General features: G+C 63.1%; 100 protein-coding genes (2 of these 100 only partly in view). 35 read left to right on the top strand and 65 right to left on the bottom strand.

Annotation, left to right across the window (positions count from 1 at the left end; all coding sequences use genetic code 11):
• Together fghA and AC3RCP_RS07110 are read right to left on the bottom strand one after the other, a co-directional pair.
• A protein-coding gene (gene fghA, locus AC3RCP_RS07115) for an S-formylglutathione hydrolase (protein ID WP_492569402.1) crosses the window boundary here: on the bottom strand, positions 1-781 show its 5' portion. The gene continues 71 nt to the left of window position 1, outside the view; only the first 781 of its 852 coding nucleotides appear in the window; it begins with the start codon at positions 779-781; its stop codon lies off the left edge, out of view.
• 83 nt (positions 782-864) lie between these two features.
• On the bottom strand, positions 865-1,977 hold the full coding sequence (locus AC3RCP_RS07110; protein ID WP_007924035.1) for an S-(hydroxymethyl)glutathione dehydrogenase/class III alcohol dehydrogenase: 1,113 nt from the start codon (positions 1,975-1,977) through the stop codon (positions 865-867).
• Positions 1,978-2,083: 106 nt separating this feature from the next.
• Here AC3RCP_RS07110 and AC3RCP_RS07105 point away from each other — a divergent pair, with 106 nt between their 5' ends.
• Positions 2,084-2,980, top strand: coding sequence for a LysR substrate-binding domain-containing protein (locus AC3RCP_RS07105; protein WP_007924036.1), 897 nt, complete (start codon positions 2,084-2,086; stop codon positions 2,978-2,980).
• A gap of 161 nt (positions 2,981-3,141) precedes the next feature.
• Here the strand turns inward: AC3RCP_RS07105 and ispD are convergent, their stop codons facing one another.
• The 23 genes from ispD to rpsB all read right to left on the bottom strand — a co-directional run bounded on the left by ispD (position 3,142) and on the right by rpsB (position 29,289).
• On the bottom strand, positions 3,142-3,849 hold the full coding sequence (gene ispD / locus AC3RCP_RS07100; RefSeq protein WP_053259806.1) for a 2-C-methyl-D-erythritol 4-phosphate cytidylyltransferase: 708 nt from the start codon (positions 3,847-3,849) through the stop codon (positions 3,142-3,144).
• Positions 3,846-4,124, bottom strand: coding sequence for a cell division protein FtsB (ftsB, locus tag AC3RCP_RS07095; RefSeq protein WP_007924039.1), 279 nt, complete (start codon positions 4,122-4,124; stop codon positions 3,846-3,848). The genes ispD and ftsB overlap by 4 nt, the downstream gene beginning before the upstream one ends.
• Positions 4,125-4,296: 172 nt before the next feature.
• The gene (eno, locus tag AC3RCP_RS07090; RefSeq protein ID WP_009042397.1) at positions 4,297-5,586 is read right to left on the bottom strand and encodes a phosphopyruvate hydratase; all 1,290 of its coding nucleotides are present in this window, start codon (positions 5,584-5,586) and stop codon (positions 4,297-4,299) included.
• 157 nt (positions 5,587-5,743) lie between these two features.
• Entirely contained in the window at positions 5,744-6,589 is an 846-nt protein-coding gene (gene kdsA / locus AC3RCP_RS07085) for a 3-deoxy-8-phosphooctulonate synthase (protein WP_009047224.1), read from the bottom strand.
• Between the two features lie 5 nt (positions 6,590-6,594).
• Positions 6,595-8,226: a CTP synthase gene (gene pyrG, locus AC3RCP_RS07080; protein WP_101336968.1), complete on the bottom strand. Its 1,632-nt coding sequence runs from the start codon at positions 8,224-8,226 to the stop codon at positions 6,595-6,597.
• 274 nt (positions 8,227-8,500) lie between these two features.
• Positions 8,501-9,829 carry a tRNA lysidine(34) synthetase TilS gene (tilS, locus tag AC3RCP_RS07075; protein ID WP_492569398.1) on the bottom strand — a complete coding sequence of 443 codons (1,329 nt, stop codon included), beginning with the start codon at positions 9,827-9,829 and terminating at the stop codon, positions 8,501-8,503.
• A gap of 119 nt (positions 9,830-9,948) precedes the next feature.
• Positions 9,949-10,896: an acetyl-CoA carboxylase carboxyltransferase subunit alpha gene (locus AC3RCP_RS07070; RefSeq protein ID WP_007924049.1), complete on the bottom strand. Its 948-nt coding sequence runs from the start codon at positions 10,894-10,896 to the stop codon at positions 9,949-9,951.
• Between the two features lie 140 nt (positions 10,897-11,036).
• Positions 11,037-14,561, bottom strand: coding sequence for a DNA polymerase III subunit alpha (gene dnaE, locus AC3RCP_RS07065; RefSeq protein ID WP_101336966.1), 3,525 nt, complete (start codon positions 14,559-14,561; stop codon positions 11,037-11,039).
• A gap of 70 nt (positions 14,562-14,631) precedes the next feature.
• Positions 14,632-15,264: a ribonuclease HII gene (gene rnhB / locus AC3RCP_RS07060; RefSeq protein ID WP_007924054.1), complete on the bottom strand. Its 633-nt coding sequence runs from the start codon at positions 15,262-15,264 to the stop codon at positions 14,632-14,634.
• An 11-nt stretch (positions 15,265-15,275) separates the two neighbouring features.
• On the bottom strand, positions 15,276-16,406 hold the full coding sequence (gene lpxB / locus AC3RCP_RS07055) for a lipid-A-disaccharide synthase (protein WP_101336964.1): 1,131 nt from the start codon (positions 16,404-16,406) through the stop codon (positions 15,276-15,278).
• Between the two features lie 2 nt (positions 16,407-16,408).
• Complete coding sequence (gene lpxA / locus AC3RCP_RS07050) at positions 16,409-17,185, bottom strand: acyl-ACP--UDP-N-acetylglucosamine O-acyltransferase (RefSeq protein WP_492569396.1); 777 nt, start codon at positions 17,183-17,185, stop codon at positions 16,409-16,411.
• On the bottom strand, positions 17,182-17,622 hold the full coding sequence (fabZ, locus tag AC3RCP_RS07045; RefSeq protein WP_007924058.1) for a 3-hydroxyacyl-ACP dehydratase FabZ: 441 nt from the start codon (positions 17,620-17,622) through the stop codon (positions 17,182-17,184). The genes lpxA and fabZ overlap by 4 nt, the downstream gene beginning before the upstream one ends.
• Before the next feature lie 109 nt (positions 17,623-17,731).
• Positions 17,732-18,787 carry a UDP-3-O-(3-hydroxymyristoyl)glucosamine N-acyltransferase gene (lpxD, locus tag AC3RCP_RS07040; protein ID WP_085529951.1) on the bottom strand — a complete coding sequence of 352 codons (1,056 nt, stop codon included), beginning with the start codon at positions 18,785-18,787 and terminating at the stop codon, positions 17,732-17,734.
• Between the two features lie 3 nt (positions 18,788-18,790).
• Positions 18,791-19,294, bottom strand: a complete 504-nt coding sequence (locus tag AC3RCP_RS07035) for an OmpH/Skp family outer membrane protein (protein ID WP_007924063.1) — start codon at positions 19,292-19,294, stop codon at positions 18,791-18,793.
• 45 nt (positions 19,295-19,339) lie between these two features.
• The gene (bamA, locus tag AC3RCP_RS07030) at positions 19,340-21,727 is read right to left on the bottom strand and encodes an outer membrane protein assembly factor BamA (RefSeq protein WP_053259798.1); all 2,388 of its coding nucleotides are present in this window, start codon (positions 21,725-21,727) and stop codon (positions 19,340-19,342) included.
• A 74-nt stretch (positions 21,728-21,801) separates the two neighbouring features.
• Positions 21,802-23,154: a sigma E protease regulator RseP gene (rseP, locus tag AC3RCP_RS07025; RefSeq protein ID WP_492569393.1), complete on the bottom strand. Its 1,353-nt coding sequence runs from the start codon at positions 23,152-23,154 to the stop codon at positions 21,802-21,804.
• Positions 23,155-23,208: 54 nt separating this feature from the next.
• On the bottom strand, positions 23,209-24,399 hold the full coding sequence (gene ispC, locus AC3RCP_RS07020) for a 1-deoxy-D-xylulose-5-phosphate reductoisomerase (protein WP_277587969.1): 1,191 nt from the start codon (positions 24,397-24,399) through the stop codon (positions 23,209-23,211).
• Positions 24,396-25,202 (bottom strand): phosphatidate cytidylyltransferase, encoded by an 807-nt coding sequence (locus tag AC3RCP_RS07015; protein WP_492569391.1) that lies wholly within the window; start codon positions 25,200-25,202, stop codon positions 24,396-24,398. The genes ispC and AC3RCP_RS07015 overlap by 4 nt, the downstream gene beginning before the upstream one ends.
• Positions 25,202-25,957: a polyprenyl diphosphate synthase gene (gene uppS, locus AC3RCP_RS07010; protein WP_007924072.1), complete on the bottom strand. Its 756-nt coding sequence runs from the start codon at positions 25,955-25,957 to the stop codon at positions 25,202-25,204. Before uppS ends, AC3RCP_RS07015 begins: the two co-directional genes overlap by 1 nt.
• Positions 25,958-25,971: 14 nt before the next feature.
• Entirely contained in the window at positions 25,972-26,529 is a 558-nt protein-coding gene (frr, locus tag AC3RCP_RS07005) for a ribosome recycling factor (RefSeq protein WP_007924074.1), read from the bottom strand.
• Positions 26,526-27,269 (bottom strand): UMP kinase, encoded by a 744-nt coding sequence (gene pyrH, locus AC3RCP_RS07000; RefSeq protein ID WP_007924076.1) that lies wholly within the window; start codon positions 27,267-27,269, stop codon positions 26,526-26,528. The genes frr and pyrH overlap by 4 nt, the downstream gene beginning before the upstream one ends.
• Before the next feature lie 208 nt (positions 27,270-27,477).
• Positions 27,478-28,344 (bottom strand): translation elongation factor Ts, encoded by an 867-nt coding sequence (gene tsf / locus AC3RCP_RS06995; protein ID WP_007924077.1) that lies wholly within the window; start codon positions 28,342-28,344, stop codon positions 27,478-27,480.
• A gap of 204 nt (positions 28,345-28,548) precedes the next feature.
• Positions 28,549-29,289 carry a 30S ribosomal protein S2 gene (gene rpsB, locus AC3RCP_RS06990; protein WP_007924078.1) on the bottom strand — a complete coding sequence of 247 codons (741 nt, stop codon included), beginning with the start codon at positions 29,287-29,289 and terminating at the stop codon, positions 28,549-28,551.
• A 407-nt stretch (positions 29,290-29,696) separates the two neighbouring features.
• On the opposite strand from rpsB, the gene map reads away from it, so the two are divergent.
• From map to dapC, 3 genes are read left to right on the top strand one after another with little or no spacing between them, the layout of a single operon-like run.
• Complete coding sequence (gene map / locus AC3RCP_RS06985; protein WP_009042382.1) at positions 29,697-30,479, top strand: type I methionyl aminopeptidase; 783 nt, start codon at positions 29,697-29,699, stop codon at positions 30,477-30,479.
• A 47-nt stretch (positions 30,480-30,526) separates the two neighbouring features.
• Complete coding sequence (locus AC3RCP_RS06980; protein WP_492569388.1) at positions 30,527-33,229, top strand: [protein-PII] uridylyltransferase; 2,703 nt, start codon at positions 30,527-30,529, stop codon at positions 33,227-33,229.
• Positions 33,230-33,268: 39 nt separating this feature from the next.
• On the top strand, positions 33,269-34,468 hold the full coding sequence (gene dapC, locus AC3RCP_RS06975; protein WP_101336958.1) for a succinyldiaminopimelate transaminase: 1,200 nt from the start codon (positions 33,269-33,271) through the stop codon (positions 34,466-34,468).
• Positions 34,469-34,579: 111 nt separating this feature from the next.
• Here the strand turns inward: dapC and AC3RCP_RS06970 are convergent, their stop codons facing one another.
• Complete coding sequence (locus AC3RCP_RS06970) at positions 34,580-36,226, bottom strand: Na+/H+ antiporter (protein WP_087091377.1); 1,647 nt, start codon at positions 36,224-36,226, stop codon at positions 34,580-34,582.
• Positions 36,227-36,506: 280 nt separating this feature from the next.
• On the opposite strand from AC3RCP_RS06970, the gene AC3RCP_RS06965 reads away from it, so the two are divergent.
• The 4 genes from AC3RCP_RS06965 (at position 36,507) to AC3RCP_RS06950 (ending at position 39,637) form a co-directional block, all read left to right on the top strand.
• On the top strand, positions 36,507-36,815 hold the full coding sequence (locus AC3RCP_RS06965) for an arsenate reductase (protein ID WP_238437447.1): 309 nt from the start codon (positions 36,507-36,509) through the stop codon (positions 36,813-36,815).
• 34 nt (positions 36,816-36,849) lie between these two features.
• Positions 36,850-37,884, top strand: a complete 1,035-nt coding sequence (dapD, locus tag AC3RCP_RS06960) for a 2,3,4,5-tetrahydropyridine-2,6-dicarboxylate N-succinyltransferase (RefSeq protein WP_007924084.1) — start codon at positions 36,850-36,852, stop codon at positions 37,882-37,884.
• Between the two features lie 140 nt (positions 37,885-38,024).
• Positions 38,025-39,230, top strand: a complete 1,206-nt coding sequence (locus tag AC3RCP_RS06955) for an aminotransferase class V-fold PLP-dependent enzyme (protein ID WP_492569386.1) — start codon at positions 38,025-38,027, stop codon at positions 39,228-39,230.
• Positions 39,227-39,637: a SufE family protein gene (locus AC3RCP_RS06950; RefSeq protein WP_101336956.1), complete on the top strand. Its 411-nt coding sequence runs from the start codon at positions 39,227-39,229 to the stop codon at positions 39,635-39,637. The genes AC3RCP_RS06955 and AC3RCP_RS06950 overlap by 4 nt, the downstream gene beginning before the upstream one ends.
• Before the next feature lie 145 nt (positions 39,638-39,782).
• Here the strand turns inward: AC3RCP_RS06950 and tcdA are convergent, their stop codons facing one another.
• Positions 39,783-40,592 carry a tRNA cyclic N6-threonylcarbamoyladenosine(37) synthase TcdA gene (gene tcdA, locus AC3RCP_RS06945; RefSeq protein ID WP_009042375.1) on the bottom strand — a complete coding sequence of 270 codons (810 nt, stop codon included), beginning with the start codon at positions 40,590-40,592 and terminating at the stop codon, positions 39,783-39,785.
• Positions 40,593-40,855: 263 nt separating this feature from the next.
• Here tcdA and AC3RCP_RS06940 point away from each other — a divergent pair, with 263 nt between their 5' ends.
• The 4 genes from AC3RCP_RS06940 to AC3RCP_RS06925 all read left to right on the top strand — a co-directional run bounded on the left by AC3RCP_RS06940 (position 40,856) and on the right by AC3RCP_RS06925 (position 46,071).
• Positions 40,856-43,450: a glycosyltransferase gene (locus AC3RCP_RS06940; protein WP_101336954.1), complete on the top strand. Its 2,595-nt coding sequence runs from the start codon at positions 40,856-40,858 to the stop codon at positions 43,448-43,450.
• A gap of 199 nt (positions 43,451-43,649) precedes the next feature.
• On the top strand, positions 43,650-44,801 hold the full coding sequence (dapE, locus tag AC3RCP_RS06935) for a succinyl-diaminopimelate desuccinylase (protein WP_053259788.1): 1,152 nt from the start codon (positions 43,650-43,652) through the stop codon (positions 44,799-44,801).
• Entirely contained in the window at positions 44,801-45,610 is an 810-nt protein-coding gene (locus AC3RCP_RS06930; protein ID WP_007927919.1) for a putative RNA methyltransferase, read from the top strand. The genes dapE and AC3RCP_RS06930 overlap by 1 nt, the downstream gene beginning before the upstream one ends.
• Before the next feature lie 83 nt (positions 45,611-45,693).
• Positions 45,694-46,071 (top strand): hypothetical protein, encoded by a 378-nt coding sequence (locus tag AC3RCP_RS06925; protein ID WP_007927921.1) that lies wholly within the window; start codon positions 45,694-45,696, stop codon positions 46,069-46,071.
• A 77-nt stretch (positions 46,072-46,148) separates the two neighbouring features.
• Here the strand turns inward: AC3RCP_RS06925 and AC3RCP_RS06920 are convergent, their stop codons facing one another.
• The gene (locus AC3RCP_RS06920) at positions 46,149-46,358 is read right to left on the bottom strand and encodes a cold-shock protein (RefSeq protein ID WP_007927922.1); all 210 of its coding nucleotides are present in this window, start codon (positions 46,356-46,358) and stop codon (positions 46,149-46,151) included.
• Between the two features lie 244 nt (positions 46,359-46,602).
• Between AC3RCP_RS06920 and plsB the strand changes: the two genes are divergently transcribed.
• From plsB to AC3RCP_RS06905, 3 genes are read left to right on the top strand one after another with little or no spacing between them, the layout of a single operon-like run.
• Positions 46,603-49,107: a glycerol-3-phosphate 1-O-acyltransferase PlsB gene (plsB, locus tag AC3RCP_RS06915; protein WP_053259787.1), complete on the top strand. Its 2,505-nt coding sequence runs from the start codon at positions 46,603-46,605 to the stop codon at positions 49,105-49,107.
• A gap of 52 nt (positions 49,108-49,159) precedes the next feature.
• Entirely contained in the window at positions 49,160-49,558 is a 399-nt protein-coding gene (locus AC3RCP_RS06910) for a YbaY family lipoprotein (RefSeq protein ID WP_053259786.1), read from the top strand.
• 27 nt (positions 49,559-49,585) lie between these two features.
• Positions 49,586-50,275 carry a DUF4197 domain-containing protein gene (locus AC3RCP_RS06905; protein ID WP_053259785.1) on the top strand — a complete coding sequence of 230 codons (690 nt, stop codon included), beginning with the start codon at positions 49,586-49,588 and terminating at the stop codon, positions 50,273-50,275.
• A gap of 115 nt (positions 50,276-50,390) precedes the next feature.
• On the opposite strand, the gene AC3RCP_RS06900 is transcribed toward AC3RCP_RS06905, so the two are convergent.
• Positions 50,391-53,456, bottom strand: a complete 3,066-nt coding sequence (locus tag AC3RCP_RS06900) for an efflux RND transporter permease subunit (protein WP_492569383.1) — start codon at positions 53,454-53,456, stop codon at positions 50,391-50,393.
• 6 nt (positions 53,457-53,462) lie between these two features.
• The gene (locus AC3RCP_RS06895) at positions 53,463-54,563 is read right to left on the bottom strand and encodes an efflux RND transporter periplasmic adaptor subunit (RefSeq protein WP_007927931.1); all 1,101 of its coding nucleotides are present in this window, start codon (positions 54,561-54,563) and stop codon (positions 53,463-53,465) included.
• Between the two features lie 93 nt (positions 54,564-54,656).
• On the opposite strand from AC3RCP_RS06895, the gene AC3RCP_RS06890 reads away from it, so the two are divergent.
• Positions 54,657-55,292 (top strand): TetR/AcrR family transcriptional regulator, encoded by a 636-nt coding sequence (locus AC3RCP_RS06890; protein WP_007927932.1) that lies wholly within the window; start codon positions 54,657-54,659, stop codon positions 55,290-55,292.
• Positions 55,293-55,377: 85 nt separating this feature from the next.
• Here AC3RCP_RS06890 and AC3RCP_RS06885 read toward each other — a convergent pair whose 3' ends face one another.
• Entirely contained in the window at positions 55,378-56,160 is a 783-nt protein-coding gene (locus AC3RCP_RS06885; RefSeq protein ID WP_009042366.1) for a class I SAM-dependent methyltransferase, read from the bottom strand.
• Between the two features lie 94 nt (positions 56,161-56,254).
• Here AC3RCP_RS06885 and AC3RCP_RS06880 point away from each other — a divergent pair, with 94 nt between their 5' ends.
• Positions 56,255-56,875 (top strand): hypothetical protein, encoded by a 621-nt coding sequence (locus AC3RCP_RS06880; RefSeq protein WP_007927936.1) that lies wholly within the window; start codon positions 56,255-56,257, stop codon positions 56,873-56,875.
• Between the two features lie 63 nt (positions 56,876-56,938).
• Here the strand turns inward: AC3RCP_RS06880 and AC3RCP_RS06875 are convergent, their stop codons facing one another.
• The 6 genes from AC3RCP_RS06875 to ppc form a co-directional block, all read right to left on the bottom strand.
• Positions 56,939-57,766: an isocitrate lyase/PEP mutase family protein gene (locus AC3RCP_RS06875; RefSeq protein WP_101336947.1), complete on the bottom strand. Its 828-nt coding sequence runs from the start codon at positions 57,764-57,766 to the stop codon at positions 56,939-56,941.
• A 32-nt stretch (positions 57,767-57,798) separates the two neighbouring features.
• Entirely contained in the window at positions 57,799-58,659 is an 861-nt protein-coding gene (locus tag AC3RCP_RS06870; RefSeq protein ID WP_101336946.1) for a DUF72 domain-containing protein, read from the bottom strand.
• Positions 58,659-58,961 (bottom strand): hypothetical protein, encoded by a 303-nt coding sequence (locus tag AC3RCP_RS06865; RefSeq protein ID WP_009047187.1) that lies wholly within the window; start codon positions 58,959-58,961, stop codon positions 58,659-58,661. Before AC3RCP_RS06865 ends, AC3RCP_RS06870 begins: the two co-directional genes overlap by 1 nt.
• Positions 58,962-59,147: 186 nt before the next feature.
• The gene (tsaB, locus tag AC3RCP_RS06860; RefSeq protein ID WP_101336945.1) at positions 59,148-59,822 is read right to left on the bottom strand and encodes a tRNA (adenosine(37)-N6)-threonylcarbamoyltransferase complex dimerization subunit type 1 TsaB; all 675 of its coding nucleotides are present in this window, start codon (positions 59,820-59,822) and stop codon (positions 59,148-59,150) included.
• 98 nt (positions 59,823-59,920) lie between these two features.
• Complete coding sequence (gene adk, locus AC3RCP_RS06855) at positions 59,921-60,568, bottom strand: adenylate kinase (protein ID WP_007927955.1); 648 nt, start codon at positions 60,566-60,568, stop codon at positions 59,921-59,923.
• A gap of 289 nt (positions 60,569-60,857) precedes the next feature.
• A complete protein-coding gene (ppc, locus tag AC3RCP_RS06850) occupies positions 60,858-63,488 on the bottom strand; it encodes a phosphoenolpyruvate carboxylase (protein WP_101336944.1) in 2,631 nt (876 codons plus the stop codon).
• 240 nt (positions 63,489-63,728) lie between these two features.
• Between ppc and AC3RCP_RS06845 the strand changes: the two genes are divergently transcribed.
• The 3 genes from AC3RCP_RS06845 (at position 63,729) to lptF (ending at position 65,615) form a co-directional block, all read left to right on the top strand.
• Positions 63,729-64,073, top strand: coding sequence for a hypothetical protein (locus AC3RCP_RS06845; RefSeq protein ID WP_007927959.1), 345 nt, complete (start codon positions 63,729-63,731; stop codon positions 64,071-64,073).
• A 286-nt stretch (positions 64,074-64,359) separates the two neighbouring features.
• The gene (locus AC3RCP_RS06840) at positions 64,360-64,773 is read left to right on the top strand and encodes a DUF4398 domain-containing protein (RefSeq protein ID WP_007927961.1); all 414 of its coding nucleotides are present in this window, start codon (positions 64,360-64,362) and stop codon (positions 64,771-64,773) included.
• A 53-nt stretch (positions 64,774-64,826) separates the two neighbouring features.
• Positions 64,827-65,615 carry a lipotoxin F family OmpA-related lipoprotein LptF gene (gene lptF / locus AC3RCP_RS06835; RefSeq protein ID WP_101336943.1) on the top strand — a complete coding sequence of 263 codons (789 nt, stop codon included), beginning with the start codon at positions 64,827-64,829 and terminating at the stop codon, positions 65,613-65,615.
• A gap of 108 nt (positions 65,616-65,723) precedes the next feature.
• Here the strand turns inward: lptF and AC3RCP_RS06830 are convergent, their stop codons facing one another.
• The 15 genes from AC3RCP_RS06830 to AC3RCP_RS06760 all read right to left on the bottom strand — a co-directional run bounded on the left by AC3RCP_RS06830 (position 65,724) and on the right by AC3RCP_RS06760 (position 82,092).
• Positions 65,724-66,050, bottom strand: coding sequence for a PA3694 family proteiin (locus tag AC3RCP_RS06830; protein WP_007927965.1), 327 nt, complete (start codon positions 66,048-66,050; stop codon positions 65,724-65,726).
• A complete protein-coding gene (locus AC3RCP_RS06825; RefSeq protein ID WP_101336942.1) occupies positions 66,047-66,964 on the bottom strand; it encodes an alpha/beta hydrolase in 918 nt (305 codons plus the stop codon). The genes AC3RCP_RS06830 and AC3RCP_RS06825 overlap by 4 nt, the downstream gene beginning before the upstream one ends.
• A gap of 118 nt (positions 66,965-67,082) precedes the next feature.
• Positions 67,083-68,360, bottom strand: coding sequence for a flavohemoglobin expression-modulating QEGLA motif protein (locus AC3RCP_RS06820; protein WP_007927969.1), 1,278 nt, complete (start codon positions 68,358-68,360; stop codon positions 67,083-67,085).
• A 33-nt stretch (positions 68,361-68,393) separates the two neighbouring features.
• Positions 68,394-68,939, bottom strand: coding sequence for a hypothetical protein (locus tag AC3RCP_RS06815; RefSeq protein ID WP_087091360.1), 546 nt, complete (start codon positions 68,937-68,939; stop codon positions 68,394-68,396).
• A 63-nt stretch (positions 68,940-69,002) separates the two neighbouring features.
• The gene (locus AC3RCP_RS06810) at positions 69,003-69,719 is read right to left on the bottom strand and encodes a TetR/AcrR family transcriptional regulator (RefSeq protein ID WP_007927974.1); all 717 of its coding nucleotides are present in this window, start codon (positions 69,717-69,719) and stop codon (positions 69,003-69,005) included.
• A 101-nt stretch (positions 69,720-69,820) separates the two neighbouring features.
• Positions 69,821-71,320: a lysine--tRNA ligase gene (lysS, locus tag AC3RCP_RS06805; protein ID WP_007927975.1), complete on the bottom strand. Its 1,500-nt coding sequence runs from the start codon at positions 71,318-71,320 to the stop codon at positions 69,821-69,823.
• 110 nt (positions 71,321-71,430) lie between these two features.
• Positions 71,431-72,526 (bottom strand): peptide chain release factor 2 gene (gene prfB / locus AC3RCP_RS06800; RefSeq protein ID WP_097136878.1). Its coding sequence is split into 2 segments (ribosomal slippage): positions 71,431-72,453 and positions 72,455-72,526, totalling 1,095 coding nucleotides; the frame shifts between segments, so codons are not numbered across the junction.
• 108 nt (positions 72,527-72,634) lie between these two features.
• Complete coding sequence (locus tag AC3RCP_RS06795; protein WP_007927977.1) at positions 72,635-73,636, bottom strand: response regulator; 1,002 nt, start codon at positions 73,634-73,636, stop codon at positions 72,635-72,637.
• Positions 73,637-73,684: 48 nt separating this feature from the next.
• Positions 73,685-74,698: a chemotaxis response regulator protein-glutamate methylesterase gene (locus AC3RCP_RS06790; RefSeq protein WP_007927978.1), complete on the bottom strand. Its 1,014-nt coding sequence runs from the start codon at positions 74,696-74,698 to the stop codon at positions 73,685-73,687.
• Positions 74,695-77,031, bottom strand: a complete 2,337-nt coding sequence (locus AC3RCP_RS06785) for a hybrid sensor histidine kinase/response regulator (RefSeq protein WP_492569376.1) — start codon at positions 77,029-77,031, stop codon at positions 74,695-74,697. The genes AC3RCP_RS06790 and AC3RCP_RS06785 overlap by 4 nt, the downstream gene beginning before the upstream one ends.
• On the bottom strand, positions 77,028-77,708 hold the full coding sequence (locus tag AC3RCP_RS06780; RefSeq protein WP_101336940.1) for a chemotaxis protein CheW: 681 nt from the start codon (positions 77,706-77,708) through the stop codon (positions 77,028-77,030). Before AC3RCP_RS06780 ends, AC3RCP_RS06785 begins: the two co-directional genes overlap by 4 nt.
• On the bottom strand, positions 77,705-78,979 hold the full coding sequence (locus AC3RCP_RS06775) for a CheR family methyltransferase (RefSeq protein WP_492569374.1): 1,275 nt from the start codon (positions 78,977-78,979) through the stop codon (positions 77,705-77,707). The genes AC3RCP_RS06780 and AC3RCP_RS06775 overlap by 4 nt, the downstream gene beginning before the upstream one ends.
• Positions 78,976-79,512 (bottom strand): chemotaxis protein CheW, encoded by a 537-nt coding sequence (locus tag AC3RCP_RS06770; RefSeq protein WP_492569372.1) that lies wholly within the window; start codon positions 79,510-79,512, stop codon positions 78,976-78,978. Before AC3RCP_RS06770 ends, AC3RCP_RS06775 begins: the two co-directional genes overlap by 4 nt.
• Positions 79,512-81,134 (bottom strand): methyl-accepting chemotaxis protein, encoded by a 1,623-nt coding sequence (locus AC3RCP_RS06765; RefSeq protein ID WP_101336937.1) that lies wholly within the window; start codon positions 81,132-81,134, stop codon positions 79,512-79,514. The genes AC3RCP_RS06770 and AC3RCP_RS06765 overlap by 1 nt, the downstream gene beginning before the upstream one ends.
• A 232-nt stretch (positions 81,135-81,366) precedes the next feature.
• The gene (locus AC3RCP_RS06760) at positions 81,367-82,092 is read right to left on the bottom strand and encodes a tellurite resistance TerB family protein (protein ID WP_492569371.1); all 726 of its coding nucleotides are present in this window, start codon (positions 82,090-82,092) and stop codon (positions 81,367-81,369) included.
• Positions 82,093-82,267: 175 nt separating this feature from the next.
• Between AC3RCP_RS06760 and AC3RCP_RS06755 the strand changes: the two genes are divergently transcribed.
• From AC3RCP_RS06755 to AC3RCP_RS06725, 7 genes are all read left to right on the top strand, one after another.
• Positions 82,268-83,182, top strand: a complete 915-nt coding sequence (locus AC3RCP_RS06755; RefSeq protein WP_037035125.1) for a LysR family transcriptional regulator — start codon at positions 82,268-82,270, stop codon at positions 83,180-83,182.
• 104 nt (positions 83,183-83,286) lie between these two features.
• Positions 83,287-84,777, top strand: a complete 1,491-nt coding sequence (locus AC3RCP_RS06750) for a gamma-aminobutyraldehyde dehydrogenase (protein WP_081002215.1) — start codon at positions 83,287-83,289, stop codon at positions 84,775-84,777.
• 87 nt (positions 84,778-84,864) lie between these two features.
• Entirely contained in the window at positions 84,865-86,016 is a 1,152-nt protein-coding gene (gene ydcS / locus AC3RCP_RS06745) for a putative ABC transporter substrate-binding protein YdcS (RefSeq protein ID WP_101336935.1), read from the top strand.
• A 161-nt stretch (positions 86,017-86,177) separates the two neighbouring features.
• On the top strand, positions 86,178-87,215 hold the full coding sequence (locus AC3RCP_RS06740) for an ABC transporter ATP-binding protein (RefSeq protein ID WP_492569369.1): 1,038 nt from the start codon (positions 86,178-86,180) through the stop codon (positions 87,213-87,215).
• 1 nt (position 87,216) lies between these two features.
• The gene (locus AC3RCP_RS06735; RefSeq protein WP_007927996.1) at positions 87,217-88,164 is read left to right on the top strand and encodes an ABC transporter permease; all 948 of its coding nucleotides are present in this window, start codon (positions 87,217-87,219) and stop codon (positions 88,162-88,164) included.
• Entirely contained in the window at positions 88,154-88,981 is an 828-nt protein-coding gene (locus tag AC3RCP_RS06730; protein ID WP_492569367.1) for an ABC transporter permease, read from the top strand. Before AC3RCP_RS06735 ends, AC3RCP_RS06730 begins: the two co-directional genes overlap by 11 nt.
• Positions 88,982-89,123: 142 nt before the next feature.
• Positions 89,124-90,548: a gamma-aminobutyraldehyde dehydrogenase gene (locus tag AC3RCP_RS06725; RefSeq protein ID WP_007928002.1), complete on the top strand. Its 1,425-nt coding sequence runs from the start codon at positions 89,124-89,126 to the stop codon at positions 90,546-90,548.
• A gap of 116 nt (positions 90,549-90,664) precedes the next feature.
• On the opposite strand, the gene AC3RCP_RS06720 is transcribed toward AC3RCP_RS06725, so the two are convergent.
• Positions 90,665-91,093, bottom strand: a complete 429-nt coding sequence (locus tag AC3RCP_RS06720; protein ID WP_007928004.1) for a hypothetical protein — start codon at positions 91,091-91,093, stop codon at positions 90,665-90,667.
• Between the two features lie 166 nt (positions 91,094-91,259).
• Between AC3RCP_RS06720 and AC3RCP_RS06715 the strand changes: the two genes are divergently transcribed.
• The 3 genes from AC3RCP_RS06715 to AC3RCP_RS06705 all read left to right on the top strand — a co-directional run bounded on the left by AC3RCP_RS06715 (position 91,260) and on the right by AC3RCP_RS06705 (position 93,540).
• Positions 91,260-91,565, top strand: a complete 306-nt coding sequence (locus AC3RCP_RS06715) for a hypothetical protein (protein WP_101336931.1) — start codon at positions 91,260-91,262, stop codon at positions 91,563-91,565.
• A 167-nt stretch (positions 91,566-91,732) separates the two neighbouring features.
• A complete protein-coding gene (locus AC3RCP_RS06710; protein WP_492569365.1) occupies positions 91,733-92,329 on the top strand; it encodes a TetR/AcrR family transcriptional regulator in 597 nt (198 codons plus the stop codon).
• A 5-nt stretch (positions 92,330-92,334) separates the two neighbouring features.
• Entirely contained in the window at positions 92,335-93,540 is a 1,206-nt protein-coding gene (locus tag AC3RCP_RS06705; RefSeq protein ID WP_492569364.1) for a DUF418 domain-containing protein, read from the top strand.
• 3 nt (positions 93,541-93,543) lie between these two features.
• Here the strand turns inward: AC3RCP_RS06705 and AC3RCP_RS06700 are convergent, their stop codons facing one another.
• Complete coding sequence (locus tag AC3RCP_RS06700; RefSeq protein WP_492569362.1) at positions 93,544-94,077, bottom strand: GNAT family N-acetyltransferase; 534 nt, start codon at positions 94,075-94,077, stop codon at positions 93,544-93,546.
• 191 nt (positions 94,078-94,268) lie between these two features.
• Here AC3RCP_RS06700 and AC3RCP_RS06695 point away from each other — a divergent pair, with 191 nt between their 5' ends.
• Positions 94,269-95,888, top strand: coding sequence for a glucan biosynthesis protein D (locus AC3RCP_RS06695; RefSeq protein WP_492569360.1), 1,620 nt, complete (start codon positions 94,269-94,271; stop codon positions 95,886-95,888).
• Positions 95,889-96,080: 192 nt separating this feature from the next.
• On the opposite strand, the gene AC3RCP_RS06690 is transcribed toward AC3RCP_RS06695, so the two are convergent.
• From AC3RCP_RS06690 to AC3RCP_RS06680, 3 genes are all read right to left on the bottom strand, one after another.
• Positions 96,081-97,187, bottom strand: a complete 1,107-nt coding sequence (locus tag AC3RCP_RS06690) for an NADH:flavin oxidoreductase/NADH oxidase (RefSeq protein ID WP_009042333.1) — start codon at positions 97,185-97,187, stop codon at positions 96,081-96,083.
• 294 nt (positions 97,188-97,481) lie between these two features.
• Complete coding sequence (gene recJ, locus AC3RCP_RS06685) at positions 97,482-99,191, bottom strand: single-stranded-DNA-specific exonuclease RecJ (RefSeq protein WP_492569358.1); 1,710 nt, start codon at positions 99,189-99,191, stop codon at positions 97,482-97,484.
• A gap of 61 nt (positions 99,192-99,252) precedes the next feature.
• Positions 99,253-99,792: a YaeQ family protein gene (locus AC3RCP_RS06680; protein WP_007923023.1), complete on the bottom strand. Its 540-nt coding sequence runs from the start codon at positions 99,790-99,792 to the stop codon at positions 99,253-99,255.
• A 149-nt stretch (positions 99,793-99,941) separates the two neighbouring features.
• Here AC3RCP_RS06680 and AC3RCP_RS06675 point away from each other — a divergent pair, with 149 nt between their 5' ends.
• Complete coding sequence (locus AC3RCP_RS06675) at positions 99,942-101,141, top strand: CaiB/BaiF CoA transferase family protein (protein ID WP_101336927.1); 1,200 nt, start codon at positions 99,942-99,944, stop codon at positions 101,139-101,141.
• A gap of 66 nt (positions 101,142-101,207) precedes the next feature.
• The gene (locus tag AC3RCP_RS06670) at positions 101,208-102,077 is read left to right on the top strand and encodes a TIGR02285 family protein (RefSeq protein ID WP_492569355.1); all 870 of its coding nucleotides are present in this window, start codon (positions 101,208-101,210) and stop codon (positions 102,075-102,077) included.
• 166 nt (positions 102,078-102,243) lie between these two features.
• Here the strand turns inward: AC3RCP_RS06670 and AC3RCP_RS06665 are convergent, their stop codons facing one another.
• Both AC3RCP_RS06665 and AC3RCP_RS06660 read right to left on the bottom strand, forming a co-directional pair.
• Positions 102,244-102,528, bottom strand: coding sequence for a DUF3509 domain-containing protein (locus AC3RCP_RS06665; protein WP_007923026.1), 285 nt, complete (start codon positions 102,526-102,528; stop codon positions 102,244-102,246).
• 188 nt (positions 102,529-102,716) lie between these two features.
• The gene (locus AC3RCP_RS06660; protein WP_124298080.1) at positions 102,717-102,899 is read right to left on the bottom strand and encodes a hypothetical protein; all 183 of its coding nucleotides are present in this window, start codon (positions 102,897-102,899) and stop codon (positions 102,717-102,719) included.
• A gap of 103 nt (positions 102,900-103,002) precedes the next feature.
• On the opposite strand from AC3RCP_RS06660, the gene AC3RCP_RS06655 reads away from it, so the two are divergent.
• Positions 103,003-103,665 carry a response regulator gene (locus tag AC3RCP_RS06655; RefSeq protein ID WP_492569354.1) on the top strand — a complete coding sequence of 221 codons (663 nt, stop codon included), beginning with the start codon at positions 103,003-103,005 and terminating at the stop codon, positions 103,663-103,665.
• Between the two features lie 8 nt (positions 103,666-103,673).
• Here AC3RCP_RS06655 and AC3RCP_RS06650 read toward each other — a convergent pair whose 3' ends face one another.
• From AC3RCP_RS06650 to xerD, 6 genes are all read right to left on the bottom strand, one after another.
• Positions 103,674-104,918: an EAL domain-containing response regulator gene (locus AC3RCP_RS06650; RefSeq protein ID WP_101336925.1), complete on the bottom strand. Its 1,245-nt coding sequence runs from the start codon at positions 104,916-104,918 to the stop codon at positions 103,674-103,676.
• 90 nt (positions 104,919-105,008) lie between these two features.
• The gene (locus AC3RCP_RS06645) at positions 105,009-108,584 is read right to left on the bottom strand and encodes an ATP-binding protein (RefSeq protein WP_492569352.1); all 3,576 of its coding nucleotides are present in this window, start codon (positions 108,582-108,584) and stop codon (positions 105,009-105,011) included.
• Between the two features lie 169 nt (positions 108,585-108,753).
• Positions 108,754-110,163 (bottom strand): threonine synthase, encoded by a 1,410-nt coding sequence (gene thrC, locus AC3RCP_RS06640; RefSeq protein ID WP_053259750.1) that lies wholly within the window; start codon positions 110,161-110,163, stop codon positions 108,754-108,756.
• Between the two features lie 62 nt (positions 110,164-110,225).
• A complete protein-coding gene (locus AC3RCP_RS06635; RefSeq protein WP_007927672.1) occupies positions 110,226-111,530 on the bottom strand; it encodes a homoserine dehydrogenase in 1,305 nt (434 codons plus the stop codon).
• A gap of 131 nt (positions 111,531-111,661) precedes the next feature.
• The gene (locus AC3RCP_RS06630) at positions 111,662-112,393 is read right to left on the bottom strand and encodes a thioredoxin fold domain-containing protein (RefSeq protein ID WP_007927673.1); all 732 of its coding nucleotides are present in this window, start codon (positions 112,391-112,393) and stop codon (positions 111,662-111,664) included.
• 207 nt (positions 112,394-112,600) lie between these two features.
• The gene (xerD, locus tag AC3RCP_RS06625) at positions 112,601-113,497 is read right to left on the bottom strand and encodes a site-specific tyrosine recombinase XerD (RefSeq protein ID WP_007927674.1); all 897 of its coding nucleotides are present in this window, start codon (positions 113,495-113,497) and stop codon (positions 112,601-112,603) included.
• A 107-nt stretch (positions 113,498-113,604) separates the two neighbouring features.
• Here xerD and AC3RCP_RS06620 point away from each other — a divergent pair, with 107 nt between their 5' ends.
• On the top strand, positions 113,605-115,052 hold the 5' portion of the coding sequence (locus AC3RCP_RS06620) for a cation:proton antiporter (RefSeq protein WP_101336923.1). 358 nt of this gene lie beyond the right edge of the window; 1,448 of the gene's 1,806 nt are visible here — the first part of the coding sequence; its start codon is at positions 113,605-113,607; the stop codon falls past the right edge of the window.

Raw genomic sequence — 115,052 nt, 5'->3', positions numbered from 1 at the left:
GGTCGTAGCCGGGTTGCAGGCGCAACGTCAGCGGATGACCGGCGGCTTTCGCCGCCTGTTGCAGCACTTCGAGCTTGAGCTGATTGGCCAGGAAATCGTCACGATCGCCCTGGTCCACCAGCAACGGCAGCTTTTCACTGGCTTCCTGGATCAGCACGCTGGCATCCCATTCGCGCCAACGGGAGCGCTCTTCGCCCAGGTAACGGGAAAAGGCTTTCTGCCCCCATGGGCAATCCATCGGGTTGCTGATCGGTGCGAAGGCCGACACCGACTGGTAGCGCCCCGGATTGCGCAACGCGCAGACCAGAGCACCGTGGCCGCCCATGGAGTGCCCGCTGATGCCGCGCTTGTCCGAGGCCGGGAAATGCGCCTCGACCAATGCCGGCAGCTCCTGCACTACATAGTCATGCATGCGGTAATGCTCGGCCCAGGGCTGCTGGGTGGCATTCAGATAGAACCCGGCCCCCAGGCCGAAGTCCCAGGCGCCATCCGGGTCGCCCGGCACGCCAGGGCCACGCGGGCTGGTATCCGGCGCGACAATGATCAACCCCAGCTCGGCGGCCAGACGCTGGGCACCGGCCTTTTGCATAAAGTTCTCGTCGGTGCAGGTCAGGCCGGACAACCAGTACAGCACCGGCAGCTTGCCGCCCTGCTCCGCCTGCGGCGGCAGGTACACGGCGAACACCATGTCGCAGCCCAGCACCTCGGAATGATGCTTGTAGCGTTTGTGCCAGCCGCCGAAGCTTTTCTGGCAGGACAGGTTTTCCAGACTCATGGGCATTTCAGCCGCAGGCTTCAAGCTTCAAGCTGCAAGTTGGCGGTGATCGCTCTTGCAGCTTCCGGCTTGCAGCTTGCCACTGCTCCTTAGAAATGAATGACGGTACGGATGCTCTTGCCTTCATGCATCAGGTCGAAGGCCTTGTTGATGTCCTCCAGCCCCATGGTGTGGGTGATGAAGGTATCCAACGGGATTTCGCCGCTCTGGGCCATTTCCACATAGCTTGGCAACTCGGAGCGACCACGCACGCCACCGAACGCCGAACCGCGCCAGACTCGACCGGTAACCAGCTGGAACGGACGGGTGGAGATTTCCTGGCCGGCACCGGCCACGCCGATGATCACCGACTCGCCCCAGCCCTTGTGGCAGCACTCCAGTGCGGCACGCATCAGTTGCACGTTGCCGATGCATTCGAAGGAGAAGTCCACGCCGCCGTCGGTCATGTCGACGATGACCTCCTGGATCGGCCGGTCGAAGTCTTTCGGGTTCACGCAATCGGTGGCGCCCAGCTGCTTGGCGATCTCGAACTTGGCCGGGTTGATGTCGATGGCGATGATCCGGCCAGCCTTGGCTTTCACGGCACCGATCACCGCCGACAGGCCGATGCCGCCCAGACCGAAGATCGCCACGGTATCGCCGGCCTTGACCTTGGCGGTATTGATCACCGCACCGATCCCGGTGGTGACGCCGCAACCCAACAGGCAGACTTTTTCCAGAGGCGCTTCTTTAGGGATCTTGGCTACCGAGATTTCCGGCAACACGGTGTACTCGGAAAAGGTCGAGGTGCCCATGTAGTGGAAAATCGGCTGGCCTTTATAGGAGAAACGGGTGGTGCCGTCCGGCATCAGGCCCTTGCCCTGGGTGGCGCGGATCGCCTGGCACAGGTTGGTCTTGCCCGACAGGCAGAATTTGCACTTGCCGCATTCCGGGGTGTACAGCGGGATCACATGATCGCCCACGGCCACCGAGGTCACGCCCTCGCCGATGGCCTCGACCACGGCACCGCCTTCGTGACCGAGGATCGACGGGAAGATGCCTTCCGGGTCGGCCCCGGACAGGGTGTAGGCGTCGGTGTGGCACACGCCGGAAGCGACGACCCGCAACAACACTTCGCCGGCCTTGGGCATGGCGACATCGACTTCAACGATCTCAAGGGGTTTCTTGGCCTCGAAGGCAACGGCAGCGCGCGACTTGATCATCCTGGGTCTCCAGCGAATAAAAACGAGACAGGGAGTGTAAAACAGCGCCTGACGATGAATAATCCGGACAAAAGCAAAACATTATTGCTGTACAGGGACAATCACCATGAACGAGAACCGCTGGGAAGGCATCGACGAATTCGTCGCCGTGGCCGAGTGCAGCCAGTTCACTGCCGCCGCGGAGCGCCTCGGGGTGTCGTCTTCCCATATCAGCCGGCAGATCGTCCGCCTGGAAGAACGGCTGCAGACCCGCCTGCTGTATCGCAGTACCCGCCGAGTGACCCTGACCGAGGCCGGGCAGACTTTCTTGCAGCATTGCCAGCGCCTGCAGGACGGGCGCGAAGAGGCATTGCGCGCCGTCGGCGACCTGACCAGCGAACCCAAGGGCATGCTGCGCATGACCTGCGCGGTGGCCTACGGCGAGCGGTTTATCGTGCCGCTGGTCACCAGTTTCATGGGGCTTTATCCGCAACTGCGGGTGGATATCGAACTGAGCAACCGGCCCCTGGACCTGGTGCACGAGGGCCTGGACCTGGCGATTCGCCTCGGTCGCCTGCAGGACTCACGACTGGTGGCGACCCGCCTGGCGCCACGCCGCATGTACCTCTGCGCCTCGCCGTCCTACCTGGAACGCTACGGCCGCCCCCACAGCCTGTCGGAATTGAGTCGCCACAACTGCCTGATCGGCAGCTCGGACATCTGGCAGCTGGAGCAGGACGGCCGCGAGTTCTCCCAGCGGGTGCAAGGCAACTGGCGCTGCAACAGCGGGCAGGCCGTGCTGGATGCAGCGCTACAGGGGGTTGGCCTCTGCCAGCTACCGGATTATTACGTGCTGGAGCATTTGCATCAGGGCAGCCTGATTTCCCTGCTCGAGGCGCATCAGCCGCCGAATACCGCGGTGTGGGCGCTGTATCCGCAACAACGGCATCTGTCGCCCAAGGTGCGCAAGCTGGTGGACTATCTCAAGGAGGGGTTGGCCAAACGGCCGGAGTACAAGGATTGATCCGTAGCCGCTGCGGCAGGCTGCGATCGGCTACGCAATACCCGTCATAGCGGACAACGCGGTCGATCGGCTTGAAGTACATGACGACTACAAAAACGCGTCCCGTTCCGGGCCGTTCGCAGCCTGCGGCAGCGGCTACAGGGGCCCGCGAAAAGCTACGCTCAGCGGCGATTGGCCCAACGCTGGCGCAGCCACTCCAGGTCTTCCGGACGGGTCACCTTGAGGTTGTCCGAACGCCCTTCGATCAGGCGTGGCGCCTGGCCGGCCCATTCCATCGCCGACGCTTCATCGGTAATCGCCACATCCGCCACCAGGCTGTCGGCCAAGGCGCGATGCAAGGCGCCAAGACGGAACATCTGCGGCGTATAGGCTTGCCAGATCAGGCTGCGGTCCACGGTTTCCAGCACCCGTCCGTGCTTGTCGATCCGCTTCAGGGTGTCACGGGCCGGCACCGCGAGCAGGCCGCCCACCGGGTCATCCGCCAGTTCGCTCAGCAGCTTGTCCAGGTCATCACGGGACAGGTTCGGCCGTGCGGCATCGTGAACCAGCACCCAGTCTTCATCCGCAGCGCCCTGGGCATGCAGATGGAGCAAGGCATTGAGGACCGATCCGGAACGCTCCGCACCGCCTTCGACCCGCTGGATCCTTGGGTCATGGGCACAGGCCAGGGTCGGCCAGTAAGGATCGTCAAGCGCCAGGCTGACCACCAGCCCCTTCAGGCAAGGATGGTCGAGGAAACAGCCGAGGCTGTGTTCGAGAATAGTGCGCCCGCCCAGTTGCAAGTATTGCTTGGGACGGTCCGCGGCCATGCGGGCACCGACGCCCGCGGCAGGAATCACGGCCCAGAAGGCCGGTAACGACTGGATCATTGGGCCAACTGGTAGAGGGTTTCGCCCTCCTTGACCATGCCCAGTTCATGACGAGCCCGCTCTTCCACGGTCTCCATGCCTTTCTTCAATTCCATGACTTCCGCGTCGAGTACACGATTGCGCTCCAGCAAGCGCTCGTTTTCAGCGCGCTGATCGGCAATTTGCTGAGTCAGGTCGGTTACCTGCGCCAAGCTGCCATTCCCCACCCAGAGGCGGTACTGCAGGCCAGCCAGCAGCAAGAGCAAGACGAGGAACAACCAATTGGGACTGCGCATCGAATATCGGGTATCCAGTGAAAAAAGACAGCCATGCCAACAACTTCGAACCTACTGACAGCACGAAGCCTGGAAGAACCAGGCTTGTGCTCTTAAGGCATCAGATTAGTGGCAAAAATCTCGCTGATGCGATTTTTCTGACCCAATCCGGTGTCTTTGTACCATCTACCGCTTAACCGCGAAACTCGCTGCGGCCGTTGTACTTGGCTTTGCCATTCAATTGCTCTTCGATACGCAGCAATTGGTTGTACTTGGACACGCGGTCGGAACGGCACAGCGAACCGGTCTTGATCTGGCCAGCCGAGGTGCCCACGGCCAGGTCGGCAATGGTCGAGTCTTCGGTTTCGCCGGAACGGTGCGAAATCACTGCGGTGTAACCGGCAGCCTTGGCCATCTGGATGGCTTCCAGGGTTTCGGTCAGGGTGCCGATCTGGTTGAACTTGATCAGGATCGAGTTGGCGATCTTCTTGTCGATGCCTTCTTTCAGGATCTTGGTGTTGGTCACGAACAGGTCGTCGCCCACCAGTTGGGTCTTCTCGCCGATCTTGTCGGTGAGGATCTTCCAGCCAGCCCAGTCGGACTCGTCCAGACCGTCTTCGATGGAGATGATCGGGTAACGCTCGGTCAGGCCTTTCAGGTAGTCGGCGAAACCTTCAGCGGTGAACACCTGGCCTTCGCCGGACAGGTTGTACTTGCCGTCTTCGAAGAACTCGCTGGCTGCGCAGTCCAGAGCCAGGGTCACGTCGGTGCCCAGCTTGTAACCAGCGTTGGCCACGGCTTCGGAGATCACTTTCAGGGCGTCTTCGTTGGAAGCCAGGTTCGGCGCGAAACCACCTTCGTCACCCACGGCGGTGCTCAGGCCACGGGCCTTCAGCACGGCTTTGAGGTGATGGAAAATCTCGGTGCCCATGCGCAGGCCTTCGGAGAAGGACTTGGCGCCCACCGGCTGCACCATGAATTCCTGGATGTCGACGTTGTTATCGGCGTGCTCGCCACCGTTGATGATGTTCATCATCGGCACTGGCATCGAGTAGACGCCCGGTGTGCCGTTCAGGTTGGCGATGTGCGCGTACAGCGGCAGGTCCTGGTCCTGTGCTGCTGCCTTGGCCGCGGCCAGGGAAACGGCGAGGATCGCGTTGGCGCCCAGGGTGGCCTTGTTGTCGGTACCGTCCAGCTTGATCATTGCCTGGTCGAGGGCTTTCTGGTCGCTTGGGTCTTTACCCAGCAGCAGGTCACGGATCGGACCATTGATGTTGGCTACGGCCTTCAGTACGCCCTTGCCCAGGTAACGGCTCTTGTCGCCATCACGCAGCTCCAGCGCTTCACGCGAGCCGGTGGAGGCACCGGACGGCGCGCAGGCGCTGCCGATGATGCCGTTATCGAGAAGCACGTCCGCTTCGACGGTGGGGTTGCCACGGGAGTCGAGAACTTCACGACCTTTGATGTCGACGATTTTTGCCATTGTTGTAAACACTCCAAAGTTGACGAAAACGACGCAGCTGAAGGGAATCTCTTTACCATCGGCAAGCAGGGAACAGGAGGCAGACTTGCGGACGATAAGGCTCAGGCCCGCGGGCCTGAGCAATTAATCGTGCGGTACTTTACCGGAGAAATCGGTTTTACGCGGTCTCTACCGTCGGAAAACTCTTAACCAGTTCGTCCAGGGCCTTGAGCTGGGCCAGGAAAGGTTCGAGCTTGTCCAGACGCAGGGCGCATGGACCGTCGCATTTGGCGTTGTCCGGGTCCGGGTGGGCTTCCAGGAACAGGCCGGCCAGGGACTGGCTCATGCCGGCCTTGGCCAGGTCGGTGACCTGGGCACGGCGACCACCAGCCGAATCGGCGCGACCGCCGGGCATTTGCAGCGCGTGGGTCACATCGAAGAACACCGGGTATTCGAACTGCTTCATGATGCCGAAGCCGAGCATGTCCACCACCAGGTTGTTGTAGCCGAAGCTCGAACCACGCTCGCAGAGGATCAACTGATCGTTACCCGCTTCCTCGCATTTGCTCAGGATGTGTTTCATTTCCTGGGGCGCAAGGAACTGGGCTTTCTTGATGTTGATCACCGCACCGGTCTTGGCCATCGCGACCACCAGGTCGGTCTGGCGCGACAGGAAGGCCGGCAGCTGAATGATGTCGCAGACCTCGGCGACGACCGCGGCCTGGTAGGGCTCGTGGACGTCGGTGATGATCGGCACGCCGAAGGCTTGCTTGATGTCCTGGAAGATGCGCATGCCCTCTTCCAGGCCAGGACCACGATAAGAGGTCACAGAAGACCGGTTGGCCTTGTCGAAACTGGCCTTGAACACGTAAGGGATACCGAGCTTTTCGGTGACCTTCACGTACTCTTCGCAGACCTGCATGGCCATGTCACGGCTTTCCAGCACGTTCATGCCGCCGAACAGCACCATGGGCTTGTCGTTGGCAATCTCGATGTCGCCGACGCGGATGATCTTCTGTGCCATCGGGGTTACGCCTTCTTCTGGTGTTGAGCCAAAGCCGCCTTGACGAAGCCACTGAACAGCGGATGGCCGTCACGTGGGGTCGAGGTGAACTCAGGGTGGAACTGGCAGGCGACGAACCATGGATGATCCTGCGCCTCGACCACTTCAACCAGCGCGCCATCGCCGGAACGACCGGAAATTTTCAGACCGGCGTCGATCATCTGCGGCAGCAGGTTGTTGTTCACTTCGTAGCGATGACGGTGACGCTCGACGATCACGTCCTTGGCGTAGCAATCGTGCACCTTGGAGCCAGCTTCGAGCAGGCATTCCTGAGCGCCGAGACGCATGGTGCCGCCCAGGTCGGAGGCCTCGGTACGGGTTTCGACGGCGCCGGTGGCATCTGCCCACTCGGTGATCAGGCCGACGACCGGGTGGCCGCTGGCGCGATCGAACTCGGTGGAGTTGGCGTCTTTCCAGCCCATGACGTTACGAGCGAACTCGATCACGGCCACTTGCATGCCCAGGCAGATACCCAGGTACGGCACCTTGTTTTCGCGAGCGTACTGGACGGCGGTGATCTTGCCTTCCACGCCACGCAGACCGAAGCCGCCTGGAACCAGGATCGCATCGACGCCTTCAAGCAGCGCGGTGCCCTGGTTCTCGATGTCTTCGGAATCGATATAGCGCAGGTTGACCTTGGTGCGGTTGGTGATGCCGGCGTGACTCATCGCTTCGATCAGCGACTTGTAGGCGTCGAGCAACTCCATGTACTTGCCGACCATGGCGATGGTGACTTCGTGCTCGGGGTTGAGCTTGGCGTCGACCACCTTTTCCCACTCGGACAGATCGGCACCGTTGCATTGCAGGCCGAAACGCTCGACGACGAAATCGTCCAGACCCTGCGCGTGCAGCACGGCCGGGATCTTGTAGATGGTGTCGACGTCTTCCAGGGAGATTACCGCGCGCTCTTCAACGTTGGTGAACAGCGCGATCTTGCGACGCGAGGACACATCCACCGGATGGTCGGAGCGGCAGATCAGCACGTCAGGCTGCAGGCCGATGGAACGCAGCTCTTTCACCGAGTGCTGGGTTGGCTTGGTCTTGGTCTCGCCAGCGGTAGCGATGTACGGAACCAGGGTCAGGTGCATCAGCATCGCGCGTTTGGAACCGACTTCGACACGCAGCTGGCGGATGGCCTCGAGGAACGGTTGCGACTCGATGTCGCCCACGGTGCCGCCGATCTCTACCAGGGCCACGTCGGCATCGCCGGCGCCCTTGATGATGCGACGCTTGATTTCGTCGGTGATGTGCGGAATCACCTGGATGGTGGCGCCCAGGTAATCACCACGGCGCTCTTTGCGCAGCACGTGCTCGTAGACACGACCGGTGGTGAAGTTGTTGTTCTGGGTCATGGTCGTGCGGATGAACCGCTCGTAGTGGCCCAGGTCCAGGTCGGTCTCGGCGCCGTCGTGGGTGACGAACACTTCACCGTGCTGGAACGGGCTCATGGTGCCCGGGTCGACGTTGATGTACGGGTCCAGCTTGAGCATGGTGACCTTAAGTCCCCGCGCCTCCAGGATGGCCGCCAATGAAGCCGAGGCAATGCCTTTCCCCAATGAAGAAACAACACCGCCCGTGACGAATATGTAGCGCGTCATGAAAAACCCTAGAAGTCTGCGTTAAAGCGGTCCGAGCCGCCGGGGAAAGCGAAGGAAGGCCGAAGCCCCCGATCACCTGCATTAATCACAGTGCACCTTTCAAAAAAACCGCCGCGTTGGGACAGACCGGAAGAAAAAACACCGGTACGTTGCTCGCTACACATTTTTTGGAATCGCCCAGCAAAGACTGCTTGGTAATCGGCAACTCCTGCAATTCAGGCGAATCCACAGAAGTTGTATCAAGAAGGGAGCGTAGTCTACCGGAAAGGGACTTTCAGCTCAAACCTTGATCGCTCGAAGGCGGCTGCCAATGCAATTGCCAACCTTCATGGGCATTTGCGTCAAGACCTGGCAGGTTCGCCACCGCGAGCAATTCTTCGCCTCGATACAGCAGCGGCAATCTGCCACGGACGAAGGCTGGCAGACCTGCCTCGTTGAGCAGACGCTTAAGGTCGCGGTGGCCGCGTCCTGGCAATTGCATCACCTCGCCCCCCTGACGGTAACGCACTTGCAAAGGTCCTTGCGGCGCGCCACCGATGAGTTGCAGTTGACCATTACCCGGCAACGACAGAGGCGCAGCGGTATCGACCCAACTCGGTGCAGACAGTACCGGTTGCAGCCAGCTATCCGACAACCACCAGACGCGCCCTGCCGCCCGCTGCAACTCGCCCTGCCCCAGCCGCCATACCGGACGGCTGTCGCACGCGGCATCGCGCAGCGTCTGCCAGCCCGCCCAGTGATCGCTGTCCGGCAGTGGCGTGAAGCGGCTCAACCAGTGACTCAGGGCATTGCGCTGACGCGCCTGCGACAAGCCGAGCAAAGGCGCCAGCGCCAGGGACGGCAACCTCAGCCATTCGAACTCAACGCCCTTGACCGCCTCTTGCAGATCGATAATGGCCAGCTCATCCAGCAACTCCCGGGCCTCACGCAAATGCGCCGCGCTACGCGCCATGCTGCTGGCAGCTTGTGGCCAGCGGGCGGTCAGCAATGGGAATACCTGATGGCGCAGGTAATTGCGGGAGAACTGCCGGTCCTGGTTGGAGGGGTCGTCGATCCAGTGCAACTGGTGATCCCGAGCGTAACGCTCCAGTTCGTCGCGGGAGACGTCGAGCAAAGGCCGCAGCAAATGCCCCTGTCCCAACGCACGCGACGCCGGCATGGCCGACAGCCCCCTGACTCCGGCCCCACGCAGCAGACGGAACAACAGGGTTTCCGCCTGATCGTCGCGGTGCTGGGCCGTCAGCAGCAACTCATTGCTGCCGGTTATCTCTTCGAACACGGCATAACGCGCTTCCCGCGCCGCGCGCTCGAGACTGGCTCCTGGTTGCACCTGCACCGCCACTACCTGCAACGGCACAGCCAAAGCCTCGCACTGGGCCCGGCAATGCTCCGGCCAGGCGTCAGCCGCAGCCTGAAGGCCGTGATGCACGTGTATGGCGGTCAAAGGGGGAAGTCTGTGTCGCTGCTTGAGTTGGGCAAGCAGGTGCAGCAGGACGGTGGAATCGAGGCCACCAGAGAATGCGATGCGCCAGGCCGATCGATCCAGCCAGGGCAGGAGGCGTTGCAACAGTTTTTGCGTGAGGGCTGTATCGAATGGGCTCATGAATGGAGCGGATCCTGAGTAGAGACCGAGCGTGCTCGCAGTGCCTGAAAAGCCTCGACCTGAATGGCCGAGGCGCCCATTTCGCGAGCAAGCCCACCCCTACAAGGAGCGTCGATCTATCAGAGACCGTAGCTCATCAGGCGATCGTAACGACGGGCCAACAGGGTGTCGTTATCCATCTTCTTGAGCATCGCCAGCTGGGAAGTCAGCTCGGTACGGATCAGAGCGGCAGCGGCAGCCGGATCACGGTGCGCACCACCCAGTGGCTCGCCAATGACCTTGTCGACAATGCCCAGGCCTTTCAGGCGCTCGGCGGTGATACCCATGGCTTCGGCGGCATCCGGTGCTTTCTCGGCGGTTTTCCACAGGATCGAGGCGCAGCCTTCCGGCGAAATTACCGCGTAAGTGGAGTACTGCAGCATGTTCAGCTGATCGCAGACACCAATGGCCAGCGCACCGCCGGAACCACCTTCACCGATCACGGTGGCGATGATGGGGGTTTTCAGGCGTGCCATGACGCGCAGGTTCCAGGCGATGGCCTCGCTCTGGTTGCGCTCTTCGGCGTCGATGCCCGGGTAGGCGCCCGGGGTGTCGATGAAGGTCAGGATCGGCATCTTGAAGCGCTCGGCCATTTCCATCAGGCGGCAGGCCTTGCGATAGCCTTCAGGACGCGGCATACCGAAGTTGCGACGGACCTTCTCGCGCACTTCACGGCCTTTCTGGTGACCGATGATCATGACCGGCTGGTCGTCCAGACGGGCAACGCCGCCGACGATCGCAGCGTCGTCGGAGAAGTGGCGATCGCCATGCAGTTCGTCGAACTCGGTGAAGATGTGCTCGATGTAGTCCAGGGTGTACGGACGACGCGGGTGACGCGCCAGGCGTGCGATCTGCCAGCTGGTCAGCTTGCCGAAGATGTCCTCGGTCAGTGTGCTGCTCTTGTCTTGCAGGCGGGAGATCTCATCGCCGATATTCAGCGAATTGTCATTACCGACCAAGCGCAACTCTTCGATCTTGGCTTGCAGGTCGGCGATCGGCTGTTCGAAATCAAGAAAATTCGGGTTCATAGGCGTCCGTCTTGGGTCGACGTCCAAGAAAGCTTGGGCCGGCCGGTTGTCTATTCGCGCCCTACCTTAAGGGAGAGGCGCGTTCAGGTCGAGATTAAAAATTCGGGTCGAGATCGGCGCACTTTTATGGCGCCAGACCGTCAACGGTATTGGAGGAAGACGTTGTCTCGCCCGAACTGGTCACGCAGGGCTTGAATCAAGGCATCCGCCGGATCGATCCGCCAGGCTTCGCCGAACTGCAGCAAGGCCTTGGCGTCCTCCTTGGTGTACTCCATGGAGATCGGGCAAGCGCCGCGATGGCGTTTGCACAACTCCCCCAGCCAGCGTAGCTGATCGCCCTTGAGGGCTTCGGTATGCACCTTCAGGCGCAGGCTTTCCGCCAGATTGGTGCGCGCATCTTCCATGCTCATCACCCGCTTGACCCGCAGGCGCAGACCGCCGGAGAAGTCGTCGTTGCTGACCTCGCCCTCGACCACCACCATCGCGTCGGTCTGCAGCAGGGACTGGGCCGAATGGAAGGCCTCGGCGAACAGCGAAGCCTCGATCCGCCCCGAACGATCGTCAAGGGTAATGAACCCCATCTTGTCGCCCTTCTTGTTCTTCATGACCCGCAGGGCAATGATCATGCCCGCGACGGTCTGGGTATCGCGCGCCGGCTTCAGGTCGACGATGCGCTGGCGGGCGAAACGGCGGATCTCACCTTCGTATTCGTCGATCGGGTGCCCGGTCAGGTACAGGCCAAGGGTATCTTTCTCCCCTTTCAGGCGCTCCTTGAGGGTCAGTTCCTTGGCCTTGCGATGATTGGCGTAGACGTCCGCATCTTCTTCGACGAAGACCCCGCCGAACAGGTCGGCGTGGCCACTGTCGGCGGTACGCGCGGTCTGCTCGGCCGCCTTGACTGCTTCCTCCAGGGCCGACAACAGCACCGCGCGGTTGCGGTCAATGTTGGCCTGGTAGGCCTTGATTTCGTCGTGGAAGTAGGGCCCCAGGCGGTCCAGGGCACCACTGCGGATCAACGCATCGAGGGTACGCTTGTTGATGCGCTTGAGGTCGACCCGGCTGCAGAAGTCGAACAGATCCTTGAACGGACCACCTTCGGCACGGGCCTCGACGATCGCCTCCACCGGCCCCTCGCCCACGCCCTTGATCGCTCCCAGGCCATAGACGATGCGGCCGTCGTTATTAACGGTGAACTTGAAGTCGGAACTGTTCACATCCGGAGCATCGAGGCGCAGCTTCATGCTGCGCACTTCTTCGATCAGCACCACCACCTTGTCGGTGTTGTGCATATCCGCGGACAGTACCGCGGCCATGAAAGGCGCCGGGTGATGCGTCTTGAGCCACGCAGTCTGGTAGGACACCAGGCCGTAGGCGGCCGAGTGGGACTTGTTGAAACCGTAGCCGGCGAACTTTTCCACCAGGTCGAAGATGTTGCCCGCCAGGTCGGCATCGATATTGTTGTTGGCACAACCTTCGATGAAGCCGCCGCGTTGCTTGGCCATCTCCTCGGGTTTTTTCTTACCCATGGCACGACGCAGCATGTCGGCCCCGCCAAGGGTGTAGCCCGCCATCACCTGGGCAATCTGCATCACCTGTTCCTGATACAGAATGATGCCGTAGGTCGGCGCCAGTACCGGCCGCAGGCCCTCGTACTGGTAATCCGGATGCGGATAGGCCAGTTCGGCGCGACCGTGCTTACGGTTGATGAAGTCGTCCACCATGCCCGACTGCAACGGACCAGGACGGAACAGCGCTACCAGTGCGATCAGGTCTTCCAGACAGTCGGGCTTGAGCTTTTTGATCAGCTCTTTCATGCCTCGGGATTCGAGCTGGAACACCGCAGTGGTCTCGGCCTTCTGCAACAGCTCGTAAGTCTTCTTGTCGTCCAGCGGGATGAAGTCGATGTTGACGTCGGGCAGGTTCTTTTTGACCTGCTCGCGGTTGATGGTCTCCATCGCCCACTTGATGATGGTCAGGGTCCGCAGGCCGAGGAAGTCGAACTTCACCAGGCCGGCGGCCTCGACGTCGTCCTTGTCGAACTGGGTCACCAGGCCGTCGCCGGCTTCGTCGCAGTAGATCGGCGAGAAGTCGGTCAGCTTGGTCGGGGCGATAACCACACCACCGGCGTGCTTGCCGACGTTACGCACCACGCCCTCGAGCTTGCGCGCCATTTCCCAGATTTCCGCCGCTTCTTCATCGACCTTGATGAAGTCACGCAGGATTTCTTCCTGCTCGTAGGCTTTTTCCAGGGTCATGCCGACTTCGAAGGGAATCATCTTCGACAGACGGTCAGCCAGGCCGTAAGACTTGCCCTGCACCCGCGCCACGTCACGCACCACCGCCTTGGCGGCCATGGAACCGAAGGTGATGATCTGGCTTACCGCGTTGCGGCCGTATTTCTCGGCCACGTAGTCGATGACCCGGTCACGACCGTCCATGCAGAAGTCGACGTCGAAGTCGGGCATGGAAACCCGTTCCGGGTTGAGGAAACGTTCGAACAGCAGGTCGTAGGCCAGCGGGTCGAGGTCGGTGATCTTCTGCACGTAGGCCACCAGGGAGCCGGCACCCGATCCCCGGCCTGGCCCCACCGGCACACCGTTGCTCTTGGCCCACTGGATAAAGTCCATAACGATCAGGAAGTAACCGGGGAACCCCATCTGGATGATGATATCCAGCTCGAAATTCAGCCGGTCGACATACACCTGGCGCTTGGCTTCATAGTCTTCGGTGGTGTCCTTGGGCAGCAGCACGCTGAGGCGCTCTTCCAGCCCGTCGAACGACACCTTGCGGAAATACTCATCGATGGTCATGCCATCGGGAATCGGATAGTCAGGCAAGAAGTGCTTGCCCAGCTTCACTTCGATATTGCAGCGCTTGGCGATCTCGACCGTGTTTTCCAGGGCCTCGGGCAGGTCGCTGAACAATTCGGCCATTTCCTCGGCGCTTTTCAGGTACTGCTGGTCGCTGTAGTTCTTCGAACGGCGCGGGTCGTCGAGGGCACGGCCTTCACCGATGCAGACCCGGGTTTCATGGGCCTCGAAGTCTTCGCGCTTGATGAACCGCACATCGTTGGTCGCCACCAGCGGCGCGCCGATCTTGTCCGCCAGGGCCACAGCTGCGTGCAACTGCTCTTCGTCGTTGGGACGGTTGGTACGCTGCACTTCCAGATAGAAACGATCCGGGAACACCGCCATCCACTCGCGCGCCAGGGTTTGCGCTTCTTGCAGATCGCCAGAGAGCAAGGCGATACCGATCTCACCCTCTTTCGCGGCCGAGAGCATGATCAGGCCCTCGGCGGCCTCGGCCACCCACTCGCGCTCGATGATGATCTGGCCATTACGCTGGCCATCGATGAAGCCGCGGGAAATCAGCTCGGTCAGGTTGCGATAGCCCACGGCATTCATCACCAGCAGGCTGATGCGGCTCAGTGGATTCTCGGGATCCTTGTTCGACAGCCACAAGTCGGCACCACAGATCGGCTTGATCCCGGTGCCCATGGCCGCCTTGTAGAACTTGACCAGAGAACACATGTTGTTCTGGTCGGTAACCGCCACGGCGGGCATGCCCATGCCGGCCAACGTCTTGACCAGCGGTTTGATCCGCACCAGACCGTCAACCAGGGAATATTCAGTGTGCAGGCGTAGATGAACGAATGAAGCCGGCATAGTGATCCTGTAAGAAAGCGCGAAAACAACAAGGCCCGGATTGTACCGGGCCTTCGCTAAAACATCAGCCTCAGGACTGAATCTCGCCCACGTTCTCACGGGCTTCGTAGGCTTGGCGTACCGGCGCGAACGAGCGCCGGTGAATCGGCGTCGGCCCCAGGCGGGCCAGCGCTTCCAGATGAACGGGCGTCGGATAGCCCTTGTGTCCGCCGATGCCATAACCGGGGTAGATCAGCTCGAACGCCGCCATCTCGCGATCCCGGCTGACCTTGGCCAGAATCGACGCCGCGGCGATCGCAGGCACCTTGCTATCGCCCTGGACCACGGCTTCGGCAGGCATCGACAGTTTCGGGCAACGGTTACCGTCGATCATCGCCAGTTTCGGGGTCACGCTCAGCCCTTCTACCGCGCGCTGCATGGCCAGCATGGTGGCATGCAGGATATTCAACTCGTCGATTTCCTCGACTTCGGCGCGGGCAATGCACCAGCTCAGGGCTTTCTCACAAATTTCGTCGTAAAGCTTTTCGCGACGGGCCTCGGTGAGTTTCTTCGAGTCGTTCAGGCCGAGAATCGGCCGACTCGGATCGAGGATGACCGCAGCCGTGACCACAGCGCCGCACAAGGGGCCGCGCCCTACTTCGTCGACACCGGCCACCAGGTCTTCGGCATCGGCCACCAGCGAGAAATCCAGTCCCATCTGCATCTTTTCGTTACTCATGCCGGTTTGCCAATCAGGTTCAACACCGCGTCAGCCGCCTGGTTGGAGGCATCCCGGCGCAAGGTACGATGGATCTCGTCAAACCCGCGGGTCTGCTCCTGGCCGTCTTCGATCAAGGGCGACAGGGTCTGGGCCAGGGCCTCTGCAGTGGCGTCGTCCTGCAGCAGCTCGGGAACCAGCAGGCGTTGGGCCAGCAGGTTCGGCAGGGAAATATAAGGGCTCTTGACCATGCGCTTGAGAATCCAGAAGGTCAGCGGTGCCAGGCGATAGGCGACGACCATTGGGCGCTTATACAGCAGCGCCTCAAGGGTCGCGGTGCCGGAAGCGATCAATACCGCGTCGCAAGCCGCCAGCGCCTGATGCGACTGGCCGTTGAGCAGGGTCAGCGGCAGGTCGCGACCGGCCAGCAGCTCTTCCAACTGAGTGCGTCGCTCGGGGCTCGCGCAGGGCATGACGAAACGCACCCCTGGACGCAAAGCGCGCAAGCGCTGTGCCGCGTCGAGGAACAAGGCTCCCAGGCGCCCGACTTCACCGCCACGGCTGCCCGGCATCAGGGCCACCAGCGGGCCCTCGGGCAAGCCCAGCTCAGTGCGAGCCGCGGCCCGGTCAGCCTCCAGCGGAATGGCGTCAGCCAGGGAGTGCCCGACGAACCGCACCGGCACGCCCTTCTCTTCATAGAATCTGGCTTCGAACGGGAACAGCGTCAGCATCAGGTCGCAACCTTCGCGGATCTTCAGCACGCGCTTTTGTCGCCACGCCCAGACCGAGGGGCTGACGTAGTGCACGGTCTTGATGCCGGCCTGACGCAACTTGAGTTCGATGTTGAGGTTGAAATCGGGGGCATCGATGCCGATAAACACGTCCGGCTTCTCGGCGATCAGAGTCTGAACCAGTTTCTTGCGCCGGGCCAGCAGTTCGCGCAAGCGTCCCAGGACTTCCACCAGCCCCATGACCGCCAGGCGCTCCATCGGGAAGTAAGAGGTCAGCCCTTCGGCCTGCATCAGCGGGCCTCCGACACCGATGAATTCAACGGCGGGATGCTGGGCCTTGAGCGCGCGCATCAAACCGGCGCCAAGAATGTCGCCGGAAGCTTCGCCAGCCACCAGCGCAATACGCAGTTTGCTCATGATTAACGGGTGATACCGCGGGTCGAAGACTGGATCGAGTCACGAAATACCGCGACTTCGGGAAATTGTGCAGCAGCTTCTGCTAACTCGATGAGCGCCTGATCGATAGTCAAGCCCTGGCGATACACCACTTTATAGGCTCGACGCAGGGCGTGAATCGCGTCTTCGCTGAAACCACGACGACGCATGCCCTCGAAGTTCATGCTGCGTGCCTCGGCCGGGTTACCGAACACTGTGACAAAAGCCGGAACATCCTTGCCGATCGCCGTACCCATGCCGGAAAAGCTGTGGGCGCCGATATGGCAGTATTGGTGAACCAGGGTGAAACCGGACAGGATCGCCCAGTCGTCCACATGCACATGGCCAGCCAACGCCGTATTGTTGACCAGGATGCAATGGTTGCCGATCACGCTGTCGTGACCGATATGGGCGTACGCCATGACCAGGTTGTGATCGCCGAGAGTAGTCTCGGAACGATCCTGGACAGTGCCGCGATGAATGGTCACGCCTTCACGAATGACGTTGTGGTCACCAATCACCAGGCGGGTTTCCTCGCCTTTGTACTTCAGATCGGGAGTGTCTTCGCCTACCGAGGAGAACTGGTAGATACGATTGTGCTTACCGATCCGGGTCGGGCCTTTGAGAACTACATGAGGCCCGATCACCGTACCCTCGCCGATTTCCACACCGGCGCCAACGATCGACCACGGGCCAACCTCAACGTCGTCGGCCAGAATGGCCGTCGGATCGATGATTGCGCGAGGGTCAATCAAACTCATAGTTTGCGTTCCGCACAGATGATTTCAGCGGAGCAGACTGGCTTGCCGTCGACCGAAGCCTGGCATTCGAATTTCCAGATCTGGCGCTTGCAGCTGATGAACTTGGCTTCCAGGATCAACTGGTCACCCGGCAGCACCGGCTGGCGGAAGCGCAGCTTGTCGGAACCGACGAAGTAATAGAGGGTGCCATCGGCCGGCTTCACGTCCAGCATCTTGAAACCAAGAATGCCCGCAGCCTGAGCCATGGCTTCGATGATCAGCACGCCCGGCATGATTGGATGCGCGGGGAAATGACCATTGAAGAAAGGTTCGTTGATGCTGACATTCTTGTAGGCACGAATGCACTTGCCTTCAACATCCAGATCCACTACCCGGTCCACCAACAGGAACGGGTAACGGTGAGGCAGGTATTCGCGAATCTCGTTGATGTCCATCATTTCGGGGGGAAGCCTGTAGTAAAGATTGGGAGCGTGCGACTAACGCACACTCCTCTAGCAAATCAAGGAGGCAGTCTAACGGCTGTGCACACTTGATATGGAAATGGTATCAGCCATCTGATGAAGCTTTACCGTCGGGGGTCACTTCCCCAACGCGCTTTTCCAGTTGCCGCAGGCGTCGCGCGAGATCATCGAGCTGACGGATGCGTGCCGCGCTTTTGCGCCACTCGGCAGCAGGCTGCATGGCTGTACCGGAAGAGTAGGCACCCGGCTCGGTAATCGAGTGGGTCACCATGGTCATCCCGGTCAGGAAAACGTTGTCGCAAATATCGATGTGACCAACCAGCCCGACACCGCCGGCTAGCATGCAGTGCTTGCCGATCCGGGTGCTGCCGGAAATACCCACACAGGCTGCCATGGCGGTGTGATCACCGACCTGGACGTTGTGGGCGATCTGAATCTGGTTATCCAGCTTCACGCCATTGCCGATGACAGTATCGGCCAGCGCACCGCGATCGATAGCGGTATTCACGCCGATCTCGACATCATCGCCAATGGTGACACCGCCAATCTGCGCGATTTTCTGCCAGATGCCCTTCTCGTTGGCGAAACCGAAACCTTCGCCGCCCAGTACCGCACCAGACTGAATGACCACACGCTTGCCGATACGCACATCGTGATAAAGCGTCACGCGTGGAGCCAGCCAACCGCCCTCGCCGATCTGGCAACGAGCACCGATAAAACAATGAGCACCGATCGTGACACCCGCGGCGATTTGCGCGCCGCTCTCGACGACCGCAAACGCGCCAACACTGGCCGTTGCGTCGACCACAGCATCCTCGGCAATGACCGCAGTCGGATGAATACCGGCCGGCGCCTTGGGCTTGGGATCGAACAGGTGGGAAATCCGCGCGTACGACAGGTAGGGATCGGCCACGACCAGGGCATCACCGGCATAACCTTCGGCATCCGCCGCCTTCAGCAGCACGGCACCCGCCTGGCTATCAGTCAGATACTTACGGTATTGGGGATTTGCCAAAAAGCTCAACTGAGCTGGGCCAGCCTCCTGCAAGGTGGCTAGCCCAGTGATTTCTTTCTCTGCGGAGCCACGCAGGGTGGCTCCGAGGAACTCGGCCAGCTGGCCGAGCTTTATAGTCGCTGTCATGGGTTACTTCAGCTGATTCATGCGCTCGATAACCTGGCGAGTGATGTCGTACTGAGGTTTGACATCAATCACTGCGCCACGCTCGAACACCAGGTCAAAACCACCTTTCTTGATGACTTCTTCCACGGCGCTGTCGAGTTTCGGCTTCAGTTGCTTGAGCATTTCACGATCGGCAACGGCTTTGGCTTCGTTCAGTTCCTTGGACTGGAACTGGAAGTCACGGGCTTTTTGCTTGAATTCGAGTTCCAGACGCTCACGCTCGCCTTGCTGCATCTTGTCGCCACCAGCAACCAGACGATCCTGAATGCCCTTGGCACTGCTTTCCAGGGTTTTCAGCTTGTTCAACTGCGGGCCGAACTTCTTCTCGGCATCCACTGCGTATTTCTTCGCAGCATCGGATTCCAGCAGTGCCATCTGATAGTTCAGCACGGCGATTTTCATGTCAGCGAAGGCCGGGCCTGCTACCAGGACAGTCGCCAGGAGAACCAATTGAGTCAACTTACGCACGATGCACTCCTACAAAATCCATTGTCGTTATCTTGGGTCGGACTCTTAGAAAGTCTGACCGAGGGAGAATTGGAACACCTGGGTTTCAGCGTCGTCAGGTTTCTTGATCGGCATCGCCAGAGCAAAGCTCAGCGGGCCCAGAGCGGTTACCCATGTCACGCCGACACCCACGGAACTGGCCAGATTGCTCAGGCTGATGTCGTTACACTGTGTATTGGACGGCGTGCCGTTGGTGTTGGTGGTCTTCTCACACTTGGAGTCGAATACGTTACCCACATCCCAGAACACGGAAGTCCGCAGCGAACGCTGATCCTTGACGAACGGCATCGGGAACAACACCTCGACACCACCCTGGATCAGCACGTTGCCACCGAATGGCAGGGCATCCTGGTCCGGGTCAAGCGAGGTACCGGCGTTGCCTGTCGCACCCACACCACGACTCGGAGTACTGCGAGGACCCAAAGTGCTGTCCTTGAAACCACGAACCGAGTTGAAACCACCAGCATAGTAGTTTTCATAGAACGGCAAGCCGTCGGTCGAACCATAACCGTCGCCATAACCCAGCTCGGTGTGCAGGCGCATGGTGTAGGTATCGGTCAGCGGCTGGAACAACTGGCCGCGGTAGTCGAGCTTGAAGAACGACAGGTCGCTACCTGGAGTAGTGGCTTCCAGCACCAGGCTTTGGGAATGACCACGGGTCGCCAGGACACCTTTGTTCAGGGTCGACTCGGACCAGCCGGCCGAAGCCTTGAAGTTCAGGTAGTTATCGCCTTCGCGGTTCACGAAGTCGAAGATTTCGTCGACGGTATAACGACCGGTCTTGATCTTGTCTTGCTGCGCGGTCAGGCCGAAGGTCAGACGCGAAGTCTCGCTGATCGGGTAGCCAACGCTGACGCCGGCACCCAGGCTGTCTACCGCATAGCTCGCCACGTCGACATCGAGGTCGTCGTAGTCAGTGGTGCGATAGAACGCGTTATAACCCAGGCTCACACCATCGGCGGTCCAGTAGGGGTCGACATAACCGAAGTTGTAACGGCTCTGGTATTCGCTGCGAGTCAGGCCGATGCTGACCTTGTTACCGGTACCCAGGAAGTTGTTCTGGGTGATCGAACCACCGAGGATCAGACCGGCGCTCTGGGCGAAACCGACGCTGGCGGTGATCGAACCGGAAGCCTGCTCTTCTACTGCGTAGTTGACGTCTACCTGGTCGTCGACACCTGGCACGGCCGGGGTTTCGACGTTGACTTCCTTGAAGAAGCCCAGACGCTCCAGACGGGTCTTGGACTGGTCGATCAGGTAAGTCGAAGCCCAGCCACCTTCCATCTGACGCATTTCGCGACGCAGCACTTCGTCCTCGGACTTGGTGTTGCCGCGGAAGTTGATGCGGTTCACATAGGCACGCTTGCCAGGATCGACCACGAACGTGATATCGACCGTGTGATCTTCGTCATGAGGCTGCGGAACACCGTTGACGTTGGCGAAGGTATAACCCTCGTTGCCCAGGCGGCGGGTGATCAGCTCGGAAGTGGTGGTCATCAATTTGCGCGAGAACACCTGGCCCTTCTCGACCAGCAGCAGCGACTTGACCTGGTCTTCAGGCACTTTCAGGTCACCGCTGAGTTTCACGTCACGAACGCTGTACTTCTCGCCTTCGTTGACGTTCACAGTGATGTAGACATGCTTCTTGTCCGGGGTGATCGAAACCTGGGTCGAAGCGATATCCATGTTGATATAGCCACGATCCAGGTAGTAGGAACGCAGGCGCTCCAGGTCACCGGACAGCTTCTCACGCGCATACTTGTCGTCGTTCTTGAAGAACGACAGCCAGTTGGTGGTTTTGAGTTCGAACAGTTCGACCAGGTCTTCGTCCGGGAATACGGTGTTGCCCACGACGTTGATGTGCTGGATGGCAGCGACGGTGCCTTCGTTGATGTTGACCTTCAACGCCACACGGTTGCGCGGCTGCGGAACCACTTCGGTATCGACGGTGGCCGAGTAGCGGCCCTGGGCGACATACTGGCGCTGCAGTTCGTTACGCACACCTTCAAGGGTCGCACGCTGGAAGATTTCGCCTTCTGCGAGACCGGATTGCTTGAGGCCTTTCATCAGGTCTTCAGTGGAAATCGCCTTGTTGCCTTCGATTTCGATACTGGCGACGGACGGACGCTCGACTACCGTGATGACCAGGACATTGCCATCGCGGCCCAGCTGGATATCTTGAAAGAAGCCGGTTTTGAACAGCGCACGTGTGGATTCCACCAGGCGACGATCGTCCGCCTGCTCACCGACGTTCAACGGCAAGGCCCCAAAGACGCTACCCGCGGAGACCCGCTGGAGGCCGTTGACGCGGATATCGGAGATAGTGAAGGACTCGGCGTGAACTTCGGCGATCATCAATACGGAGAGAACCGCAGTTAGCAGCAGACGTTTCATGAAGTCCTTTCTTATTCCAACTGGCAATAAAGAAACTGCCGCAAAATGCGGCAGATTCGCAATTCAGCGAAGCGTTACAGACGACCCAGATCGTTGACCAGGGCAAGCAACATCACCCCGACCACCAAGCTGATACCGATCTGTATCCCCCAACCTTGCACCCGATCCGACAAGGGACGACCACGCGCCCACTCGATCAGATAAAACAACAGATGCCCCCCATCCAGTACAGGAATGGGCAGCAAGTTCAGAACCCCTAGGCTAATACTCAGATAAGCAAGGAAATTCAAGAAATCAGCAACGCCCGACTGGGCAGAAGCGCCCGCCACTTTAGCAATGGTTATCGGTCCACTCAAGTTTTTTACCGAGAGCTCGCCGAACAACATTTTCTTCAGTGAATCGAGGGTCAGCACGCTCATGGTCCAAGTACGCCGGGCACCTTCGCCAATCGCAGCCAGCGGGCCATAACTGACCTCGCGAAGCATTTCCGGCGGCCAATCGACTGCCTTCACCCCAGCCCCCAGATAACCACTGGCAACTTTCTCTTTACCGCGCGCGGCCAAGGTCACCGGGACGTCGATTTGAGCACCATCACGCTCGACGCGCAGCACAATTTTGGTATCAGGACGTACACGCACCCAGTCGACGACCTGTTGCCAATCGGTCAGCGGCTGACCATCCAGCGTCAGCAAACGATCGCCGGTTTTCAGGCCAGCTGCCTGGGCCGGGCCTTTCGGGTCGAGCTCGGCCAGAACGGGGGCGAGCTCCGGACGCCAGGGGCGAATCCCCAGGGAACGAATAGGATCCGGCTCATCGGTCCCCTTGAGCCAATTGTCGAGCACCAGCTCGCGGGGCGAATCGGCAGTCGAACCCTGCTCGCGAACCAACAACTGCAAGGTGCCGCTTTCGCCCAGACGCCGAACCAGCTGCAGGTTGACCGCCGACCACCCCAAGGTGGGTTCGCCATCGATTGCAACAATTTCCTGGCCGGAACTCAGACCTGCCTTGGCAGCAATACTTCCAGCCTCGACACCGCCGATGACCGGACGCACCTGCTCGCTGCCGAGCATCGCCAGCCCCCAGAAGAACACCAGCGCCAGCAGGAAGTTGGCGACAGGACCGGCGGCAACGATAGCGATACGCTGGCGCACCGACTTGCGATTGAACGACTGATCAAGCTGATCGACAGGCACTTCACCTTCGCGCTCGTCGAGCATCTTCACGTAGCCGCCCAGCGGAATGGCGGCAATCACGAACTCGGTACCCTGCCGGTCATGCCAACGCAGCAGCGGCATGCCGAAGCCCACGGAGAAACGCAGAACCTTGACGCCGCAACGACGCGCCACCCAGAAGTGACCGAATTCATGGAAGGTGACCAGCACACCCAGGGCGATCAGGGTGCCGACAATCATATAGAGCGCGCTCATCTACTTTCTCCGCAATCCTATCCAGTGCCGATACGCTCAGGCTTGTCGCAATCCTTACCGGCCGTTGCGACCCAGCCACTGCTCAGCCAGGGCACGGGCTTTGGCGTCCGCCGCGAACACGGCGCTCAGTTCATCGACTGCAACAACCGGCTCGAGGCTTAAAACTTCTTCGATGATACTCGCGATCTCGGGGTAGCGGATGCGCCGTTCGAGAAACGCGGCAACAGCCACCTCGTTGGCCGCGTTCAACATGGCCGGAGCACTGTTGCCAGCTTCCGCGGCCTGGCGCGCCAAACGCAAGCAAGGGAACCGCTGTTCATCAGGCGCCTGGAAATCCAGGCGTGCCACGGCGAACAGATCCAGGGGTGGCACGCCGGAGTCGATCCGCTCCGGCCAAGCCAGGGCATTGGCGATCGGCGTGCGCATATCCGGGTTGCCCAACTGGGCCAGCACCGAACCGTCCACGTAGTCGACCAGCGAATGAATCACGCTTTGTGGATGAATCACCACCTCGACCTGGGCAGGCTTGGCATCAAACAACCAGCACGCTTCGATCAACTCGAGGCCTTTGTTCATCATGCTGGCCGAATCGACGGATATCTTGCGCCCCATGGACCAGTTAGGGTGGGCACACGCCTGCTCGGGCGTTACCTGCTCCAGTTCGGCCAGCGGAGTTTGGCGGAACGGGCCACCGGATGCTGTCAGCAAAATACGCCGCACCCCCACATTGCTCAACCCACGGGAAAAGTCCGCGGGCATGCACTGGAAGATGGCATTGTGTTCACTGTCGATAGGCAGCAATACCGAACCGCTCTTGCCCACCGCCTGCATAAACAGCGCGCCGGACATGACCAGTGCTTCTTTATTGGCCAGGAGAATTTTCTTGCCAGCCTCGACGGCAGCCAGGGTCGGACGCAAGCCCGCAGCACCGACGATAGCCGCCATGACCGCATCGACTTCAGGGTCGGACGCCACCTCACACAACCCCTCTTCGCCCACCAGTACACGGGTGCGCGAACCGGCATTACGCAAGTCTTCCTGCAAGCTGCGCGCGGCAGCGATATGCGGGACGACGGCAAAACGGGGAGCGTGACGGATGCACAGCGCCAGCAACTCAGCCAGACGACTGAAACCGCTCAAGGCGAAGACCTGATAACGCTCGGGATGACGGGCAATGACGTCCAGCGTACTGAGGCCGATAGAGCCGGTGGCTCCGAGAACCGTAATCTGCTGTGGGCGACTCACAATGCAGCCATCCACAACAGCACGGCAAATACCGGAATGGCCGCGGTCAGGCTGTCGATACGATCGAGCACGCCACCATGCCCCGGCAGCAGGTTACTGCTGTCCTTGATCCCGGCCTGGCGCTTGAACATACTTTCGGTCAGGTCGCCGACCACCGAGATGAACACCACGATAGCCGCTCCGAGCAAGCCTAGAATGATCTGCCCGACGGACCAGCCCGCAACCAGACCGACCACCGCAGTGATCACCAGGCTCAGCAACAGGCCACCGTACACTCCCTCCCAGCTCTTGCCCGGGCTGACCTGCGGCGCCAGCTTGCGCTTGCCGAACGCCTTGCCGGAGAAGTAGGCACCGATATCAGCGCCCCAGACCAGCACCATCACCGCCATGATCAACCAGTTGCCCAAAGGCTGCTGCTTGATGAAGACCAGGCCTTGCCAGGCCGGCAGCAGAATCAGCAGACCGATCACCAGCCTGGCCGCGGCACCAGCCCAATGCTCGCTGGTGCGTGGGTAGGTGAGCACCAGGAAAGTCGCCAGCCCCCACCAGAGCACCGCAGCCCCCAACACCCAAGGCGCGATACCCGGCAGCAACTGCATCAGGAACAATAGCGCAGCGACCACTACTGCATAGGCAATACGGGTCGGCTGAGCCTCGAAGCCTGCCAGACGCGCCCACTCCCAGGCCCCAAGGGTCACCACCAGCCCGATAAACAGGGCGAAGGCGGAACCTTCGAGCAGGAAAAAACCGCACAAGGCGATCGGCAGCAGGATCAGTGCCGTGATGATTCGTTGTTTGAGCATTAAACCCGGGCTCCAGCCTCGACCTGCTCGCTCGTTTTACCGAAGCGGCGCTGGCGAGAAGCGTAATCGGCCAGCGCAGCGCGCATGGCATCGTGTTTGAAGTCCGGCCAGAACAGGTCGGAGAAGTACAGCTCGGCATAAGCCAGCTGCCAGAGCAGGAAATTGCTGATGCGGTGTTCGCCACCCGTACGAATGCACAGGTCCGGCAACGGCAGGTCGCCAGTCGCCAGGCAGGTTTGCAACAACTCAGGGGTAATGTCCTCAGGACGCAGGTGCCCCGCCTGAACTTCCCGCGCCAGGCGCTGAGCGGCCTGGGCGATATCCCACTGACCGCCATAGTTGGCAGCGATCTGCAGAATGAAGCGGTCACTACCCGCAGTCATTGCCTCCGCCTCGCGCATCGCCGCCTGTAACTCGGGATGGAAGCGCGAACGATCGCCAATGATGCGCAGGCTGATGTTGTTTTCGTTGAGGCGCTTGGCCTCGCGGCGCAATGCCTTGAAGAACAGATCCATCAAGGCGCTGACTTCATCGGCCGGCCGCTGCCAGTTCTCACTGGAGAAGGCAAACAGGGTCAGCACCTCGACCTTGGCCTCGGCGCACACCTCGATCACCGCGCGAACAGCATCGACACCCGCCTTGTGCCCGGCGACGCCGGGCATGAAGCGTTTTTTCGCCCAGCGATTGTTGCCATCCATGATGATCGCGACATGGCGCGGCACCGAGGACGGCGCACTCTGCTTGGTCTTGTCCATTTAAAGCCCGACCCTTATACGGCCATCAGGTCCTTTTCTTTTTCGTCAGTTGCCTTAGCAATCTGAGCCTCGAACTCTTTGATCAGCTTGTCGATCTCAGCACCGGCGCGACGCTCTTCGTCTTCACTGATTTCCTTGTCCTTGGACAGCTTCTTCAGATCGCCCAAGGCATCGCGACGAATATTGCGCACGGCAACACGGGCATCTTCAGCAGCAGCACGCGCCTGCTTGGTGAAGCCTTTGCGGGTTTCTTCAGTCAGCGGCGCCATTTTGATCAGCAGCAGCTCGCCAAGATTGGTCGGATTGAGGTTCAGGCCAGCACTGCCGATGGCCTTGTCGATTGCTCCGAGCATGTTGCGCTCGAATGGCACCACCTGCAGGGTCTGAGAGTCTTTCACGGTAACGTTGGCCACACCGCTCAATGGGGTGTCAGTGCCATAGTAAGGCACCATCACGCTACCCAGGATGCTCGGATGCGCCTTGCCGGTGCGGATCTGGCCAAACGCGTGAGCCAGCGACTCCAGGGACTTCTTCATGCGCTCTTGAGCGTCTTTCTTGATTTCGTTGATCATTGTTCGCCTTCCTCGATCAGGGTTCCTTCAGCGCCGCCATGCACGATGTTCAGCAGGGCGCCGGGCTTGTTCATGTTAAATACGCGCAACGGCATCTTATGGTCGCGGCACAGGCAGATCGCCGTCAGATCCATGACACCCAGCTTGCGATCCAGCACTTCATCGTAGGTCAGATGATCGAACTTCTCGGCATGCGGGTCTTTGAATGGGTCTGCGGTGTACACACCGTCAACCTTGGTTGCCTTGAGCACTACGTCGGCATCGATCTCGATCGCCCGCAAGCATGCTGCGGAGTCGGTCGTGAAGAACGGGTTGCCGGTACCGGCAGCGAAGATCACCACTTCCTTGGAGTTCAGATGGCGCATCGCCTTGCGACGGTCATAGTGATCGGTCACACCCACCATGGAAATGGCCGACATGACGATCGCCGAGATATTCGCACGTTCCAGAGCGTCGCGCATGGCCAGGCCGTTCATCACAGTGGCCAGCATGCCCATGTGGTCGCCTGTTACCCGATCCATGCCTGCCGCGCTGAGCGCCGCGCCACGGAACAGGTTGCCACCACCGATGACCAGGCCGACCTGAACACCGATGCCCACCAGCTGGCCGACTTCCAGCGCCATGCGATCGAGCACCTTAGGGTCGATCCCGAACTCTTCCGAGCCCATCAGGGCCTCGCCGCTAAGCTTGAGTAGAATGCGTTTATAGCGAGCTTGATAACCACTGCCCTGCTGAGCCATTGCGAATCTCTCCTGCGGCGTATTTTAAAAATTCTCTGCAAGCTGTTTGCAGCCTGCGTTCACTCTAGCTTGACGCTGTCACAGCGCCATCAGAACACGACTTTGTAAACCGGTTCCGAAGGCAACCCAATAAATTGGTTACCCCATTTGAAAAGAGGCTGCGCGCGTGAGCGGGCAGCCTCTTTCGGGCGACAGTTGAAAAACCGTCTTACTGTTGCTTGGCAGCAGCCAGTTGCGCGGCAACTTCTTCAGCGAAGTTGTCTTCTTTCTTCTCGATGCCTTCACCTACCGCGAAGCGGGTGAACGAAACGATTTCTGCGCCGCCTTTCTTGGCCAGGGCACCTACGGTGACTTCTGGATCCTTGACGAAAGCTTGCTCAACCAGGCTGGCTTCGGCCAGGAACTTGCTGATACGGCCACCGATCATTTTTTCAACGATTTCGGCTGGCTTGCCTTTCATCTTGTCTTCGTTCAGCTGCAGGAACACGGCTTTTTCGCGCTCGATGGCTTCAGCGGAAACTTGCGATGGCAGCAGGAACTCAGGGTTGCTTGCAGCCACGTGCATGGCGATGTCCTTGGCCAGTTCCACGGAACCGCCTTTCAGGACAACCGCAACACCGATCTTGTTACCGTGCAGGTAAGTACCGACCACGTCACCTTCAACGCGAGCCAGACGACGGATGTTGACGTTCTCGCCAGTCTTGCCAACCAGGACCAGACGATCGGCTTCTTGAGCTTCGATCAGCGGAGCGGCATCGGTCAGCTTGTCAGCGAAAGCTTTCTCCACGCTGGCAGCGACGAATGCCTTGAAGTCGTCCTGCAGAGCCAGGAAGTCGGTCTGCGAGTTGACTTCCAGCAGAACGGCGGCTTTACCGTCGTCCTTGATGGCAATGGCGCCTTCAGCAGCGATGTTGCCTGCTTTCTTGGCAGCCTTGATGGCGCCCGAAGCACGCATGTCATCAATGGCTTTCTCGATGTCGCCGCCAGCCTTGGTCAAGGCTTTCTTGCAGTCCATCATGCCTTCGCCGGTACGCTCGCGCAGTTCTTTAACCAACGCTGCAGTAATCTCTGCCATTTTCAAATTCCTCTTGGATAGGTTTTCAACCATTCCACCCGACTCAACGGGCGATCAATTCTTGAGCTGCGCTCTCGAAAACCCTTGATAGCCGCCACACATGACAAGAACTGCAGGGGCGCCATCGGTAAATGATTTCCGAGGTGGCAAAAAGGGGGCCTAGCCCCCTTTTTGCGTACTGAGTAAACGCTAAGCGTCAGTTACTCAGGCTTCAGCTGCCGGCGCTGGAGCGTCTTCAGCGAATACTTCGGTGCCGCCAGCAACGTTGTTGCGGCCACGGATCACGGCATCAGCCATCGAACCCATGTACAGCTGGATGGCGCGAATGGCGTCATCGTTGCCTGGGATGATGTAGTCAACGCCTTCCGGGCTGCTGTTGGTATCGACAACGCCGATGACCGGGATGCCCAGCTTGTTGGCTTCGGTGATCGCGATGCGCTCGTGGTCAACGTCGATCACGAACAGTGCGTCAGGCAGACCGCCCATGTCCTTGATACCACCCAGGCTACGATCCAGCTTTTCCAGATCGCGAGTGCGCATCAGCGCCTCTTTCTTGGTCAGCTTGGCGAAGGTACCGTCTTCCGACTGAACTTCCAGGTCACGCAGACGCTTGATGGAAGCACGGATGGTCTTGTAGTTGGTCAGCATGCCGCCCAACCAGCGGTGATCGACGTACGGCGAACCGCAACGTGCTGCTTCTTCAGCAACGATCTTGCCAGCGGAACGCTTGGTGCCGACGAACAGAATCTTGTTTTTGCCCTGGGCCAGACGCTCTACGAAAGTCAGAGCTTCGTTGAACATTGGCAGGGTTTTTTCAAGGTTGATGATGTGAATCTTGTTACGCGCGCCGAAAATGTACTTGCCCATTTTCGGATTCCAGTAACGGGTTTGGTGACCGAAGTGCACACCGGCCTTCAGCATATCGCGCATGTTGACTTGGGACATGATAGTTCCTTAATAAGTCGGGTTAGGCCTCCACGTATCCCAATGACCAACCAACAGCTTGTGCTGAGGGCACCCAGGTCATCGTGTCGACACGTGTGTGGGTTTAGGCTTTTCGGGGCATCCCCGGAAAGCGGCGCATTTTATACCACAAGAAGGCTAAAAACGGAACCCGGATTCTCATTTCCCCTGGAGGGCTTTTTTGCTCCCCCCTTGGAATCGGGCCAGAATGCTCCACTGTTATAGAAAGAAGCGACGCACAGAGCCTCAGATTTGCCCCGGGGCTCTGTTAGAATCGCACCTTTGAGGCTTTTGAAAGCGCGGCGACCCCACAACGGGTTCAGCCTTCGATGCACCGTTTTCAAGCCATTCCGTGTTTATCCGCGCCACTGAGCGTCAAGAGAGCCTGTATGACCGTCACCCTCAAAACTCCCGAGGACATCGCAAAAATGCGTGTCGCCGGCAAACTGGCCGCCGAAGTGCTGGAAATGATTGCCGAGCATGTCAAACCCGGCGTGACCACCGAAGAGCTGGACCGCATCTGCCACGACTACATCGTCAATGTGCAGCATGCGATTCCCGCGCCATTGAATTACAAGGGTTTCCCCAAGTCCATCTGCACCTCGATCAACCACGTGGTGTGCCACGGCATCCCGAACGAGAAGCCGCTGAAGGATGGCGACACCCTGAACATCGATGTCACCGTCATCAAGGACGGCTACCACGGCGATACCAGCCGCATGTTCCACGTCGGCACCGTGCCGGTCTGGGCCGAGCGCCTGTCGCAGATCACCCAGGAATGCATGTACAAGGCCATCGAACTGGTCAAGCCGGGCTGCCGCCTGGGCGACATCGGCGAAGTCATCCAGAAACACGCTGAAAAGAACGGTTTCTCGGTGGTGCGCGAGTTCTGCGGCCACGGTATCGGCAAGGTGTTCCACGAAGAGCCGCAGATCCTGCACTACGGCCGCGCCGGCACCGGCATGGAACTGAAAGCTGGCATGACCTTCACCATCGAGCCGATGATCAACCAGGGCAAGGCCGACACCAAGGTGCTGGGCGACGGCTGGACCGCGATCACCAAGGACCGCAAGCTCTCCGCGCAGTGGGAACACACCCTGCTGGTGACCGAGACCGGCTACGAGATCTTCACCCTGCGCAGCGATGACACCATCGCGCGCGTCTCGGCCTGATCCACGCAGCTGCGCCCTGACCTATAGATAGAAAGGAAAGCCAATCGATGCCGCAGGTGGATCCCGAATTGTTCGACCGCGGCCAGTTCCAGGCGGAACTGGCCCTGAAGGCAAGCCCTATCGCTGCCTTCAAGAAAGCCATTCGTCAGGCACGTGAAGTGCTCGACGAGCGCTTTCGCAGCGGACGGGATATCCGCCGGCTCATCGAGGACCGCGCCTGGTTCGTCGATAACATCCTGCAAAAGGCCTGGGACCAGTTCGACTGGAGCGACGACGCCGACATCGCCCTGGTGGCGGTCGGCGGCTACGGTCGCGGCGAGCTGCACCCCTACTCCGACATCGACCTGCTGATCCTGCTGGACAGCGCCGACCACGAGATTTTCCGCGACTCCATCGAACGCTTCCTGACCCTGCTCTGGGACATCGGCCTGGAAGTCGGGCAAAGCGTGCGCTCGGTGGAAGAATGCGCCGAAGAGGCCCGCGCCGACCTGACGGTGGTTACCAACCTGATGGAAAGCCGCACCATCTGCGGCCCCGAACGCCTGCGCCAGCGCATGCTCGACGTCACCAGCACGGCGCACATGTGGCCGAGCAAGGACTTCTTCCTGGCCAAGCGCGCCGAACAGAAAGCCCGGCACCACAAGTACAACGATACCGAATACAACCTGGAACCCAACGTCAAAGGCTCGCCCGGCGGCCTGCGGGACATCCAGACCATCCTCTGGGTCGCCCGTCGCCAGTACGGCACGCTGAACCTGCGGGCCCTGGCCGGCGAAGGTTTCCTGGTGGAAAGCGAGAACGCGCTGCTGGCCTCGTCCCAGGAGTTCCTGTGGAAAGTCCGCTACGCCCTGCACATGCTCGCCGGGCGTGCCGAAGACCGCCTGCTGTTCGATCACCAGCGCTCGATCGCCAAGCTGCTGGGGTTCGAGGGCAACGATGCCAAGCAGGCCATCGAAAGCTTCATGCAGCAGTACTACCGGGTGGTGATGAGCATCGCCCAGCTCAGCGACCTGATCATCCAGCATTTCGAGGAAGTCATCCTCGCCCCGGAAGACGAAGCGCCGCCGCAGCCGATCAACTCGCGCTTCCAGTTGCACGACGGCTACATCGAGGCGATCAACGCCAACGTGTTCCGCCGTACGCCGTTCGCCATGCTGGAAATCTTCGTGCTCATGGCCCAGCACCCGGAGATCAAGGGCGTACGCGCCGACACCATTCGCCTGCTGCGCGAAAATCGCCACCTGATCGACGACGATTTCCGCCACGACATTCGCAATACCAGCCTGTTCATCGAGCTGTTCAAGTGCGAGATCGGCATCCACCGCAACCTGCGGCGGATGAATCGCTACGGCATTCTCGGGCGTTATCTGCCGGAGTTCGGCCATATCGTCGGGCAGATGCAGCATGACCTGTTCCACATCTATACGGTCGACGCCCACACCCTGAACCTGATCAAACACCTGCGCAAACTGCAGTACACCCAGGTTTCGGAGAAATTCCCGCTGGCCAGCAAGCTCATGGCCAAGCTGCCCAAGCCCGAGTTGATCTACCTGGCCGGGCTCTACCACGACATCGGCAAGGGCCGGCACGGTGACCACTCGGATATCGGCGCCGTGGACGCGGAAGCCTTCTGCATCCGCCACCAGTTGCCGCTGTGGGACACGCGCCTGATCGTCTGGCTGGTGCAGAACCATCTGGTGATGTCGACCACCGCCCAGCGCAAGGACCTGTCCGACCCGCAAGTCATCCATGACTTCGCCCAGGTCGTGGTCGACCAGACCCGCCTGGACTATCTCTACGTGCTGACGGTTTCCGACATCAACGCGACCAACCCGACGCTGTGGAACTCATGGCGCGCCAGCCTGTTGCGCCAGCTCTACACCGAGACCAAGCGCGCCCTGCGCCGCGGCCTGGAAAACCCGGTGGACCGCGAAGAGCAGATCCGCCAGACGCAAAGCGCGGCCCTGGACATTCTGGTCCGCGCCGGCACCGACCCGGACGACGTCGAGCAGCTCTGGGCGCAACTGGGTGACGACTACTTCCTGCGCCACACCGCCGGCGATGTGGCCTGGCACAGCGATGCGATCCTCCAGCAGCCAGCCGACGACGGCCCGCTGGTGCTGATCAAGGAAACCACCCAGCGCGAATTCGAGGGTGGCACGCAGATCTTCATCTACGCCCCGGACCAGCACGACTTCTTCGCTGTGACCGTGGCCGCGATGGACCAGTTGAACCTGAACATCCATGACGCCCGGATCATCACCTCGAGCAGCCAGTTCACCCTCGACACCTATATCGTGCTCGACAACGACGGCGGCTCGATCGGCAACAACCCGCAACGCGTCAAACAGATCCGCGACGGCCTTACCGAGGCCCTGCGCAATCCTGACGACTACCCGACCATCATCCAGCGTCGAGTACCGCGTCAGCTCAAGCACTTCGCGTTCCCGCCGCAAGTGACTATCCACAACGACGCCCAGCGCCCGGTCACCGTGCTCGAACTGAGCGCTCCCGATCGCCCCGGCCTGCTGGCGCGCATCGGCAAGATCTTCCTGGAGTTCGACCTGTCGCTGCAAAACGCCAAGATCGCCACCCTGGGCGAGCGCGTGGAAGACGTGTTCTTCATTACCGACGCGCACAACCAGCAACTGTCCGATCCCCAGCTGTGCAGCCGACTGCAGGACGCCATCGTCGAACAGCTGAGCGTCAGCCAAGAACCGCCTACCGCCTTGACGCGCCTGAGCTTCTGACCACGCGCCACGACCCGCTTTGAGTGAGACACCGCCCCGATGAACAACGCTCTGAACCAGCTGCAGCCCTACCCGTTCGAGAAACTCCGCGCCCTGCTCGGCGGCGTCCAACCCAACCCGGCCAAGCGCCCTATCGCACTGTCCATCGGCGAACCCAAGCACCGCTCGCCGAGTTTTGTCGCCGAGGCCCTGGCCAATAACCTCGACCAGATGGCCGTGTATCCGACGACCCTGGGGCTTCCAGCCCTGCGCGAAGCCATCGCCAGCTGGTGCGAACGGCGTTTTGGCGTGCCCGACGGCTGGATAGACCCGGCGCGCAATGTGCTGCCGGTCAACGGCACCCGCGAGGCGCTGTTCGCCTTCACCCAGACCGTGGTCAACCGTGGCGACGACGCACTGGTGGTCAGCCCGAACCCCTTCTATCAGATCTACGAAGGCGCGGCCTTCCTCGCCGGCGCCAAGCCGCACTACCTGCCGTGCCTGGATGAAAACGGCTTCAATCCGGACTTCGACGCGGTACCGGCCGAGATCTGGCAGCGTTGCCAGATCCTGTTCCTGTGCTCGCCGGGCAACCCGACCGGCGCGCTGATCCCGATCGAAACCCTGAAGAAACTCATCGCCCTGGCCGACCAGTACGATTTCGTGATCGCCGCCGACGAGTGCTACAGCGAGCTGTACTTCGACGAGCAAACGCCGCCACCCGGCCTGCTCAGTGCCTGCGCCGAGCTGGGACGCCAGGACTTCAAGCGTTGCGTGGTGTTCCACAGCCTGTCCAAGCGCTCCAACCTGCCGGGCCTGCGCTCCGGCTTCGTCGCCGGCGACGCCGAGATCCTCAAGGGCTTCCTGCTGTACCGCACCTACCATGGCTGCGCCATGCCGGTTCAGACCCAGCTGGCCAGCATCGCCGCCTGGAACGACGAAGTGCATGTGCGCGCCAACCGCGCGCTGTATCGCGAGAAGTTCGATGCGGTGCTGGAGATCCTGGCGCCGGTACTCGACGTGCAGCGCCCGGACGGCAGCTTCTACCTGTGGCCGAACGTGGCGGGCGACGACACAGCGTTCTGCCGCGACCTGTACGAACAGGAACATGTGACCGTAGTGCCGGGCTCCTACCTGTCACGCGACGTCGACGGCAGCAACCCGGGAGCCGGTCGGGTGCGCATGGCCCTGGTGGCGCCATTGGCCGAATGCGTGGAAGCCGCCGAGCGGATCCGCGATTTCGTGTTGCGCCGCCAGTAACTCCCCCCCTGTAGGAGCGAGGCTTGCCCGCGATAGAAACGACGCCGTACAACTGATACACCGCGTTATCGTTCATCGCGAGCAAGCTTCGCTCCTACAAGCAGACCGACGTTATTTCACCTGCCCCAGATTGGCCTCGCTGAGGTCCAGCTCGCCCAATACCTCGCGCAACACGTCGTCGCCGATCTGGTGCTGGCGGCTCAACCGATACAACTCCAGCCGCTGCGCCCGCAGCGCCTTCAAACGCAATTTGCGCTCCAGCAAGTCCATCTGAAACGCCAGCGCCTGGGCCTCGGCGGAATCGTTGAACACCTCCAGTTGATGGCGATACTCCGACATCAGCCGCCCCTTGAGTTCGGTGGCCAGCGCCGCCTGGGCCGCATCCGGCGAGCTGGCCCCATCGGCCACTTCCTCGGCCTCCAGGGCATGGATCGCCGCCTCGGCGGTTTTGCGCCAGGCGTCACGCACTTCGGCATGCCGCTTCTCATCAGGACTCTTCTGGATGCCCCGCAGTAACAGCGGCAAGGCGATACAGGCGGCCACCAGCGACAGCAGGATCACCCCGGCGGCAATGAAGATCAGCAGGTCGCGCTCGGGAAAAGCCTCGCCCGCTCCCAGCAACAGCGGCACCGACATGACGCCCGCCAGGGTCACCGCCCCGCGTACCCCGCCCACCGTCAGCAACCAGCAGGAGCGCGCGGTCGGCACCAGGGTCAGTTCGCCCTTGCCACGCCAGCGGCGCAACAGGCCGGACAGGCGCCAGATGCTTTGCACCCAGATGAACCGCAGCACCAGCAATACCAGGAAGATCGCTCCCACATCCAGGCAGCGATAGAACAGGGTCGGCCACAAGGTGGTTTCGTGGCTGACCACGGCCTTGATGATGTCCGGCAGTTGCAGGCCCAACAGCAGAAAGATCAGGCCGTTGAAGGCGAACTCCAGCAGCGACCAGACGCTGCGGTTGAGCAAGCGCGTGCTGGTCTGCCGGGGCAACAGATCGAGCCAGCTCTGCATCATCCCCGCCGCCACCGCCGAGAGGATGCCCGAGGCTCCCAGGCGCTCGGCCAGCACGTAGGCGGCGAACGGCAGCAACAGCATGAACACCACATGGGTCGCCGGGTCGTCCCAGCCGCGGGCGATCATCCAGGCTCGCAAGCGCCCCACCAGCCAGCTCAGGGCCACGCCGACCGCCAGGCCGCCGACGGCCACCAGGACAAAAGTCAGGCTGGCATTGGCCAGGGAAAACACCCCGGTCACGGCCGCCGCCAGGGCGAACTTGAAGGTCACCAGGCCGGAGGCGTCGTTCATCAGCGCCTCCCCCTGCAGCATGTGCATCAAGGGCGTCGGCAGGCGGTTCTGGGAAATCGCCGAGACCGCCACGGCGTCGGTCGGCGACAAGACAGCCGCGAGGGCGAAGGCGACCGGCAAGGGAATGGTCGGCAGCAACCAGTGAATGAAATAACCGGCCCCCACCACGGTGAACAGCACCAGGCCCACGGCCAGGGTCAGGATCGGCCCGCGCAGGCGCCACAGCTCGCGCTTGGGCATGCGCCAGCCATCGGAGAACAGCAGCGGCGGCAGGAACAGAAACAGAAACAATTCCGGGTCCAGGGCCACGTGCAGCCCCAGGGTGGGCCAGGCCAGCAACGCCCCGGCGGCGATCTGCAGCAGCGGCAACGGCAACGGAATCACCCGTCCGACCAGCCGCGAGAGACTCACCAGCATCAGCAGGATAAGGACGGTATAAGCGGTTTGCATAAAGCGGTTTTCCCAATCGATCAGCAGCGGACTTCAGGCAACAGGTTACCGTCGAAGTGCCATATTAGCCGCTTAAGCTGGGGCCTCGCCGCTGCACAAAAGTCGCAAGCGGCCCATGCCGCTGTCACACAAAGCTACAAAGCCGGGCCTTCGCCGACGCCGAACCGGCGCGGGCATGGCATAATCCGTGACCTTTAACTCCAGCATCTCAAAAGGGGGCAATTCCTTGACCGCTTCAAGCAAAACGTTGCACCTTTTCGGCATCAAAGCCTGCGACACCATGAAAAAGGCGCGCACCTGGCTCGATGAACACGCTGTCAGCTATGACTTCCATGACTACAAAGCGGCCGGAATCGACCGCGAACACCTGGCCCAGTGGTGCAACGAGCACGGCTGGCAGGTGGTGCTGAACCGTGCGGGCACGACCTTTCGCAAACTCGACGACGAACGCAAAGCCGATCTCGACCAGGCGAAAGCGATCGAACTGATGCTCGCGCAACCCTCGATGATCAAGCGCCCGGTGCTCGATCTCGGCGACCGAACCCTGATTGGCTTCAAGCCCGATATCTACGCGGCAGAAATCAAATAACGCCTGCCCGCTCAATTTTGTAAGAGGTAACAGCATGTCCACTACCCTGTTCAGCCTGGCCTTTGGTGTCGGCACTCAAAACCGTCAAGGCGCATGGCTGGAAGTGTTTTACGCCGCGCCCCTGCTCAAGCCGTCCGCGGAAATCGTTGCCGCCATCGCCCCGGTGCTGGGTTACAGCGAAGGCAACCAGGCCATCACCTTCACCACCACTCAGGCCGCAGAGCTGGCCGACGCCCTGAAAAGCATCGACGCCACCCAGGCCGCGCTGCTGACCCGCCTGGCCGAGAGCCACAAGCCGCTGGTCGCCACCCTGCTGGCCGAAGACGCCCAGTTGACCTCCACCCCGGAGGCCTACCTGAAGCTGCACCTGCTGTCCCACCGCCTGGTCAAGCCGCACGGCCTGAACCTGGCCGGGATCTTCCCGTTGCTGCCGAACGTGGCCTGGACCAACCAGGGCGCGGTGGACCTCGGCGAACTGGCCGAGCGTCAGCTGGAAGCCCGCCTGCGCGGCGAGCTGCTGGAAGTGTTCTCGGTGGACAAGTTCCCGAAAATGACCGACTACGTGGTACCGGCCGGCGTGCGCATCGCTGACGCCGCGCGTATCCGCCTGGGCGCCTATGTCGGCGAAGGCACCACCGTGATGCACGAAGGCTTCGTCAACTTCAACGCCGGCACCGAAGGCCCGGGCATGATCGAAGGCCGGGTGTCCGCTGGCGTATTCGTCGGCAAGGGTTCGGACCTGGGCGGCGGTTGCTCGACCATGGGCACCCTGTCGGGCGGCGGCAATATCGTGATCAAGGTCGGCGAAGGCTGCCTGATCGGCGCCAACGCCGGTATCGGTATCCCGCTGGGCGACCGCAACACCGTGGAATCGGGCCTGTACGTGACCGCCGGGACCAAGGTGGCGCTGCTGGACGAGAACAACCAGCTGGTCAAGGTGGTCAAGGCCCGCGAACTGGCCGGCCAGCCTGACCTGCTGTTCCGTCGAAATTCGGAGACCGGTGCCGTGGAGTGCAAGACCCACAAATCGGCCATCGAACTGAACGCAGCGCTGCACGCTCACAACTAAGCGTCACGCACCTCTACCTGCAGGAGCGAGGCTGGCCCGCAAAGCTTTGGGCTGCCTCGAGGCCCCCTTGGCGGGCAGCCTCGCTCCTACCGGTTACAGGTCCGGCGTATACCCGCCCATGTTCACCAGGGCCCGATAGCATGATGATTCCTTCTCTCTGGCGTGCCGACTTCCCGGCCATCGCCGCCCTGCAACGGCAGGACCAGACCTATCTGGACAACGCCGCCACCACGCAAAAACCCCAAGCCCTGCTGGACGCCCTGGCGCACTACTACGCCAATGGCGCGGCCAATGTGCATCGCGCGCAGCACCTGCCCGGCGCTCACGCCACCCAGGCGTTCGAGAACAGCCGACACAAGGTGGCGCAGTGGCTGAACAGCGGTGACAGCGGGCAGATCATCTTTACCCACGGCGCGACCTCCGCGCTGAACCTCCTGGCCTATGGCCTGGAACACCAATTCAACCCGGGCGACGAAATCGTCATCAGCGCCCTGGAGCATCACGCCAACCTGCTGCCCTGGCAGCAACTGGCGCACCGCCGCGGCCTCAACCTGGTGGTCCTGCCGCTGGACGACGACGGCCTGATCGATCTCGACGCTGCGGCACGCCTGATCGGCCCGCGCACCCGGCTGCTGGCCGTCAGCCAGCTGTCCAACGTGCTCGGTGCCTGGCAGCCCCTGCCGCAGCTGCTGGCCCTGGCCAAGGCGCACGCCGCCCTGACCGTGGTCGACGGCGCCCAGGGCGTGGTCCACGGCCGCCACGATGTGCAGGCGCTGGGCTGCGATTTCTATGTGTTCTCCAGCCACAAGCTCTACGGCCCGGACGGCGTCGGCGTGCTGTACGGGCGCACCGAGGCGCTGCAAGGCCTGCGTCACTGGCAGTTTGGTGGCGAGATGGTCCAGCAGGCCGAATACCAGCACGCCAGCTTCCGCCCCGCCCCGCTGGGTTTCGAAGCCGGTACCCCGCCAATCGCCAGCGTGATTGGCCTGGGCGCGACCCTGGATTACCTCAGCGGTCTCGACCAGGACGCTGTCAGCGCCCATGAAGCCGCGTTGCACGACTACCTGCTGCACGGCCTGCTGGCCCGCAAAGGCCTGCGCCTGTTGGGCAAGCCGCAGCTGGCGCTGGTCAGCTTCGTGGTCGATGGCGTGCACAACGCCGACCTGGCTCACCTGCTGACCGAACAGGGCATCGCCGTGCGCGCCGGGCATCACTGCGCTATGCCGCTGCTGAAAAGCTTCGGTCTGGCCGGGGCGACCCGCGTATCCCTGGCGCTGTACAACGACTCCGAGGACCTGGAGCGCTTTTTCGAGGCCCTCGATCAGGCCCTGGAGCTGTTGCGATGAGCCTGCCCGCCGAGGCCCTGGCCGCCCTCGACAGCTTTCAGGGCGCTCCCGGTTGGGAACAGCGCGCACGCTTGCTGATGCAATGGGGCGAACGCCTGGCACCGCTGAGCGACGCCGACAAGGTCGAGGCCAATCGGGTGCATGGCTGTGAAAGCCAGGTCTGGCTGGTGGGCACCTTGCAGGACGGTCACTGGCAGTTCGCCGCCAGCAGCGATGCACGCCTGATCCGTGGCTTGGTGGCCCTGCTGCTGGCGCGGGTCAACGGCTTGTCCGCCGAGGAACTGCAACGGGTGGACTTGCCGGACTGGTTCATTCAGCTGGGCCTGTCGCGCCAGTTGTCGCCGTCGCGCAGCAATGGGCTGAACGCGGTATTGCAGCGGATGCGCGAGCTGGCTGGCAACTACTGATCCAATCGCGATCTACCCGACCCGAATCTCTGTAGCCGCTGCCGCAGGCTGCGATCGGCTCCGCAGGAGACGTGCTCTTGAGGCCCCCGGAAGCCCCTTCGGGCCTTATCGCAGCCTGCGGCAGCGGCTACAGGAATCTATTGCGTCAGATGGGTTTGACTCTGTCCGCCGGGCGCCGCACGCCAGCCACCAGCTTGTCCACCGCCTTGGTCGCCGCGACCATGCCGAAAGTCGCGGTGACCATCATCACCGCGCCAAAACCGCCGGCGCAGTCGAGCTTCACGCCATCGCCGACAAAGCTCTTCTGCAGGCAGATGCTGCCGTCCGGTTTCGGGTAGCGCAGCTGTTCGGTGGAAAACACGCAAGGCACGCTGTAGTGACGGGTCACGGTGCGGGAAAACCCGTAGTCGCGCCGCAGGGTCGAGCGCACTTTCGAGGCCAGCGGGTCGTTGAAGGTGCGGTTCAGGTCGCAGACCTGGATCAGCGTCGGGTCGATCTGCCCGCCCGCGCCGCCGGTGGTGATGATCTGGATCTTGCGCCGTTTGCACCAGGCGATCAGCGCCGCCTTGGCGTTGACGCTGTCGATGCAGTCGATCACGCAGTCGATGTTCGGCGTGATGTATTCGGCCATGGTCTCGCGGGTGACGAAGTCCGCCACCGCATGCACGGTGCAGGCCGGATTGATCCCGCGCAGGCGCTCGGCCATGACCTCGACCTTGGCTTTGCCGACCGTGCTGTCGAGGGCGTGCAGCTGCCGATTGCTGTTGCTGACGCAGACGTCGTCCAGGTCGAACAGCGAGATCTCGCCCACACCGCAACGGGCAATGGCTTCCGCCGCCCAGGAGCCGACCCCGCCGACCCCGACGATCGCCACATGGGCGGCGCGCAAGCGTTCCAGCCCCTCGATGCCATACAACCGGGCGACGCCAGCAAACCGCGGATCTTCTGTACTCATGACCATTACCCCAAAAACCGGCGCGCATTATAGGGCCGATGCCCGCCAAGAGCATCTTTGCCCTATGAATGGCAGTCGGGGCTGCTTTAATGAGGGAACAATCTGAAAATTTCGTCGCCGAGAACTTAAATCAAGTTGAATTGCCCAACCTGCGGCTTTCCCCTGTGCGCTGTACGCTCAGCCGAAGGCCAGTGTAGGATGCGCGCCGCTTGGCGCATGCCGACCGTTCCCCCGTTCCACACCCTTTGGAACCCGAAATAGCTATGTCATCGCGTAAATTTGGACTCAACCTGGTGGTGGTTCTGGCAATCGCCGCCCTGTTCACCGGCTTCTGGGCACTGGTCAACCGCCCGGTTTCCGCCCCCAATTGGCCTGCACAAATCTCCGGCTTTTCCTACTCGCCTTTCCAGCTGGGCCAGTTCCCGCAGAAAGACCAGTTCCCGACCGACGACGAAATGCGTCGCGACCTGGAGATCATGAGCAAGCTGACCGACAACATTCGGACCTACTCGGTCGACGGCACGCTGGAGAACATCCCCAAGCTGGCGGAAGAGTTCGGCCTGCGCGTGACCCTCGGGATCTGGATCAGCCCGGACCTGGAGCGCAACGAGCGTGAAATCACCCGCGCCATCGACATCGCCAACAACTCGCGCAGCGTGGTGCGCGTGGTGGTCGGTAACGAAGCGATCTTCCGCAAGGAAATCACCGCCGACCAGTTGAGCGTCCTGCTCGATCGCGTGCGGGCCGCGGTCAAGGTGCCGGTCACCACTTCCGAGCAGTGGCACGTCTGGAAAGAACACCCGGAACTGGCCCAGCACGCCGACCTGATCGCCGCCCACGTCCTGCCCTACTGGGAGTCCATCCCAATGGACAAGGCCGGGCAGTTCGTCCTCGACCGCGCCCGCGACCTGAAACAGATGTTCCCGAAAAAACCGCTGCTGCTGTCCGAGGTGGGCTGGCCGAGCAACGGCCGCATGCGTGGCGGCGCCGACGCCAGCCCGGCGGACCAGGCGATCTACCTGCGTAACCTGGTCAACAAGCTCAACCGCCAGGGCTACAACTACTTCGTGATCGAAGCCTTCGACCAGCCGTGGAAGGCCAGCGACGAAGGCTCGGTAGGCGCCTACTGGGGCGTGTTCAACGCCGCGCGCCAGCAGAAATTCAACTTCGAAGGCCCGGTGGTGGCGATCCCGCAATGGCGCGTGCTGGCCATCGGCTCGGTGGTCCTGGCGCTGCTGTCCCTGACCCTGCTGATGATCGACGGCTCGGCCCTGCGCCAGCGCGGGCGGACCTTCCTGACCTTCATCGCCTTCCTCTGCGGCTCGGTGCTGGTGTGGATCGGCTACGACTACAGCCAGCAATACAGCACCTGGTTCAGCCTGACGGTGGGCTTCCTGCTCGCCCTGGGTGCACTCGGGGTGTTCATCGTGTTGCTCACCGAGGCCCATGAACTGGCCGAGGCGGTCTGGGTGCACAAGCGCCGGCGCGAGTTCCTGCCGGTCGAAGGCGACTCCAGCTACCGGCCGAAAGTCTCGATCCATGTGCCGTGCTACAACGAGCCGCCGGAAATGGTCAAACAGACCCTCAATGCCCTGGCCAACCTCGATTATCCGGACTTCGAAGTCCTGATCATCGACAACAACACCAAGGACCCGGCGGTCTGGGAGCCGGTGCAGGCCTATTGCGAAACCCTCGGCCCGCGCTTCAAGTTCTTCCACGTCGCGCCCCTGGCCGGTTTCAAGGGCGGCGCGCTGAACTACCTGATCCCGCACACCGCCAAGGACGCCGAAGTGATCGCGGTGATCGACTCGGACTACTGCGTCGATCGCAACTGGCTCAAGCACATGGTGCCGCACTTCGCCGACCCGAAAATCGCCGTGGTGCAATCGCCGCAGGATTACCGCGACCAGAACGAAAGCACCTTCAAGAAACTCTGCTACGCGGAATACAAAGGCTTCTTCCATATCGGCATGGTCACCCGCAACGACCGTGACGCGATCATCCAGCACGGCACCATGACCATGACCCGCCGTTCGGTCCTGGAAGAACTGGGCTGGGCCGACTGGTGCATCTGCGAAGACGCCGAGCTGGGCCTGCGGGTGTTCGAGAAAGGCCTGTCGGCGGCGTACTACCACGAAAGCTATGGCAAGGGCCTGATGCCGGATACCTTCATCGACTTCAAGAAACAGCGTTTCCGCTGGGCCTATGGGGCGATCCAGATCATCAAGCGCCATACAGCCAGCCTGCTGCGCGGCAAGGACACCGAGCTGACCCGTGGCCAGCGCTACCACTTCCTCGCGGGCTGGCTGCCGTGGGTGGCGGACGGCATGAATATCTTCTTCACCCTCGGCGCCCTGCTCTGGTCGGCGGCGATGATCATCGTGCCGCAGCGCGTCGATCCGCCGTTGCTGATCTTCGCGATCCCGCCCCTGGCGCTGTTCGTGTTCAAGGTCGGCAAGATCATCTTCCTCTACCGCCGGGCGGTCGGGGTCAACCTCAAGGACGCGTTCTGCGCGGCCGTGGCGGGCCTGGCGTTGTCCCACACCATCGCCAAGGCGGTGCTGTACGGCTTCTTCACCAGTAGCATTCCGTTCTTCCGCACGCCGAAGAACGCCGACAACCACGGCTTCTGGATGGCGATCTCGGAAGCCCGGGAAGAGCTGTTCATCATGCTGCTGTTGTGGGGCGCGGCGCTGGGCATCTACCTGGTGCAGGGCGGCCTGCCGAGCAACGACATGCGCTTCTGGGTGACCATGCTGCTGGTGCAGTCGCTGCCGTATGTGGCGGCACTGGTCATGGCCTTCCTGTCGTCGCTGCCAAAACCGCTTGCCGAAAGCGCACCGGTGGCGGCCGCATAAATCGCGGCAAAGCACTAAACGGCGGCCTCTGGCCGCCGTTTTGCTTTAAGATATCCGCCATTTTGCGCGCCTTGCCCCATTACCGTAGGAGCGAGGCTTGCCTGCGATAGCCACGACGCGGTTTGCCTGAGACACCCCAGGTTTTCCATCGCGGGCAAGCCTCGCGCCTACACATAACGCCTTGCACCGGAGTTTCCCCATGACGGCCCACGCCGACCTTTCGCCGACCCTGCAACTCGCCTGTGACCTGATCCGCCGCCCGTCGGTGACGCCGGTCGACGCCGACTGCCAGAAGCTGATGATGCAGCGCCTGGGCGATGCCGGCTTCAAGCTGGAGCCGATGCGCATCGAGGATGTGGATAACTTCTGGGCCAGCCACGGCAAGCACGAAGGCCCGGTGCTGTGTTTCGCCGGCCATACCGACGTGGTGCCCACCGGCCCGGTGCAGGCCTGGCAGAACGACCCGTTCGACGCGTTGATCGACGAGCACGGCATGCTCTGCGGGCGCGGCGCGGCGGACATGAAAGGCAGCCTCGCGGCGATGCTGGTGGCGGCCGAGCGGTTTGTCGCCGACTACCCGGACCACAAAGGCTCGGTGGCCTTCCTGATCACCAGCGACGAAGAAGGCCCGGCCCACCACGGCACCAAGGCGGTGGTCGAGCGCCTGGCGGCGCGTAAGGAGCGCCTGGACTGGTGCATCGTCGGCGAACCGTCGAGCACCAGCCTGGTCGGTGACGTGGTCAAGAACGGCCGTCGCGGCTCCCTCGGCGCCAAACTCACGGTGCGCGGCGTGCAGGGCCACGTGGCCTACCCGCACCTGGCCAAGAACCCGATCCACCTGGCCGCCCCGGCCCTGGCCGAACTGGCCGCGGAGCATTGGGACGACGGCAATGCCTTCTTCCCGCCCACCAGCTTCCAGATTTCCAACCTGAATTCCGGTACCGGCGCGACCAATGTGATCCCCGGCGAGCTGGTGGCGGTGTTCAACTTCCGCTTCTCCACCGAATCCACGGTCGAAGGCCTGCAACAGCGCGTGGCCACCATCCTCGACAAGCACGGCCTGGACTGGCATGTGGAGTGGGCGCTGTCGGGCCTGCCGTTCCTCACCGAGCCGGGCGCCCTGCTCGACGCGGTGTCGGCCAGCATCAAGGACGTCACCGGCCGCGAGACCAAGGCCTCCACCAGCGGCGGCACCTCCGACGGGCGCTTCATCGCCACCCTCGGCACCCAGGTGGTCGAGCTGGGCCCGGTCAACGCCACCATCCACCAGGTCAACGAGCGCGTGCTGGCCAGCGACCTCGACGTGCTGACCGAAATCTACTACCAGACCCTGATCAAGTTGCTCGCCTGATGCTTGCCTGCCCTATCTGCGCGGCGCCCCTGAGCGCCGTCGACAACGGTGTCGTATGCCCGGCCGGGCACCGCTTCGACCGCGCCCGCCAGGGTTACCTGAACCTGCTGCCGGTGCAGCACAAGAACAGCCGTGACCCGGGCGACAACCAGGCCATGGTCGAAGCCCGCCGCGACTTTCTCAATGCCGGCCATTACGCCCCGGTGGCCAGGCGCCTGGCCGAACTGGCCGCCGAGCGCGCCCCGCAGCGCTGGGTCGATATCGGTTGCGGCGAGGGTTACTACACCGCCCAGATCGCCGAAGCCCTGCCCCAGGCGGACGGTTATGCCCTGGACATCTCCCGGGAAGCGGTCAAGCGCGCCTGCCGCCGTGCCCCGCAGTTGACCTGGTTGATCGCCAGCATGGCCCGGGTGCCCCTGGCCGATGCCAGTTGCCAGTTCCTCGCCAGTGTCTTCAGCCCGCTGGACTGGCAGGAAGCCAAGCGCCTGCTCAGCCCTGGCGGCGGACTGATGAAGGTCGGACCGACCAGCGGCCACCTGATGGAATTGCGCGAGCGCCTGTACGACGAGGTCCGCGAATACACCGACGACAAACACCTGGCGCTGGTGCCCGCGGGCATGGCGCTGCAACACAGTGAAACCCTGGACTTCAAGCTGACGCTGAGCAATCCGCAGGATCGCGCCAACCTGCTGGCCATGACGCCCCACGGCTGGCGCGCCAGTGCCGAACGCCGGGCCAGCGTGATCGAGCAGGCCGAGCCCTTCGAGGTCAGCGTGTCGATGCGCTACGATTACTTCGTGCTGCAATAACCCATTAATCCACGGCCTCGAGCAGCGACTCGAGGCCGAATAAATCCGCGAATGGATTTTTCAGACCCGCAGTGAGGACATCCATGCGCCAACCGGATATCGAGATTTACCTGAAAGACGCCGACGTCGACCACAAGGCCATCGCCGCCTGGCTCGGCGCGGCCCTGGGCCCGTGCAGCGACTGGGTGCAGAAAGGCCAGACCTACAAATGCAAGGCGGGCAGCGTGCCAGTGACCTGGCTGCCGAAAGCCGTGGGCAAATGGAACAGCCTGTACCTGGAAAGCGACCAGACGCCGTGGGACGACGACATCGCCTGTGCCCGCGCCGCCTTCGCCGCGCTGAACGTCGAAGTGCGCTGCGCACCGGGCAGCTGGGTCGAGGAAGAAGGTGAGGAATCGGCCGACCGCTGGATTCGCATCAGCGCCGACGGGGAAGAAGAGATTACCTGGCGTACCGCCTGATTCTGCTTACTGTAGAAGCGAAGCGTGCTCGCGATAGCGTTATCGCGAGCACGCTTCGCTCCTACAAGGCACAGCGCTTACAAACCGACTACATCCTCTGCCTGCAAACCCTTCTGCCCCTCTACCACGGCGTATTCAACCTGCTGCCCTTCGGTCAGCGAGCGGTGGCCTTCACCACGAATAGCACGGTAGTGGACAAATACATCGGCACCACCTTCACGCTGAATGAAGCCGTAGCCCTTGGCGTCGTTGAACCACTTCACGCTGCCGGTCTCGCGAGTTGCCATCAATCCATCCTCCGTCTTTTTATTATCAGTCGGCTTACTGAAACGAAGCCGTGAGAACTTTCGCCTGGACCTGGGTTTCTATTGATGGGCCCCGCATGCCCAGGCGTCAGTCGGGCGAGTATATGACAGGCAGAAAAACTCTCAACTCAATCTTGTTTGCCGCTTTTTTGCCGATTTTCGGTGAATCCGGCACACTAGCCGCCCCGAGCAACTGCTCGGTTTTTTCCACTAAAGCAGAAGCCGTATGACCCGCTCCCCGTTCCGCCGTCTTGTGTTTGGCACCTTGCGCCGACTGTTGTACCTCTGGGTTCGCTCGGAGACGATCAACCAGTCGTCCTTCACCCTCAACCTCGACCGCAGTCGTCCGGTGTTCTACGTCCTGCAAAACCCTTCGCTCACCGACCTTGCCGTGGTCGATACCGAGTGCACCAAGGCCGGGTTGCCGCGCCCGGTGCTGCCGGTCTCGGTGGGTAACCTGCTGGAACCCGCCGCGTTTTTCTACCTGACCCCGGCCCCGGACTGGCTCGGCCGCCAGGACAAGCGCGGCGCGCCACCAACCCTGACCCGTCTGGTCAGCGCCCTGAGCCAGAATGCCGCCGAAGACGCGCAGATCATTCCGGTCAGCGTGTTCTGGGGCCAGTCGCCCGACAGCGAATCGAGCCCGTGGAAACTGCTGTTCGCCGACAGCTGGGCAGTCACCGGGCGTCTGCGCCGGCTGCTGAGCATCATGATCCTGGGCCGCAAGACCCGGGTGCAATTCTCCGCGCCGATCCACCTGCGCGAACTGATCGAGCACAACAAGGGCCACGAGCGCACCGTGCGCATGGCCCAGCGCATCCTGCGGGTGCACTTTCGCAACCTGAAGGCCGCGGTGATCGGCCCGGACATTTCCCACCGGCGCAACCTGGTCAAGGGCCTGCTGAACCAGCCGCTGGTCAAGCAGGCGATCCTCGACGAAGCCGAACGGGAAAAGATCTCCCCGGAAAAAGCCAAGGCCGTGGCCTTGCGTTATGGCAACGAGATCGCCTCGGACTACACCTTCACCGCGATCCGCTTCCTCGAAGTGGTGCTGAGCTGGTTCTGGAACAAGATCTACGACGGGATCAAGGTCAACCACATCGAAAGCGTGCAGAAAGTCGCCCCGGGCCACGAAGTGATCTACGTGCCCTGCCACCGCAGCCACATCGACTACCTGCTGCTGTCCTACCTGCTGTTCCGCAACGGCCTGACCCCGCCGCACATCGCCGCCGGGATCAACCTGAACATGCCGGTGATCGGCAGCCTGCTGCGCAGGGGTGGAGCGTTCTTCATGCGCCGCACCTTCAAGGGCAACCCGCTCTACACCTCGGTGTTCAACGAATACCTGCACACCCTGTTCACCAAGGGTTTCCCGGTGGAGTACTTCGTCGAGGGCGGGCGTTCGCGCACCGGGCGCATGCTGCAACCGAAAACCGGGATGCTGGCCATCACCCTGCGCAGCTTCCTGCGCTCCTCGCGCATGCCGATCGTCTTCGTCCCGGTGTACATCGGCTACGAGCGCGTGCTGGAAGGCCGCACCTACCTGGGCGAGCTGCGCGGGGCGAGCAAGAAGAAAGAGTCGATCTTCGACATCTTCAAGGTCATCGGCGCCCTCAAGCAGCGTTTCGGCCAGGTGGCGGTGAACTTCGGCGAGCCGATCAAGCTGGCCGAGTTCCTCGACCAGGAACAGCCGGGCTGGCGCGCCCAGGAGCTGGGCCCGCAGTTCAAGCCGGCCTGGCTCAACGAAACCACCAACCGCCTGGGTGAAAAAGTCGCCCAGCACTTGAACGAGGCGGCGGCGATCAATCCGGTCAACCTGGTGGCCCTGGCGCTGCTGTCCACCAGCCGCCTGGCCCTCGACGACCGCGCCATGGCCCGGGTCCTGGACCTGTACCTGGCGCTGCTGCGCAAGGTGCCCTACTCGCCCCACACCACCCTGCCGGAAGGCGATGGCCGGGCCTTGATCGAGCACGTGAAGGACATGGACCTGCTGTCCGAGCAGAGCGATGCCCTGGGCAAGATCCTCTACCTGGACGAGCAGAACGCCGTCCTGATGACCTACTACCGCAACAACGTGCTGCACATCTTCGCCCTGCCGGCGTTGCTGGCGAGCTTCTTCCAGAGCTCGTCGCGCATGAGCCGCGAACAGATCCTGCGCTACACCCGGGCGCTGTACCCCTACCTGCAGTCGGAGCTGTTCATCCGTTGGTCCCTGGACGAACTGGACGGGGTGATCGACCAATGGCTGGAGGCCTTCGTCGAGCAAGGCCTGCTGCGCTTCGAGAAGGAGCTGTACCTGCGTCCGGCCCCAAGCTCGCGGCATTTCGTGCTGCTGACCCTGCTGTCCAAGAGCATCGCCCAGACCCTGCAGCGCTTCTACATGGCCATCTCGCTGCTGCTCAACAGCGGCCAGCGCAGCATCAGCGCCGAAGAGCTGGAAGACCTGTGCACGGTCATGGCCCAGCGCCTGTCGATCCTGCATGGCCTGAATGCCCCGGAGTTCTTCGACAAGAGCCTGTTCCGCCACTTCATCCAGACCTTGCTGGAGCAGGACGTGCTGCGCCGCGACGAGGCCGGCAAGCTGAGCTACCACGAACTGCTCGGCGAACTGGCCGAGGGCGCGGCCAAGCGCGTGCTGCCGGCGGAGATTCGCCTGTCGATCCGCCAGGTGGCCCTGCATCGCAGCGAAGATGCCGCCGAGCAGGTCGCCGCACCGCAGCAAAGCGACTAGATTCTTATCGGCGCCAGGCGGTTTCTGGCGCCCCCCGATACGGAGATCCAACATGAAAAAGTTCACCCTGCTCGCCCTTGCCACCCTGCTCGGGGCCTGTAACAGCATGCAACCTGCCAGCAAAGCCAGCCTCGATGGGGAAGTCTTCTACCTGCAACGCATCGCCCTGCCGCCAGCCGCCACCCTGAGCGTCAGCCTGCAGGACGTGTCGCTGGCCGACGCCCCCGCGGTGCTGCTGGCCGAACAGAAGGGCCCGGTCAAAGGCCAGGTGCCGCTGCCCTTCCACCTCAGCTACGACCCGGCCCAGGTCAAACCCGGGCACCGTTATTCGGTCAGCGCGCGGATCGAAGTGGCTGGCAAACTGCTGTTCGTCACCACCGAGCACAACGGGGTGAAACTCGACGGCAGCGATCCGCAACCGCTGAAAATCCGCGTCGATGCGGTTCGCTAATCCCTTCTCTCGAACAAGGAAGCTGCCATGCTCCGTTCTTCCCTTCGCTTCACCAGCCTGTGCGCCGGCCTGCTGATCTGTGCCAGCGCCCTGGCGCTGTCCCTCGGCGACCTGTCGCAGCAAGACGCCACCGGCGGCCTCAAGGACGCCCTGACCCAGGGAGCCCAGGTCGCGGTCAAACAACTGGGCACCGCCGGCGGTTTCAGCAACAACCCGGACGTGCGCATCGAACTGCCGGGCAACCTCGGCAAAGTGGCGAAGAAAATGAAGCAGTTCGGCATGGGCGCCCAGGTCGAGGAACTCGAGACCAGCATGAACAAGGCCGCCGAGGCCGCCGTGCCGCAGGCCCAGGCGCTGCTGGTGGATGCCGTGAAGAAGATGAGCGTGGAGGACGCCAAGGGCATTCTCAGCGGTGGCAAGGATTCCGCCACCCAGTATCTGAGCAAGACCAGCCGCGAACAGATCCGCGTGAAGTTCCTGCCGATCGTCAAACAGGCCACCGACCAGGTGGGCCTGGCCAAGCAGTACAACGCCTTCGCCGGCCAGGCCGCCACCTTCGGCGTGCTGGATGCGAAGAACGCGAATATCGAAAGCTACGTGACCGAACAGGCGCTCAACGGCCTGTTCGAGATGATCGGCAAACAGGAAGCGACCATTCGCGAGAACCCGGCGGCAGCGGCCACCAGCCTGGCGAAAAAAGTCTTCGGAACCCTGTAACCCCTACCTGTAGGAGCGGCCGGTCGACGCTCGATTGCTCGCGATCTAGACGCCGCGGTGTGCCTGACACACCGCGGCGTCTAGATCGCGGGCAAGCCTCGCTCCTACAGGCGAATCAGGTTTTCTTGATCCGGAACCACGCCGCATACAACGCCGGCAAGAACAGCAGGGTCAGCGCCGTCGCGACAATCAGCCCGCCCATGATCGCCACCGCCATCGGCCCGAAGAACACGCTGCGTGACAGCGGGATCATCGCCAGCACCGCCGCCAGCGCGGTCAGCACGATCGGCCGGAAACGCCTGACCGTCGCCTCGATGATCGCCTGCCACGGAGTGAGCCCGGCGGCGATGTCCTGCTCGATCTGATCCACCAGGATCACCGAGTTGCGCATGATCATCCCCGACAGCGCGATGGTCCCGAGCATGGCCACAAAGCCGAACGGCTGGCGAAACACCATCAGGAACAGGGTCACGCCGATCAACCCCAGCGGCGCGGTGAGGAACACCATCGCCGTGCGCGAGAAGCTGCGCAGTTGCAGCATCAGCAGGGTCAGCACCACCACGATGAACAGCGGCACGCCGGCCTTCACTGAGTTCTGCCCGCGGGCCGAGTCTTCCACGGTGCCCCCGACGTCCAGCAGGTAACCGTCCGGCAGTTCGGCGCGGATCGGCTCCAGGGTCGGCAGGATCTGCTGCACCAGGGTCGCCGGCTGTTCCTTGCCATAGATATCGGCGCGCACGGTGACGTTCGGCAGGCGGTTGCGGTGCCAGATGATGCCTTCCTCGAAGCCGTACTCCAGGGTCGCGACCTGCGACAGCGCCACGCTCTTGCCGTTGTCGGTGGGCACCGCCAGGCTCGACAGCAGCGACAGCTCGGTACGTTCATGCAAGGTCCCACGCAGCAGGATCTCGATCAACTCGTTGTCTTCGCGGTACTGGCTGACACTGGAGCCGGTCAGCGAGCTTTGCAGGAACTTCGCCAGGTTGGCTGTGCTCACGCCCAGGGCCCGCGCACGGTCCTGATCGATATTGAGGTAGACCACCTTGCTCGGTTCTTCCCAATCCAGGTGCACGTTGGTCACATGGGGGTTCTCGCGCACCTTGGCCGCCACCTTGCGCGCCAGGGCCCGCACCTCTTCGATGTGCTCGCCGGTGACGCGGAACTGCACCGGATAGCCCACGGGCGGGCCGTTTTCCAAGCGGGTAACTCGCGAGCGCAGGGCCGGGAACTGCTCGTCGAGGGTTTCGATCAGCCAGCTGCGCAGGCTTTCACGTTCCTCTATGGTCTTGGCCAACACCACGAACTGGGCAAAGCTCGCCGCCGGCAGTTGCTGGTCCAGGGGCAGGTAGAAACGCGGCGAACCGATACCGACGTAGGCCACGTAGTTATCGATGCCGGCATGATCCTTGAGCATGGTCTCCAGGCGCTTGACCTGATCGGCGGTGTTGCTCAGGGACGCGCCCTCGGCCAGTTTCAGGTCGACCATCAGTTCCAGGCGCCCGGAAGCCGGGAAGAACTGCTGCGGCACGAAGCGGAACAGCATCACCGAGGCGATGAACAACAGCACGGTCAGGGCGATCACGGTCTTGCGCCGGCGCACGCACCACTCCACCATCCGCCGCACCCGCTGATAGAACGGTGTGCCGTACGGATCGGGCTGGCCGTCGGCGCCGCCGTGCTTGGCCGCGTGCAGCTTGGCCAGGTCCGGCAGCAGCTTCTCGCCCAGGTAGGGCACGAACACCACCGCGGCGATCCATGAGGCCAGCAGGGCGATGGTCACCACCTGGAAGATGGAGCGGGTGTATTCGCCGGTGCCGGACTGCGCCGTGGCGATCGGCAGGAAGCCGGCGGCGGTGATCAGGGTACCGGTGAGCATCGGGAACGCGGTACTGGTCCAGGCGTAGCTGGCAGCCTTGAGCCGGTCATAGCCCTGCTCCATCTTGATCGCCATCATCTCCACCGCGATGATCGCGTCGTCCACCAGCAAGCCCAGGGCCAGCACCAACGCGCCGAGGGAGATCTTGTGCAGGCCGATCCCCAGGTAATACATGGTGGCGAAGGTCATCGCCAGCACCAGCGGGATCGACAGGGCCACCACCATGCCGGTGCGCACACCCAGGGAAAAGAAACTCACCAGCAGCACGATCGCCAGGGCTTCCACCAGCACCCGGACGAACTCGCCGACGCCGGTCTTCACCGCGGCCGGCTGGTCAGAGACCTTGCGCAGCTCCATGCCGGCGGGAAGGTTTTTCTGAATCCGGGCGAACTCCAGTTCCAGCGCCTTGCCCAGCACCAGGATGTCGCCGCCGTCCTTCATCGCCACCGCCAGGCCGATCGCATCCTGCCCCATGAAGCGCATGCGCGGTGCCGGTGGATCGTTGAATCCGCGACGCACGTCCGCCACATCGCCGATGCGGAAGGTACGGTCGGCCACCCGGATCGGGAAACTGCTGATCTGCTCGACGCTCTGGAAATTACCGGACACCCGCAATTGCAGGCGTTCGCTGCTGGTCTCGAAGAAACCGGCGGTGGACACCGCGTTCTGTTCTTCCAGAGCCTGCTGCACCGCCGCCAGGGGCAGACCCAAGGTCGCCAGCTTGACGTTCGACAGCTCGATCCAGACCTTCTCGTCCTGCAAGCCCAGCAACTCGACCTTGCCCACGTCCTTGACCCGCTGCAGCTGGATCTGGATGCGATCGGAGTAATCCTTGAGCACCGCGTAGTCGAAACCGTCGCCGGTCAGTGCATAGATATTGCCGAAGGTGTCACCAAACTCGTCGTTGAAGAAGGGGCCCTGGATACCCGGCGGCAAGGTATACCGGATATCGCTGATCTTCTTGCGCACCTGATACCAGAGCTCGGGGATCTGCGCCGAGTGCATCGAGTCGCGCGCCATGAAGGTCACCTGGGATTCACCCGGGCGGGAAAACGAGACGATACGCTCGTACTCGCCGGTTTCCATCAGCTTCTTTTCAATACGTTCGGTGACCTGCCGGGAAACCTCCTGGGCCGTGGCGCCCGGCCAGCTGGTGCGGATCACCATGGCCTTGAAGGTGAAGGGCGGATCTTCGCTCTGGCCCAGCTTGGTGTAGGACAACGCCCCGACTATGGCCAGCAACAGCATCAGGAACAGCACGATCTGGCGGTTGCGCAACGCCCATTCGGAAAGATTGAAACCCATCGGGGATTACTCCTTGGCCGCCAGATTGACTACGCGGTTGGAGCGATCCACCGGGCGCACCTGCTGCCCCTCATGGAGCACATGCACACCCGCCGCCACCACCCAGTCGCTGACTCCGAGGCCTTCGAGTACCGGTACGCTCTTCTCGCCAAAGGCGCCGAGACGCACCGGGGTCTTTTTCAGGGTGTTGTTGGCGTCTACCCGCCAGACATAGGCGGCACCGTTTTCCGCGGTCACCGCCGACAGCGGCACCGACAGCGGCACACTGCCCGCTGTCTGAATGAACACTCGGGCACTCTGCCCCAGTTCGGCCGGGACCTTGCCGGCGGTAAAGGCAATGCGGGCGGCGAAGGTACGGGATCGTGGGTCGGCGGCCGGCGACAGCTCGCGGATCTGCCCGGCGAAGCGCTGGTCGGGCTGGCTCCACAGCTCCACCGACACCGGCTGGCCGATGCGGAAACGGCCGAAACCCTGCTCCGGCAGGCTGATCAGCACTTCCCGCTCGCCGTCGGTGGCCAGGGTAAAAACGGTCTGGCCGGCGGCAACCACCTGGCCGACCTCGACCGTACGCCGGGCCACGACGCCGTCCTGGGGCGCGCGCAGCACGGCGTAACCGGCCTGGTTGCTGGCCACGTCGAACTCGGCCTTGATCTGCTTGAGCCGGGCCAGACCGGAGCGATATAGATTCTCGGCGTTGTCGTACTGGGAACGGCTGACCAGTTGCCGATCCATCAGGGTCTTGTAGCGGTCACGCTCGGAGCGCACCAGGTTCAGGTTGGCTTCGGCCGCCGCCACCTGGGCCCGAGTGGCTTCCAGTTGCAGCCGCACGTCCTGCGGATCGAGCTCGGCCAATGGCTGATCGGCCTTTACCCGCTGCCCCTCATCGACCAGTCGTCGGCTGACCTTGCCCCCGATCCGGAACGCCAGGTCCGGTTCGTAACGCGCCCGGACCTCGCCAGGGTAGCTGTCCATGGCCTGCGCCGCGGGCTCTGGCTGCACCACCATGGCCGGGCGGACGGTGGTTTGCGCGGTTTCTTCATGGCCGCACGCGGACAGCAGAACGGCCAGGCTGACTGGCAACGCGAGGGATAAGGCATAGCGGAACATGGTGAGGGACCTTTCGCTAAGGGTGCTTCGAATAATTATACTGGTGGGTATGTTATTAATAGCAAACTCACCAGTCCAGTATTAAAGCGAAGAATGTCCGACAATCTTTCTACCTCAAACGGCCCCGGCCGCCCCAAGGACCTGGCAAAACGCCAGGCCATTCTCGAAGCCGCGAAAACGCTGTTTCTGAGCAACGGCTACGCCAATACCAGCATGGACGCGGTGGCTGGCGAAGCGGGTGTTTCCAAACTGACGGTGTACAGCCATTTCAACGACAAGGAGACCCTGTTTTCCGCCGCGGTGATGGCCAAGTGCGAGGAGCAGTTGCCAACGCTGTTCTTCGAATTGCCCGCCGGCATGCCGATCGAAAACGTGCTGCTGAATATCGCCCGGGGCTTTCACCTGCTGATCAACAGCGAAGAATCCTTGAACCTGCATCGCCTGATCATGGCCCTGGGCAGCCAGGACCCGAAGCTCTCGCAGATCTTCTTCGAGGCCGGACCGCAGCGCATGCTGCAAGGCATGGAACGGCTGTTGACCAGGATCGACCAGAGCGGCGCCCTGCGCATCGACAAACCGCGTAACGCCGCCGAGCATTTCTTCTGCCTGCTCAAGGGCGCGGCGAACTTTCGCCTGCTCTACGGCTGCGGCGCGCCGCTGAGCGACGAAGCCGCCGAGGAGCATGTGCGGGAAGTGGTGGGGTTGTTCATGCGGGCGTATCGAGCCTGAAGACCCTATCGCGAGCAAGCTCGGTCCTACAGGTCATGCGCAGTCCCTGTAGGAGCGAGCTCGCTGGCGAAAAAACCGATGAAGATCAGGCCTTGAGCGCCTTCTTCGGATAGATATCGTAACGGCTGGATTTGCCATCCAGCGCATGGCTCGGCTTGGGGCCTGCGATGCACGGCGCCTTGCGCGGGCGCTTGACCACCACCCGGTGGCTGGCCAAGGCCAGGGCGGCCTCCAGCAGCGCCGGGGCGTCCGGGTCGTCCCCGACCAGTGGGCGGAACAGGCGCATTTCCTTTTTCACCAGCGCGGTCTTTTCCCGATGCGGGAACATCGGGTCCAGGTAGATCACCTGGGGCGGCTCGCCCTCCCAGTTGCGCATCACCTCGATCGAGTTGCCCTTGAGCAGGCGCATGCGGGCCACGATCGGCGCCACCTCGAAATCCTCTCCCGCCCGGGCCAGGCCATCTTCCAGCAAGGCGCCGATCAAGGGCTGGCGTTCGATCAGGCTCATCTCGCAACCGAGGCTGGCCAGGACGAACGCATCCTTGCCCAGCCCCGCCGTGGCATCCAGGATCCGCGGACGCACACCCTGGGCGATGCCCACCGCCTTGGCGATCATCTGCCCACTACCGCCGCCATACAGCCGTCGGTGAGCCGCGCCACCCTCGACAAAGTCCACCCGCACCGGCCCTGGCGCATCGGCGCCGAGCTGCTGCAGTTGCAAGCCCTGCTCGCCGACCTGCAGGGCGAATTCCGCCTCGTCGATCTGCAATGGCAGCCCCAGTCGCTCGGCCCAGTGCGCCGCCTGCGGCTGGAATGCATCGGCCAAGGCCTCGACTTTGATGCGGCAGGCCGCTGGTTGCTCACTCATCTGAAAACACGCTCAAAAAATTAATGATCGGCAAAAACTGCCGATAAAAGAACTATCCGGCATTTTGCCAGAGCTGAGCGTCGACCCGAGAGAAATGTCAGACATTCGAAGCCTATCCATTGGCGTCATATCGCCCCACGGCGATTACGGCCTCAAAAATTCCCAGGCACTGAGCGGCGTCAGCCATCTGTGGCAGGATTTCTTTGCCCAGGCGCTGGCCGAGCAACGCGGCGATGGCGCGAAGGTCACTGACGACAATTCTCCGGTGGCCGTGGACGGCCCGACCGAACCCCATGGCGGCAGCGACCTGCTGGCGCAAATCGTTACCCAGCGTCATTGCGACGTCCAGGACACCGAGATCCGCCCGCCGGAACCGTTGTTCCTACCGATCGCCGAGTTCGAGACCGAGCTGCTGGACAAACCGTTTCCGCCGTTCCCGCCGGAAGAAATCGCCGCCCAGCAACACCAGCAAGACTTCGAAAGCGGCTGGGTACGCCCCATTGTCCTCAATGCCGGCCAGCCCCTGCCCGAGCCGAGCCCGGCGCCGCAACCGCGGCCGTTGCACCTGCCGATCGCCGAACTCGAACTGGAGCTGCTGGACAAACCCTTCCCGCCCTTCCCGCCGCAAGAACTCATCGAGCAGCAGAAACAGTTCGATTTCGATACCGGCTGGGCGCGTCCGCTGATCCTGCAGAACCTGCGGATCGCCGCCTGACCTCAAGCCGGTTTCACCGACAGATCCACTACCGGCAATGGCACCTAGCGACAACCCGGCCGCTCAGCCCTTGAACAACCGATTGATCTGCCCGAACGGCAACGCCTGGTCGGCAAAGTCGAAGCTGCCGTGGTCGCGGATTTCCTGCGCCGCCTGATAGAAGGCGCCATAGGCGGCCCGCGCCAGGGCCGAACCGACGCTGATCCGCTTCACCCCCAGCTCGCTCAACTGCGCCAGGGTCAATTTCACGCCACCCGACATCAGCACGTTGACCGGTTTGGGCGCCACCGCGCGGACCACGGCGATGATTTCCTCGGCCGAGCGCAACCCAGGCGCATACAGCACATCGGCGCCGGCCTCGGCATAGGCTTGCAGGCGGCGAAGGGTGTCCGGCAGGTCCTGCCGGCCATGCAGCAGGTTTTCCGCCCGTGCCGTGAGCACAAAGGGAAAAGGCAATTGCCGCACTGCGGCGACCGACGCCTCGATACGCTCGACCGCCAGCTTGAAGTCATAGATCGGATCATCGGCCCGGCCCGTGGCGTCTTCGATGGAGCCGCCCACCGCCCCGCAGGCAGCCGCTTGGCGCAGGGTCCGGGCACAGCCTTCGGGGCTGTCGGAAAAACCGTTCTCCAGGTCCACCGCCACCGGCAGGCTGCTGGCGCCGACTATGGCGCGAACGTTGCCCAGGGTGTCCTCCAGGGACAAGGCGCCTTCAGCGTCGGGGCGGCCCAGGGAGAACGCGAAACCGGCGCTGGTGGTCGCCAGGGCCTCGAAGCCGAGGCTGGCCAGCATCTTGGCGGAGCCCGCGTCCCAGGGGTTGGGAATCACGAAAGCCCGATCACGCTCATGCAGGGCCTTGAAGGTTTGGGCACGAAGGGTTTGCGCATCCATTGGCGGACTCCTGGACAGGGAAATGATCCCGTTCAGAGCAAGCCGAGTTGCTCCGCGGCGGGCTCTCTGTATAGCTCAGGCAAGGCTGGCAATCCAGGCAGGCGCTCCATCAGGCGCACATGGAAACGCCGCGCCAGCTCGGCAGCCAGGCGGTTATCGGCGGTGTGCAGGAAGATGTAGGGGGTTCGCCCTTCCTCGATCCAGCCGGCGACCTTGTCGATCCAGGGCTCCAGGAACGGATCGTTGGCCTCAAGCTCCGGATGACCGATAAAGCGCACCTGGGGAAACTGGGTGAAGGCGGCCGGGCGCGGCGGTACCTTGGGTTTCTTCGATTGCGCATGGAGCACCGACGGCTCGCTGGAAGTGCAACTGAACAAGGCGCGCGGGTCGAGGCAGATGCGCTCTACCCCACGATCCAGCAGCAGGCGGTTGAGCATGCGCTCGGCATCGCCCTTGGCGAAGAAATCCCGATGCCTGACTTCCACCGCCAACGGCCGCTCCAGGCCGTCGATAAAGCCCGCCAGTTCCGCCAGGCGCTGCGGTGTGAAGCTCGCGGGCAGTTGCAGCCACAGCGGCGAAACACGTTCGCCCAGCGGGCTGAGCAACTGCAGGAAGCTCTCGGCCGCGCCCAATTGTTCGCGCAGGTCGCCGCCATGGCTGATGTCGCCGGGAAACTTGGCGGTGAAGCGGAAATGTTCGGGCATGGTCTGCGCCCAGCGCTGCACCGTGGCCTCGGCGGGGCGCGCATAGAAGGTGGTATTGCCTTCCACGGCATTGAAGACCTGGCAATACAGGCCGAGAAAGTCCGTCGGCCGCGCGCTTTCCGGGTACAGGTACTCACGCCAAGCGTTTTCGCTCCAGGAAGGACAACCGAGGTAATAAGGCAGCAACATCAGATGTGCAGGTCGAGACCCACCACTTCCATATCCCAATCGACGAAACCGGCGGTGGTCAGGTAGCTGGCCAGAGCGTTGGCGACGCTTCTTTTCATGGCGCGCTGGAAGATCATGTCCTGTGGACGGGCGGGAAGATTGCTGGTGCGCCCGGCAGAAGCCTGGGAGCGCGCCTGGGCAGGAGTCTCGGGTTGGACTTCGACGGCATCTGCGTCCTCGAGGGAGTCGTCCAGCAGCACGCTGCCTTTGCGAGGCTTGCGCTTGATGGGGTAGGACTGAGAGGAAATGCCGTCTATGCGCATAATCACATGCTCGATATCGATGATGGCAATTTAGCGGCACCTCGCCGACTACGCAAATGCCCGAGTGATAACTAGAACACAGAAAATGCAAAAGGTTTAAAAGCCACCGAAAACTGGCACGAAAACCTGACGATTGACACGCTCGCCACGCGGACTCGTGATGGCGAACAGCTCTGCAGCGGCCTGTCAGCGCGCTTTTGGCGTCGCCACCTTGTCCCGCAGGTACACCGGTTGCGCCTCATCCGCCGGGATCGCCTCGTCGCGCTCCCAGGCAAAGCGCGCCAGGGTCAGCAAATCTTCGGCGTGGGGCAGCATGCCCGCGTCCTGGCCACTGAGATTGACCCCGATACGCTCGGCGTAGCCCCAGCCGGTGCCCGCGCCGAACCAGTCGCCGCTGGCGTCCGCCGGCAACGCAGCGGCTTCCGGCGGCAGCACCGCTTCGGCCCCTGCCAGGCGCATCTCGCCCGCCACTTCGCGGTAGCAGCCCCAGTAGACCTCATCCATTCGCGCATCGATGGCGGCGGCCACCTGGGTCGCGCCGTGTTCGCGCAATGCGCGCTGCGCCAGCACCGCCAGGTTCGACACAGGCAGCACCGGGCGCTCCAGGGCGAAGGCCAGGCCCTGGACCACGCCGATGGCGATCCGCACACCGGTAAAGGCCCCGGGCCCGCGACCGAAGGCAATGGCATCGACGGCCTGCAGGCTGGTGCCGGCATCGGCCAGCAGTTTCTGGATCATCGGCAGCAGCTTCTGTGCATGCAGGCGCGGGATCACCTCGTAGTGGCTCGTCACCTTGCCGTCGTGCAGCAAGGCGACCGAGCAGGCTTCAGTCGCGGTGTCCAGGGCCAGCAAGGTGCTCATCGATGTTTCCATAAGGCAGAGGGAGTTGAAAAAAGTGACGCATTATAAACAGCAACGGCCCGCAAGCGGGCCGTTGAAGATCAAGCCGGTACGACTGATCAGCTCAGCGCTTCGAGCACCTTGCCGGTGATCGACTCGACCGAACCGACGCCCGCGATGTGGCTGTACTTCGGCTTGCCCTGGCTGGCGGCCAGGCTCTGGTAGAACTCCACCAGCGGCTTGGTCTGGGAGTGGTAGACCGACAGTCGATGACGCACGGTTTCTTCGGTGTCGTCTTTACGCTGGACCAGGTCTTCACCGGTGATGTCGTCTTTACCGGCGATTTTCGGCGGATTGTAGACGGTGTGGTAAACGCGGCCCGAGGCTTCGTGCACACGGCGACCGGCGATACGCTGGACGATCTCTTCGTCGTCGACGGCGATCTCGACCACGTTGTCCAGCTCGACGCCGGCTTTGACCAGCGCTTCGGCCTGAGGAATGGTGCGTGGGAAGCCGTCGAACAGGAAACCCTTGGCGCAATCGGCCTGGCTGATGCGTTCCTTGACCAGGTTGATGATCAGGTCATCGGAGACCAGACCACCGGCGTCCATCACGCTCTTGGCTTTCAGGCCCAGTTCGGTGCCGGCCTTGACCGCTGCGCGCAGCATGTCGCCGGTGGAGATTTGCGGAATGCCGAACTTTTCGGTGATGAACTTTGCCTGAGTACCTTTACCGGCCCCGGGAGCTCCCAGCAGAATTACGCGCATCGATGTGCTCCTCAATTTTTTATTTAGAAACGCTCGGATTCGCCTCGTGGGGCCAATCTCGGAAATGGGATAGTGGCCGCCCAAACGGCCAAAGGCTGATCAAGATACACAGCCGACACAGCGCACACAAGCAGCCGAAAGTCGGAGCAACCCGCCGCCTTTATGCCCTGGCGACAGGGTATTGCTGGTCGCAACCCCATAACAAAGTGTCGCCTGGCGACGGTCGCCAGCCCTCTCGGGCCAGCGCTCGAAGTACCGTGCCAAGCCACTGAAAACCCCGGCAATTACCTTAGCCGGTATTGCGCAAACCGGCGGCAATCCCCGCCACAGACACCAGCAGCGCCTGTTCCACCGGGCTGTCCTGGGCGCCGTCCTGGCGTCGCGAACGAGCCAGCAGTTCGGCCTGCAATAGATGCAGCGGGTCCAGGTAGGTATTGCGCAGGCGAATGAACTCCAGGGTGTCGGGGCTATGTGCCAGTAACTGCGACTGACCGGTCAACCCCAAGACCACCGAACACGCCTGCGACAATAAGTCGCGTAAATGCGCACCCAATGGCAGCAGCGCCGGTTCGACCAATCGTTCGTCGTAGGAACGGGCGATATCCGCGTCGGCCTTGGCCAGCACCATCTCCAGCATGTCGATACGCGTGCGGAAAAACGGCCACTGTTCGCGCATCTGCCCCAGCAACTCGCCCTCCCCGCGCTCCAGGGCCTTGCTCAAGGCGGTTTCCCAGCCCAGCCAGGCCGGCAGCATCAGGCGGGTCTGGGTCCAGCCGAAAATCCACGGGATGGCCCGCAGGCTTTCGATGCCGCCGGCACGCCGCTTGGCCGGCCGGCTGCCCAGTGGCAGGCGCCCCAGTTCCTGCTCCGGCGTGGACTGGCGGAAATACTCGACGAACTGCGGGTTCTCCCGCACCACCGCGCGATAGGCCTTCACCCCATCGTCGGCCAGTTCGTCCATCAGGTCGCGCCAGGCTGGCTGCGGCAGGGGCGGCGGCAGCAAGGTCGCTTCCAGCACCGCCGCCAGGTAGAGATTGAGGTTCTGCTCGGCGATGTCCGGCAGGCCGAATTTGAAACGAATCATTTCCCCTTGCTCGGTGGTACGGAAGCGCCCCGCCACCGAACCCGGCGGCTGCGACAGGATCGCCGCGTGGGCCGGGCCGCCGCCACGCCCCACGGTGCCACCGCGACCATGGAACAGCAGCAGCTCGACCTGCTGCTCACGGCAGATATCCACCAGTTTTTCCTGGGCCCGGTACTGCGCCCAGGCGGCAGCGGTGGTGCCAGCATCCTTGGCCGAGTCGGAATAACCGATCATCACTTCCTGCGGGCCCTGCAGACGCGAGCGATAGCCCGGCAGAAGCAGCAACTGCTCGATCACCGGGCCGGCGTTGTCCAGGTCGGCCAGGGTTTCGAACAGCGGCACCACGCGCATCGGCCGCAGCACGCCCGCTTCCTTGAGCAGCAGTTGCACGGCGAGCACATCGGATGCCGCGCCGGCCATGGAGATCACATAGGAACCCAGCGAAGCCGCCGGGGCCGCGGCGATTTCCCGGCAGGTCGCCAGCACTTCGGCGGTGTCGGCCGAGGGCTTGAAATAACCGGGCAACAGCGGACGACGGCTGCCCAGTTCGCGCATCAGGAAATCGATGCGCTCTTGCTCGCTCCAGTCGCCGTAGCGGCCCAGGCCCAGGTAGTCGGTGATTTCGGTCATGGCCGCGGTGTGCCGCGAGGAGTCCTGGCGCACGTCCAGGCGCACCAGGAACAGGCCGAAGGTCACCGCGCGGCGCAGACAGTCGAGCAACGGACCGTCGGCGATCACGCCCATGCCGCATTCGTGCAGGGACTCGTAGCAGAGCTCCAGCGGGTCCAGCAGCTCGCGGTTGTTCTGCAGCACCTGGGCAGTCGCCGGCACGCTACCGCTCAACGAGGCCTGGGCCCAGTTGCGGGTGGCCCGCAGGCGCTCGCGCAATTGCTTGAGCACCGCGCGATACGGCTCGGCGCTGTCGCCGGCCAGTGCCCGCAATGTCGCGTTGGCTTGCTGCATGGACAGGTCGGCAGCCAGTTGATCGACATCGCGCAGGTACAGGTCGGCGGCCATCCAGCGCGCCAGCAACAGCACCTCGCGGGTCACCGCCGCGGTGACATTGGGGTTGCCGTCACGGTCGCCGCCCATCCACGAAGCAAAGCGAATCGGCGCCGCCTCCAACGGCAAATGCATGCCGGTGGCCGCGTGCAAAGCCTGGTCGGCCTTGCGCAAATAGTTGGGGATGGCCTGCCACAGCGAATGCTCGATCACCGCGAAGCCCCACTTGGCTTCGTCCACCGGGGTCGGCCGGGTACGGCGGATTTCTTCGGTGTGCCAGGCCTCGGCGATCAGCCGCTGCAAGCGTGTCTGGATCTGCGCGCGCTCGGCCAAGGTCAGGTCGCGATGGTCCTGGGCAGCCAACTGCGCGGCGATGGCATCGTATTTCTGGATCAGCGTGCGGCGAGCGACTTCGGTGGGGTGGGCGGTCAGCACCAGCTCGATCTCCAGCCGTCCCAACTGCCGGGCCAGCGCCTCGGCGCCATGGCCTTCGGCCCGCAGGCGCGCCAGCAGTTCCGGCAGCACCCGCGACTCGAACGGCGCCGGCTGCGTCTCCTCGCGACGGTGAATCAACTGGTACTGCTCGGCGATGTTGGCCAGGTTGAGGAACTGGTTGAACGCCCGCGCCACCGGCAGCAGTTCATCCTCGCTGAGCTGGTTGAGGCTGGCGCTGAGTTCGGCATCCAGCGAACCGCGCCGGTCGGCCTTGGCACCCTTGCGAATCTGTTCGATCTTGTCGAGGAAACCCTCGCCATACTGTTCACGAATGGTGTTGCCCAACAGCTCACCCAGCAGGTGAACATCTTCGCGCAAGCGCGCATCAATATCGGTCATCTACCTGTTCTCCAGCGGACTCGGGGCTCCTGGTAAGCCCCAAGAGTGCCGCCAGCACATGGCTATTAGCAAGGGCGGTCTTGACGCGAACAGCTACGGGCAACACCGGTGCACGACGAAGCGCCTTTAAACCTTGCACTATGGAGCTAGTCTCAAGAGTAAGCCGCACAACGGCTTAGCGCCGGCACAGGCCGGTCACTCACCAAGCCCTGCCACAAGCAGGTGTTCATTGAGGTTGCCATGAAAATCCGTGAGCTCGCGCAACACTGGGAAGAAAACGCCAAGGGTCGCCTGACCCAGACCGGCTACACGATCTATCTGGATGTCGAAGCCGCCGCACGCCTGGCGGCAATTTCCGAGATGTATCCCAAACGCCGGACCGAGGAACTGCTCGGCGAACTGATCGGGGCCGCCCTGGAGGAACTCGAGACCAGCTTCCCTTATGTCCAGGGCCAGCATGTGGTCGCCACCGACGAAGAAGGCGATCCACTCTACGAAGACATCGGCCCTACCCCGCGTTTTCTCGCCCTGTCGCGGCGTTATCTGCACGATCTGTCGGCTCAGGCAGACGAGCAGAAACACTGATCCACGCCTGCATTTCTCACCGATAAGAGCGTTATTCCTGACCCCGGATCGGGTCAGGAGTACCCCTGCGCACGGCAAAAGTTCCTTATTTAGAGCCTTGTCTACACAGTCAGGAAATTTCCGGGCGATAGGCCATCTTCTCTGAACTATTCAAAAAAGCCTCGGGTCACAGCCAATAACCATCACTGGAACGGCCGTTTCATTTTCAACGCCCCCAGCCTTGTCGTCACTCAGCGTTACGGCGTCGGAACCGGGATGGATTTTGATGTTTTTCAGGAGTTATCCAATGGAGTTGAAGACCATGAAGATCAGCACTGCCAAATCCTCGTCAACCTCTCTGCGCGGGCTGAAACTGGCCGCGCTGGCTCTCGGTAGCAGCCTGGTCCTGGCCGGTTGCGCCGGTAATCCGCCAAGCGAGCAATACGCGGTGACGCAATCTGCGGTCAACAGCGCAGTCAGCGCAGGCGGTACCGAATTTGCCGCGGTGGAAATGAAATCGGCTCAGGACAAGCTCAAGCAAGCCGAGCTCGCCATGCACGACAAGAACTACGACGAAGCCCGGCGTCTGGCCGAGCAGGCCGAATGGGACGCCCGCGTCGCCGAGCGCAAGGCTCAGGCAGCCAAGGCCGAACAGGCATTGAAGGACTCTCAGAAAGGCGTTCAGGAACTACGTCAGGAAGGCATGCGCAGCGTGCAATGAGCCGCGGGCGCCGATTCCCACGTATTCGCAATCGATAAAAGGACGAAACCATTATGCGTAAACAACTGATGATCCCTGCCCTGTTGGCCCTGAGCGTAGCGCTGGCGGCATGCTCCACCCCGCCTAACGCCAACCTGGAAAACGCCCGGACCAACTACTCGGCCCTGCAGGCCAACCCGCAGGCCACCAAGGTGGCGGCCCTGGAGACCAAGGACGCCAGCGAATGGCTGGACAAGGCCGACAAGGCCTACCTGAACAAGGAGGACGAAAAGAAGGTCGACCAACTGGCCTACCTGACCAACCAGCGGATTGAAGTGGCCAAGCAGACCATCGCCCTGCGCACCGCGGAAACCCAGCTCAAGGACGCCGGCGACCAGCGCGCCAAGGCGCTTCTCGATGCCCGCGACGCGCAGATCAAGCAACTGCAATCGAGCCTCAACGCCAAGCAGACCGACCGCGGTACGCTGGTGACCTTCGGTGACGTGCTGTTCGCCACCAACAAGGCCGACCTGAAGTCCAGCGGCCTGGTCAACATCAACAAGCTGGCGCAGTTCCTGCGCGACAACCCTGACCGCAAAGTGATAGTCGAAGGCTACACCGACAGTACCGGCAGCGCGGCCTACAACCAGTCGCTGTCCGAGCGTCGCGCCACTTCGGTACAGGTCGCCCTGATCAAGATGGGTGTCGATCCGGCACGCATCGTCGCCCAGGGTTATGGCAAGCAATACCCGGTTGCCGACAACGGTAGCGTTTCCGGGCGCGCCATGAACCGTCGCGTGGAAGTGACCATTTCCAACGACAACCAGCCGGTCGCGCCACGTTCGGCCATCAGCGCCAACTAAGCCCGGCCCCGCACGATAAACCGTGCACCCAATAAAAAGCCCCGCCTTGATCGGCGGGGCTTTTTTATCCGGCAACCGGATCGCGGCTTGCGCTGGCATGCCGAGCGGTCACTGCTCCAGCTTCGGGGTTTCCTGGCCCATGCAGCGCACGGCGCGCTTCTTGTTGTTGATCAGCACGCCCGTCAGCCCCTTCTGCTCGGTGTCGAACAGCACCAGCACGCCATCGATGCATTGCGCCACCTCGGCCGCCGGCTCCAGGGACACCTTGTAGTCTTCGCCGGGCACGGTCTTGAGCATGGTGAAATCGTTGAGCAGCAACGCATCCTCCGGCTTGGCGAAATGCAGGTAGCCGTAGTACCACAGGCACGCCACGGTGCCGATGATGCTGCAGATACCGGTGATGATCAGGGGGATAGCGTTACGTTCTTCGCTCATTGCGGACTCTCTGGAGGTTCTACGACTGGATTCAAAGGTGTGGGGTAATTGGGGATTTCGCCCAGGCGGCGCAGGCCGTTGAAATGCTGCGGGTCCTCAAGGTAACGCAACATCACCTGGCGCCAGACCGGGTCGGCGAAGGTCTGCACATGACCGCCTCGGGTCAGTTGCAGCACCCTGGGCGGGGGCGCAGCTTGATACAGACGGATGCCGTTGGAAAGCGGTACGAGGGAATCGTCGATGCTGTGGTAGATCAGCTTGGGCACGCCATCCAGGCGCGCCATGGCCTTGATCGCACTGTCGCCATCGGGCACCAGCCACGACAGCGGCACCTGGAACGGCCAGGTCATCCAGGACGTGCTCAGGGCAAAACGGCCCACCTCGCGGTAACTGGCTGGTACCCCGTCGAAGACAATGGCCTTGAGCTGGCGCTGGCGTTCCGGATGCTGCTCCACCAGATAGTGGATGGCCAGGGCGCCGCCCAGGCTCTGGCCCAGGACGATCAGCGGCTTGCCCTGGACCTCGGGCGCCCGGTCCAGCCACTGGAAGGCCGCGTCGACGTCCTGGTAGATCGCCGGCAGGCTCGGTTTGCCTTGCGACACCCCGTAGCCACGGTAGTCCACCAGCAGCACCTGGTAGCCCTGCTCCGGCAACCACCAGCTGCCGCCGAGGTGCCCGGACAGGTTGCCGCCATTGCCGTGCAGGTGCAGCACCGTGCCCTTGACCGGCACCCCGGCCTTGGCCGGCAGCCACCAGCCGTGCAAACGCGTACCGTCGGCGGCGGTCAGGGTGACGTCGCGGTAGTCGAGCCGGGCCTTGTCCGGAGTGAACGGCAGGCCCCGCTCGGGATAGAACAGCAGCGAGCTGCAACCGCTCAGGGTCAGCAGCAGGCAGACAATGCCGAGGACTCGCATCCGTTTGAAGCCTTATGCCGAGGGTGAAAAACGCCCCCTGTAGGAGCGAGCTTGCTCGCGATACGTGGTGTCAGGCACACCGCCATCGCGAGCAAGCTCGCTCCTACACAGGGGGTGGTTACAGGATGTTCGAGTAATCCGCCTCGATCCGGTCCAGGCTCAGGTGATTGAGGAAGTTGGAGAAGCACATCCACGCCGACAGCGCGTTCATGTCGCGGAACTGGTCCGGCAGGTACTTGGGCGGCACCACCAGGCCTTCGTCGACCAACTGGCGCAGGGTCCGCATGTCCTCCAGGGTGGTCTTGCCGCAGAACAGCAAAGGTATCTGCTCGAGCTTGCCCTTGCGCACGGCCAACTGAATGTAGTTGTAAACCATGATGAAGCCCTTGAGATAGGACAAGTCTTTGGTGAATGGCAGGCCCGTCGGCACCGAACCGCGGAACACCCGACTGGCATTGCCATAACTTTCAGCCATTTCGAAACCCTGCTCGCGGAAGAACTCGAACACCTGCAGGAAGTCCGCACCCTCCTCCACCATGTGAATGGCGCGAGTGCGGTTGGTCAGCTTGCGCAGACGGCTCGGGTAGGAGGCGAAGGTAATGATCTCCATCAGAATCGCCAGGCCTTCCTGGGTCACGGTCGACGAGGGCGGGCCCTTGGACAGGAAGGTGCAGATCGGCTGGTTCAGGCCGTTGAGGGTGGTGCCCACGTGGACCAGGCCTTCGTGGACTTCCAGGGCGCGCACATCGCGATCGTTGAACAGCGCGTCGGCGCGGATCTTGATGTAGTCGGCGCCGGCCGCCGCGTCCGCGACTATGCCATCGGACTCGAAGACCCGGATGGTTTCCTCGGCCTCGCCGAACACCTTGTTCAGCCGGCTTTGCAGCAGGTTCACCGCTTCCTTGGCGCTCAGGGTCTTGGGTTCGTCCTTGAGATCGCCACGGCCGTCGATATTGTTCAGGTAATCCGAGAGCATCAGGCCCAGGTCGGCCAGGGTCGGGTCGCCGGCATGAAAGGCGTCGGAGGCCGCGCCGTAGAGCTCCTGGGAAATCAGCCCGAAGTCCTCGGTGCCACGGGCCTCGAGCATCCGCACTACCATGCGGTACTCCTTGCACATGCGCCGCATGATCTGCCCCACCGGGTTGAACTGGCCCAGCTGCCGGGTGATGTCACGCTCGATGTTCTGGAACTCCAGCTTCACCGCGCTGGAGTCGAAAGACAGCGGCCGGCCTTCGTAATAGGCACGGTCCACCGCCGGCATTTCCTTGCCATTGGCCTTGAGGAAACCTTTGCGGATGTTGTCATCCCACTTCACCGCATCCAGTACGCGGATCGGCGTCTGTGCCAGCACAATGCGATCGGACAAGGTGCGTATCGTCTGCTGGTAATCGTCCACCCCAAAACTCCCGTTAAAACGTCTGTACTGCGTTTACTTGCCTGCCCGCTGGAAGCGCGCCGCCTCGACGAACACGTCGGAGTTGGCGGGATCGTCCAGATAGGCGAAAACCTGTGGCAGCGCGCTGTCGATCAGCACGCCCTCGCCGTCCTTGGTGTCGAACGGTTCGCCCCGCAGGGCGTTCTGCCCGCGGGCCTGATTGATCTGCTCGAGATCGAGCTGGTAGAGCACCAGCTCGTGTTCGTCGGTCAACTCGAAACCGGCGATGGTGAAGTGCCCACCCAGCGCCTGGGGCACCGCCGCCGAGAGATACCAGCGGCTGCCGTGGCGGGAAACGGTGAACTCGTAAGTATCGTGCTGCTGCGGCTTGGCCTTGACGGAAGTGACGGCCTTGTAGCGGTTGTTGCCGATACGGCTCAGCTGCAGGGTGAGCGGTTCGCCCCAGGCATTCTTGCTGGTCCATTTGCCGAGCAACGCCGCGGGCGCAGCCTGGTCGGCCGGCAAGGGTTCCTTGAAGGACACCAGGCAGCCGCTGAGCAGCAGGAACGACAAGGCGATCACAACGCGCCAGGCTTTCATTCAACACTCCCTATCAGCAGTCGACCCGTAGCCGCTAGCGCAGCCTGCGTTCGGGCGGGCGGATCACACCGAGGCCAATACCAGGTGCATGTACCGGGTCAGAATGCCCAGCATGTCCTCGTCGGCCAGAGGCTCTGCCCCGTTGAGCAGGCCCTGATATTCCATCCGTCCGATTATAGACGTCAACACTTTGGCATCCTGTTGCGGCTCGCGGGAACCCAATACCTGGAAAAACTGGCAGGTGCCCTGCAGCAGGATCTGCTGGTGGGAACGCACCAGCAACGCCAGGCGCGGGTTGAGCAGCGCTTCCTGGCGAAACGCCTGCTCGGCCATCAGATGCTCGCGGCGGTTGTGCAGTTGGCGCTGCACGTAATCGGCGGTCAGGCGCGCAATGTCATCGGCCAGTTGCGCGCGGGACTGCGGGCTGCCGTCGCCATAGGCGACCATCTCCCGCAGCAAGCCCTCGTTGTTGGCCCACAGCTTGGCCATGAAGGCGGCGCTGCGCTCGACGTATTGGGCAAAGGTATCGGTGAGCAGGTCATCGATATCCTTGAAGTAGTAGGTGGTGGCCGACAGCGGCACACCGGCTTCGGCGGCGACCGCGCGATGGCGCACGGCGCGCACGCCATCGCGCACGACGATGCGCATGGCCGCGTCGAGAATATCCTGGCGACGTTGCTCACTGCCCTGTCGGCTGGCCTTGCGGCCCTGGTACTGAACACTTTCAGCGACCGCAGTGGCGATGCCAGCTGCACCTTCTTGAGCAATTGCACGGTTCACGACAGGTATTCCTCTCACATAAAAAATGAAAAAAGCAGTACGTCAGTGCCACACAGACAATAAAAAGCCGCCTGTTAGCGGCGGCTTTTTATTCAACATATTTACGCTTGCGGCCGCATGTGCGGGAACAGGATCACGTCGCGGATCGACGGGGAGTTGGTCAGCAGCATCACCAGGCGGTCGATGCCGATACCTTCACCGGCGGTCGGCGGCATGCCGTACTCCAGGGCGCGAACGAAGTCGGCATCGTAGTGCATGGCTTCGTCGTCACCGGCGTCCTTGTCGGCCACCTGGGCCATGAAACGCTCGGCCTGGTCTTCCGCGTCGTTCAACTCGGAGTAGGCGTTGGCGATTTCGCGGCCACCGATGAACAGCTCGAAACGGTCGGTCACGTTCGGGTTCTCGTCGTTGCGACGGGCCAGCGGCGAGACTTCGAACGGGTACTGGGTAATGAAGTGCGGCTGCTCCAGCTTGTGCTCGACCAGCTCTTCGAAAATCATCACCTGCAGCTTGCCCAGGCCTTCGAAGCCGAGCACCTTGGCACCGGCCTTCTTGGCGATGGCGCGAGCCTTGTCGATGTCGTTCAGGTCCTCAAAGGTCAGCTCGGGGTTGTACTTGAGGATCGAGTCGAACACCGACAGGCGGGCGAACGGCTCGCCGAAGTGGAACACCTTGTCGCCGTACGGCACGTCGGTGCTGCCCAGGACCAATTGCGCCAGTTCGCGGAACAGCTCTTCGGTCAGGTCCATGTTGTCTTCGTAGTCGGCGTAGGCCTGGTAGAACTCCAACATGGTGAATTCAGGGTTGTGCCGGGTCGAAACGCCTTCGTTACGGAAGTTGCGGTTGATCTCGAACACTTTCTCGAAGCCACCGACCACCAGGCGCTTGAGGTACAGCTCCGGGGCGATACGCAGGAACATTTCCATGTCCAGGGCGTTGTGGTGGGTCTCGAACGGCTTGGCCGCCGCACCGCCGGGAATGGTCTGCAGCATCGGCGTTTCCACTTCCAGGAAATCACGCTTCATCAGGAAGCTGCGGATATGGGCGATGACTTGCGAACGTACGCGGAAGGTTTCGCGTACGTCTTCGTTGACGATCAGGTCGACGTAGCGCTGGCGATAGCGCTGCTCGGTGTCGGTCAGGCCGTGGTGCTTGTCCGGCAGCGGACGCAGCGACTTGGTCAGCAGGCGTACCTGGGTCATCTCGACGTACAGGTCGCCCTTGCCGGAACGGGCCAGGGTGCCTTCGGCGGCGATGATGTCGCCCAGGTCCCAGGTCTTGACCGCGTCCAGGGTTTCTTCCGGCAGGGTCTTGCGGTTGACGTAGACCTGGATCCGCCCGGTCATGTCCTGGATCACCATGAACGAGCCACGGTTGAGCATGATGCGACCGGCAACCTTGACCGGGATTGCAGCCTCGGCCAGCTCTTCCTTGGTCTTGTCCGCGTATTGCTTCTGCAGGTCGTTGCAGTAGTTGTCGCGGCGGAAGTCGTTCGGGAAGGCATTGCCCTTGGCGCGCTCGGCAGCAAGCTTTTCCTTGCGCAGGGCGATCAGGGTGTTTTCTTCCTGTTGCAGGGCCTGGTCGAGTTGTAGGTCGCTCATGTCTTTAAATTTTCCATCACAGGTACGTTGCCCCTTGCCTGTGGCAAGGGATCGCGGGCCAGCCTCGCTCCTACAGAAGCGCGCCGTGCCCGCGGCATGGGTGTCGCGGCTTACAGCCCCGATTTCAGGCTGGCCACCAGGTATTCGTCGATGTCGCCGTCGAGCACCTTGTCGCAGTCACTGCGTTCGATGTTGGTACGCAGATCCTTGATCCGCGAGGCATCGAGCACGTAGGAGCGGATCTGGTGACCCCAGCCGATGTCGGACTTGGTGTCTTCCAGCGCCTGGGAAGCGGCGTTGCGCTTCTGCATTTCCTGCTCGTACAACTTGGCCCGCAACATCTTCATGGCGGTGTCCTTGTTGGCGTGCTGGGAACGTTCGTTCTGGCAGCTGACCACGGTGTTGGTCGGTACGTGGGTGATACGCACGGCCGAGTCGGTGGTGTTTACGTGCTGGCCACCGGCACCGGAGGAACGATAGGTGTCGATGCGCAGGTCCGCCGGGTTGATCTCGATTTCCACCTTGTCGTCGATCTCGGGCGAGACGAATACGGCCGAGAACGAGGTGTGGCGGCGGGCGCCGGAGTCGAACGGACTCTTGCGCACCAGGCGGTGCACGCCGATCTCGGTGCGCAGCCAGCCAAAGGCGTACTCGCCCTTGATGTGCACGGTGGCGCCCTTGATCCCGGCGACTTCGCCTTCGGACAGTTCCATGATGGTGGCGTCGAAGCCACGCTTGGAGGCCCAGCGCAGGTACATGCGCAGCAGGATGTTGGCCCAGTCCTGGGCTTCGGTGCCGCCGGAGCCGGCCTGGATATCCAGGTAGGCGTTGTTCATGTCCATTTCGCCGCTGAACATGCGACGGAATTCCAGCTTGGCCAGGGCCTCGTCGAGACGGGTCAGTTCGGCGACCACATCGCCTACCGCGCCTTCGTCGTTCTCTTCGACGGCCATCTCCAGCAGATCGCGGCAATCGGCCAGGCCACCGGACAACTCGTCCAGGGTCTCGACGATCTGTGCCAGCGCAGAGCGCTCGCGGCCCAGTTCCTGGGCGTATTCAGGCTTGTTCCAGACGTTCGGATCTTCAAGCTCGCGGTTGACCTCGGTCAGACGCTCATGCTTTTGATCGTAGTCAAAGATACCCCCGAATAGTTTCGGAGCGCTCGGACAGGTCCTTGATAGTGTTAAGGATCGGGTTGATTTCCATGGCAGGCAGCACTCGTTGGCGAACTTTTGAAAGCCGGCGAGTATAACGTAATCAAGCTGGTGCGGCAGCCCGCCTGGCGGCTTTAGGCCCCCGCGGTGGCGGTTTTTTTCACTCGATCCCCACCTGATTGCGACCATTGTGCTTGGCCAGATACAGGCCTTTGTCGGCGGCCGAGATCAATTGCCGGCAACTGGTGCTCGGCTGCGGCGTCATGGTGGACAGGCCGATGCTGATGGTCAGGCTCGCCCCTTCGGTCGGCGCGATATGCGGAATCTTCAGCGCGGCCACGGTCTGGCGCAGTTTCTCGGCCACCAGCCGCGCCCCACCGGGCGAGGTGTTCGGCAGCACCAGGGCAAACTCCTCCCCGCCATAACGCGCCGGCAGATCCGACGGTCGGCTGCTGGCTTCGCGGATCGCCGTCGCCACCTTGCGCAGGGCTTCATCGCCTTCCAGATGACCGAAGTTGTCGTTGTAGGACTTGAAGTAATCGACATCGATCATCAGCAGCGACAACTGGGTCTGGTCGCGCATTGCCCGGCGCCATTCCAGCTCCAGGTACTCGTCGAAATGCCGGCGGTTGGACAGGCCGGTCAGGCCATCGGAGTTCATCAGGCGCTGCAGCACCAGGTTGGTATCGAGCAGCTGCTGCTGGCTGACCCGCAGTGCGCGATAGGCCGCGTCCCGCTGCAACAGGGTCATGTAGGAGCGCGAGTGGTAACGGATGCGCGCCACCAGCTCGATATTGTCCGGCAGTTTGACCAGGTAATCGTTGGCCCCGGCGGCGAAGGCCGCACTCTTGATCAGCGGGTCTTCCTTGGTCGAAAGCACGATGATCGGAATGTTCTGGGTCGCCGGGTGGTTGCGGTACTCGCGCACCAACGTCAACCCGTCCAGGCCCGGCATCACCAGGTCCTGCAGGATCACCGTCGGCTTGATGCGGATCGCCTGGGCAATGGCCTGGTGCGGGTCGGCACAAAAGTGGAAGTCGATGTTTTCTTCATTCGCCAACCCACGCCGCACAGCCTCACCGATCATTGCCTGGTCGTCGACCAGCAGCACCATCGCAGCATTTTCATCGGTCTTAAAATCGTCGAGCTGTAAATCATTCATGGGTTGTCACCTGAGTTGCTACCTGGCCAGGACAGCTGCGTTTGTCGGTCATTTGGCAAATATCTCCAGCAATCGTGGAGCGATCTTGTCCAGTGGGCGAATCTCTACGGCAGCGTCGATGGCAGCGGCCGCCTTGGGCATGCCATACACCGCACTACTCTCCTGGTCCTGGGCGATGGTCAGATAACCCTGGTCGCGCATCAGTTTCAGGCCCTGAGCGCCATCGCGGCCCATGCCGGTCAGCAGTACGCCGACCGCATCGCCATTCCAGTAACTGGCGACACTTTCAAAAAACACATCGATCGATGGCCGATAGATCTCGTTTACCGGCTCGGCGGTGTAGGCCAGGGTGCCGTTCTTCAACAGCCGGATATGGTGATTGGTCCCGGCCAGCAGTACCGTACCGCTCTGCGGTGGCTCGCCTTCGCGGGCCAGGCGCACCTTGAGCCTGGAGGCGCTGCTCAGCCATTCGGCCATGCCTGCGGCAAACACCTGGTCGACGTGCTGCACCAGCACGATGGCGGCCGGAAAATGGGCGGGCAGCCCCTTGAGCAACACTTCCAGCGCCGCCGGGCCACCGGCGGACGAGCCGATCGCCACCAGGCCCTGGCGTTGCGCCATGGTGCGCATCGGCACCGGCGCCGAACGCACGTGGTTGCCGCGCTGCTGGCCGATCAGCCAGCCGATATTGAGGATCTTGCGCAGTAAAGGCGCCGCCGCTTCCTGCGCATTGCCGGCCCCCAGGGCCGGTGTATCGACCACGTCCAGCGCGCCATGTCCCATGGCCTCGAACACCCGATGCACGTTCTGCTGGCGATCCACCGTGACGATCACGATAGCGCAAGGGGTTTCGGCCATGATCCGGCGGGTCGCCTCCACGCCGTCCATCACCGGCATGATCAGGTCCATCAGGATCAGGTCGGGCGTCAGCTGCGCGCAGTACTCGACCGCCTCGGCGCCATTGGTCGCGACCCACACCACTTCATGCGCGGGTTCGAAGGCCAGGGCCCGGCGCAGGGCCTCCACGGCCATGGGCATGTCATTGACGATCGCGATTTTCATGCCCGCGCTCCTCCAATCAGCTCCACCACCGCATCCAGCAGGGCGTCATCATGGAAACTGGCTTTGGCTAGATAATAGTCGGCCCCGGCATCCAGTCCACGGCGCCGGTCCTCTTCGCGATCCTTGTAGGAAACCACCATCACCGGCAACGACTGCAGGCGATTGTCACGGCGCAGGAGTGTGACCAATTCAATCCCATCCATTCGGGGCATATCGATGTCGGTGATCAGCAGGTCGAAGTCTTCCGAACGCAAGGCGTTCCAGCCATCCATGCCGTCGACGGCGACCGCTACGTCATAACCACGGTTGAGCAAAAGCTTGCGTTGCAGCTCACGCACGGTGAGCGAGTCGTCGACCACCAGGATGCGCTTGCGCGCCGTCTCGGCCTGATGGCGGTTGTGCCGGGCGATGCGTTCCAGGCGGCCAGTATTGAGCAGCTTGTCCACCGAACGCAGCATGTCCTCGACGTCGACGATCAGCACCACCGAGCCGTCATCGAGCAAGGCTCCGGCGGAAATGTCCTGGACCTTGCCCAGGCGGTCGTCCAGCGGCAGCACCACCAGGGTCCGCTCGCCGATGAAACGCTCGACCGCCACGCCGTAGACCGCGTCGCGCTCGCGAATCACCACGACCTTGAGCGTGGATTCATTGTTCTGCCCCGCCGGGCGTTGCAGCAACTGGCTGGCCGCGACCAGGCCGACGTGGCGGCCTTCGTGCCAGAAATGCTGGCGTCCTTCCAGCTGGACAATGTCGTCGGGCTCCAGATCGCACATGCGTTCGATATGCGCCAGCGGGAAGGCATAGGCCTCTTCGCCGACCTCCACCACCAGGCTGCGCACCACCGACAGGGTCAGCGGCACTTCGAGGTGGAAACGACTGCCCTGCCCCGCCACCTGCTCCAGCTGCACCGCGCCACGCAACTGACGCACCATGTGCTGCACCGCGTCCAGGCCGACACCGCGCCCGGAGACCTCGGTGACCTTGTCCCGCAGGCTGAAGCCCGGCAGGAACAGGAAGGTCAGCAGCTCTTCTTCGCTCAGCTGGTCAGCGGTCTCGGCGGGGGACAACTGGCGCTCGACGATGCTCTGGCGCACCCGTTCCAGGTCGACGCCATTACCGTCATCGCTCAGCTCCAGCACCAGCAGCCCGGCCTGGTGGGAAGCGCGCAGGCGAATCAGGCCCTCGGCCGGCTTGCCCGCCAGCAGCCGCTGTTCGGGCGTTTCGATGCCGTGATCGACCGCGTTGCGCAGCAGGTGGGTCAGCGGCGCCTCGAGTTTTTCCAGCACGTCGCGATCGACCTGGGTCTTCTCGCCCTCGACCTCCAGGCGAACCTGTTTGCCCAGGCTGCGCCCGAGGTCGCGAACCATCCGCACCTGGCCCACCAGCACATCGGCGAACGGCCGCATGCGACAGGCCAGCGCGGTGTCGTAGAGCACCTGGGCACGCTGGCTGGCCTGCCAGCCGAATTCATCCAGCTCGGCGGTTTTCTCCGTCAGCACCTGCTGGGATTCCGCCAGCAGGCGTCGCGCATCTTCCAGGGCTTCGAGGGCCTCCAGGCCCAGCACCTGCTCCTTGAGATGCCCATTGAGGTTTTCCAAAGCGCGCAGGCCGTTGCTCTGCAGGCGCTTGAGGCGCTGCAGAGCCGCCAGGTAGGGCTTCAGGCGCTGGGTTTCCACCAGCGACTTGCTCGACAGGTCGAGCAGGCTGTTCAGGCGTTCGGCCGTGACCCGCAACACCCGTTCGCCCCCCTCGGCGAGCTTCTTGCCCTTGTGCGTAATCGCCGCGGCTGTCTCTTGCAGCGTTTCCTGCAATACCTCCTGCGGCATCTCGAACGGCGGGACCTGTGGTTCGGGTTCGACCCGCGGGGCTTGCAGTTGCAGCTCGGCCATGGGCGGCAGGTGCGGCTCGATCCGGGGCAGGACAACGCCCGCAGGCGCCGCGCCCGGCGAGCCGACCAACTGCTCCATAAGCGCCACGTAGGCGGCAATGTCCTGCTCACTGACCTCGCTGCCCGGCGTGGCGATGCGCATCAGGAAATCGGTGCCCTGCAGCAGCGCATCGATATGTTCGGGACGCAGGTACAGCCGCCCTTCCTGGGCGCTGACCAGGCAATCTTCCATCACATGGGCCACGCTGACCCCGGCGTCGACCCCGACGATCCGCGCCGCGCCCTTGAGCGAGTGGGCGGCGCGCATGCAGGCTTCCAGCTGGTCGGCCTGGGTCGGATTGCGCTCCAGCGCCAGCAGGCCGGCACTGAGCACCTGGGTCTGGGCTTCGGCTTCCAGGCTGAAGAGTTCGAGCAGCGAGGCGTCGCGCATTTGATCGGGGGTCATGTCAGGCTCCGGGTCACGGCGGACAGCAACTGCTCTTCATCCAGCCAACGCAGGCTGCGGCCCTTCCATTGCAGGACGCCACGGGTGTACTTGGCACTGGCCTGCTGGCCGGAAACCGCGGCGGCGTCCAGGGTACGCTCGTCGATGGCATGGATGCCCTCCACCTCGTCCACCGGCACCACCACCGGGCCGCCCTGGGCGGCGATGATCAGCATCCGCGGAATCACCCGCGCTCCCGACACGACCGTGCTGGTGGAGTCCAGCCCCAGCAGCTCCACCAACGACAGGCACGCCACCAGCGCACCACGCACATTCGCCACGCCCAGCAAGGCTCGCGAGCGCTGGTGCGGCAAGGAATGGATCGGCTGCAGCGGCGCCACTTCCACCAGGCAACGGGTGGCAATGCCCAGCCATTCCTCGCCCAGGCGGAACATCAATAACGAACGGGTGACGACATCCGTATCGGCCTCGACCGCTTGCTCATGGCGCTCCTGCTGCAATGCATAGCGGTCGAGCAGGCGGGTGGCCGCGGCGGAATACACCGAGCAATTGCGGCAATGCACATGCCCGGCCAGCAACGGGCAACTCTTGTCGCCGTGGATACCGATACGGTTCCAGCAATCGTCGATGGCCTGTGCATCTTCGTGGGTCACGTTCAACGAAACAGAGCCGCTCATGATTTACGCTCACTGTCTGCTGCACGGCCGCTGCGGGCCGCGCGCTCCTGCAATCGACGGGCACCGGCGACGTCGCCCTGGGAAGCCAGCAAGGCGGCCAGGTGCGCCAGCGCTTCGGCGTGCTGCGGATCCAGGTACAGGGCCTTGCGATAGAAACCCTGGGCTTCCAGGGCGCTGCCCGCCACGTCGCTGAGCAGCCCCAGCCAATAGAACACCTGCGCCACCGGCTCGTGGGTGTCCAGGTAATGCTCGCAAGCCACCCGGGCCTCTGCGCTTTTGCCTTCGTTGGCCAGGGCCGCGATGCTCGCCAGCAACGTCGTGGCATCGCTGGTCGGCCTGGTCGGCGCGGGGCGTTGGCTCGCCACGGCGGCACTGGAGAACGGTCGGCTGCGCACGGGAGGCGCGATGCTGCGCACCGGCTGGCGCGCCGGCAATGCGCTTGGGACAAAGGCCGGCGCGGGTTCGGGCTCGGGTTCGTTATGCCGGCTGAAGGCAAAGGACTGGGCAATGCCGATCGAGCGCATGCCCAGGCGGCCCAGCAGGCTGCCTTCGGCCGGGCCGATGAACAGCACGCCGTCGACATGCGTCAGGCGCTTGAGCACTTCGAACACCTGGCGCTGGGTCGGCTGATCGAAATAGATCAGCAGGTTGCGACAGAAGACAAAATCGTAGGGCGGCTCATTGGCCAGCAAGGTCGGGTCCAGCAGGTTGCCGACCTGCAGGCGCACCTGCTCGCGCACCCGCTCGCTAAGGCTGTAGCGCTCATCTTCGGCGATGAAATGCCGTTCGCGAAAATCGCTGTGCTGGCCGCGAAAGGAGTTCTTGCCATACACCGCCTGCCTGGCCCGCTCGACCGACAGCGGGCTGACATCGAACCCTTCGACCTTGAACTGATGAGGGGCCAGCCCGGCATCGAACAGGGCCATGGCAATCGAGTACGGCTCCTCGCCGGTGGAACACGGCAGGCTGAGGATGCGCAAGGCCCGCATGCCCTTGAGTTCGGCAAGCCGCGAGCGCGCGAGTTTGGCCAGGGTCGCAAAGGATTCCGGGTAACGGAAAAACCAGGTTTCCGGAACGATCACCGCTTCGATCAGGGCCTGCTGTTCATCCCGCGAGCCTTGCAGGGTCTGCCAGTAATGGTCGGCGCTGGGCGCCTGCTGGGCGATGCTGCGCTGGCGTACCGCGCGCTCGATGATCGCCGGGCCCACCGAGGCCACATCGAGGCCGATGCGCTCCTTGAGAAAATCGAAAAATCGCTGGTCGCTGCTCATGACGACTCCCCGAGCAACGCCGGATCCAGCGGCAGCGAGGGAAACAGCAGCGCACGCACCTCGGAATCCAGCAGATCGTCGACACGCACCCATTGCAGCAGGCCCTGGGCGTCTTCGTAGACCGGGCCCAGGTACGGCGCATTGCGGTTATCCAGGCCGTAGGCCTTGAAGTCCTGCGGATTGCAACGCAGGGTGTCAGTGGCCTGCTCGAGGATCAGCCCCAGCAACTGAGCGGGCTGTGCCGCCTGCGGGCGGTAATGCACCAGCACCAGGCGGGTGCTGGTGCGCTCCTGCGCCGGCTCGCCAAAGGTCAGGGCACTCAGGTCGAGCACCGGCACCACCGCGCCGCGATGGGCGAAGACCCCGGCCACCCAGGACGGCGCCCGGGGAATCGGCTTGAGTTGCAGGCGCGGCAATACCTCGACCACCTCGATGGCCTGCAAGGCGTAACGTTCGGTGCCGATGCGGAACACCAGGAACAGTGCGTCTTTCGTCGCCGTCCCTGCGCCGCCTTTCGCTGCGAGCTCGTTCATCAGACTTTGAAACGCGAGACGCCGCTGCGCAGCCCCACCGCCACCTGGCTCAGTTCATCGATGGCGAAACTGGCCTGGCGCAGCGACTCGACGGTCTGGCTGCTGGCATCGCCCAGTTGCACCAGGGCGTGGTTGATCTGCTCGGCACCGGTGGCCTGGGCCTGCATGCCCTCGTTGACCATCAACACCCGCGGCGCCAGGGCCTGGACCTGATGGATGATCTGCGACAGCTGCTCGCCGACCTGCTGCACCTCGGCCATGCCGCGGCGCACTTCTTCGGAGAACTTGTCCATGCCCATGACCCCGGCCGAGACCGCCGACTGGATCTCCCGGACCATTTGCTCGATATCGTAGGTGGCGACCGCGGTCTGGTCCGCCAGGCGCCGCACTTCAGTGGCCACCACGGAAAAGCCGCGCCCGTACTCGCCGGCTTTCTCGGCTTCGATCGCGGCGTTGAGCGACAGCAGGTTGGTCTGGTCGGCGACCTTGACGATGGTCACCACCACCTGATTGATGTTGCCGGCCTTCTCATTGAGGATCGCCAGCTTGGCGTTGACCAGGTCGGCCGCGCCCATCACCGAATGCATGGTTTCTTCCATCCGCGCCAGGCCCTGCTGGCCGGAGCCAGCCAGCACCGAAGCCTGGTCGGCGGCGGTGGAGACTTCGGTCATGGTGCGCACCAGATCGCGAGAGGTGGCCGCGATTTCCCGGGAGGTCGCACCGATTTCGGTGGTGGTCGCCGCGGTCTCGGTAGCGGTCGCCTGTTGCTGCTTGGAGGTGGCGGCGATCTCGGTGACCGAGGTGGTGACCTGGACCGAGGAGCGCTGCGCCTGGGACACCAGGGAGTTGAGCTCGGTCATCATGTCGTTGAAGCCGGTTTCCACGGCACCGAATTCGTCCTTGCGATCCAGGTTCAGGCGGCTGGTCAGATCGCCCGTGCGCATGACGTCGAGGATCTTCACGATACGGTTCATCGGCGCCATGATCGCGCGCATCAGCAACAGGCCACACAGGCCCGCCGCCAGCACCGCCACCAGCAGGGAAACGCCCATGGTGACTTTGGCCGCGGCCACCGCATCGTCGATCTGCAAGGCGGCCGAATCGGCGACCCCCTTGTTCTCGTCGATAATGTCGTTGAGTTTCATCCGACCGGCGATCCAGGTGGGCGTCAACTGGTCATGGAACACGCGGACAGCCTCGGCTTCCTGATTACGCCGATGCAGATCCAGGACCATGGCCTGGATCTTGAGAAATTCCTGATGGCGTTTTTCAAACTCGTCGAACTCCAGCTGGTCGGTCTCACCGCGAAGCGTTTCCTTGTAGCTGGCCATGTATTTCTGCAGGCGTTGCTCGAAGCTTTTGAAATCGGCCTCGTCCTTGGCACTGACGCCCTTGCCTTCGTTCAGGCCGATGATTTCCTGGGTATGCAGGAAACTGTCGACCCACGAACCGCGAATCATCGAACTGAAATAGACCCCGGGAATGGCATCGGAGCGCATGCGGTCTTCGCCGGCCTCGATCTTCAACAAACGGGAGTACGAGGCTATGACCATCAGCAGCATGATGGTGATAATCACCGCAAAGCTCGCCAAAATGCGTTGGCGCAACGTCCAGTTCTTCACAGTCAGTCCTCGGGGCCATTCAAATGGTGGGGAGTATAGCCGAGGGCGTGCCATCATTTATCAGCGTATTGCGCACCACGTCTCACTCAGAGCGAAAGGCAGGGTCCGCTCTGGAGAGCTACTTTCCGCCAGATGACTCGAGCGCCGCCAGTGATGATCCGGCACAAGCAGAGGGCATTTCTGCCATCAAAGAGGGCGTGCGAAGCTTTCTCCAGCGCACGCCCGACTGGCGTCAAAGATTGGCCTGGCGCACCTGTTTTTCCAGTTCGAGTTTCAACCCCGGCTCCAGCTTGAGTTGACGCGCCAACTCATCCAGATAGGCCTTTTCCATGAAGTTTTCCTCGTCCACCAGCATCACGCTGGCGACGTACATTTCCGCGGCCATTTCCGGGGTGCCGGCGGCCCGCGCCACATCCGCCGGGTCCAAGGGTTTGTTGAGTTCGGCGTGCAGCCAGTGCTGCAGTTCCTGATCGTTGTCCAGCCGGATGAACTCACCTTCGATCAGGGCGCGCTCGCGCTCGTCGATATGGCCATCGGCCTTGGCTGCTGCCACCAGCGCCTTGAGGATCGCCTGGCTGTGTTGTTCGACCTGCTGCACGGGCAGGCGATCGAGAGTCTGCGGCTCGCTTTTCGGTGCACCGGCCTGCTGCGCCTGCCAGTTTCCGTAGGCCTTGTAGGCGATCACGCCCAACGCCGCCAGGCCGCCATAGGTCAGCGCCTTGCCGCCGAATTTGCGGGCTTTTTTATTGCCCAGCAGCAGGCCCATGGCGCCGGCCGCCAACGCCCCGCCGCCAGCACCGGACAACAGGCTGCCGAGCCCGCCGGAACCGCCACCGAGCAACCCGCCCAGCGCGCCCTTGTCGGCAGCGGATGCCTTGTTCTGCTGCGCCCCTGCCTTGTTCTGCAACAGGTCCTGGCCAGACTTGAGCAATTGATCGAGCAATCCACGGGTGTTCATCCAAACCTCCAGCAACTAATAAGGCCACCAGCCTAGATCGAAGTGCCCCGATCCTGGGCTCGAGTGTGCTTCCAGATGTTGCTTCACCAGGCCCGGTCGTATGCCTGGGCAGCCCTTCGATTAAAAAGATATACACTCGAAAAAATCGATAAAACCGCCTGACCGGTGATTGCCCATGATGACTTTGCGCCAGATCCGTCACTTCATCGCCGTGGCCGAGACCGGCTCGATCTCGTCTGCCGCCCAGGCGGTGTTCATTTCCCAGTCGACCCTGACCCTGGCGATCCAGCAGCTCGAACAGGAAATCGGCGTCAACCTGTTCAACCGCCACGCCAAGGGCATGACCCTGACTCACCAGGGCCACCAGTTCCTGCGCCAGGCGCACCTGATCCTGGCCACGGTCGACAATGCCAAGCGCAGCCTGCAACAGAGCACCGACCAGGTGGCCGGCCAGTTGATCGTCGGCGTGACCAGCCTGGTCGCCGGTTACTACCTGGCGGACTTGCTCACACGTTTCCAGCGCGCCTACCCCAATGTGGAAATCCGCGTGATGGAGGATGAGCGCCCCTACATCGAGCACTTGTTGGTCAGCGGCGAAATCGACGTCGGGGTATTGATCCTCTCCAATCTCGAGGACCGCCACGCCCTGCAGACCGAAGTGCTGACCCACTCCCCCCACCGCCTGTGGCTGCCCGCCCAGCACCCGCTGCTGGAACACGACAGCATCAGCCTGGCGGATGTCGCTCGCGAGCCGCTGATCCAGCTCAACGTCGATGAAATGGACCGCAATGCCCAGCGCCTGTGGTCCGGCGCCGGCCTGCAACCGCGCATCACCCTGCGCACCGCCTCCACCGAAGCGGTGCGCAGCCTGGTGGCGGCCGGGCTTGGGGTGTCGATCCAGCCGGACATGACCTATCGCCCCTGGTCGCTGGAGGGCGACATCATCGAGGCCCGGCCCATCGCCGACCTCAGCCAGACCCTCGATGTCGGCCTGGCCTGGCGCCGGGGCACGGCGCGCCCGGCGCTGGTCGACCCGTTCCTGACCGTGGCTCGTGAACAGCCCCACGGCGGGCGCAAGCCATCTATTTAATCGAATGCTGCATTCAGTATTTGGTATTTGTCGAGCACCGGCCCCGCCACTAGTCTCTGATCATCCGTCCAGAGAGGGCCGGGCCTCCGTCACTGGAGAGCACCATGGCCATACAAGAAAAGAGAACCCGGAAAATGGCTGGCGCGCAGACTCCGCTGTCCACCGCTTTGTTGATCGATGGCGAATTGGTCGCCGGCCAGGGGCTTGTCGAACCTATCCTCAACCCGGCCACCGGCGAAGTGCTGACCCGGATCGCCGAGGCCAGCAGCGAACAGGTGGAAGGCGCGATCCTCGCCGCCCACCGCGCCTTTACCGACTGGTCGCGCACCACGCCCCAGCAACGCTCGAACATCCTCCTGGCGATTGCCGATGCCGTGGAAAAGCAGGCCGACCACCTGGCCCGCCTGGAATCGCTGAACTGCGGCAAGCCGCTGCACCTGGCGCGCCAGGACGATCTGGGCGCCACCGTCGACGTGTTCCGTTTTTTTGCCGGCGCCGTGCGCTGCCAGACCGGCCAGCTCGCCGGCGAGTACCTGCCGGGCTACACCAGCATGGTGCGGCGCGACCCTATCGGCGTGGTGGCGTCGATCGCGCCGTGGAACTACCCGATCATGATGGCCGCCTGGAAGATCGCTCCGGCCCTGGCCGCCGGCAATACCCTGGTGTTCAAGCCGTCGGAGCATACCCCGCTGTCGATCCTGGCCCTGGCGCCGACCCTGGCCGAACTGCTGCCGCGCGGCGTGCTGAACATTGTCTGCGGCGGTGGCGAAGGCGTGGGCAGCCACCTGGTCAGCCACCCCAAGGTACGCATGGTGTCGCTGACCGGCGATATCGTCACCGGGCAGAAGATCCTCCAGGCCGCCTCGAAAACCCTGAAACGCACGCACCTGGAACTGGGCGGCAAGGCCCCGGTGATCGTCTGCAACGACGCCGACCTGCAGGCCGTGGTCGAGGGTGTGCGCAACTACGGCTATTACAACGCCGGGCAGGACTGCACCGCGGCCTGCCGGATCTATGCCCAGGGCGGAATCCATGACCGTCTGGTGGCCGAACTGGGCGCCGCCGTGAGCAGCCTGCGGTTCGCCGGCAAGCGCGATGCCGACAACGAGATCGGCCCGCTGATCAGCACTCGCCAGCGCGACCGAGTGGCCAGCTTCGTCGAACGCGCCCTGGGCCAACCGCATATCGAACGGGTGACCGGCGCGGCGGTGCATTCGGGCGCCGGCTTCTATTACCAGCCGACCCTGCTGGCCGGCTGTCGGCAGCAGGATGAAATCGTCCAGCGCGAAGTGTTCGGCCCGGTGGTCACCGTCACCCGTTTCGACGAGCTGGCGCAGGCAGTGGACTGGGCCAACGACTCGGAATACGGCCTGGCCTCGTCGGTCTGGACCCAGAACCTGGACAAGGCCATGCAGGTGGCGGCCCGCCTGCAATATGGCTGCACCTGGATCAACAGCCATTTCATGCTGGCCAGCGAAATGCCCCACGGCGGCTTGAAACGCTCCGGCTACGGCAAGGACCTGTCCAGCGATTCGCTGCAGGACTACAGCGTGGTGCGCCACATCATGGCCCGCCACGGCAATGACCTGGAATAACGGCACTAAGCTGATAACAAGCCCTTAGGGCGCGCTCCACCACGTTCACAACTGCCCCGACCATAATTTGAAGAAGAGGGTTTCCCCATGTTCGTGCACAAGACCGCACTGCTCAGTGCAATCACCACCGCCCTGCTGGCCAGCGCCAGCCTCCAGGCCGCCGAACCGCTCAAGGCCGTCGGTGCCGGCGAAGGCCAGCTGGATATCGTGGCCTGGCCCGGCTACATCGAACGTGGCGAGAGCGACAAGAACTACGACTGGGTCACCGGCTTCGAGAAGGAGACCGGTTGCAAGGTCAACGTCAAGACCGCGGGCACCTCCGACGAGATGGTCAGCCTGATGGCCAAGGGCGGCTACGACCTGGTCACCGCGTCCGGCGACGCCTCCCTGCGGCTGATCGTCGGCAAGCGCGTGCAGCCGATCAACACCGCGCTGATTCCCAACTGGAAAAACCTCGACCCGCGCCTCAAGGACGCGCCCTGGTACGTGGTCGACAAGCAGACCTACGGCACACCCTACCAGTGGGGCCCGAACGTGCTGATGTACAACACCACCGTCTTCAAGCAGGCACCGACCAGCTGGAGCGTGCTGTTCGACGCGCAGAACCTGCCGGACGGCAAGCCCAACAAGGGCCGCGTGCAGGCCTATGACGGGCCGATCTACATCGCCGATGCCGCGTTGTACCTCAAGAGCACGAAACCGGAACTGGGGATCCAGAATCCCTACGAACTGACCGAGGCCCAGTACAAGGCGGTGCTCGACCTGCTGCGCGCCCAGCAACCGCTGATCCACCGCTACTGGCACGACACCACGGTGCAGATGAGCGACTTCAAGAACGAAGGCGTGGTCGCCGCCAGCTCCTGGCCGTATCAGGTCAACGGCCTGGTCAACGAGAAACAGCCGATCGCCTCGACCATTCCCAAGGAAGGGGCCACCGGCTGGGCCGACACCACCATGCTGCACAGCGAGGCCAAGCATCCCAACTGTGCCTACAAGTGGATGGACTGGTCGCTCACGCCGAAGGTCCAGGGCGATGTCGCTGCCTGGTTCGGCTCGCTGCCAGCCGTGCCGGCGGCCTGCCAGGAAAGCCAACTGCTGGGCGCCGAGGGCTGCAAGACCAACGGCTTCGACCAGTTCGACAAGATCGCCTTCTGGAAAACCCCGCAGGCCGAGGGCGGCAAGTTCGTGCCGTACAGCCGCTGGACCCAGGATTACATCGCAATCATGGGCGGCAGGTGAGTTCCCTGTAGCCGCTGCCGCAGGCTGCGATAAGGCCGAAGGCCTTCAGCGATCTCAAGATCCTGCGCCCCCTTCGGGGTCGATCGCAGCCTTCGGCAGCGGCTACAGGTTCCTGCGCTCTTCGCCAAACCTGATTCCGCGCTTTCCCGGAGCACCGCACCATGACGCTTGCAGTCCAGTTCACCAACGTTTCCCGGCAGTTCGGCGAGGTGAAGGCCGTTGACCGGGTGTCCATCGATATCCAGGACGGCGAGTTCTTTTCCATGCTCGGCCCTTCCGGCTCGGGCAAGACCACCTGCCTGCGCCTGATCGCCGGTTTCGAACAGCCGAGCGCCGGCTCGATCCACATCCACGGGGCCGAAGCCACCGGGTTGCCGCCCTATCAGCGCGATGTCAACACCGTGTTCCAGGATTACGCGCTGTTTCCCCATATGAACGTGCGTGACAACGTGGCCTACGGCCTGAAAGTCAAAGGCGTCGCCAAGGCCGAACGCCTCAAGCGCGCCGAAGAAGCCCTGGCCATGGTCGCCCTGGAAGGCTACGGCGAGCGCAAGCCGGTGCAGCTGTCCGGCGGCCAGCGCCAGCGCGTGGCCCTGGCCCGGGCGCTGGTCAATCGGCCGCGGGTCCTGCTGCTGGACGAACCCCTGGGGGCGCTGGACCTGAAGCTGCGCGAACAGATGCAGGGCGAACTGAAGAAGCTGCAGCGCCAGCTCGGCATCACCTTCATCTTCGTCACCCACGACCAGACCGAAGCCCTGTCGATGTCCGACCGCGTGGCGGTGTTCAACAAGGGCCGCATCGAGCAGGTCGACAGCCCGCGCAACCTGTACATGAAACCGGCCACCACCTTCGTCGCCGAGTTCGTCGGCACCTCCAACGTGATTCGCGGCGAGCTGGCCGAACGCCTGAGCGGCAGCCAGCGGCCCTTCTCGATCCGCCCGGAACATGTGCGTTTCGCCGAAGGCCCGCTGCCCAGCCACGAGATCGAAGTCAGCGGCCTGCTGCACGATATCCAGTACCAGGGCAGCGCCACCCGCTACGAGCTGCAACTGGACAACGGCCAGACCCTCAGCATCAGCCGGGCCAACGACCAATGGCTGGACAGCGGCGCCCAGCACCAGACCGGGCAACGCCTCAGCGCGCGCTGGGCTCGCGAGGCGATGATCCCGCTGGCCGATACCCTGGCGAGCGGGGTGTGACATGAACACCCTGGCGATCACTTCCCAAAGCCCCGGCGGCTCGCCGCTGCGGCGCTTTTCCAACCTGCTGTACCGACGGCCGAACCTGTACCTGGCGCTGCTGCTGGTGCCGCCGCTGCTCTGGTTCGGCGCGATTTACCTGGGCTCCTTGCTGATCCTGCTCTGGCAGGGCTTCTACACCTTCGATGACTTCACCATGGCGGTCACCCCGGACCTGACCCTGGCCAACTTCGCCGCGCTGTTCCAGCCGTCGAACTTCGACATCATCCTGCGCACCCTGAGCATGGCCATCGCCGTATCGCTCGCCAGCGCCGTGGTCGCCTTCCCCATCGCCTACTACATGGCGCGCTACACCAGCGGCAAGACCAAGGCGTTCTTCTACATCGCGGTGATGCTGCCGATGTGGGCCAGCTACATCGTCAAGGCCTACGCCTGGACCCTGCTGCTGGCCAAGGGCGGCGTGGCCCAGTGGTTCGTCCAGCACCTTGGGCTGGAGCCGCTGTTGCAGTTCATCCTGGGGATTCCCGGGGTCGGCGGCAGCACCCTGTCGACCTCGCACCTGGGGCGCTTCATGGTGTTCGTCTACATCTGGCTGCCGTTCATGATCCTGCCGATCCAGGCCTCCCTGGAACGCCTGCCGCCGTCCTTGCTGCAAGCCTCCGCCGACCTCGGCGCCAAGCCGCGCCAGACCTTCATGCAGGTGATCCTGCCGCTGTCGGTGCCGGGCATCGCCGCCGGCTCGATCTTCACCTTCTCCCTGACCCTGGGCGACTTCATCGTGCCGCAACTGGTGGGCCCGCCCGGCTACTTCGTCGGCAGCATGGTCTACGCCCAGCAAGGGGCGATCGGCAACATGCCGATGGCCGCCGCCTTCACCCTGGTGCCGATCGTGCTGATCGCCATTTACCTGTCCATCGTCAAACGCCTGGGGGCCTTCGATGCGCTCTGACTCAGCCAAGCACGGAGAACCAGCCTCGTTGGGCCTGCGCCTTGCCGCGTGGGGCGGGCTGCTGTTCCTGCATTTCCCGATCCTGATCATCTTCCTCTACGCCTTCAATACCGAAGACGCGGCCTTCAGCTTTCCGCCCCAGGGCTTCACCCTGAAATGGTTCGGCGTGGCCTTCGCCCGCCCCGACGTACTCGAGGCCATCAAGCTGTCGTTGCAGATCGCCGCCATCGCCACCCTGATCGCCATGGTCCTCGGCACCCTCGCCTCGGCGGCGCTGTACCGGCGGGAGTTCTTCGGCAAGCAGGGCATTTCGCTGATGCTGATCCTGCCCATCGCCCTGCCGGGGATCATCACCGGCATCGCCCTGCTGGCGACCTTCAAGACATTGGGGATCGAGCCGGGGATGTTCACCATCATCGTCGGCCACGCGACCTTCTGCGTGGTGATTGTCTACAACAACGTGATCGCCCGCCTGCGCCGTACCTCCCACAGCCTGATCGAAGCCTCGATGGATCTGGGCGCCGACGGCTGGCAGACCTTCCGCTACATCATCTTGCCGAACCTCGGCTCGGCGTTGCTGGCCGGCGGCATGCTGGCGTTCGCCCTGTCGTTCGACGAAATCATCGTCACCACCTTCACCGCCGGCCATGAACGCACCCTGCCGCTGTGGCTGCTCAACCAGCTCAGCCGGCCGCGGGACGTACCGGTGACCAACGTCGTCGCCATGCTGGTGATGCTGGTGACCATGCTGCCGATCCTCGGCGCCTATTACCTGACCCGCGGCGGCGAAAGCGTGGCGGGCAGCGGTGGGAAATAACCCTGTAGCCGCTGCCGCAGGCTGCGATCGACCCGCAGGGTCGTGGCGCCCTCCGGTTCGCTGAAGGCCTTCGGCCTTATCGCAGCCTGCGGCAGCGGCTACAGATCGCAGAACATCCAACAGATATTTCAGGAGAACAGCCATGCAAACCAAACTCTTGATCAACGGCCAACTGGTCAGCGGCGAAGGCCCTGCCCAGGCGGTATTCAACCCCGCGCTGGGCAAGGTGCTGGTGGAAATCAACGAGGCCAGCGAAGCCCAGGTCGATGCCGCGGTGCGCGCCGCCGACGCGGCGTTCCAGAGCTGGTCGCAAACCGTGCCGAAAGAACGTTCGCTGCTGTTGCTCAAGCTGGCCGACAGCATCGAAGCCCATGGCGAGGAGCTGGCCCGGCTGGAGTCGGACAACTGCGGCAAGCCGCTGAGCGCGGCCTTGAACGACGAGATCCCGGCGATTGCCGACGTGTTCCGTTTCTTCGCCGGCGCCAGCCGTTGCCTCAGCGGTTCGGCCGGCGGCGAATACCTGCCGGGGCACACCTCGATGATCCGTCGCGACCCGGTGGGAGTGATCGCCTCCATCGCGCCGTGGAACTACCCGCTGATGATGGTCGCCTGGAAAATCGCCCCGGCCCTGGCCGCCGGTAACACCGTGGTGCTCAAGCCCTCGGAGCAGACCCCGCTGACCGCCCTGCGCCTGGCCGAACTGGCGGCGGCGATCTTTCCCGCTGGCGTGCTCAACCTGGTCTTCGGCCGCGGCGCCACCGTGGGCCAACCGCTGGTGACCCATCCGAAGGTGCGCATGGTGTCGCTCACCGGCTCCATCGCCACCGGCTCGAACATCATTTCCAGCACCGCCGACAGCGTCAAACGCCTGCACATGGAACTGGGCGGCAAGGCACCGGTGATCATCTTCGACGACGCCGACATCGACGCCGCCGTGGAAGGCATCCGCACCTTCGGTTTCTACAACGCCGGCCAGGATTGCACCGCTGCCTGCCGCATCTATGCCCAGGAGGGTATCTATGAGCGCTTCGTCGAGAAGCTCGGCGCGGCGGTCGCCAGCATCAAATACGGCCTGCAGGGCGACCCGGATACCGAACTGGGCCCACTGATCAGCGCCCAGCACCGCGACCGCGTGGCCGGGTTCGTCGAGCGCGCCATCGCCCAGCCGCATATCCGCCTGGTCACCGGCGGCAAGGCGGTGGACGGCAACGGCTTCTTCTTCGAACCGACGGTGCTGGCCGACGCCCGGCAAGACGACGAAATCGTCCGCCGCGAAGTGTTCGGGCCGGTGGTCTCGGTCACCCGCTTCGCTGACGAGGCCCAGGTCCTGGGCTGGGCCAACGACTCGGAGTACGGCCTGGCGTCCTCGGTATGGACCGCCGATGTCGGCCGCGCCCACCGCCTCTCGGCGCGCCTGCAATACGGCTGCACCTGGGTCAATACCCACTTCATGCTGGTCAGCGAAATGCCCCACGGCGGGCAGAAGCTCTCCGGCTACGGCAAGGACATGTCCCTGTACGGGCTGGAGGACTACAGCGTCGTGCGCCATGTGATGTTCAAGCACTGACCGGCATCGCGGGCAAGCCTCGCTCCTACGAACCTGTACAACCCGTAGGAGCGAGGCTTGCCCGCGATGGTCACGACACGCATGAAAGAACGATGTGGCCAGGCCCGGCGGCCCGGCTAATAGCAATTACCGTCGGTTTCAGCACAGAACTCGTAGGGCGTGTTGCTGATGAACCCATCGAGCCAGTGGTGCTCCCAGTCCGGCCACTGAATGATGTAGGTCTTGCTGGCCTTGATGAACTCCAGGCCAAAGATGCGGATGCTGTTGTCGTCCTCGTACATCCGCAGGTCCAGCGACCAGTCTTCGATCAAGGGCGTGCGATAGACCCGTTGCGGCTCCTTGAGGTCGATGATTTGCAAGTAGCCCAGGCCGCCGAAAGGCACCAGCAGGCCACCGGCCGAGGCATGCTGCAGCAGGTAACGGCCGGAGGGGCTGGTGCTCGAATAGGGCTTGCGCTCGAGCACGGTGTTCAAGGCGCAGACGAACACCAGCGCGCAGGCGAACAGCAGTAAAACCAGCACCGTCAGCGTCTTCCTGTACTTCATCGCGCGCCCGCCAAAAAACTGCAATTCATTTGCCCGATCTCCTTGAAAGGCGGCTATTGAACGAGGTCTGGCCAAGCCGATCAAGTTGCGGCACCATCCGCCGCCACACAGCGCCAGGCTCCGCAGCCCGCGGCGCTGAAACCTCTCCGGCAGCCAGGATGCGCCCATGCCCTCGCGAATCGTCAGCCTGATGCTGCAAGTGGCCGTCTGGCTGGTGCTACCGTTCGCCGCCCTGCAACTCGGCCTGGTACTGACCGGCGCCGTCGCCGCGCCTTTTATTTCGGCCCTGGCGATCCCCACCGGGGTCCTGTCCCTGGTGCTGATCCAGATCAGCCTGGTGTATGCCGCCGCCAAAGGCTGGCACGCCTGCCGCATGCCGGCCCACTATCGCTGGCTGGGCCTGTGGCTGGGCTGCGTGCTGGTGCTGTGTGCCGTGCCGCGGTTCATGCCGTTGGCGGGGAGCGGCATATGAATCCCTGGACTCACGGGTGCCCCGTCGATCCTCCTGCTCGGCCAGCGATAGACCGGGGAGCGCGTGGCGGAAGTCATCCCGTCGACTGATTTTTTGCAGACAAGGCTTGCCAAGCATTCAGGTTCATCCTTTAATTGAGTGATCAGTCAATTAACTAATGAGCCCACATGCGCCCCGCCAATCCCCTGCAACGCGAAGCCAAGCGAACCGCCCTGCTGGATGCCGCTGCCCAGTGTTTTGCCGAAGCCGGTTTTGTCGCCACCCGCACCGCTGACATTTGCAGCACCGCGGGCATGAGCTCCGGCAATCTGTTCCATTACTTCAGCAGCAAGCACGAACTGCTGTTGGCGCTGATCGCCCGGGAAGGTGAAGAGACCGCCGCCGCGATGGCTGCACTGGTCGCGGCTGAAGACCCGATGGCGGCCCTGTCAGGCTTCCTCGAGCACGTCTGCCAACTGGCCAGCGACCGCCATTACGCCGGCCTGGCCCTGGAGATTTCCGCCCTCGGCCACCGCGACGAAGCCGTGGCACACCTGGTCAAGGCCAACGATCTGGTGTTGCGCGAAGGGCTCGTCGCTCTGGTGGACGCCGCAGGCCGAGCCGGGCAATTGCACACCAAACTGAGCCCCGAACAGGCCGCCACCTGGCTGGCCGCGCTGGTCGACGGCCTGTTCGCCCGGGTCGCCGCCGACCCGCTGTTCAACCCGCAAGACCAATCCCAGGTGCTGCAACAACTGGTGGCCCACCTGCTGCAAGGACGCTGACCCAGATGAACAGCCCCGCTCGCCCCGGCCTCGAGAAAATCACGTCCGCCACTCGCCTGCTGCACATCGATGCCCTGCGCGGGTTCGCCTTGCTAGGCATCCTGGCGGTGAACATCTGGGTGTTCACCGACCCTTACTACGGCGCCTCAGTGAGCAATCCGGCCTACCCCGCCGCCATCGATCACGCCATCCGCTTCCTGATCTCGACCTTGTTCGAAACCAAGTTCTACCTGCTGTTCTCCTTTCTCTTCGGCTACAGCTTCACCCTGCAACTGGCTTCGGCGCAGCGCTCGCAGAGCGCGTTCGTACCGCGCATGGTACGCAGGCAACTGGCGCTGCTGGCGATCGGACTGATCCACGGCTCCGTGCTGTTCTACGGTGAGATTCTGTCTCTCTACGCAGTGCTCGGCCTGGTATTGCTGGGGCTGCGCAACCTTTGCCCGCGACGCGCGCTCAAGCTGGCGGTGGGACTGCTGGTGTGCTCGGCGCTGATTTTCATGGCGCTGGGCCTGCTGCAACTAGCCGAAAGCAATTACGTCGGCAGCATGGAATGGGAACCCGTGGACAAGGCCTTCCTGCTCGGCTCGAGCGCCTTGGGCACCTTGAGCTTCAACCTCAGTCACCTGCCAGAGACCATCCTCGCGTTATGGCTGTTGCAGGGCCCCAGTACCTTGGCAATGTTCCTGTTCGGCTATGTAGCCGGACGCCGCGGCTGGCTGGTGGCGCCCTACGTCTTCGACGCCTGGAAGGACAGGTTATTGAGCCTGATGCTGCCCATCGGCCTCGGCGGCGCGCTCATCTATGGCTATACCGCCGCCTATGCCCCCGGCGCTGGCCTGGAAGCCCTGGGATACGGCATAGGCCAGTTGACCGCGCCCCTGCTCACCGCCAGCTACGTGCTGCTGTTCCTTGGCGCGTTCAACTCGCCCCTGGGCGAACGAGTGTGCAGGTTGCTGGCCCCCATGGGACGCATGTCGCTGAGCAACTACCTACTGCAATCCTTGCTCCTGAGCCTGATATTCACCGGCTACGGCCTGGGCCTGATCAACCAGCTGGGCTCGGCCTGGATCCTACTGATCGTGATCGCTCTCTACGCGCTGCAACTGTGGCTCAGCACCCTGTGGATGCGCGGCCATCAATATGGCCCTTGCGAATGGCTGCTGCGGGCCGTAACCCTCCTCGCCTGGCCGGCCTGGCGCAAAGCCCGCTGAAGATCAGGCCAGCCTGAGGTACAGATGGATGTCCTCGGGTTCCAGGCGATACAGCTCTGGATCGGGGGCCGCCAACAGCTTGCAGCCCAGGCGGCGATAGAAATCCACGGTATTGCGCGACGGCGTGGCCGAGACATACAGCCCCTCGCCGCCCATGCGCCGTGCCTGCTCGGCGGCCAGGCCGAACAAGCGCTGGCCCAGGCCGCGCCCGCGATACGCCTGGCTGACATGCAGGAACTTCAACTGCCGCAGCTGCAGGCCGGCGTTGTGGATCACCAGGCAATCGACCACCGCGGCGGCCACCAGCCGGTGCTCGTCGAACACCCCGTACAGCCAGCCGCCGCGCTGTTCACACGCCTGCAAGACCTGCGCGTCATGCTCGGCTTCGCCGGGCGGCCAGCCGGTCACCACCTCGCGCTGGGGATAACCCAGCAGTTGCCCGTCCTGCTGGCGGTAGAACGCCTCGATCAGCTCTGCACGGTCAATCAGTTTGAACAGCGGGATGTCTTGCGAGGTCAAAAGGCGTTCATTGAGCATGTGGGTTTTCCTGAAGCCATCCGTGGTTTTACGTATCGATACACGCGGGGCATTTTTTGCCTCGGGCGAACCGATTATTCTATCCGCCCGCGGTTAAAAGTCCGTTGTGTTTGGCCGAAGGCATGACCGAACCTCCATTTCCGATCCAGCGCAGCCAGGAAGGGCTCGGGATCTCCTGACAAGGTTCACTTATGCATCGCAGGCATCTTCTGAAAGCATCCATGGCGCTGGCCGCCTACACCGGCCTGTCGGCCACGGGTCTGCTGGCCACCCGGGCCTGGGCGGGCGCCGCCGACGGCGAAGCGCAAGCCTTCGATTTCGAGATTCTCAAGGCCCGGGCCAAGCAGTTGGCCGGCAAGCCCTACGTGGACACCAAGCAGGTGCTGCCACCGACCCTGGCGACCATGACCCCGCAGAACTTCAACGCGATCCGGTACGACGGCAACCACTCGCTGTGGAAGGAGCTGAACGGCCAGCTGGACGTGCAGTTCTTCCACGTCGGCATGGGCTTCAAGCAGCCGGTGCGCATGCACAGCGTCGACGCCAAGACCCGGCAGGCGCGGGAAGTGCATTTCCGCCCGTCGCTGTTCAACTACCAGAACACCAGCGTCGACACCCCGCAGCTCAAGGGCGACCTGGGTTTTGCCGGCTTCAAGCTGTTCAAGGCCCCGGAGCTGGACAGGCACGATGTGGTGTCCTTCCTCGGCGCCAGTTATTTCCGCGCGGTGGACAAGACCGGCCAGTACGGCCTCTCGGCCCGCGGCCTGGCGATCGACACCTACGCCAAGAAGCGCGAAGAATTCCCCGACTTCACCCAGTTCTGGTTCGAGACCCCGGACAAGGACAGCACCCGTTTCGTGGTCTATGCCCTGCTCGATTCGCCCAGCGCCACCGGCGCCTACCGCTTCGACATCGACTGCCAGGCCGAGCGCGTGGTGATGGACGTCGATGCGCACGTCAACGCCCGCACCGCCATCGAACAACTGGGCATCGCGCCGATGACCAGCATGTTCAGCTGCGGCACCCATGAGCGGCGCATGTGCGACACCATCCATCCGCAGATCCACGACTCGGACCGCCTGGCCATGTGGCGCGGCAACGGCGAGTGGATCTGCCGTCCGCTGAACAACCCGGCGACCCTGCAGTTCAACGCCTTCGCCGACAAGGACCCGAAGGGTTTCGGCCTGGTGCAGACTGACCATGAGTTCGCCAACTACCAGGACACCGTGGACTGGTACAGCCGGCGCCCGAGCCTGTGGGTCGAGCCGACCACCGCCTGGGGCGAAGGCTCGGTCGACCTGCTGGAGATCCCCACCACCGGCGAGACCCTGGACAATATCGTGGCCTTCTGGACCCCGAAAACACCGCTGGCCGCCGGGGATTCGCTGAACTACGGCTACAAGCTGTACTGGAGCGCCCTGCCACCGGTGGGCACGCCGCTGGCGCGGGTCAACGCCACCCGTTCGGGCATGGGCGGCTTCGTCGAGGGCTGGGCGCCGGGCGAGCATTATCCGCCGGTCTGGGCCCGGCGCTTCGCCGTGGACTTCAACGGCGGCGGGCTGGAGCGGCTGCCGGAGGGCACCGGCATCGAGCCCGTGGTCACTGCGTCGAACGGTCAGGTCAAGGATTTCCACGTGCTGAAGCTGGACGAGATCCAGGGTTATCGCGTGCTCTTCGACTGGTACCCGACCAACGACAGCGTCGATCCGGTGGAGCTGCGGCTGTTCATCCGCAGCAACGATCGCACCCTGAGCGAAACCTGGCTGTACCAGTACTTCCCGCCGGCACCGGACAAGCGCAAGTACAGCTGATGCAGCACTATCTGTAGCCGCTGCCGCAGGCTGCGATGGGCCGCGCAGCGGACCCAGGCTCTTCAGTCGATCCACGTCGCCCGATTTGCGACCGGTTCCCGGTCGATCGCAGCCTGCGGCAGCGGCTACAGGTTGCCCGCCAGCACAAAAAACCGGCCCTCACAGGCCGGTTTTTTTATGCCTCCGCGCAGCTCACTCGCGCAGATCCGACTCGTGAATCGGCTGGTCGCGATGGGTCGCGCGCTGGTACTGCGCCGGCCAGATCGCCTTGTGCCCGCTCAGGTCGTCGTCGGCGTGCAGCGGCCAGTACGGGTCGCGCAGCAGCTCCCGGGCGAGGAAGATGATGTCGGCCTGGCAGGTGCGCAGAATATGCTCGGCCTGGGCCGGCTCGGTGATCATGCCCACGGTGCCGGTGGCGATCCCCGACTCCTTGCGCACCCGTTCGGCGAAGCGGGTCTGGTAGCCCGGGCCGGTGGGGATTTCGGCATTGACCGCGGTGCCGCCCGACGAGACATCGATCAGGTCCACACCCAATGCTTTCAGGCGGCATGCCAGCTCGACGGTTTCGTCCGGATTCCAGCCGTCCTCAACCCAGTCGGTGGCCGACACCCGGACGAACAGCGGCAACTCTTCCGGCCAGACCGCCCGCACCGCCTCACACACCTGCAGGACCAGGCGAATGCGGTTATCGAAGGAGCCACCGTACTGGTCGCGACGCTGATTGCTCAGGGGCGAGAGGAATTGATGCAGCAGGTAGCCATGGGCGGCATGCACTTCGACCACCTTGAAACCGGCGACCAGGGCGCGTTTGGCCGAATCGACGAAGGCCTGGACGATCGCGGCGATCTGCCCTTCGTCGAGCTGGGTCGGCGGCGTGTGTTGCGGGTCGAAGGCAATCGGCGAAGGGCCAACCGGGACCCAGCCGCCCTCCTCGGGCTTGACGCTGCCGTGCTTGCCCAGCCAGGGCCGATGGGTGCTGGCCTTGCGTCCGGCGTGGGCCAGCTGGATGCCGGCAACCGCGCCCTGGGCGGTGATGAACCGGGTGATGCGTTGCAAGGGTGCAATCTGTTCGTCGTTCCACAGGCCGAGGTCCTGGGCGGTGATGCGCCCGTCGGCGGTGACCGCCGTGGCCTCGGTGAAAATCAGTCCGGCGCCGCCCACGGCACGACTGCCGAGGTGCACCAGGTGCCAGTCATTGGCCAGTCCATCTACGCTGGAGTACTGGCACATGGGCGATACCGCGATGCGGTTGAGTAAGGTCAATTGACGAAGGGTATAGGGCTCAAGCAGCAGACTCATGGGGCACCTCTCGATCAGTGGTCAGGCTCCAGGGTTCTGTTTGAAAAGTCGACGAGTGACTGGAAAGGAACAGCGCCCGCCCCCGCGGGAGAAAAAGGACAAAACGTCACAAGGCCAATCAAGCAGTGTTTAGAGCCTAGTCGACAACGGCGCGACCAGCAGGGTTCCGATGCACTTTGTCAGTGCCCGGCCTGGTACACCGCAGCGTCCTCTTCGCCGGCAAGCCTGGCTCCTACAGAAGCAGCGCCCACCGTTCGTAGGAGCGAGGCTTGCCCGCGAAAGCGTCCGCGCGGGTCAGCGCGGTTCGATATGGGCAATCATCAGTTGCACCGTTTCCTGGCCGCGGAACTCGTTGAGGTCCAGCTTGTAGGCCAGTTCCACCCAGCGGATGGTCGGGTTCGGCCAGATATCGCGGTCGATGCCGAAGGCAATGCCGTCGAGTTTCACCGAACCGCATTCGCTGCGCAGCACCACCTTGAGGTGGCGATCGCCGACGACGCGCTGCTCCACCAGCTGGAACACGCCATGGAACAGCGGCTCGGGAAAGTGCTGGCCCCAGGGCCCGGCATGGCGCAGGGCGCGGGCCAGTTCGAGGTGGAACTCTTCCACCGCCAGGGTGCCGTCCGACAGCAGGCGCCCGGTCAGGTCTTCCTCGCGCAGCTGGCGGCGCACCTCGGCATCGAAGGCCTCGGCGAAGGCCGGGAAATTCTGCTCCGGCAGCGACAGGCCGGCGGCCATGGCGTGACCGCCGAACTTGCTGATCAGGTCCGGATGTTTGGCCGCCACCGCGTCCAGGGCGTCGCGGATATGAAAGCCCGGCACCGAACGCGCCGACCCCTTGAGCATGCCTTCGCCGGCGTCGGCAAAGGCGATGGTCGGCCGGTGGTAACGCTCCTTCAGCCGCGAAGCGAGAATCCCGATCACTCCCTGGTGCCAGTCGGGCTCGAACAGGCACAGGCCGAACGGCATTGATTCCACCGGCAAGTCCTTGAGCTGGGCCAGGGCTTCGCGCTGCATGCCCTGCTCGATGGATTTGCGATCCTGGTTCAACTCGTCCAGCTGGCTGGCCATTTCCCGCGCCAGGGCCATGTCATGGCTGAGCAGGCATTCGATGCCCAGGCTCATATCGTCCAGGCGGCCGGCGGCATTCAACCGTGGGCCAAGGATGAAGCCCAGGTCGGTGGAGGTGATGCGCGACGCCTCGCGCTTGGCCACTTCGAGGATCGCCTTGATCCCCGGCCGCGCGCGCCCGGCGCGAATCCGCTCCAGCCCCTGGTGCACCAGGATGCGGTTGTTGGCGTCCAGCGGCACCACGTCGGCCACGCTGCCCAGCGCCACCAGATCCAGCAGCTCGCCGATATTCGGTTGCGGCTTGGCTTCGTACCAGCCAAGGCTGCGCAGGCGGGCGCGCAGCGCCATCAGCACATAGAAGATCACCCCGACCCCGGCCAGCGCCTTGCTCGGGAACTCGCAGCCGGGCTGGTTCGGGTTGACGATGGCGTCGGCCGCCGGCAACTCGTGGCCCGGCAAGTGGTGGTCGGTGACCAGCACTTTCAGCCCGGCCGCCTTGGCCGCCGCCACGCCCTCGACACTGGAGATGCCGTTGTCCACGGTGATCAGCAACTGCGGCTTGCGCTCCAGAGCCACCGCGACGATTTCCGGGGTCAGGCCATAGCCGTACTCGAAACGGTTCGGCACCAGGTAATCGACATGGGCCGCGCCCAGCAGGCGCAGGCCGAGCAGCCCCACGGTACTGGCGGTAGCGCCGTCGGCGTCGAAGTCGCCGACGATCAGGATGCGTTCGCGCTGCTCCAGCGCCGTCACCAGCAAGTCGACTGCCGCCTCGATGCCCTTGAGCTGCTGGAACGGGATCAGCCGCGCCAGGCTCTTGTCCAGCTCGGCCTCGGACTGCACGCCACGGGCGGCGTACAGGCGGGTCAGCAACGGCGGCAGATCACCGAGAAACGGCAGGGTGGCGGGCAACTCACGAGGTTCGATACGCATGGGGTGACAGAAGCTTCTCTTCGATACGGGGGATACGGCGAAACAACGCGGCGTGGCGAACTCAGCGCTCGCCCAACAGCCATTCCAGCTGGACCTCGTGCTGGCCGCGATCGTCGGTGACGAAGATCGTGCCTTCGCTGATCATCACGTCCCACTTGATAACGCGCGGCATGTCCTTGGCCAGGACTTCCAGGACGTCCTGAGGCACGCCGGCGATATTGAGGTTCTTCAGGTTCTTCACCGCGTCCACTACGCGGGTCTGCCACACGCGCAGGCTGCCGTAGGCCAGCAGGCTGGTGCGCTCGGTACGGCGCGAACACCAGGTCAGGCGCTCGGCGTCCGGCTGGCCGACTTCGATCCAGTGCAGCACGCGGTCGTCCAGGCTTTTTTCCCACAGGGCCGGCTCATCCACTTCCGACAGGCCACGACCGAACGACAGGTGTTCGTTGTACCAAAGGGCGTAGGCCAGCAGACGCACGGTCATGCGCTCTTCGGTTTCCGACGGATGGCGGGCGATGGTTTGCTTGACGCTTTCGTACACCCCGCGATCGAGGTCAGTCAGGTTCAATTCAAACTTGTAGGTGGTAGACGGCTGGGCCATGGACGGGGCTTCTTGATACGAGGAAAGGCGGCAAGTCTAACCGATGCACGCGCCAATCCACGAATCGCGCACCATCATCCTTTGGCGAGGGAGCGCCGGGCTATGTTAAAACGCTCTACCGTCCAATCTTTGTCCTACAAGGATCTTCCATGCCGCTTACCGCCAAACCCCTTGCCGGCCTGAAAGTCGTCGAACTCGGCACCCTGATCGCCGGCCCGTTCGCCTCGCGCATCTGCGCCGAATTCGGCGCCGAAGTGGTCAAGGTCGAATCGCCGGACGGCGGCGACCCGCTGCGCAAGTGGCGCAAGCTGTATGAAGGCACGTCCTTGTGGTGGTTCGTCCAGGCGCGCAACAAAAAGTCCCTGACCCTGAACCTCAAGCACCCGGACGGCCTGGAGGTGCTGAAGAAGCTGTTGGCCGAGGCCGACATCCTGATCGAGAACTTTCGCCCCGGGGTCCTGGAAAAGCTCGGCCTGGGCTGGGACACCCTGCATGCGCTCAATCCCAAGCTGGTGATGGTGCGCCTGTCCGGCTTCGGCCAGACCGGGCCGATGAAGGACCAGCCCGGTTTCGGCGCGGTCGGCGAGTCCATGGGCGGGCTGCGCTACATCACCGGTTTCGAGGACCGGCCGCCGGTGCGCACCGGCATTTCCATCGGCGACTCGATTGCCGCCCTCTGGGGCGTGATTGGCGCGCTGATGGCCCTGCGGCACCGTGAGGTGAACGGCGGCCAGGGCCAGGTGGTGGACGTGGCGTTGTACGAAGCGATCTTCGCCATGATGGAAAGCATGGTCCCGGAGTTCGATGTCTTCGGCTTCATCCGCGAACGCACCGGCAACATCATGCCCGGCATCACGCCCTCCTCCATTCATACCAGCGCCGATGGCAAGCATGTGCAGATCGGCGCCAACGGCGATGCGATCTTCAAGCGCTTCATGCTGCTGATCGGCCGCGACGACCTGGCCAACGACCCGGCCCTGGCCAGCAACGACGGCCGCGACAGCCGGCGCGACGAGCTGTACGGGGTCATCGATCGCTGGGTCAACTCGCTGCCGCTGGAGCCTGTGCTCGAATTGCTGAACCAGGCACAAGTCCCTGCCAGCCGCATCTTCAGCGCCGAGGACATGTTCAGCGATCCGCAGTTTCTCGCCCGGGAAATGTTCCTCCAGGCCAAGCTGCCGGACGGCAAGGCATTCAAGATGCCCGGCATCGTGCCGAAACTCTCGGACACCCCAGGCTCGTCCGAATGGGTCGGCCCCGCGCTCGGCGAACACAATGCCCAGGTACTGGGCGCCCTGGGCTACGACGAGCAGCAGATCAAAAGCCTGCGTGACAACGGCGCGATCTAGTTTGAAAAGCAATGCCTTTTACCGACAAGGATCAGCAGCCTGATGACCCCATGCCGTAGCAGGCGAATGATTCGTGGCATACGCCTGTTGTCGATGCTGCTGGCGCTCGGCGCCTGGTCACCGGCCAGCCAGGCCCGGGACACGCTGATCTGGGTGTTGCGCGACCTGCCGCCGATGACGATTTTCGAAGGTCCGCAAAAAGGCCTGGGCGTGATCGATCAGGCCCTGCCCGCGCTGATGGCCAGCCTGCCGGAGTACGACCATCAGTTCGTGCACGTCAACCGCGCCCGGGCCATGCAGATGCTCCGGGAACTGCCCTTCGTCTGCGATCCGGCGCTGCTGTTCACCCCGCAGCGGGCGCAATGGCTGGCGTTTTCCATCACCACTTTTCGCATGTTCAGCAACGGCCTGGCGGTACGGCGCCAGGACCGTCCCGACCTGCTGCCGTTTATCCATGACGGCCAGATCGACCTGGGCGCACTGCTGGTCAGCCCCCTGCACAATGTGGGCGTGGTGGCCGAGCGCAGCTATGGCGAACCGATCGACAGCCTGCTCAAACAGGCTCCGCTCGGCGCGCTGATGGCCCACTACGGCAACAGCGCCATCGGCAACCTGCTGCAGATGCAACGCCACGGGCGCCTGCAAGCCTTGATCGGTTACCAGACAGAAATCCGTTTCCAGGCGCAACAGCAAGGGATCGATCCCGATGAGCTGGAGTTCTACCCGATCCAGGGCATGCCCAGATACCAGTCAGTGAACGTCGGCTGCTCGAACACAGCGCAGGGCAGGCAGGCGGTGGAGCGCATCAACCGGGCGCTGCTCGAACTGCGCCCGCACACCTTGCTGGAGCTTTATGCCCAGTGGCTGGAACCGTCACGGCGCGAGCAATACCGCAGCGATGCCCTGGCGTTTTTCCGCGACACGCCGCTGCGATAAAAAATCCGGGCAAAAAGAAACCCCGAGCAGTGGGGAGACGACTCGGGGTTAAACGTGGCCTGAAACCAGACCCGCGCAACAGGCGACAAGCACCGGAGCACAATGCTCGATCCTGTTGCCAAGGGTCTGACTGATGGCTTGCTGCGAAGGTTCCCGAAAATTCCAGTCAGCGTGCGCTGTCGAACGCCTTCTCCCGGGCCACATTGCGCAAGGCCGCGATGACACAGGGTTCCAGACGGCCTTCGGCGATCAATACGTCGCGATGCAGACCGTCGACGACATCGGTCAACTGGCGCTTGTCGGTCAACTGGGCCTGGCTGAACTCGCGCTCGACCACGATGGCCCCCAAGGCATTCTTCAGGGTCACCAGGCATTCCCCCTGCGCGCGCGGGGTCAGAGTTACCTGATACGGGCTCAAAGCTTCACCCAACAATAGGCTGATACTTTCCATCTCGATCACCACTCAATAGCTGGAATTAAGGCTCGAATACACCAATGCCGGTAGCTTTCTGGCATTCAAGTGACCATCGCCCAGAGAAGAAAGTTCGCAACCGCCAGCGGTTGCCGACCTGAGTCGATCCAGCATGCCCGCAAAACATGACAGATAAAAAACAGCCCGGATCAGACTAGAATCGGCACTCAAACCAGAAACGAACGCGACGGAGCCGGCTGATCGATCAGCGCCTCGACCTTCTTGTAGCGCAATACCGCCTGTTGGCAGGAATAGCGCCGAGGGTCGATCCGAACCGGCATCGCGACCTGCTCCCGAGGCGGATTTTCAGGCCTGGCGCAGGTCTTTCTGGCAGGTGGGGGTGTGGCCATGGGGGCCCTCTCCTCGAGCGGTTGGCAAAGCCCGGCGGCGCAGCGATGACGGTGCCCGGTTGCAGGGCCTGTCCGAAATGCTGCCTTCTCACCGGAGCGAGTCTTGAATCAAACGTCCAATAAAAAACTGCGGATCGTCCTGGCCGACGATCACCCGATTTTCCTCATCGGCCTGCGGGCCGTCCTGGAGCGCGACGACCACCTGGAGATCGTCGGCGAAGCCAGTTCCCCGACCGCCCTCGGCGAACTGCTGCAAAGCTGTCCCTGCGACGTACTGGTCACCGACTTCATGATGCCGGGCGAACAGCAGAACGATGGTCTACGCCTGATCGAGCAACTGCGCCGGCATCATCCCCGGCTGCCGATCGTGGTGGTGACCATGCTCAACAATGCCGGGCTGTTCCGTTCGATTCTCGACCTGGGCGTCTCGGGGCTGCTGAGCAAGGCCAGCCTGGCCGACGAGCTGCCAGCGGCGATCAGCCATGTGCGCCGCGACAAGGTGTTTGTCGCCCAGGCCATCCAGCAACTTCTCAGCCTGGCGGGCGAGGTCGGGCCGGATCGCTTGTTGTCCGGGGAACAGCTGTCGCCCCGCGAGCTCGAGGTCATCCGCCTGCTGGCGGCCGGACTGACGGTCGGGGAAATCGCCGCCAAGCTCAGCCGCAGCAAAAAGACCGTCAGCACCCAGAAGGTCAGCGCCATGCGCAAGCTCGGCCTGTCCAGCGCCGCGGCGCTGTACATCTACGTGCAGGAACACGGGCTCGCCTGAGCCCCGGCTCAGCCGGCCTGTTCGTCGAGCTCGTCATGCAAGCGCCGGGCGATCCACTGGCGCACGGCGACGGCGCTCATGGGCTCGGCGATGAAACAGCCTTGCAGGCGCGCCTGCCCCAGCTTCTTGGCCTCCTGATAGTCGGCGGCGCTCTCGATACCCGCCAGCACCACGCCCAGCGACATGCGCCGGGCCATGCTCATGGCGCCGGCCACCACGGCCGCCTTGCGCTCATCGCCAGCCAGCCCGCAGACGAAGGCCGGCGGGATCTTCAGCTCGGTGAACGGCAATTCCAACAGGCGCTGCAGGCTGGTGCCGCCGGTGCCGAAGTCGCCAATCGACAGCTTGCAGCCGATCATGCGCAGGCGCAGCAGGGCCTCCACATGGGCGATATCGGTTTCCAGTTCGGTGGTCTCGACGATTTCCAGGGTCAGCAGGCGTGCCGGCACTTCAAAACGCCGTAGCAGGGTTTCCAGCTGGCGCGCGAAGTTCGGCAGTTCCAGCATGCCCACCGGGATATTCACCGAGATCGCCAGCGAACGGCCCATGACCAGGCGCACTCCGGCCGACAATTGCAGGGCCTGCTCCAGCATGAGCCAGGTGAAGGCTTCCTCCAGGCCGGCGAATTCGATCACTGGCAGGAACTCGGCGGGCAGCATCAAGCCGTGTTCCGGGTGCTGCCAGCGCGCCAGCGCCTCGACGCCCAGGACCTCGCCGTCCTGGCTGACCACCGGCTGGAAGTGCGCGACCCCATGACGCTGTACCGCCGCCAGCCCTTCCTCGGCGGTCGGCACCTCCGGCTGGAACACATCCAGGGCCAGGGTTTCGCGCACCTGGGCCAGCGACAAGTCTTGCGGCCCAGGCTCGAAGCATTGCTGGTACAGGCCCAGCAGTTCATTGAGCAGGGTGACCGAGGCCGGCTTGGGCAGACAGCCCAGCACATTCAGGCCCTGCTGCCGGGCCATGGCCGCGGCGCCTTCGCGGACATCCGCTTGCGCGTCGCTGAGAATGATCAGCGCCTTCGCCCGTTGCTGCTCTGCCAGGTAACGAATCAGCTCCAGCCCGTCGGCCTGCTCCAGGTACAGATCGCAGATGGCGATATCCACCGGCCCCTTGTTGTCCAGGGATTGTCGGGCGGCGGCAACGCTTTCGGCATTCAACACGTTGAACACGCCATTGGCGTTGAGCATCTGGTGCAGGGCCATCAACTGGAACGAATTGTCTTCAAGAACGAGCACTTTCAACCTGTGCATGGAACGACCTCCGATACGGCGAGAGCGGCGAGAATCCGCAGCGGGCCGGTACGTTAATCGCAGCGGGCAGGCCGCCCCATAAGACAAGTCTTAATCGCGACCCAGATGCGGCTCGATATCGCTGCGCAAGCAACCGATGGCCTCCTTCAGGCGCAGCCAGTGCTCCGCCAGCACCGCCGTCGAGCGGGCCCGGGCAACGGCCTCCAGGTCGATGCAGACCTGGGCCAGCGGCAGCGCATCGATCAGGCAGCACACCCCTTTGAGGCGGTGCGTGGACGCGCCGATACGCGCCCAGTCCTGCTCCAGCACCGCCGATTCCAGGGCCGCCTGCTCCTGCCCCAGGTTGCTCCACAGCTCGCGCAGCATGCGTTGCAGGATCGGCTCGTCCGCCTGGGTCATGGTGCGCAGGGTCTGGATGTCGAAGGACGGCGGCGGCAAGAAGCGCGCAAGCATCTGCGCCAACCGGTCCAGGGTCACCGGCTTGACCAGCAGTTCATCCATGCCGGCCTGCTCGCAGCGCTGCTGCTCATCCTCGAAGGCATTGGCCGTGCAACCGATCAGCGGGCAGGCGTCACGCCCTTCCCGGGCCTCGATCTGCCGTATCGCTTCGCTCAGCTGATAACCGCTCATGCCCGGCATGTGGCAGTCGGTCATCACCAGGTCGAACGCCTCGCCCTGCCAGCGCGCCAGCGCCACCTCGGCGCTGTCGAGCGCCACCACCTTGTGCCCGAGGAACATCAGTTGCTGGCTGAGCACCATGCGATTGGCGCGTACGTCGTCGACCACCAGCACCGACATGCGACGGCTCTGCGGGCGCTCGCGGGTCACCTGGGGCGACTGGCTGAAATCCTCGACCACCTGTTCCGGGTAAAGCTCAAGGGTCACGGTGGTTCCCGCGCCAGGTTGGCTTTGCAGCAGAATGCGCCCGCCCATCAGCTCCACCAGTTGCTTGCAGATGCTCAGGCCCAGGCCGGTGCCGCCCTGCTCCGGCGTCGTCTGCAGATGGGCCTGGATGAACGGATCGAACAGGCTCGCCTGCTTCTCGGGGCTGATGCCCGACCCGGTGTCGGCCACGCTGATGCACAAACGGTCGGCGCCATGTTCATCGGCCTGGCGCTCCACGGACACCCGCACCTCACCGGCCTGGGTGAACTTCAGGGCATTGCTCAGCAGGTTGTGCAGCACCTGGCGCAGGCGCAGCGGGTCGAGCCAGTAGAAGCCGTCCGCCGCCTTGTCGAAGGCCAGCGTCAGGTGCAGCCCCTTGTTGCGCGCGGTGACCTCGAACAATTGCTGTATGTCTTCGAAGAAGCCTCGCAGGGCCACGGTCTGCGGCGCCAGCTGCATGTGCCCGGCCTCGATCTTGGCCAGATCGAGGTTGTCGCCCATCAGGCCGACCAGCTCCTGTGCCGACTGGTAGGCCACGCGCAGCGCATCGGAAAACGGCATGCCGCGCAGGCGCGCCTGTTCCTTTTCCAGTTCCAGCAAACCGATGATCGCGTTCATCGGCGTGCGTATCTCGTGGCTCATGGTCGAGAGAAAGGCGCTCTTGGCGTAGTTCGCCTGATCCGCCGCGCGACGCGCTTGCAGCAGCTCTTCCTCCAGGCGCTTGCGCTCGGTGATATCGATCCAGCCCCCCAGCAACCCCTGCAATTCACCCTGGGCGCTGTAGAACGGTACCGTCCATTGATAGACATGCACCGGGCCCCTTCTGGACTCGATCTGACGGTCGACGAACACCGACTCCTGGGACTCCAGCTGCTCCAGGAACTCGCGGTGCAACTGCCGGGCCGTGGCCTCGGGCAACACATCCAGCTCGGTCAGGCACAGCCCCTTGATCTGTTCCAGGCGCATGCCGGTCTGGGTTTCGTAGCTTTTGTTGCAGGTGATCAGGCGCCCGGCCAGGTCGCGGACGAAGATCGGGTTGGGGATACCGTCGAGCAAGGCGCGCTTGAACGCCACCTGGTCGTTGAGGCGTTGCTCGGCTTGCAGGCGCTGGCGGATCTGCCCCTTGAGCCGGGTGTTCCAGGCCAGGGACAGCAGGCCGAACAGGATGGCGGTGAAGGTGACCCAGTAGATCCACACCGGCACCCGCTGCCACATGGGCACCGGCACCGGGGTCACCCCGAGCCATTTCAGGCGGATGGCGCTGAGCTCGGCCACCGGGAAGGCTTCCAGGGCCTTGTTCAGAATGCTCAGCAGCTCGGGCTGGTCCCGGCGCACCGACAACTCGTCGGCCGACCACTTGCCTTCGACGCTGCGGCCGATGCGCAGCCCGTTCGCCGGATACCCCTGCACCTCGACTTCATTCTGGATGGTCGCGTCGGCCTCGCCATTGGCCACCAGGGCCCGCGCCTCCTGGTAGGTAGCGACCGAACGCAGGCGGACCTTCGGGTAGTTCTGCCGGACGTAGCTTTCCAGCGCATGCTTGGCCGGCAGCGCCAGCACCCGGCCCGCCAACTGGCTGAAGGTGTTGAGCTGGATGTCCTCGGCGCGGACCACGAACACCCAGGCCGAACCGCCGAAGGGGTGGGTGAAGTCGAGGAAGCCGCAGCGCTCGTCATTGGCCGACAAGGTGGTGTTCATCTGGGCCCGGCCCTTGAGCAGCAGGTCCAGGGTATGGGTCGTGGAAAAGCTTTCCTCCTGGATGAACTGCAGGCCGGTCATTCTCGAGATGCGGTTGAGCAGGTCGATGTTCAGCCCGGTCCACTGGCCGTCCTTGTCCTTGAACACATAGGGTGGGTACTGCTGGGAAGCCACCACCACATGCTGATGTTCGAGCAGCCAGGCGCGCTCCGCCTTGCTCAACTTGATCCGCTCGTCGCCGGTGCTGGCGCCCAGCCCGGTGGTCCAGCGGGCCAGGATTTCCCGGTCCGTGGAATCGTCGATGCTCTCCAGCGCTCGCTCGATCAGGCGGCTCAACAACGGGTCGCTCTGGCGCGTGGCGAAGGCAAAGCCGATCGGCGGCAGCCGGCTGCCGGTGCGGACCTGCAACCCCAGGTAAGGACGCAGCGCCTTGTAGGCACGGACTATCACTTCATTGCCGATAAAGGCATCGACATCCCCCTGATTCAGCGCTTCCAGGCCGCTGTACAGATTGGGCGAGAGAATGATCTGGCTGTGGGGATAAGCCGCGTGGGCGACCTTCGCGTCCGCATAGCCTTCCAGCAGCACCACTTTCTTGCCGGCCAGGTCCTCGGGGATCTGGGCCTCGTCCCGGCGTACGACCACCACCGCCCGGTCGGGCATGTAGTCGCTGGAGAAGTGCAGCCCGGCGACCCCGCGCTCGTAACCGTTGGCGCTGGTGAGGATGTCGATCGTGCCATTGCGCAGCGCCTCGACCGCTTGCTCGCGCTCGGAGAATCCCAACACCTCCATGGGCATGCCCAGGCGTTCGCCGACCAGGCTCAGGTAGTCGGCGCTGATGCCCTGGTAACGATTGCGGTCGCGCGTGATGTCGATCGGCTGGTAGTCATCGATCGAAATGCCCACCTTCAAGGTGCCACGGCCCGCCAGCCATTGCCGTTCGACCGGGGCCAGGGTGAGCGGCTCCAGTTCGACGAAGGCCGGCACCAGCTTGAAGGGCAGGTTCTGCGCCGCCATCAGGCACGGGGCCAGGGCCAGCGTCGCCAAAACCATCAATGTGCACAAAACCGGGCGCAGCAACATAAGCATCCTGTGGGTGATCCTCGACGCGTCGCCGCCCTATTCTAGATGCTCTGTCCTTGAGCTCTGGCCTTAAGTTCTGTCCTTGGAAGACGCGCCGCGATAAACAGCCTGTGTATAAAAAGACAAAGCCCGTCAGAGACGGGCCTTGTTGACGATCGATGTCAGTCGATCAGAGCGGTTTGCCGCGATTGCCGTGCTGGCTGACGAAGGCCTGGACGGCCTTCAGGTCGTTGGCCAGGACGGTGCAACGCTCTTCGCGCTCGAACAGATCGGACAGGTGCGCCGGCAATTCCAGGGCCTTGCCGATCCCGGCCTGCTCCACCGCTTCCGGGAACTTCACCGGATGCGCGGTGCCCAGCACCACCATCGGGATGTCCAGGCTGCGACGGCACTCACGGGCGGCCTTGACGCCGATCGCGGTGTGCGGGTCGAGCACTTCGCCAGTCTGGGCGAAGACTTCGGCGATGGTCTCGCAGGTCTGGGCGTCGTCCACGGCCAGGGAGTCGAACAGCTTGCGCGCTTCGGTCCAGCGCTCCTGCTCGACGCTGAAACCGCCACCCTGCTTGAAGGAGTCCATCAGCCCGGCCAGCGCGGCACCGTTGCGACCGTGCAGGTCGAACAGCAGGCGCTCGAAGTTCGACGAGACCATGATGTCCATCGACGGCGACAGGGTCGCGTGCAGGGTTTCCTTGACGTACTGGTTGCCGCTCATGAAGCGGTGCAGGATGTCGTTGCGGTTGGTGGCGACGATCAGCTGGTTGATCGGCAGGCCCATGTTGCGGGCCAGGTAACCGGCGAAGATATCGCCGAAGTTGCCGGTCGGCACCGAGAACGCCACCGAACGCGCCGGGCCGCCCAGCTGCAGGGCCGCGTGGAAGTAGTAGACGATCTGGGCCATGATCCGCGCCCAGTTGATCGAGTTCACCGCCACCAGGCGGGTGCCCTTGAGGAAGCCCTGGTCGGCGAAGCTGGCCTTGACCATTTCCTGGCAGTCGTCGAAGTTGCCTTCGATGGCGATGTTGTGGATGTTCTCGCCGAAGATGGTGGTCATCTGCCGGCGCTGCACTTCGGACACACGGTTGTGCGGGTGCAGGATGAAGATATCGACGTTGTCGCAGCGCTTGCAGCCTTCGATGGCGGCCGAACCGGTATCGCCGGAAGTGGCGCCGATGATCACCACGCGCTCTCCACGCTTCTCCAGCACGTAGTCCAGCAGGCGACCCAGCAGTTGCAGGGCGAAGTCCTTGAACGCCAGGGTCGGGCCGTGGAACAGCTCCAGGACCCACTCGTTGCCGTTCAGCTGGCGCAGCGGGGCGATGGCGTTATGGGAAAACGCACCGTAGGTTTCTTCGAGGATTTTCTTGAAGTCGGCATCCGGAATGCTGCCGGTGACGAACGGGCGCATCACCCGGAAGGCCAGCTCGTGATACGGCAGGCCAGCCCAGGAAGCGATTTCCTCCTGGGTGAAACGTGGCAGGTTTTCCGGTACGTACAGACCGCCGTCGCTCGCCAGGCCGGCCAGCAGGACGTCTTCGAAATTCAGGGCCGGTGCCTGGCCGCGGGTGCTGATATAACGCATGACTGGCTCCTCTAAAAAGAGTTCTCAAGCGGGAGCCGCCGGGGCTCCCGCAACGAAGCGGATTAGTTCAGGTGCTCGACGCGGATCCGTACGACCGGACCGACCACGCCCTGCAGGGCTTCCAGCGCGGTGATCGCATCGTTGATACGCTGTTCCACCACCCGGTGGGTCAGCAGGATCATCGGCACCAGGCCGTCGTGTTCTTCGACCTCTTTCTGCATGATCGACTCGATGTTGATGCCGCGCTCGGACAGGATGCTCGCCACCTGGGCCAGTACGCCCGGGTGATCCTTGGCCTGGATCCGCAGGTAGTAGGCGCTTTCGCAGGCCTCGATCGGCAGGATTGGGTGCGCCGACAGCGAGTCCGGCTGGAAGGCCAGGTGCGGCACGCGGTTCTCCGGGTCGCTGGTCATGGCGCGAACCACGTCCACCAGGTCGGCGATCACCGACGAAGCGGTCGGCTCCATGCCGGCACCGGCGCCGTAGTACAGGGTGGAGCCGACGGCGTCGCCGTTGACCATCACCGCGTTGAACACGCCATTGACGTTGGCGATCAGGCGATCGGCCGGGATCAGCGTCGGGTGCACGCGCAGCTCGATACCGGCATCGGTGCGGCGGGCCACGCCCAGGTGCTTGATGCGATAGCCCAGGGCCTCGGCGTAGTTCACGTCGGCGGTGGTCAGCTTGGTGATGCCTTCGGTGTAGGCCTTGTCGAACTGCAGCGGGATACCAAAGGCGATGGACGCCAGGATGGTCAGCTTGTGCGCCGCGTCGATGCCTTCGACGTCGAAGGTCGGATCGGCTTCGGCGTAACCCAGGGCCTGGGCCTCGACCAGCACGTCTTCGAAGGTGCGACCCTTCTCGCGCATTTCGGTGAGAATGAAGTTGCCAGTGCCGTTGATGATCCCGGCCACCCAGTTGATACGGTTGGCCGACAGGCCTTCGCGGATCGCCTTGATGACTGGAATACCACCCGCCACAGCGGCCTCGAACGCCACGATCACACCCTTCTCACGGGCCTTGGCGAAAATTTCGTTACCGTGTACGGCGATAAGCGCCTTGTTGGCGGTGACCACATGTTTACCATGCTCGATGGCCTTGAGTACCAGCTCGCGGGCAACGGTATAGCCGCCCATCAGCTCTATGACGATGTCGATCTCAGGGTTCGTGGCCACTTCGAACACATCGTTGGTAATCGCAATACCGGTCGTTTGGAACTGAGGCTTTGGCGTGCGCATGGCAATTTGTGCCACTTCGATTCCACGCCCGGCACGACGAGCAATTTCCTCGGCGTTACGCTGAAGTACATTGAAGGTACCGCCACCGACGGTACCCAGCCCACAGATGCCCACTTTGACCGGATTCACTCTGAACTCCCCATGAAACGGCCGACACTAGGTCGGCCGTGGAAAACAGCCGCAACCCACACGGCTCTCTATTAATGACGCGTCGGCCACAACCGCCGCGCCATGATCGTCAAAGGCTCGACGACGCAGGATTATTTCGCGCCCAGCGCCAGTTTGGCGACTTGTGGCGCAGGCTGGTAGCCCGGAATCACTTGGCCGTCGGCCAAAACGATGGCCGGCGTGCCGTTCACCCCGATCGACTGGCCCAGGGCGAATTGCTTGGAAACCGGGTTGGCGCACTTGGCGGCCTTGATTTCCTTGCCATCGACCATCTTGTCCATGGCCGCTTTCTTGTCGGCCGAGCACCAGACCGCCTGCAATTGCTCGTCGCCCGGCGAACCCAGGCCCTGGCGCGGGAAGGCAACGTAACGCACTTCCACGCCCATCTTGTTCAGCTCAGGCACTTCGGCGTGCAGCTTGTGGCAGTACGGGCAGGTGGTGTCGGTGAAGACGGTGATGTGGGTCTTGGTTTCGCCGATGGCCGGGTAGACCACGGTTTCAGCGACCGGAATGGCGTTGATCAGCTTGGCCACGCCCAGGCGCTCGGTCTTTTCGGTCAGGTTGACCGGCTTGCCGTCCTTGAGCTGGAACAGGTAGCCCTGCATCACGAACTGGCCGTCGGCGCTGGCGTACAGCACGCGGCTGCCCTTGAGCTTGACTTCATAGACACCGGGCAGCGGGCTGGCGCTGATGCTTTCTACCGGGACTTCGAGCTGCAGGCCCTGGAGGCTTTTACGAATCGCTTTTTCGGCGGCGTCATCGGCCATAACAAAGGTACTGGCCAACGCAATGGCTGCGGCGGCGATTATCTGGGTCACGCGCATTGGGAACTCCTGAAGGCGGACAAATGGGACGGTCAGAACGCCCGTACTGGAACACCGGGTCATAACGGCCCACTTTGTAAACCGGCAAAGCCTACCACATAAGGCCCGCCTGGCGGGCTCCCGCTGAGCCAAGCCGGTCATTTGCCGATCAGCGCAGAACCGCTCCCGGGTCGCCGCAGCCGGTGTTCGCGGCGACCGACACCTCACTCAACCGCGAGGATGGTGCTTGGCATGCAGCTCCTGCAAACGGGCCCGGGCGACATGGGTGTAGATCTGGGTGGTCGACAGGTCGCTGTGGCCAAGCAGCATCTGCACTACCCGCAGGTCGGCGCCGTGGTTGAGCAGATGGGTGGCGAAGGCATGTCGCAAGGTGTGCGGCGACAGCGACTTGCCGATCCCGGCGACCTTGGCCTGATGCTTGATCCGGTGCCAGAAGGTCTGCCGGGTCATCTGCTCGCCGCGCTGGCTGGGGAACAGCACATCGCTGGGCCGCCCGCCGAGCAGCTCGCCACGGGCATCGCGCATGTAGCGCTCGACCCAGACAATCGCTTCCTCGCCCATCGGCACCAGGCGCTCCTTGCTGCCCTTGCCCATCACCCGCAACACACCCTGGCGCAGGTTGACCTGCTCCAGGGTCAGACTGATCAGCTCGGTGACCCGCAGGCCGCAGGCATACAGGACTTCAAGCATGGCGCGATCGCGCTGGCCGATGGCCTCGCTGAGGTCGGGAGCGGCCAGCAGGGCCTCGACATCGGCCTCCGACAAAGACTTGGGCAACGGCCGCCCCAACTGCGGCATGTCAACTTGCAGCGTGGGATCCACGGCAATCAGCTTTTCCCGCAGCAGGTAACGATAGAAGCCGCGCACCCCGGAGAGAAAACGCGCGGTCGAGCGTGGCTTGTAGGCCTGCTCCACCCGCCAGGCGAGGTGGTCGAGAATCAGCTCGCGACCGGCATTTACCAGCTCCAGTCCCTTTTCCTGTAGCCAGCCGTTGAACAACGCCAGGTCACTGCGATAAGCCTCGCGGGTGTTGTCCGAAAGACCCTTTTCCAGCCATAGCGCATCGAGGAAACGGTCTATCAGGGGATGGTCGATGGCAGGCATAAATACTCGAAAGGCGCGGCCTTGAGGCCGGGCGCAAATAAATAGTGAACTGTGCAGAGGGTCGCTAGTCTTTCATAGCCCGCTATTTCAAGGAACAGGGAGCTTCAATGAACGAACAACAGATTCTGTTGGCCTTTGGCGGCATAGGCGTGGCGGCAGTGGGCTGCCAATGGCTGGCCTGGCGCCTGAAACTGCCGGCCATTCTGTTCCTGCTGTTGAGCGGCATTCTCGCCGGCCCGGTCCTGGGCTGGCTCGACCCGCAGGAACTGTTCGGACCGCTGCTGATGCCACTGGTGTCGCTGGCGGTGGCCTTGATCCTGTTTGAAGGCAGCCTGACCCTGCACCTGTCGGAGTGGCGCGAGATCGGCAAGGTGGTGCACCGGCTGGTGACCATCGGCGCCCTTTCGACCTGGGCGGTGATCACCCTGGCCACCCACTGGCTGCTGGGCTTCGACTGGCTGCTGGCGCTGCTGTTCGGCACCCTGACCCTGGTCACCGGGCCCACCGTGATCGTGCCCATGCTGCGGGTGGTGCGGCCCAAGGCGTCAATCGCCAACATCCTGCGCTGGGAAGGCATCGTCATCGACCCGATCGGTGCCCTGCTGGCGGTGGTGGTCTACAGCTTCATCATCGCCAGCGCCGAGGGCCAGGGCCTGCAGCACAGCCTGATGACCTTCGGCGGGGTAATCCTCTGCGGCAGCCTGTTCGGCATCGTCGGCGGCTGGGTGCTGGGGACCATCATGCGCCGCCAGTGGCTGCCGGAATACCTGCACAACCTGGCCACGCTGGCGGCGGTGCTGGGCATCTTCATCGGCGCCAACCAGGTGATGCATGAGTCCGGCCTGCTGGCCGTGACCCTGATGGGCATGTGGATGGCCAACATGAAGGACGTCGACGTCCGGCACATCCTGCATTTCAAGGAAAACCTCAGCGTGCTGCTGATTTCCGGGCTGTTCATCCTGCTGGCGGCGCGCCTGGACCTCAACGCCCTGATCGCCCTGGGGCCGCTGGTGTTGATTCTGCTGCTGGTGATCCAGTTCATCGCCCGGCCCTTGAACGTGCTGCTGTCCACCGCTGGTTCGAACCTGAGCTGGCGCGAGCGGGCCCTGCTGGCCTGGATCGCGCCCCGAGGCATCGTTGCCGCGGCGGTCTCGGCGATCTTCGCCATTCGCCTGGACCAGGCTGGTCATGAAGGGGCGCTGCTGCTGGTGCCGCTGACCTTTGCCGTGATCATCGGCACCGTGGTGCTGCAAAGTGCCACCGCGCGGCCGCTGGCACGTCTGCTGAAGGTCGCGGAACCGGCACCGAGCGGCTTCCTGATCGTCGGTGCGAACGCCCCGGCGCGAGCCATCGGCAAGGCTCTGCAACAACTGGGCAGCCGCGTGCTGCTGACCGATTCGAGCTGGGAGAACATCCGGGCCGCGCGCATGGACGGCCTGCCGACCTACTTCGGCAACCCGGCATCGCAACACGCCGATGCCCATCTGGACCTGGTGGGGCTTGGCCATCTGCTGGCGCTGTCGCCCTCCGGCGAATTGAACACCCTGGCCTCCAT

It is taken from the genome of Pseudomonas sp. GW822-FHT05A08 (genome assembly GCF_058800485.1).
Note: the sequence above shows the minus strand (reverse complement) of the source record. Positions and strands in the feature narration are given on the sequence as shown.

Excerpts from the sequence above, each read along its gene's own strand:
- AC3RCP_RS07110 (WP_007924035.1), bottom strand. The coding sequence starts at position 1,977 with ATGATCAAGTCGCGCGCTGCCGTTGCCTTCGAGGCCAAGAAACCCCTT.
- AC3RCP_RS07105 (WP_007924036.1), top strand. The coding sequence starts at position 2,084 with ATGAACGAGAACCGCTGGGAAGGCATCGACGAATTCGTCGCCGTGGCC.
- ispD (WP_053259806.1), bottom strand. The coding sequence starts at position 3,849 with ATGATCCAGTCGTTACCGGCCTTCTGGGCCGTGATTCCTGCCGCGGGC.
- ftsB (WP_007924039.1), bottom strand. The coding sequence starts at position 4,124 with ATGCGCAGTCCCAATTGGTTGTTCCTCGTCTTGCTCTTGCTGCTGGCT.
- eno (WP_009042397.1), bottom strand. The coding sequence starts at position 5,586 with ATGGCAAAAATCGTCGACATCAAAGGTCGTGAAGTTCTCGACTCCCGT.
- kdsA (WP_009047224.1), bottom strand. The coding sequence starts at position 6,589 with ATGGCACAGAAGATCATCCGCGTCGGCGACATCGAGATTGCCAACGAC.
- pyrG (WP_101336968.1), bottom strand. The coding sequence starts at position 8,226 with ATGACGCGCTACATATTCGTCACGGGCGGTGTTGTTTCTTCATTGGGG.
- tilS (WP_492569398.1), bottom strand. The coding sequence starts at position 9,829 with ATGAGCCCATTCGATACAGCCCTCACGCAAAAACTGTTGCAACGCCTC.
- AC3RCP_RS07070 (WP_007924049.1), bottom strand. The coding sequence starts at position 10,896 with ATGAACCCGAATTTTCTTGATTTCGAACAGCCGATCGCCGACCTGCAA.
- dnaE (WP_101336966.1), bottom strand. The coding sequence starts at position 14,561 with ATGCCGGCTTCATTCGTTCATCTACGCCTGCACACTGAATATTCCCTG.
- rnhB (WP_007924054.1), bottom strand. The coding sequence starts at position 15,264 with ATGCAGATGGGACTGGATTTCTCGCTGGTGGCCGATGCCGAAGACCTG.
- lpxB (WP_101336964.1), bottom strand. The coding sequence starts at position 16,406 with ATGAGCAAACTGCGTATTGCGCTGGTGGCTGGCGAAGCTTCCGGCGAC.
- lpxA (WP_492569396.1), bottom strand. The coding sequence starts at position 17,185 with ATGAGTTTGATTGACCCTCGCGCAATCATCGATCCGACGGCCATTCTG.
- fabZ (WP_007924058.1), bottom strand. The coding sequence starts at position 17,622 with ATGATGGACATCAACGAGATTCGCGAATACCTGCCTCACCGTTACCCG.
- lpxD (WP_085529951.1), bottom strand. The coding sequence starts at position 18,787 with ATGACAGCGACTATAAAGCTCGGCCAGCTGGCCGAGTTCCTCGGAGCC.
- bamA (WP_053259798.1), bottom strand. The coding sequence starts at position 21,727 with ATGAAACGTCTGCTGCTAACTGCGGTTCTCTCCGTATTGATGATCGCC.
- rseP (WP_492569393.1), bottom strand. The coding sequence starts at position 23,154 with ATGAGCGCGCTCTATATGATTGTCGGCACCCTGATCGCCCTGGGTGTG.
- AC3RCP_RS07015 (WP_492569391.1), bottom strand. The coding sequence starts at position 25,202 with ATGCTCAAACAACGAATCATCACGGCACTGATCCTGCTGCCGATCGCC.
- uppS (WP_007924072.1), bottom strand. The coding sequence starts at position 25,957 with ATGGACAAGACCAAGCAGAGTGCGCCGTCCTCGGTGCCGCGCCATGTC.
- frr (WP_007924074.1), bottom strand. The coding sequence starts at position 26,529 with ATGATCAACGAAATCAAGAAAGACGCTCAAGAGCGCATGAAGAAGTCC.
- pyrH (WP_007924076.1), bottom strand. The coding sequence starts at position 27,269 with ATGGCTCAGCAGGGCAGTGGTTATCAAGCTCGCTATAAACGCATTCTA.
- tsf (WP_007924077.1), bottom strand. The coding sequence starts at position 28,344 with ATGGCAGAGATTACTGCAGCGTTGGTTAAAGAACTGCGCGAGCGTACC.
- rpsB (WP_007924078.1), bottom strand. The coding sequence starts at position 29,289 with ATGTCCCAAGTCAACATGCGCGATATGCTGAAGGCCGGTGTGCACTTC.
- map (WP_009042382.1), top strand. The coding sequence starts at position 29,697 with ATGACCGTCACCCTCAAAACTCCCGAGGACATCGCAAAAATGCGTGTC.
- AC3RCP_RS06980 (WP_492569388.1), top strand. The coding sequence starts at position 30,527 with ATGCCGCAGGTGGATCCCGAATTGTTCGACCGCGGCCAGTTCCAGGCG.
- dapC (WP_101336958.1), top strand. The coding sequence starts at position 33,269 with ATGAACAACGCTCTGAACCAGCTGCAGCCCTACCCGTTCGAGAAACTC.
- AC3RCP_RS06970 (WP_087091377.1), bottom strand. The coding sequence starts at position 36,226 with ATGCAAACCGCTTATACCGTCCTTATCCTGCTGATGCTGGTGAGTCTC.
- AC3RCP_RS06965 (WP_238437447.1), top strand. The coding sequence starts at position 36,507 with ATGAAAAAGGCGCGCACCTGGCTCGATGAACACGCTGTCAGCTATGAC.
- dapD (WP_007924084.1), top strand. The coding sequence starts at position 36,850 with ATGTCCACTACCCTGTTCAGCCTGGCCTTTGGTGTCGGCACTCAAAAC.
- AC3RCP_RS06955 (WP_492569386.1), top strand. The coding sequence starts at position 38,025 with ATGATGATTCCTTCTCTCTGGCGTGCCGACTTCCCGGCCATCGCCGCC.
- AC3RCP_RS06950 (WP_101336956.1), top strand. The coding sequence starts at position 39,227 with ATGAGCCTGCCCGCCGAGGCCCTGGCCGCCCTCGACAGCTTTCAGGGC.
- tcdA (WP_009042375.1), bottom strand. The coding sequence starts at position 40,592 with ATGAGTACAGAAGATCCGCGGTTTGCTGGCGTCGCCCGGTTGTATGGC.
- AC3RCP_RS06940 (WP_101336954.1), top strand. The coding sequence starts at position 40,856 with ATGTCATCGCGTAAATTTGGACTCAACCTGGTGGTGGTTCTGGCAATC.
- dapE (WP_053259788.1), top strand. The coding sequence starts at position 43,650 with ATGACGGCCCACGCCGACCTTTCGCCGACCCTGCAACTCGCCTGTGAC.
- AC3RCP_RS06930 (WP_007927919.1), top strand. The coding sequence starts at position 44,801 with ATGCTTGCCTGCCCTATCTGCGCGGCGCCCCTGAGCGCCGTCGACAAC.
- AC3RCP_RS06925 (WP_007927921.1), top strand. The coding sequence starts at position 45,694 with ATGCGCCAACCGGATATCGAGATTTACCTGAAAGACGCCGACGTCGAC.
- AC3RCP_RS06920 (WP_007927922.1), bottom strand. The coding sequence starts at position 46,358 with ATGGCAACTCGCGAGACCGGCAGCGTGAAGTGGTTCAACGACGCCAAG.
- plsB (WP_053259787.1), top strand. The coding sequence starts at position 46,603 with ATGACCCGCTCCCCGTTCCGCCGTCTTGTGTTTGGCACCTTGCGCCGA.
- AC3RCP_RS06910 (WP_053259786.1), top strand. The coding sequence starts at position 49,160 with ATGAAAAAGTTCACCCTGCTCGCCCTTGCCACCCTGCTCGGGGCCTGT.
- AC3RCP_RS06905 (WP_053259785.1), top strand. The coding sequence starts at position 49,586 with ATGCTCCGTTCTTCCCTTCGCTTCACCAGCCTGTGCGCCGGCCTGCTG.
- AC3RCP_RS06900 (WP_492569383.1), bottom strand. The coding sequence starts at position 53,456 with ATGGGTTTCAATCTTTCCGAATGGGCGTTGCGCAACCGCCAGATCGTG.
- AC3RCP_RS06895 (WP_007927931.1), bottom strand. The coding sequence starts at position 54,563 with ATGTTCCGCTATGCCTTATCCCTCGCGTTGCCAGTCAGCCTGGCCGTT.
- AC3RCP_RS06890 (WP_007927932.1), top strand. The coding sequence starts at position 54,657 with ATGTCCGACAATCTTTCTACCTCAAACGGCCCCGGCCGCCCCAAGGAC.
- AC3RCP_RS06885 (WP_009042366.1), bottom strand. The coding sequence starts at position 56,160 with ATGAGTGAGCAACCAGCGGCCTGCCGCATCAAAGTCGAGGCCTTGGCC.
- AC3RCP_RS06880 (WP_007927936.1), top strand. The coding sequence starts at position 56,255 with ATGTCAGACATTCGAAGCCTATCCATTGGCGTCATATCGCCCCACGGC.
- AC3RCP_RS06875 (WP_101336947.1), bottom strand. The coding sequence starts at position 57,766 with ATGGATGCGCAAACCCTTCGTGCCCAAACCTTCAAGGCCCTGCATGAG.
- AC3RCP_RS06870 (WP_101336946.1), bottom strand. The coding sequence starts at position 58,659 with ATGTTGCTGCCTTATTACCTCGGTTGTCCTTCCTGGAGCGAAAACGCT.
- AC3RCP_RS06865 (WP_009047187.1), bottom strand. The coding sequence starts at position 58,961 with ATGCGCATAGACGGCATTTCCTCTCAGTCCTACCCCATCAAGCGCAAG.
- tsaB (WP_101336945.1), bottom strand. The coding sequence starts at position 59,822 with ATGAGCACCTTGCTGGCCCTGGACACCGCGACTGAAGCCTGCTCGGTC.
- adk (WP_007927955.1), bottom strand. The coding sequence starts at position 60,568 with ATGCGCGTAATTCTGCTGGGAGCTCCCGGGGCCGGTAAAGGTACTCAG.
- ppc (WP_101336944.1), bottom strand. The coding sequence starts at position 63,488 with ATGACCGATATTGATGCGCGCTTGCGCGAAGATGTTCACCTGCTGGGT.
- AC3RCP_RS06845 (WP_007927959.1), top strand. The coding sequence starts at position 63,729 with ATGAAAATCCGTGAGCTCGCGCAACACTGGGAAGAAAACGCCAAGGGT.
- AC3RCP_RS06840 (WP_007927961.1), top strand. The coding sequence starts at position 64,360 with ATGGAGTTGAAGACCATGAAGATCAGCACTGCCAAATCCTCGTCAACC.
- lptF (WP_101336943.1), top strand. The coding sequence starts at position 64,827 with ATGCGTAAACAACTGATGATCCCTGCCCTGTTGGCCCTGAGCGTAGCG.
- AC3RCP_RS06830 (WP_007927965.1), bottom strand. The coding sequence starts at position 66,050 with ATGAGCGAAGAACGTAACGCTATCCCCCTGATCATCACCGGTATCTGC.
- AC3RCP_RS06825 (WP_101336942.1), bottom strand. The coding sequence starts at position 66,964 with ATGCGAGTCCTCGGCATTGTCTGCCTGCTGCTGACCCTGAGCGGTTGC.
- AC3RCP_RS06815 (WP_087091360.1), bottom strand. The coding sequence starts at position 68,939 with ATGAAAGCCTGGCGCGTTGTGATCGCCTTGTCGTTCCTGCTGCTCAGC.
- lysS (WP_007927975.1), bottom strand. The coding sequence starts at position 71,320 with ATGAGCGACCTACAACTCGACCAGGCCCTGCAACAGGAAGAAAACACC.
- AC3RCP_RS06795 (WP_007927977.1), bottom strand. The coding sequence starts at position 73,636 with ATGAATGATTTACAGCTCGACGATTTTAAGACCGATGAAAATGCTGCG.
- AC3RCP_RS06790 (WP_007927978.1), bottom strand. The coding sequence starts at position 74,698 with ATGAAAATCGCGATCGTCAATGACATGCCCATGGCCGTGGAGGCCCTG.
- AC3RCP_RS06785 (WP_492569376.1), bottom strand. The coding sequence starts at position 77,031 with ATGACCCCCGATCAAATGCGCGACGCCTCGCTGCTCGAACTCTTCAGC.
- AC3RCP_RS06780 (WP_101336940.1), bottom strand. The coding sequence starts at position 77,708 with ATGAGCGGCTCTGTTTCGTTGAACGTGACCCACGAAGATGCACAGGCC.
- AC3RCP_RS06775 (WP_492569374.1), bottom strand. The coding sequence starts at position 78,979 with ATGAGCAGCGACCAGCGATTTTTCGATTTTCTCAAGGAGCGCATCGGC.
- AC3RCP_RS06770 (WP_492569372.1), bottom strand. The coding sequence starts at position 79,512 with ATGAACGAGCTCGCAGCGAAAGGCGGCGCAGGGACGGCGACGAAAGAC.
- AC3RCP_RS06760 (WP_492569371.1), bottom strand. The coding sequence starts at position 82,092 with ATGAACACCCGTGGATTGCTCGATCAATTGCTCAAGTCTGGCCAGGAC.
- AC3RCP_RS06755 (WP_037035125.1), top strand. The coding sequence starts at position 82,268 with ATGATGACTTTGCGCCAGATCCGTCACTTCATCGCCGTGGCCGAGACC.
- AC3RCP_RS06750 (WP_081002215.1), top strand. The coding sequence starts at position 83,287 with ATGGCCATACAAGAAAAGAGAACCCGGAAAATGGCTGGCGCGCAGACT.
- ydcS (WP_101336935.1), top strand. The coding sequence starts at position 84,865 with ATGTTCGTGCACAAGACCGCACTGCTCAGTGCAATCACCACCGCCCTG.
- AC3RCP_RS06740 (WP_492569369.1), top strand. The coding sequence starts at position 86,178 with ATGACGCTTGCAGTCCAGTTCACCAACGTTTCCCGGCAGTTCGGCGAG.
- AC3RCP_RS06735 (WP_007927996.1), top strand. The coding sequence starts at position 87,217 with ATGAACACCCTGGCGATCACTTCCCAAAGCCCCGGCGGCTCGCCGCTG.
- AC3RCP_RS06730 (WP_492569367.1), top strand. The coding sequence starts at position 88,154 with ATGCGCTCTGACTCAGCCAAGCACGGAGAACCAGCCTCGTTGGGCCTG.
- AC3RCP_RS06725 (WP_007928002.1), top strand. The coding sequence starts at position 89,124 with ATGCAAACCAAACTCTTGATCAACGGCCAACTGGTCAGCGGCGAAGGC.
- AC3RCP_RS06720 (WP_007928004.1), bottom strand. The coding sequence starts at position 91,093 with ATGAAGTACAGGAAGACGCTGACGGTGCTGGTTTTACTGCTGTTCGCC.
- AC3RCP_RS06715 (WP_101336931.1), top strand. The coding sequence starts at position 91,260 with ATGCCCTCGCGAATCGTCAGCCTGATGCTGCAAGTGGCCGTCTGGCTG.
- AC3RCP_RS06710 (WP_492569365.1), top strand. The coding sequence starts at position 91,733 with ATGCGCCCCGCCAATCCCCTGCAACGCGAAGCCAAGCGAACCGCCCTG.
- AC3RCP_RS06705 (WP_492569364.1), top strand. The coding sequence starts at position 92,335 with ATGAACAGCCCCGCTCGCCCCGGCCTCGAGAAAATCACGTCCGCCACT.
- AC3RCP_RS06700 (WP_492569362.1), bottom strand. The coding sequence starts at position 94,077 with ATGCTCAATGAACGCCTTTTGACCTCGCAAGACATCCCGCTGTTCAAA.
- AC3RCP_RS06695 (WP_492569360.1), top strand. The coding sequence starts at position 94,269 with ATGCATCGCAGGCATCTTCTGAAAGCATCCATGGCGCTGGCCGCCTAC.
- AC3RCP_RS06690 (WP_009042333.1), bottom strand. The coding sequence starts at position 97,187 with ATGAGTCTGCTGCTTGAGCCCTATACCCTTCGTCAATTGACCTTACTC.
- recJ (WP_492569358.1), bottom strand. The coding sequence starts at position 99,191 with ATGCGTATCGAACCTCGTGAGTTGCCCGCCACCCTGCCGTTTCTCGGT.
- AC3RCP_RS06680 (WP_007923023.1), bottom strand. The coding sequence starts at position 99,792 with ATGGCCCAGCCGTCTACCACCTACAAGTTTGAATTGAACCTGACTGAC.
- AC3RCP_RS06675 (WP_101336927.1), top strand. The coding sequence starts at position 99,942 with ATGCCGCTTACCGCCAAACCCCTTGCCGGCCTGAAAGTCGTCGAACTC.
- AC3RCP_RS06670 (WP_492569355.1), top strand. The coding sequence starts at position 101,208 with ATGATTCGTGGCATACGCCTGTTGTCGATGCTGCTGGCGCTCGGCGCC.
- AC3RCP_RS06665 (WP_007923026.1), bottom strand. The coding sequence starts at position 102,528 with ATGGAAAGTATCAGCCTATTGTTGGGTGAAGCTTTGAGCCCGTATCAG.
- AC3RCP_RS06660 (WP_124298080.1), bottom strand. The coding sequence starts at position 102,899 with ATGGCCACACCCCCACCTGCCAGAAAGACCTGCGCCAGGCCTGAAAAT.
- AC3RCP_RS06650 (WP_101336925.1), bottom strand. The coding sequence starts at position 104,918 with ATGCACAGGTTGAAAGTGCTCGTTCTTGAAGACAATTCGTTCCAGTTG.
- AC3RCP_RS06645 (WP_492569352.1), bottom strand. The coding sequence starts at position 108,584 with ATGTTGCTGCGCCCGGTTTTGTGCACATTGATGGTTTTGGCGACGCTG.
- thrC (WP_053259750.1), bottom strand. The coding sequence starts at position 110,163 with ATGCGTTATATCAGCACCCGCGGCCAGGCACCGGCCCTGAATTTCGAA.
- AC3RCP_RS06630 (WP_007927673.1), bottom strand. The coding sequence starts at position 112,393 with ATGCGCGTGACCCAGATAATCGCCGCCGCAGCCATTGCGTTGGCCAGT.
- xerD (WP_007927674.1), bottom strand. The coding sequence starts at position 113,497 with ATGCCTGCCATCGACCATCCCCTGATAGACCGTTTCCTCGATGCGCTA.